Raw genomic sequence first — 105,805 nt, 5'->3', positions numbered from 1 at the left:
AAGGCCGCGCCCACCGACCGTGTAAGTCAGAGCCGGGTTGGTGTCGCCGTAGACGCGAGACTGAGTATCGGCCGTGACGGTGATCGGACGCGCAGTGACCGCCAGATCCGACCCAATGTACCTCACTGCATAGTTGCCGCTCGACGCCAGGCTGCCCTGGCCGATGCTGTAGGTGCCGACCGCGCTGTGTGCGTCGACCGTGGTGCTCAGCCCCCCGGAGAGGCTGTCGCCGTTGGCCAGACCCCTTCCGCCGACTTGGTAGGACAGGGTCGGGTTGACATCGCCGTAGACGCGGGATTGCGCATCCGCGGTAAGGGTCAGCGGCCGGGCGGTGACCGCCAGGTCGGCTCCGACGTAGCTCACTGCGTAGTTCGGCGAGGTCGCCAGGTTGCCCTGGCCGATGGCGTGGGTGCCGACGCTGCTGCTGGTGGCGGCGGTCGTTGTGAGGGCGCCGGAGAGGGCATCGCCGTTGACGAGGCCGCGCCCACCGACCGTGTAAGTCAGAGCCGGATTGGCGTCGCCGTACACGCGGGACTGGGCATCGGCCGTGACGGTCAGCGGTCGGGCGGTGACGACGAGGTCGGCTCCGACGTAGCTCACCGCGTAGTTCGGCGAGGCCGCCAGGTTGCCCTGGCCGATGGCGTAGGATCCGACGCTGCTGCCCGTGGCGGCGGTCGTTGTGAGCGCACCGGTGAGGGCATCGCCGTTGGCGAGGCCGCGCCCGGCGACGCGGAAGGACAGGGTCGGATTGGCGTCGCCGTAGACGCGGGATTGCGCGTCAGCCGTGACGGTGAGCGGCCGGGCGGTGACCGCCAGATCCGCCCCGACGTAGCTCACTGTGTAGTTCGGCGAGGCCGCTAGGCTGCCCTGGCCGATGCTGTATGTGCCGACGCTGCTGCCCGTGGCGGCGGTTGTTGTCATCGCGCCGGTGAGGGCATCGCCGTTGGCGAGGCCGCGCCCACCGACCGTGTAAGTCAGAGCCGGGTTGGTGTCGCCGTAGACGCGAGACTGAGTATCGGCCGTGACGGTGATCGGACGCGCAGTGACCGCCAGATCCGACCCAATGTACCTCACTGTATAGTTGCCGCTCGCCGCCAGGCTGCCCTGGCCGATGCTGTAGGTGCCGACCGCGCTGCGTGCGTCGGCGGCCGTGGTGCTCAGCCCCCCGGAGAGGCTGTCGCCGTTGGCTAGGCCCCTTCCCCCGACTTGGTAGGACAGGGTCGGGTTGGCCTCGCCGTAGACGCGGGACTGCGCGTCAGCCGTGAGGGCGATGGGCCGGGCCGTGACTGCCAGGTCGGCCCCGACGTAGCTCACTGTGTAGTTCGGCGAGGCCGCCAGGCTGCCCTGGCCGATGGCATAGGTGCCGACGCTGCTGCCGGTGGCGGCGGTCGTTGTGAGCGCACCGGTGAGGGCATCGCCGTTGACGAGACCGCGTCCACCGACCGTGTAAGTCAGAGCCGGGTTGGCGTCGCCGTAGATGCGGGATTGCGCATCCGCGGTGAGGGTCAGCGGCCGGGCGGTGACCGCCAGGTCGGCTCCGACGTAGCTCACCGCGTAGTTCGGCGAGGCCGCCAGGTTGCCCTGGCCGATGGCGTAGGTGCCGACGCTGCTGCCGGTGGCGGCGGTCGTTGTGAGGGCGCCGGTGAGGGCATCGCCGTTGACGAGACCGCGCCCATCGATCTTGTAGGACAGGACCGGATTGGCGTCGCCATAGACGCGCGACTGCGTGTCCGCTGTGATGGTCAAGGGCCGGGCGGTGACCGCCAGATCCGCCCCGACGTAGCTCATGGCGTAGTTGCCGCTCGCCGTTAGGTTGCCCTGGCCGATGCTATAGGTGCCGACGCTGCTGCCGGTGGCGGCGGTCGTTGTGAGCGCGCCGGTGAGGGCATCGCCGTTGACGAGGCCGCGCCCACGGACCGTGTAAGTCAGAGCCGGGTTGGCCTCGCCGTAGACGCGGGACTGCGCATCCGCGGTGACGGTGAGCGGCCGGGCGGTGACCGCCAGATCCGCCCCGACGTAGCTCACCGCGTAGTTCGGCGAGGCCGCCAGGTTGCCCTGGCCGATGGCATAGGTGCCGACGCTGCTGCTGGTGGCGGCGGTCGTTGTGAGGGCGCCGGTGAGGGCATCGCCGTTGACGAGGCCGCGTCCACCGACCGTGTAAGTCAGAGCCGGGTTGGCCTCGCCGTAGACGCGGGACTGAGCATCGGCCGTGAGGGTCAGCGGCCTGGCGGTGACCGTCAGGTCGGCCCCGACATAGTTCATCGCGTAGTTGCCGGTGGCCGCCAGGCTGCCCTGGCCGATACGATAGGCCCCGACCGCGCTACCAACATCGGTAGCCGTAGCCAGACTGCCCGAGAGCCGGTCACCGTTGGCCAGGCCCCCCCCGCCGACCTGATAGGTCAGAGCCGGATTGACGTCGCCATACACCCGAGACCGCGCGTCCGCCGTCACCGTCAACGGTCGCTGGCCGACCACGAGGTTGGCCCCGGTGTAGGCGAGGGCGTAGTTCGGGTTGGCGGCGGCGGTCAGCGAGCCTTGCGTGATGGCGTAGGTTCCGACATCCGAGGCGGCCGTGGCGGTACTAGCCAGGGTGCCCGACAGGGCCGCGCCTGCGCCGAGCGAGGTTGAGGTAAAGCTCAGGCTCGGGTTGGCGTCGCCGTAGAGGCGGGTCTGGCCTGTAGCGGTGACGGTCACCGGACGCGGGGCCACCACGATGCTGGCCCCGGTGTAGGTGAGGGCGTAGTTCGGATTGGCGACGGCGGTGAGCGAGCCCTGCGTGAGGGGGTAGCTTCCGATGTCCGACGTCGCCGCGGCCGTGGTGGCTAGAGTGCCGGATAGGGCTGCGCCAGCGCCGAGCGAGGTGTTGGCGAAAGTCAGCGGTGAATTGGCATCGCCGTAGAGGCGGTTCTGGCCCGTGGCGGTGACCGTCACCGGGCGCTGGGCGACCGTGAGGTTAGCCCCCGCATAGGTCAGAGCGTAGTTCGGGTTGGCGGCGGCGGTCAGCGTGCCCTGGGTGATGGCGTAGCTGCCCACGTCCGAGGTGGCCGTGGCAGCCGTCGCGAGCGTGCCCGACAGGGCCGCACCTGCGCCGAGCGAGGTCGAGGTGAAGCTCAAGCTCGGATTGGCATCGCCGTAGAGGCGGGACTGACCTGTGGCGGTGATCGTGACCGGGCGCTGAGCCACCACGAGGTTAGCCCCCGCATAGGTCAGGGCGTAGTTCGGGTTGGCAGCGGCGGTCAGCGTGCCCTGGGTGATGGCGTAGCTGCCCACGTCCGAGGTGGCGGTGGCGCTCGTCGCGAGCGTGCCCGACAAGGCCGCACCTGCGCCGAGCGAGGTCGAGGTGAAGCTCAGGCTCGGATTGGCATCGCCGTAGAGGCGGGACTGGCCCGTGGCGGTGACCGTCACCGGGCGCTGGGCCACCACGAGGTTGGCCCCGGCGTAGGTGATGGCGTAGTTCGGGTTGGTGGCCGCGGTCAGCGAACCCTGAGTGATCGCGTAGCTGCCGATATTCGAGGTCGCCGTGGCAGCCGTCGCGAGCGTGCCCGACAAGGCAGCGCCTGCACCGAGTGACGTGGTCGTGAAGGTCAGCGGCGCGTTGGCTTCGCCGTAGAGGCGGCCTTGCGTGTCGGCCGTCACTGTCACCGGGCGCGGGTCGATGGTCAGCGAGCCGGGCAAATAAAGGACGCGATAAGTGTTGCCGGTCACGGCGGCGCCCGATGCCGTGGCGGCGTAGGTGCCGACATTCGACGTCGCCGTCGCACTCGTGGTCAGGCTGCCGAGCGTCGTCACGAAGTCGCCGGGCCGCACCCCGGAATAGGAAGCGATCAAACCCGGATTGGCGTCGCCGTAGGCGCGGCTGGTGGTCGGCGTGACGGTGAGGACGCGCGAGAGGCTGGCAAGCTGCGGGTAGTAGGCGGTGCCCTGGCCGCCCTGGCCGGCCTGGTTGGGCGGCGTCCAGCCGTTGGTGAAGTCGAACCCGGCGAAGTTCGTCTGGAAGGCGGCGAGATCCTGCATCTGCGCCGTGGTGCGGCCTGCGGTTCCGGCCAAGGCGCCGCTCACGGTGCCGGCGGCATTCGCCTGCAGGGTCGTCTGGGTGTCCCAGTAGGCGGCGCTCAGCGGGCTGCCCAGTTCGCCGATCAGGCCGCCCGCGTAGAAGGCGGTGCCGCCCACGGGGCCGGTGGCGTAGACTTGGCTGACCGTGCCGTCGCTATGGCCGATCAGGCCGCCGACGCTGTAGCTGTTGCCGGTGACGCTGCCGGTGGCGTAGGACTGGCTGATCGTCCCGTTGTTGTAGCCGACCAGCCCGCCGACGTAGTCGCCGGGGCTGGTGACGCTGCCGGCGGCGAAGGATCGGGTGATCGTGCCGCCGACGTTGCCGCCCGACAATCCACCCACGGAGCCGCCGCCCCCGCCCCCGAGGGTGCTGACGACGGTGCCGTCGGCGGAGGCTTGATCGACGCGGCCGTTCCTGATCACTCCGATCATCCCGCCGATATCGCTGAAGCCACCGGTGATGCTGCTGCCGGTCAGGCCGAGCCGGCTCACGCTGCCGCCATCGAGAAGTCCGATCAGGCCGATCGTGCTCTCGCTCGGCCGGTTGATCGTCAGGCCGCTGATCGTGCGCGCCGCCCCGTCCAGGCTGCCGGTGAAGCCGTTGCCGCCCGTCCCGACCGGCACGAAGCCGCCCGCTCCGAAGATGCCGGGCGACGCTTCCGTGCTGTTCGTCGCGCTCGCATCGATGTTGGCCGTCAGGCGGTAGGTGCCCGACAGGTTCACGCCCATCAGCTGCAGCTGGTGCAGGTTCGACACCGCGATCACGCCGTTCGCGTCGGCCGCGGCGGCCTCGCTGCGCAGGATCGGCCGCAGGTCGCGGGCCTGGTACCAGACGGTGCCGAAGTCGAAGTTCTGGCTGGAATCGTTGGCGTTGGTGTAGCCGGCCTGGCTGCGCGCCTGGGCCGAGGTCAGAGCGGTGGCCCCCGCTACGGCACCGCTGCCGGTGGCGCTCGAGCGGCCGGTGCTCTGCGTGTCCCAGTAGGTCGCGCTCAGCGTGCCGCCGCCGTAATAGCCGATCAGGCCGCCGATGCTGTTGCCGGAACCGGAGACGGGGCCGGTGGCGTAGGCCTGGCTGACGTCGCTGTTGCTGTAGCCGACGAGGCCACCCACGGAGTTGCGGCCGCTGACGCTTCCGGTGGCATAGGCCCGGTCGATCGTGCCGGAGACGTTGGAGCCGACCAGCCCACCGGTGCTGTCGACGCCGTTGACGCTGCCGGTAGCGTAGGATTGACGGAGGATGCCGTTGTTGCCGCCGACGAGACCGCCCGCGTCGGAGAAGGTGCTGGTCACGCTGGCGGTGGCATAGGCCTGGCTGACCGTGCCGGCATTCTGGCCGATCAGCCCGCCCACGTAGTAGCGGCCTGTGACGCTGCCGCCGACGATGCCGATGTTCGAGACCGTCGCGCCGGCGGCAAGATAGCCGAACAGCCCGACATGGTTCTGGCTCGGTCGGGCAATGGTCAAGCCCCCGATCGCGAATCCCGCCCCGTCGAGGCTGCCGGTGAAGGCCGCGCCGTCCTTGCCGACCGGGCTGAAGCCCAGGCCGCCGTTCCAGCCGGCCGTGCCGGATGCGTCGATGGCGCCGGCGAGCCGGTAGGAGGCGGCGCGGGTGGTGGCCGAGGTCCCCATGCCCTGCACGCCGTAGATGTCGGCGAGCCGATAGGGATCGGCGGAGGTGCCCGCGCCCCCCGCCACCCGCAGGAAGCTCGCGCCGTCGGCCACCCGGAAGTCGCCCGTCGCGAAGGCGGGCAGCGTGGCCGTGTTCTGCGCCCAGGTGCCCGAGGCGAGGGTGAAACGGGCGACGGAGATGTCGGCGGTGGCCGTCGAGGTGCCGGTGCCGGCCGCGATCGTCAGCCCGCCCGCCGGCGCGGTCACGCTGCCGTTGAGCGTCACGGCGCCGGCCGCCTGCAGCGTCAGCGTCGCGCCGGTGTTCCAGGACAGGGGCGTGCCGGCGGCGAGCGTGATCGTGCCGGCCTGCGATCCGCCCGTCCCGGTCGAGACCGTGACGTTGGCTCGCCCGAGCGCGGTCAGCAGCGTGGTGCTGTTGATCACGCTGTCGGTGCCGGTGGCGGTGAAGCCTGCCTGGTTGGTGTCGGTGCCGGACGAGATCGTGATGTTGTAGGGGTCGAGCAGCAGCGTGCCGAGGCGGCCCCTCGCGGCGGTCAGGTCGGCGAAGCCCGCGTAGGCGAGCACGCCCTTCGAGGACACCTCGGCCTCGCCGCCATCCCCGCCAGCGGCCCCGCCGCGGGCCGAGATCGTGCCGGAGAACCGGGTCGCAAAATCCGACCACAGCACCACGTCGCCGCCCCGGCCGCGCCCGGTCGCGTCGGCCCGGACGACGCTGACGGCATCGACCTCCAGCGTGCGCGCATGCGCGAGCCCCCCGGCGCCCTGGCGGCCGCCGCCGATCCGCACCGTGCCGCCCCCGGTCGCCCCCGAGGCGTCGATCAGCGCCGAATGCAGTGACAGGTCCGGCGCCGTCGCCGTCACCCGGCCGCCAGGGCCGGTCGTGCCCTGCGCCAGCACCAGCCCCGACAGGTCCGCCGTCTCGCTCGCCTGCAGGCTCACCCGCCCGCCCCTGGCTCCCGAGGCGTCGATCCGCCCCGCCACGGCGAGATGGCGCCCGCCGGCCCGCACCCGGCCGCCGCTCTCCGCGCCGATGCCCGAGACGTCGAGCCGCGCCTTGGCGCCGATGGCCACCGCTCCATCGCCGCCCGAGAGCGTGATGCTGCCGTTCCGCCCCGAGACCGTGCGCGCCTCGACCGTGCCCGACAGGTTGACCGCCTGGCGCGCCATGTCCCGCGCGGCGGCCGCCGACAGCACCACGCTGCCGCCATCCGCCGAGATCGTGCCGGATTGAAAGACCAGCGCGCCGCGGCCCTTCGCGTTCGTCGGGACCTGGACCTGGAGGAAGCCGTCGCCCGACAGATCGAGCGTCGCCCGCTCGCCGGACCCTAAGCCCACCTTGCCCATCGGCACCGTGATCAGGCCGCTGTTCGAGACCCGGCCGCCGATCAGGGCCGCGTAGCCGCCGCGCCCCACCGTCACGGTGCCGTGGTTCGTCACCTTGGCCGAGGCGCCCGAGCCGCGGAACTGGCGCCGCCCGGCCTTGAAGTCCTCGTCCGCGATCCCGAGCGTCGAGGCGACGAAGCCGCCCCCGGCATTCACCTGGCCGGACCGCGTGATGGTGATGCCGTTCGGGTTGACGAGGTAGACCTGGCCGTTGGCGTTGAGCTGCCCGGCGATGGTCGAGGGCGTGTTTCCCGTCACCCGGTTGAGGATCGCCGATTGCGCGTCGGGCTGGCGGATGTCGACCCGGTTGCGACTCCCGATCGAGAAGCCCTGCCAGTTGACGATGGCCGACGGGCTCGATTGCGTGATCGTCATCGCGCCGCCCGTGGGCGTGCCGATCGTCACCCCGCCCGAGACGACGTGTGCACCGGTCGGCAAGCCTTGCCCGCCGGCCGGCAGGCCTTGGGCCCGGGCGGGCGCGACCCCGATCAGGGCCGTGGAGGCGAGCAGGAGGGTGAGGAGCGAGGAAGCGAGGCGGGCGACGGGCATCACGGCCGAATCCTTCGGAAACCCTGCGCGCCGTGACGGCTGCGACGGGGCGAAACAGGAAGACTGGGAGCGGGGGGAGGCGAGTGGCCGCGCGGCGGCGCGCCGCCGTCAGAATTGCAGCGCGACGCTGAAGGTCAGGCGGTTGTCGGTGGGCAGGCGGTCCGAGCGCGCGGACCGGCCGTACTCCACCGTCACCGCCGCGTTGGTGAAGCTGAAGCTCGGCGCCGCCGCGATGCGCAGGCCCACCCCGTAGGACAGGCCGCGCACCATCGGCCGTTCGAGCGCGGTCGGGAGCTGCTGGCGCACCAGGCCGTACGCCCCGAACCCGTACGGGCTCAGCACCACCGCCCCTGGCGTCTGGTCGGCCGGCGGCAGGCCGCTGCCCTGCAGGGCCGGGATCGACGGCAGGCCGAAGGGCAGGGTCACCGGCACGATGAAGGGAAACTGCAGCTCGCCCCGCGTGACGAAGCCCTCGTCGCCCTGGAGCAGGCCGGAATCGAAGGCCGACAGGCCCGACAGGTTGGCGATGCCGATCTGCTCGGAGCGGGCAAGCGCCTGGTTGAACGAGGTCTGGGCCCGGGCCCGGACGTCGAGCGTCAGGTGCTCGGCGAGCGGCTGGGTCAAGCTCAGTGCGGCTTCGAGCTTCTGGAACTCCGGCCGCGCGCCTTGGCGGGACAAGGCCGGCAGGGTCGCGCCGAGGGGCGGGGCGTTCCGCGCGCCGAGCCCGTCGAGGCCGAACGAGGCGCCGAGCCGGCCGGTGAGCACACCCTCGGTGGGCAGGAACCACAGGAGGTCGGTGGCGCCACGGGCGACGCGCAGCCGATCGAGGGAGAACGGTGCCTCGACCGGGACGCGGATGTTCACCCGCTCCTCTTGCGCGTCGAAGGCGGCCTCGGTGTTGAGGGTGAAGTCGCGCGAGCGCACCAGAGGGTAGCGCAGGCGGGCCGAATACCGTGAGAATTCCGAGGCGAAGCCGACCGTGCCCGGCAGCGCGCGCGGGGTGGTGCGGGTGTCGGTGGCCTCCAGCGTCAGCGTCAGGCCGTCGGTGCCGAGCGGCAGGATCAGGCCGGTGGCGAGCGCCCGGTTCCGTGGATCGGCGCCGAGAAAGGCGGCGCTGCCGCCGGTGATCGGCAGGCCGAAGGAGCGGACGTAGAGGACCTCGCCGTTGCCCGTCGGGGAGTTGAAGTCGAATCCCAGCGAGGCGGTGTAGCGCCCGAGGCTGTCGGCGAGCCCGTTGTCGATTCCGGTGAAGCCGGTCACCGCCTTGTAGCGGGCCTCGACGACGAGCACGCTGGCGCCCGCCGCCCGGCCCGGAGCGAGCGTGGAGCGCAGCACCGTGCCGGGTGTGTCGCCGGCGAGCAGCAGCTTGCGCTCGAGGAGGGTGAGCGTCAGGCCGCGGGTGCCGACGAGGGGGGCGAGGATGGCGGCGACGCGCCCGCGGATCTCCGGCGGAAGGGCCGAGACGTCGATGCGCTCGACGATCCCGTCGACGACGAGGAGGCGGACGTCGCCGTCGTCGCGCAGCTGCTGGGTGGGGAGAACGACGCGCACGAGAGCGAAGCCGGCGGCGGCGTAGGCCTGTTCGAGCTCGCGGGCGGCGGCGAAGATCTCGGCGGCGGAGACGGCACGTCCGGAGAGACGGGCCTGGAGGGCGTCGGTGAGGCCGGCGAGGGGGGGCAGTCCGCCCTGGACGTCGAGCCGTCGGACCCGGACGGAGAGGTTTTCGGCGCCGGCGGGCGCCTCCGGCCCCTGTCCTTCGGGGATGAGGATGGCGCCGCCCTGGCGCTGGAGCGGCGGGCTGAACCAGGGCGGGGTGATCTGCGAGGCGGTCTGGGCGCGCGCCGGTCCGGAGCCCAAGGCGGCGAGCACGCCGAGGCAGGCACCACCGACGTGCCATGCCCAGCCCGGCCTTCCGCCGCGCCGCCGGCTCCGCTCGTCCATCTGTTCCACTCTGATCGGCACGCGACCCACCACCTTTCCAGCTTAGATCAGGCCGTCGCCTGCCTCACGTCGCAAAAAATGTGATAACAATGGTTAACAAATGGTTAACAAGGATTATTTTCGAAGATGTATGGCGCTGAGCATACCTATATATCGTCGATAATATAATATCTATCATCATATATTAACTTAATGTCATGCGTATTTATTCTTTAATAAATTTCTTGCATAGTTTTATTTGAGCGCGAACGCGCGCATGAGCGACCATTCACATGTGTTGATTGATAGGTTTATTTGCTTTGTCTGTGGGACATCACAGATGGTGCTCATGACGTGCCGACACCGTCACGCACGCCAGCCCATGACGCTTCATAGCTGAACAATAGACGCTGGAACTCACAGCGCGTCTCAATCTGTGTGCACATCGTCTCACCACAGGCGGTCGGCCGACGATAAATTCGTCGCAAATTTTGTCAGACCATTCCGTTGCGTGAGGGGAGGAGCCTCGATATCGTTGCGTCAATCTCGATCACGCAAGTACAGGCTGCGGAACATGCAGATGGCCCTCGTCCCGCGGATGCGCGGAAGAGGCTGGGTCGCTCATGGCCGCCGTCGCAGTCGAAGACCCCCCTATGACCTCTGATATTCCGGTGGATCGGTTTGTTTCCAATGACGATCCAGCCGAATCCTGGAAATCATGGAAGGAGCACATCGATCCGGTCTTCGAGGTAGGATCGCTGCCGGACACGCATGTCGGGCCGTCGGTGACGATGCAGAGCTACAATCTCGGCACCGTTCTGGTCGGCGAGATCTCGGCGCCGGCGCAGACGCTCGAGCGGACGTCCCGCAAGGCCGCGGTCCAGGGCCTGGATCACGTGCTGATCCAGTTCTACGAGAACGGCAGCAGCCTGATCCGGACGGACCGGTCGGAGGTCACGGTGCGCCCGTCCGATTTCGTGGTCTACGACTTGTCGCAGTCCGTCATGGTCTCCTCGTCCGCGGTGACGGCGACCAACATCCTGCTCCCCCGCGCGCTGCTCGGGAATCGCAGCGGTCTCGTGAGCGCCCTCCACGGCAGCGTGTTCAACACCACGCAGGACAAGGGGGCGGAACTCTTCGCCTTTTACTTGCGGAGGCTGGTGGCGAGTTGCGACGGCCTGAACGCCCACCAGGCCCCGAACCTCGCGGAGGCGGCGGCCTCGCTCTGCGCCACGGCCCTTCCGAGCTGGGCGGTGGACGGCGTCGCCGAGCGGCGCGTCAGCCTCAAGGTGCGGGCCTTCATCCAGGACAACCTCGGCGTCCCCGAGCTGGGGCCGGAGATGATCTGCGCCCGCTTCGGTCTGTCGCGGGCGACGTTGTATCGCCAGTTCGCCGCGGATGACGGCGTGCAGAACTACATCCGCAACCGCCGGCTCTCCCAGGCGATGCGGCTCCTGACCGAGCCGGCCGAGGACGGGCGTCCGCGCATCTCCAGCGTCGCCTACGCCGCGGGCTTCTCGGACGAGCGGAGCTTCAGCCGCGCCTTCAAGCGGCGTTTCGGCTGCCTGCCCCGGGATGCGGCCGCGGAGCGGGCCGCCGGATCGCCCCGCGTGCAGCCCGACGATACGCTCGGCGACTGGATCCAGCAGCTCGGCCTGTGAGCCTGCGCCCCGGCCAAGACGGGCCGGGACGGCATCGCGGGTATCGTCGGCGGGGTCATTCGGGAGTGTCGCGCGCGGCACCGGGTGCGGCGACCGGCGCCCCGCTCATCCGGGGGGCGGCTTGTCGGGATCCACTCCCATGCGCATCAGCGCCATGCGGTAGGTCAGGTCATGCGACGACAGCGTGTCGGCGATGAAGCGGTCGACGGTGGCGAGCCCCCGCGGCGTCAGGCGCACCGCCTTGCGGTTCGGGCTGGCCCATTCGAGGAGGCCGGCCGCTTCCGCCCCCGTCAGGACGTTGCGGAGATGCGAGCGCGACACCCCGTAACCCTCCCTCAGGACATCGAGGCCGGCCACGGCCTTGGGTTGGCCGTCCTCGTGGTCGATCGCCAGATGCATCAGGACATTCGTGCCGTGATACATGCCGTGGAACGGCAGCATGTCGCGATTCTCGGCGAGGAAGCGGCCGATGACGTCGAACACCGTCAGCGAAGCAGCGGCCTGCGCTTTCTGGAAGCCGGGATCCTGAACCAGGGCGAAGCCGTAGCCGGGCACCGGGTAGAGGGCGTCGAGCACGCCGTAATAGGACGCCCGCACCGCCCTCTCCCAGGCCAGCAGCGTCTCGGTGGGGCGCAGGAGCCGCAGGCGCCCGTCCGCCTCCGGCCGTTCCATGACGACGTATCCCGTCTCCACGAGGCGGGCCACGAAATCGTCGATCTGCCGTGAGCTGGACAGGTCCAGGGTCGCGAAGGACTGCTTGAGCCGCGTCAGGGTCGGCCAGGTTGCGCGATCGGCCGGATCGAACGCCGCGTGCAGGCAGATGATCGCGCCGAGGGCGGCCGCTCGATACACCGTGCTCTGCCAGCCCCCGGGAAAGACGGCGATCCGATACCGCGACGTGGTGTCGGCGACGTAGCGTCGGCGCATGCCGACGAAACCCGGATGAGCCAGAACCTCTCCCGTGGTGCGGTGGGCGATCTCCGGGACGAAGCGCCGGAACAACGCGGGATCGATGCCTGTCATGGCGTCATCGAAGCAGCCCTGAGTGTCTCGTAGACCCGCTGTCACACCCATACCTGCTGACATGTCGGCGAGAGGGGCAACGCCCAGCCCATCCACCCGCCGAGTATGTCTCGCCTGGGCAGCGCGATAAAGCATCGTTCCTTTTCAGATTGTGGACAAACGACAGGCTGTCGCTCCGTCCTGTCCGCTAGGGCATCCGGCGAGGAATGAGGTCGAGACCGCATCGAAAGTTCGCCAGGGATGTCGATTTGCTATCGCCGCCGACGGATCGCCCGGGCTCGAAAGCTGCCCCTCAGGCACCGGCAAGCCGAGCGCGCTTCATCCTCGACCCTTAATCCTCGACCCTTGCCCGACCGCTGCGAACAACCCCCGCTCCGCCTCCACCACCGCGTAGATGTGCTCCGCCACCGCCCGGATGCGGGCGAGGTCGCGGCTGTCGGCATGCATCATCAGCCAGAAGCTGCGGATGAGCGTGATCTCTGCCGGCAGCACGCAGGCCAGATCGGGCCGTCCGGCCGCCATGAAGCAGGGCAACACCGCGAGGCCGAGACCCGCAACTGTCGCCTGGAGCTGGGCATTGAGGTTGGCGCTGCGCAGGCGGGCGCCCGCTCCCGGGGCGATCTGGTGGAGGTAGTCGAGCTCCGGCGAGTAGAGCAGTTCGTCGATGTAGCCGATGAAGCGATGCCCGCCGAGGTCGCCCCGGCTCCCGATCGGCGGGTGCCGCGCGAGGTAGGACGGAGCGGCGTAGAGCTTGAGCGCGTAGTCGGTGAGCTTGCGCCCGACGATGCGTCCCTCCGGCGGCAGGCTCAGGCCGATGGCGATGTCGGCCTCGCGCTTCGAGAGGCTGAACAGGCGGGCGGTCGCCACCAGTTCGATGTCGAGCTCGGGATGGCGCTCGACCAGGCCGGCGAGGCGCGGCGCCAGGAAGGTGCTGCCGAAGCCGTCCGGCGCGCCGATCCGCACCGTGCCGACGAGCCGCGACCCCGCGCGGCCGACCGCCGCCTCGCCGTGGATGATCGCCGATTCGACCGTGTCGGCGGTCGCGACCAGCGCCAGCCCCGCTTGCGTCGCGGTATAGCCCGAGGCGCGGCGGTGGAAGAGCTTCTCGCCGAGGCGCCGTTCCAGGCGGTCGATGCGGCGGATCACGGTCGCGTGGTCGACCCCGAGCCGCCGCGCCGCCGCCGAGACCGTGCCGGCCCGGTGTACCGCGAGCACGAAGCGGTAATCGTCCCACACGTCGCCTTTTCCGCCCTCCGGTTCCTGCATCCGCGCACACCCGTTCCGCTCCCACGCCCCTTCCGCTATGGGGATCGCCAGGGCAAGGTGGCCCCCAACACAATCGATCCAGGGAGGATCCCTCATGGCGCGCAAAGTCGGGCACTTCATCGGCGGCGAGCACGTTCCCGGCCGCTCGGGCCGGTATTCCGACATCTATCAGCCGATGACCGGCGAGGTGATCGGGCGCCTGGCGCTGGCGAGTAAGGCCGAGATGCGCGCTGCCATCGAGAACGCCGCCAAGGCGCAGGTGGTCTGGGCCGCCACCAACCCGCAGCGCCGCGCACGGGTGATGATGCGCTTCCTCGACCTCGTCGCCCGCGAGATGGACAGCCTCGCCGACCTGCTCGCCCGCGAGCACGGCAAGACCATCCCGGACGCCAAGGGCGACATCCAGCGCGGCGTCGAGGTGGTGGAGTTCGCCTGCGGCATCCCGCACCTGCAGAAGGGCGAGTACACGGAGGGCGCCGGCCCCGGCATCGACATCTACTCGATGCGCCAGCCGCTGGGCGTGGTCGCCGGCATCACGCCGTTCAACTTCCCGGCGATGATCCCGATGTGGAAGTTCGCTCCCGCCATCGCCTGCGGCAACGCCTTCATCCTCAAGCCCTCGGAGCGCGATCCGGGCGTGCCGATGCGCTTGGCCGAGCTGATGATCGAGGCGGGCCTGCCGGCCGGCATCCTCAACGTCGTCAACGGCGACAAGGAGGCGGTCGACGCGATCCTCGACGACGACATCATCCAGGCGGTCGGCTTCGTCGGCTCCTCCGACATCGCCCAGTACGTCTATGCGCGGGCGACCGCGAGCGGCAAGCGCGCCCAGTGCTTCGGCGGTGCCAAGAACCACATGATCATCATGCCGGACGCCGACATGGACCAGGCCGTCGACGCCCTGATGGGCGCCGGCTTCGGCTCCGCCGGCGAGCGCTGCATGGCGGTGTCGGTGGCGGTGCCGGTCGGCGAGAAGACCGCCGACGCGCTGATGAGCAAGCTGATCCCGCGGGTCGAGAGCCTGAAGATCGGTCCCTCGACCGATCCGAGCGCCGATTACGGCCCGCTCGTCACCAGGGCGGCGCTGGAGCGGGTGCGCAACTACGTCGAGATCGGCGTCAACGAGGGCGCCAAGCTCGCGGTCGACGGCCGGGCCTTCAAGATGCAGGGCTACGAGAACGGCTTCTATATGGGCGGCTGCCTGTTCGACCACGTGACGCCGGAGATGCGGATCTACAAGGAGGAGATCTTCGGGCCGGTGCTGTCGGTGGTGCGGGCCAAGGACTACGCCGAGGCGCTGCGGCTCCCCAACGAGCACGAATACGGCAACGGCGTCGCGATCTTCACCCGCGACGGCGACGCCGCCCGCGACTTCGCCGCCAAGGTGCAGGTCGGCATGGTCGGCATCAACGTGCCGATCCCGGTGCCGCTGGCCTACTACACCTTCGGCGGCTGGAAGCGCTCGGGCTTCGGTGACCTCAACCAGCATGGCCCGGACGCGGTGCGCTTCTACACCAAGACCAAGACGGTGACGCAGCGCTGGCCGTCGGGTGTCAAGGAAGGTGCGCAGTTCTCGATGCCGGTGATGCAGTAGGGCTGTCCTTCCCTCTCCCGTGCGGCAGAGGGGCCTGGGGATCGACGATCCCGCGTGAGGGTGGCTCGGGGGCCGCAATGGCCCTGGATCATCGAGCGGCCTGGCTGAGCGCTCAGCGAGTCGCACGGGCGCGCGCCACCCTGCGCGATCGTCGATCGCCCCTACCCCTCTCCTGCTCGGGAGAGGGGATCCCGCGCCTCACGAGCGGCCGGGATTGGATCGAAGACAATCCGAACAGGAGGAAAAGCCGCCATGACCCTGTTCACCCTCCCCGAGGACCAGGTCGCCATCCGCGACATGGCGCGCAGCTTCGCGGCTGAGCGGATCGCGCCGCACGCCCTCGACTGGGACGAGCGCAAGCATTTCCCCCTCGACGTGCTGCGCGAGGCCGCCGGCCTCGGCATGGGCGGCATCTACATCGCGGAGGAGCATGGCGGCTCGGGGCTGACCCGGCTCGACGCCGCCCTGATCTTCGAGGCCCTGAGCCTCGGCTGCCCGACGGTGGCGGCGTTCCTGTCGATCCACAACATGGCCGCCTGGATGATCGACAAGTTCGGCTCCGCGGCCCAGCGCGAGCGCTTCCTGCCGTCGCTCTGCCGGATGGACACGGTCGCGGCCTATTGCCTGACCGAGCCGGGCTCGGGCTCGGACGCCGCGGCGCTCCGCACCACCGCCAGGCTGGAGGGCGACCATTACGTCCTCAACGGCGCCAAGCAGTTCATCTCGGGCGCCGGCGCGGCCGATCTCTACGTGACGATGGTGCGCACCGGCGAGGCGGGGCCGAAGGGCATCTCGACCCTGGTGGTGCCGTCCGACGCGCCGGGCCTGTCCTTCGGGCCGAACGAGCGCAAGATGGGCTGGAACGCCCAGCCGACCCGGGCGGTGATCTTCGAGGAATGCCGGGTCCCGGTCGAGAACCGCCTCGGAGCGGAGGGGATCGGCTTTCGCATCGCCATGGCGGGGCTCGATGGCGGCCGGCTCAACATCGGCGCCTGCTCGCTCGGCGGGGCGCAAGGAGCTCTCGACAAGAGCCTCGCCTACATGGCCGAGCGCCGGGCCTTCGGGAAGCGCCTCGACCAGTTCCAGGCGCTGCAATTCCGCCTCGCCGACATGGCGACCGAGCTCGAGGCCGCCCGCGCGCTCCTCTACGGCGCCGCCGCCGCCCTCGACCGTGGCGACCCCGACGCGACCCAGCGCTCGGCGATGGCCAAGCGCTTCGCCACCGATACCGGCTTCCGGGTCGCCAACGAGGCGCTGCAGCTCCATGGCGGCTACGGCTACCTGTCGGAATACGGCGTCGAGAAGATCGTCCGCGACCTCCGGGTGCACCAGATCCTGGAGGGTACCAACGAGATCATGCGGGTGATCGTGGCGCGGGGGCTCGTCTCCGGCTGAGGATCGTGCCTCCCCATCGCAGACCTAGACGTCAACAGAGGAAACGCTGAGCCATGACGCAGATCGCCTTCCTGGGCCTCGGCAACATGGGCGGCCCGATGGCCGCCAACCTCGTCGCCGCCGGCTACGCGGTCACGGGCTTCGACCTGATGCCGGAGGCGCTCGACGCCGCCCGCGCCGCCGGGATCGCGGTCGCGGCGAGCGCCGAGGCCGCGGTCGAGGGGGCCGAAATCGTCGTCACCATGCTGCCGGCCGGGCGTCACGTCCTCGCGGTCTACGACGCGGTTCTGCCGCACGTGGCCGAGGGCGTGCTGCTGATCGACTGCTCGACCATCGACGTCGCCAGCGCCCGAGCCGCCCACGACAAGGCACGCGGCCGCGGGCTGGCGAGCCTCGACGCCCCGGTCTCGGGCGGCGTCGGCGGGGCCAAGGCCGCGACCCTGACCTTCATGGCGGGGGGCGCCCCGGACGCCTTCGCCCGCGCCGAGCCGATCCTGGCGAGGATGGGCCGCAAAATCGTGCATTGCGGCGAGGCCGGTGCCGGCCAGGCGGCCAAGATCTGCAACAACATGATCCTCGGCATCTCGATGATCGGCGTCGCCGAGGCCTTCGTGCTGGCGGAAAAGCTCGGCCTGTCGCACCAGGCCCTGTTCGATGTCGCCTCGACCTCGTCGGGCCAGTGCTGGTCGCTCACCACCTACTGCCCGGTCCCGGGCCCGGTCCCGGCCTCGCCGGCCAACAACGACTACAAGCCCGGCTTCGCCGCCGCCCTGATGCTGAAGGACCTGCGCCTGTCGCAGGAGGCGGCCGCGAGTGCCAGCGCCGCGACGCCGCTCGGCGCGCAGGCCGAGGCGATCTACGCCGCCTTCGAGGCGGCGGGGCAGGGCGGCACCGACTTCTCCGGCATCATCCGCTCCTTACGCGAGGCGGCACGGGAGTAGGTCCGGTCACGCGGCGTCCGGCGCGCCGAAGACCCGCCGTGCATAGGCCGCCAGGGCCTCGCTCCCGTCGGCGTCGTCCCGGAAGGCGATGTGCCCGTCGGGGCGTACCAGCACGAGGGCCGGCCGGCCCTCCAGCCCGTAGGCGCCGTGCGCCTTGCCGTCCATGTCCGACAGGATCGGCACCTCCGCACCGTCGAGCAGCGGGCCGGCGAGCACCAGGCGCGGGCGGATCCACGGCCACGGCGCGGCGGCCCGGATCGCGTCGCGCAGGGCCGGATGCGCCTGTGCCGAGCGTCCGTCGAAGCACAGCAGCGCCCAGCCCGTCGTCCAGCCGTCCGGGTTGGCGAGGAACGGGAACAGCGCGGTCGTTTCACCGCGATGCGTCACCTCCGCGTCCGGGGCACGCTCGCCGGCCTTCGGCCCCGGGCGGAGCATCCGGGACAGCCCGGAAAGGCGGTCCTCGTTGAGGAGGCTCTTCGGGTAGGACACGCCCATCTGCTGCATGTCGTCGGTGCCCTGCAGCAGGGAGCCGAGATTCGGCAGGGCCTTGGCGGCGAGCCCGAGCACCGTGTCGGTGACCGCGCCGCGATAGACGGTCCAGCGGAAGCCGCGCGCCTGCTGGGCGCTCAGCCGGGCGTGCTCGCCCCCGCGCTCGCCATCATAGGAGTCGAGGATCACGGGGGCCGCCTGCCCGCGCAGGGCCATGGCGAGCCGCCACGCGATCTCGACCGCGTCGTGCAGTCCGGCATTCATGCCCTGGCCGCCGATCGGCAGCGACAGGTGCCCGGCATCGCCGGCCAGGAACACCCGGTCCCGCGCATAGGCCGGCGCGACGCCGTACTGGAAGCGGCTGTGGGTGAGCCATTGCGGATCGGTGAGGGTCAGGGTTTCGTCGCCGGTGACCGTGCGGGCGAGCGCCTGGATCTCGTCGAGCGTCGGGTCGCGGTCCGGCACGCCGGTATCGTCGGCGAGGAAGAACAGGCGGTGGTAGCCGCCCCAGACCGGCATGATCCCGGCAAATCCCCGTTCGTAGTAGAAGAACCACAGCTGGTCGGGTGTCTCCGATCGCCGCCAGGACAGTTTCGCATCGACCTGCCGGTTCATGCAGTGCTCGAACCGCTCAGGCTCGAAATCCAGCCCCAGCCGGGGGCGGATCGTGCTCTTGGCACCGTCCGCCGCGACGAGGTAGCGGGCGCGCCGTCGCTCCTCCGGTCCGCTCTCGCCGCGCCGGAGCACCACCGTGACGCCCGTCTCGTCCTGGACGAGGTCGGTCACCGTGACGCCGCGCTCGATCCGCCCGCCCCGCTCCTCGAACGTCCCCGCGAGCGTCCGCTCGATCACGTCCTGGCCACTGTAGAGGACCTGCGGATAGGGGCTGGCGACGTCGGCGATGGGGATCGGGCTCGTCGGCGTGCCGTCGACGAAGAAGTTGAGGGTGTGGACCGGGTAGGCGTTCTTCGCGAGGGCGTCGCGCAGGCCGATCCCGGCGAGGAGCTCCTGCGGCCGCGCCCACAGGTTGTTGGCGCGCGAATACGCCTTGATCTCCGTGCGCTCTTCCAGGAGCAGGCACGCGACGCCGTGATGGCGCAAGCCGCACCCGGTCGTCAGGCCGACCGGACCGGCGCCGACCACGATCACGTCGGCATCGAAGCCTGGCGGAGCGTCCAGGCCGTGCAGGGAATCCGGGTCGCTCATGCCTCGATCTCCTGTCGGGTCGCGGTGGCGAGGGCGGCGATGTGCGCGTGCGACGCTTCGATCCGCTCCTGCAGCCGGCGCAGCACAGCGACGGCGGCGGCGATGGCGTCCGGGGAGAGGCCGTCGGTCAGCGCATCGGCCCAGAGGTCCTTGCGGGCGATCGCCTGCCGGTAGGCGGCCTCGCCGCGCGGGGTCATCGCCACCAGGGCGGCGCGGCGGTGATGCGGATTGGGCTCGAGACGGACCAGACCCTCCGCCTGCATGTCGTCGACGACGCGCTGCACCGACTGCCGGGCGAGGCCCATGTTGCGGGCGATGTGGGCGACCGGCAGCGGCGCCGGGGCCAGCGCGATGGCGCCGAGCACCTGCCAGCGGGCGCTGGTCAGCCCGAGATCCTGGACCAGCGCGTCGCCGGCCTCGATCAGGCCGCCGTTGAGGCGGAACACCGCGAGGGCGAGATCCGAGAAGGCGTCGCGGGCTGCGGGCAGATCGGCGTGCGGGTCGGATGACAAGGTCGGTCCCATTCTTGAGCGGGCTGTCGAATTGACAGTAAGCTGTCGAACAGGATGGCAACGAGCAGTCGGGCGATCGGTTCCGGGCGTGAGGCATCATCCGACGAACCGAGAGGGTTGCGTCGAAGCGTTGCCTCAGCGGCGCCCACCCATGATGGACCGAGGGCCGCCGAGCGGAATCTGGAAGTTCGGCTCTCCCGGCGGTCGCCCGGGGAAACCGAGCGAGCGATCGACGGCACGACGAAAAACGGCCGCCGGGCTTGCACCCGACGACCGTCCAAGAGGGGCGGGCCTTCGACAGGCCCGCCGATGCGGCTCAGCCGATCCGATGGATCAGAGGCCGTTGAACTTGTAGCTGAACCCGGCGCGGACCAGGTTGCCCTCGGTGGTGAAGCGCGAGGTGTAGGAGCCGCGGGGCGGGGCGCCGGCGGCCGGCGTGAAGCCGGTGTTGTTCACCAGCACGTTGCGGCTGCCGAGGTCGTAGTGCAGGTACTCGGCCTTGATCGTCACCGCCTGGGACTGAATGCCCAGCAGGCCCAGCAGGCTGTAGCGGGCCAGGAACGAGTCGGTCGGCAGGGCGTACTCGATGCCGCCGCCATAGGCGTAGCCGGTCGCGATGTCGTTGTAGCGGCCGGCATAGGCCAGGGCGCCGCTGCCGGTGTAGAAGTTGGCGCGGTAATCGACGCCGCCATAGGCGAAGCCGCCCATGCCGTAGACGAAGAGGCGGTCGAAGGCGTAGCCGGCGCGGCCGACGACGGTGCCGAGCCAGGACAGCTCCTGACGGAAGGCGCTCGGGTCGGGGATGAAGTTGTTCGCGACGAGCTGCGGGCCGAGATAGAAGGTGTTCTTGTGGATGTCGGTCCAGGCCCAGTCGGCCTGGAGGCCGACGACGAAGCCCGAGCCGGGCGTGAACTGGTAGTTGTAGCCGAAGCCGCCGCCGATGTTGGCCAGCCCGTCCTGCTCGTTGCGCACCACCGGCGGGCGACGCAGGGTCGCGACGTTGCCGATCGTGTTGGTCGGCGTCACGTCGTTGCCGATCGTGGTGATGCGCTGGCGGTCAGTGAAGGTGTAGTCGGTGTGCAGGCCGGCATAGAAGCCGGTCCAGGTGAAGACCGGCACTGCGGTGAAGACCGGCGGCGGGGCGACCCGGCGCGGCAGGTCGGCGGCGGAGGCCGCTCCGGCGAGGAGCGACGTCGCGGCGCCGGCAAGCATGAGCTTCTTGATCACTGGATTACGCCCCGGTTGAACGGATATATGGCAAAACCGTAGCTTCACCGTGGCCGCCCGCCTATGACCGCCGCGCCACACCCGGCGGCCGACCGTCACGGTTTCTGGATTTTTTCCGTGCGCCGCCACCCAGTCCCGGCAAGAACGGCCGGCGCGAGCGGCCCGCCACCCCCGATTCGCCACCCCCGAGGATCCATGCCCGCACGAGACGCGTCGAGGCCCCGCGCCCTGATGATCCAGGGGACCGGCTCGGATGTCGGCAAGTCGCTGATCGTCGCCGGCCTCGCCCGGGTCTTCGCGCGGCGCGGCCTGCGGGTGCGGCCGTTCAAGCCGCAGAACATGTCGAACAACGCCGCCGTCACGACCGATGGCGGCGAGATCGGCCGCGCCCAGGCGCTCCAGGCCCGGGCCGCCGGCGTGCCGCCCTCCGTCCACATGAACCCGGTGCTGCTCAAGCCCCAGAGCGAGATCGGCTCGCAGGTCGTGGTGCAGGGCCGGATGGTCGGCACGGCGCGGGCGCGGGAGTACCAGGACTGGAAGCCGCGGCTGCTCGCGGCGGTGGTCGAGAGCTTCGAGTTCCTCCGGGCGGAGGCCGACCTCGTGCTGGTCGAGGGCGCCGGCTCGGCCTCCGAGGTCAACCTGCGTCGGGGCGACATCGCCAATATGGGGTTCGCCCGCGCGACCGGCACGCCGGTGGTGCTCTTGGGCGACATCGACCGCGGCGGGGTGATCGCGAGCCTCGTCGGCACCAAGGCGGTGCTCGACCCGGAGGATGCCGCGCTGGTGCGGGGCTTCCTGGTCAACCGCTTCCGGGGCGATCCGTCCCTGTTCGCCGACGGCATGGCGCTGATCGCCGCCCGCACCGGCTGGGACTCCCTCGGGCTGATCCCGCACTTCCCCGACGCCGCGCGGCTGCCGGCGGAGGACGTGCTGGGCTTGAAGGGCGCCGAGCGGCCGGGGGGGAAGGTGGTGGCGGTGCCGGTCCTGCCGCGCATCGCCAATTTCGACGACCTCGACCCGCTGCGGGCCGAGCCGGGGGTGAGCGTGGTGCTGGTCGAGCCGGGACGGCCGATTCCCGCCGAGGCCGACCTCGTGCTGCTGCCGGGCTCGAAGACCACGATCCCCGACCTCGCCGTCCTGCGCGCGCAAGGGTGGGACATCGACATCCTGGCCCATCGCCGCCGCGGCGGGCGGGTGCTCGGCCTGTGCGGCGGCTACCAGATGCTCGGCACGACCTTGAGCGACCCGCAGGGCATCGAGGGCCCGCCCGGCACGGTGGCGGGCCTCGGCCTCCTCGACGTCGCGACGGTGCTGACCGCCGAGAAGCGGCTGGCGGCGGCGCGCGGCGTCAGCCTGCCGGACGAAACCCCGTTCACCGGCTACGAGATGCATGTCGGCGAGACCGCCGGGGCCGATACGGCTCGGCCGCTGCTGCGCCTCGCCGATGGCCGCCCCGACGGCGCGGTCTCGGCCGATGGCCTCGTCTGCGGCACCTACGTCCACGGCCTGTTCGCCGACGAGGCCCAGCGCGCCCTGTGGCTCGGCCGCCTCGGCGCCGCGCCGGGGCCGGAGGCCTACGAGGCGGTGATCGAGGGCGTGCTCGACCGCCTGGCGGACCATCTCGAGGCGCATGTCGATTGCGAGCGGTTGCTGGACCTGGCGGGTTAGGCCCGACAACCGGTGGTCGCGCCGCCGGGCGGGAGGATCGCCGACACCGAGTTCAGCGGCGGGCCTCCGTCGCCATCCGCACGGCGAGCGCGGCCAGCACCGTTCCCATCACCCATCGCTGGACCAAGGCGAAGGAGGGTTGCCGGGTCAGGAACGCCGCGATTGATCCAGCCGAAACCGCGATGATTGCGTTGACCAGAACGCTGATGACGATCTGCGTCGTGCCAAGCACGAGCGCTTGGCCCAGCACGCTCCCGGCCGCCGGATCGATGAATTGCGGCAGCAGCGACAGGTACATCACAGCAATCTTGGGATTGAGCAGGTTGGTCAGGAAGCCCATGGCGAACAGCCTGCGTGGGCTGTCCTTCGGAAGATCCTTGACTTGGAAGGGCGAGCGGCCACCGGGCCGAACGGCCTGCCATGCGAGCTACAGGAGGTAGAGAGCGCCGCCGATGCGGATCGCGTCGTAGGCATAAGGCACCGCAAGGACGAGCGCCGTGATGCCGAGAGCCGCGCACAGCATGTAGACGACGAAGCCGAGGGCCACGCCTCCGAGCGAGATGAGGCCTGCACGTCTGCCCTGGCAGAGGGAGCGCGAGATCAGGTAGATCATGTTCGATCCGGGCGTCAGGACCATGCCGAGTGCGATCGCCGCGAAAGCGAGGAAGTTGCTCAAGACGGGCATTGGCGTTCCCATGCAGGCGGATGCCCAGGCGCGCGGCGCTGTACCCTCGCGCTCCCCGATGGGTGCCGGTCCCGAGCGTCGATCACGTAGGGTTCCCCCACTCTATCGCCCTGGTCCGGGTCCGTCGAGGCACCCTCCCGCGTCGCTCGGCGACGACAACCTTACGAAAGTGTCATCTCCCGCTCAGCATCGGTTCAGCCCGCGCGGCGCGTCATGCTGTCCGCCGGCGGAGGGCCGGGGAAAGGGCGCACCATGACGGTCGATCCACGTCGGACGGCGCTCGCCCTCGGGCGGTTCGGGCTCGGCGCCCGGCCCGGCGACCTCGCCCGGGGGGAGCCGGTCGAGGAGGCGTTGCGCCGCGAAATCCTGGCCGGCACCGTTCCCCTGCCGAGCGGGCCCGACCTCGCCGCCACGCCGACGCTGCTCGCCGCCCTCCAGGCCGAGGAGCAGGTGCGCAAGCTCGCCCGGGAGGCTGGACCGGACGTCCCGATGCCGGCGGGCCCACCACCGCCGCCGATCCAGGAGCGCGTCTACCGGGCCGAGGTGGCGGCGCGGCTCGCCCTGGCGCAGGCCGCGCCGACCGGCTTCGTCGAGCGGCTGGTCTGGTTCTGGGCCAACCGCTTCACCGTCTCGGCGGTGCGGGGGTCGCAGCTGCGGGTCGGCGCCGGCGCCTTCGAGCGCGAGGCGATCCGCCCGCACGTGCTCGGGCGCTTCCGCGACCTGCTGCTCGCCGTCGCCACCCATCCGGCGATGCTGATCTACCTCGACAACGTCGCGTCCGTCGGCCCCAGCTCGCCGGCGGGCCAGCGCCGCGGAAAAGGCCTCAACGAGAATCTCGGCCGCGAACTCCTCGAGCTGCACACCCTTGGGGCCGATGGCGGCTACACCCAGGACGACGTGACGGCCCTCGCCCGGATCCTCACCGGCTGGTCGGTCCAGCGCGACGGCAATGCCGAGGGCCTGCCGGGCTCGACCGTCTTCCGGCGCGGCGCCCACGAGCCCGGCGCGGTGACGCTGATGGGCCGCACCTACCTCGACCTCGGGCCCGAGCAGCTGCGCCTGGCGCTCGACGACCTTGCGGGGCACCCGGCCACCGCCCGGCACGTCGCCCTGCGCCTCGCCCGCCACTTCGTCGCCGACGATCCGCCGCCGGCCCTGGTGGCGCGCCTGAGCCAGACCTTCCTCGACCAGGACGGCGACCTCGCCCGGCTGGCGCTCGCGCTGATCGACGCGCCGGAGGCCTGGGACCCGGTGCAGCGCAAGGTGCGCAGCCCGCAGGAATTCCTGGTGGCGGCGACGCGCGGGCTCGCCCTTCCCCCCGATCCCAGGGTGGTGATGGGGGCGCTTGCCAGCCTCGGCCAGCCGTTCTGGTCGGCGCCGGCCCCGAACGGCTATCCCGACGAGGCCGGCGCCTGGGCCTCGCCGGAGGGCCTGCGGACGCGGCTCGACGTCGCCGCCCGGGCGGGCCAGCTCGCCGCCGGCACCGATCCGGCCGCCTTCGCCGAGGCGGTGCTGGGGCCGCTCGCCACCGACGAGACCCGCACCGCCCTGCGCCGGGCCGAGAGCCGGGCGCAAGCCATCGCCCTCGTCCTGATGGCGCCTGAATTCCAGCGACGGTGAGCCGCGAGAGAGGGTGAGAGGCATGAGCGATCCCTGCGAGTTCCATCCGAGCCGCCGCGCGGTGCTCGGCACGGCCGGCGCCCTGTTCGCCTGGGGGGCGATTCCCCGCACGGCCTACGCGGCGCCGCGCGCCCGCGACGCCCGCCTCGTCGTGGTGGTGCTGCGCGGCGCCCTCGACGGGCTCTCGGCGGTGGCGCCGCTCGGCGACCCGGCCTACGCGGATCTCCGGCCCGGCATCGCGCTCACCCGCGACGGGACCGGCGCGGCGCTCCCCCTCGACGGCTTCTTCGCCCTGCACCCGGCCCTGCCGACCTTCGCCCGGCTCTACGCCGCCCGCCAGGCCCTCGTCGTCCATGCCGCCGCCACCGGCTACCGCGAGCGCTCGCATTTCGACGGGCAGGACGTGCTCGAGAGCGGCCAGCCCGGCCCCGGCCACACCGCCAGCGGCTGGCTCAACCGCCTCGTCGCCGCCCTGCCGGCGGGGGAGGGCATCCCGCCCCGCACGGCGCTCGGGGTCGGCGTCGTGCCGCCCCTGATCCTGCGCGGGCCGGCTCCCGTCCTCGGCTGGGCGCCGCCGCGCCTGCCGCGGGCGAGCGACGAGTTCGGCCGCCGGGTGCTCGGTCTCTACGAAGCCCGCGATCCGATGCTCGCGGCGGCCCTCGCCCACGGCCTCGACGTCGATGCGCTGGCGAAGGGCGGGCCGAAGGAGGCGGTGGCGAAGGACCCGGGGGGATTGCGGGGCCTGGCGGAAGGCGCCGCCCGGCTGATCGCCGCCGATGATGGCCCGCGCATCGCGGCGCTTGCCCTCGACGGCTGGGACACCCATGCCAACGAGGGCGGCGCCACCGGCCGCCTCGCCGGCCTGCTCGGCGGGCTCGACGGGGTGTTCGCCGCCTTCGCCGAGATCCTGGCGCCGCGCTGGCCCGACACCGCGATCCTGGTCGTCACCGAGTTCGGCCGCACCGCCCGGGTCAACGGCACCACCGGCACCGATCACGGCACCGGCACGGTGGCCTTCCTCCTCGGGGGCGCCATCCGCGGCGGCCGGGTGCTGGCCGACTGGCCGGGCCTCGGCCCGGCGCAGCTGCGCGACGGCCGCGACCTCGCCCCCACCACCGACGTGCGGGCGATCGCCAAGGGGCTGGCGGCGGACCTGTTCGGCCTGTCGCCGGCCGTGCTCGCCGGCCGCGTCTTCCCGGGCAGCGAGGGGGTGCGGCCGGTCGGCGGTCTGGTGGCGTAGGGCGCGACCTCGCCCTCCTCGCCCGCATCATTCCTGTGCATGCGACAGCCTTGGCCCGGACCCGCCGCAGCCCCGGGGCGTTTCCCGCACCAGACAAAGGGAGCAGGGGCCGATGGCGAAGCGCAGGACGAGGCAGCGCGCGGCGGGATTCGAGGAGAGCGTGGCGCCGCTGGTGCCGCCCGGCGCTCTCGCGGTGGCGCTGCTGTCCTTGCGCGAGACCGGGCGGCCGCTGGTCCACGTCGCCCGCGACACCCGCCGGCTGGAGGAGCTGGCGGCGCTCCTGCGCGGCCTCGCGCCGGGGATCGGCGTCGCGGTCTATCCGGAATGGGACTGCCTGCCGTTCGACCGCGCCTCGCCCTCCCGTGGCACGATGGGGGCGCGGGCCGGGGTGCTGCGCTGGCTCACCGACGCCGAGAACCTGCCCGACATCGTGCTCACCACCGCGCCGGCCCTGATCCAGCGGGTGCCGCCGCCGGAGACCTGGGGCAGCGCCCGGGTCGAGCTGACCGCCGGCGACGCCCTCGATCCCGCCCGCCTGACCGCGGAGCTGCAGCGCCTCGGCTACATCCTCGACGACCGGGTCGACGAGCCGGGCGAGGTCGCGGTGCGCGGCCGCACCATCGACGTGTTCCCGGCCGCCGCGCCGCGCCCCTGCCGCATCGAGCATGCCGGCGGCACGGTGACGGCGATCCGCAGCTACGATCCGGTGTCGCAGCGCTCCCTCGACGAGGTCGGGACCCTGGTGGTCGATCCGGCGACCGAGATCATCCTAGCGCCCGATTCGCCCGTGCGCCTGCGGCCCTTCACCGGCCAGGAGCACCAGCTGCCGACCCTGTACGGCACGCTCACGACGGTGCTCGACTACGTGCCGGAGGCCCGCCTCGTGGTCGAGGCCGGGGCCGAGGCCCGCGCCGAGGCCTTCTTCGAGCAGATCGCCGAGGGGGAGGCGAGCGAGGCGGGCAAGCGCGGCAAGGCGGTGCCGCTCTATCTCTCGGCCGCCGCGTGGACGAAGGCCCGCGACGCCCGGGCGGTGGCACAGGCCAGCGACGCGGAGGCCGACGCGATCGCGGTGCCGGTCTTCGTGCGCGAGCGCCGGCCGGGCCCGGCCTTCTCGGCTTACTTGCGCGAGCGCCTGAAGGCCGGCGAGCGGGTGGTCCTGGCGGGCGACGCCACCGCGCTGAAGCGCCTGTCGCGTCAGGCGGCGCGGGCGGCGGAGCGCGGCGTGCGCCCGGTCGCCGACTGGTTCGAGGCCGCCGCGGCCAAGCCCGGCGAGATCGTGGCGCTGACCGCCCCCGTCGGTGCCGGGTTCCGGGTGCCGGACCTCAGGGCCACGGTGATTGCGGCGCCGGACGTCTATGGCGGCAGCGCCATTGCGGCGAGCGCCGGCCAGCCGGTGATCCTGCCGATGGGCGAGGTGGACTTGCGCGTCGGCGACGTCGCCGTCGACCGCGACCACGGCCTCTGCGTGTTCGAGGGGCTGGAGCGCATCGGCACCGGCGACGGCGGCGATACCGAGGCCCTGCGCCTGCGCTTTGCCGGCGACGCGATCCTGATGGTGCCGGTGTCCCAGGCCGACCGGATCTGGCGCTACGGCTCCGAGGAGGAGGCCGTCACCCTCGACAAGCTCGAGGGCGGCACCTGGCCGAAGCGCCGGCTCACCACCGAGGCCGGCCTGGCGAAAGCTGCCCGGGCGATGCTGGCGGCGGCCGAGGAGCGCCGCCAGGCGAAAGCCCCCGCCCTGGTGCCGCCGGAGCGCGAGATGGAGCGCTTCGGGGCCGGCTTCGGATTCCCCCTCACCCCCGACCAGGCCCGGGCGGTCGACGGGGCGCTGCACGACCTTGCCGGCGAGCGGCCGATGGACCGGCTGGTCTGCGGCGATGTCGGCTTTGGCAAGACCGAGGTGGCCCTGCGCGCCGCCGCTGCTGCCCTGCTCGCCGGCAAGCAGGTCGCCGTGGTGGCGCCCACCACCGTGCTGGTGCGCCAGCACCTGCGCACCTTCGAGCGGCGCTTCGCCCGATTCGGCATCGGGGTGGCGCAGCTCTCGCGGCTCGAAGGCTCCGCGGAGGCCAAGCGCGTGCGCCAGGGCCTCGCCGACGGATCGATCCGCCTCGTTGTCGGCACCCACGCGCTGGCCGGGCGCGGCGTGTCCTTCGCCGATCTCGGCCTCGTGGTGATCGACGAGGAGCAGCGCTTCGGCGCCGCCCTCAAGGAGCGCCTGCGGAGCATGGCGGGCGACGCCCACGTGCTGACGCTCACCGCGACGCCAATCCCCCGCACCCTGCAATCGGCGCTGGTCGGCCTGAAGTCGCTCAGCGTCATCGCGACGCCGCCGGCGGTGCGCCAGCCGATCCGCACCCTCCTGACGCCGCTCCACGACGACACCCTGCGGGCGGCGCTGATGCGCGAGAAGGGGCGCGGCGGCCAGAGTTTCGTCGTCTGCCCGCGGATCGAGGAGATCGGCCCGATGGCGGAGCGCCTGAAGGCGCTGGTGCCGGAACTGACGACCGTCGTCGCCCACGGCGAGATGAAGCCGGCGGCCCTCGACGAGATCATGGTGCGCTTCGCCGACGGCGAGGGCGACGTGCTGCTCGCCACCTCGATCATCGAGAGCGGGCTCGACGTGCCGCGGGCCAACACCATGCTGGTCCACGACGCCGAGCGCTTCGGCCTCGCCCAGCTGCACCAGCTCCGCGGCAGGGTCGGTCGCGGCCAGCGCCGCGGCGTCACCTACCTGCTGACCCGGCCCGACCGGGAGCTGCCGGCGGCGGCCGAGAAGCGCCTGCGCACGCTGGAGGCCCTCGACCGCCTCGGCGCGGGCTTCGCCATCAGCGCCCGCGACCTGGATCTGCGCGGCGCCGGCGACCTCGTCGGCGAGAACCAGGCCGGGCACGTCAAGCTGATCGGCCTCGGCCTCTACCAGCACCTGCTGCAGCTGGCGCTCCGCGCCGCCAAGGGCGAGCCGGCGGAGGATTGGGCGCCGGAGATCCGCCTCGGCCTCGCCGGCGACGTGCCGGAGGATTACGTGCCCGAGCCCGAGGTGCGGCTGGGCCTCTACACCCGGCTCCTGCGCCTCGGCGGCGCGGAGGAGGTCGAGGCCCTGCGCGGCGAGGTCGAGGATCGGTTCGGGCCGCTGCCCAAGGGCGTGCGGGCGCTGTTCGCCCTCGCCCATCTGCGGGTGGCCTGCCTGGCCCTCGGCATCGCCCGCCTCACCGGCGGGCCGCAGGGGCTGGCCGTCGATTTCCGGCCCGGCTGCGCGCCGGCGGCGATGCCGCTCGGGGACGAGGTGACCGCCCGCGACGGACGGCTGATCCTGCGCCGCCCCTGCGACGAGCCGGACCGGCGCGGCGAGATGGCGGCCGAGTTCCTGCACCTCATCCAGGAGGCTCGCGACCACCAGGGTTGAGGGCAACACGTTTCGGGGCGGGATCTCATCCCGGCCCGGAACGATCGGTCACGGCCCAGGTTGACCCTCGTGCCCCGGACTGGGGCCGCCGACGAGCCGCGCCCCATGGATAGATACACTCCGGACCATCCGCCCGAGAGCGCCGTTCCCGACGAGGACGTGGACGGCGCGCCGCCCGAGGACATCGTGCTCGAGCCCCTGGCCGATTTCCCGCATATCGACCTGCGCACGCCCGGCGAGCCGTGGGAGAAGCGCCGCGCCGCCGGCAAGTCCCTACGCGCCAAGGTTCCGCATCTGAGCCACGGCCCGGCGCCGGTGCCGGAGGACCGTCCCGACCCGGTGCGGCTGATCGAGGAAGCGCAGGCCGGACGCCAGGAGCGGCTGATCCCGCTGCGCGTCGCCCGTATGGCGAGCTCGCCCTTCGCCTTCCTGCGCGGCGCCGCCACCGTGATGGCCTGGGACCTCGCCCGCACGCCGGTGAGCGGCATCGACGTGGTGATGAACGGCGACGCCCATATCTCGAATTTCGGCCTGTTCGGCACGCCGCAACGCGACATCGTGCTCGACCTCAACGATTTCGACGAGGTCACGATCGGCCCGTGGGAATGGGACCTGAAGCGGCTCTGCGCCAGCATCGAGGTGGCGGCCCGCGACCTCGACGTGCCGGATCTCGATCGCCGCGAGGCGGTGCTGGCGGCGGCCTCCGGCTACCAGCACACCATGACCGAGCTGGCGCCGCAGGGCCCGCTCGACGTCTGGCACCGGGCGGCCCGGGCCGAGGAGCTGGATTTCAGCGGCATCGCGATCGACGACGAGTCGCGCGCGGTGGTGCATCGCGCGGTCGAGAAGGCGCGAAAGCGCCACAACAAAAGCCTGCTCGCCCGGATCGGCGAGCGCCGGGTCGACGGCGGCTGGCGCTTTCGCAACGAGCCGCCGATCCTGACCTGGGTCGACGACGACACCCGCGAGGCGGTCACCGCCGGATTGGAGCGCTACGCCGAGACCCTGCCGCGGGAGCGCCGCTTCATGCTGAGCCGCTACCACGTCGTCGACGTCGCCCACCGGGTCGTCGGCGTCGGCAGCGTCGGCACCCGGGCCTACGTCGCGCTGCTCTGCGGCAACTCGGACCAGGACGTGCTCTTCCTCCAGGTGAAGGAGGCGGTCCGCCCTGCCCACGCGCCGTACGTCGCCGGCATGCCGGAGCCCTACGCCTCGCACGAGGGCGAGCGGGTGATCTACGGCCAGCGCCTGCTCCAGGCCGTCGGCGACCCGCTGCTCGGCTGGACCACCATCGAGAGCCGGCCGTTCTACGTCCGCCAGATGAAGAACATGAAGGGCGAGATCCCGCTCAGCTGCATGCGCGGGCAGCCGCTGGTCTACTTCTCGTGGGCCTACGGCGCGCTGCTCGCCCGGGCGCATGCCCGCACCGGCGACGCCGCCGCCATCGCCGGCTATTGCGGCCGCGACCGCCACGCCGACTTCCGTGAGGCGCTGGCGGATTGGGCGCGGTCCTATGGCGACCGGAACGCGGAGGATCACCGGTCGCTGCTGGACGCGATCCGGGCCGGGCGGCTGGAGGCGGCGGCGGATCCGGAGCTTTGAGGGCCCCGGTCCGCGGCATGGTCGCGACGCAGCGTCAGGCAACGTGAGGTCAGGCGGCGCGGATCGTGGCGACGAAGCGGCCGACCTCGGCCGTGCGGTGGTCGGACTGGCGCGGCAGCTGCGAGGCCGCTCCCAGGACCCGGTTCGTCGCCGCGCCGGTTGGGCCAACGCCTCGAAAGTCCCGCCGAGATCCTCGGCCCGCGCCTTGTCGATCGCGGCCCGCAGCTTCGTGTCACCGCGCATCCTGTCGACGATGCTGCGCGTCACATCGAAGGTGACGGCGGTCTGGCGCGCCAGACCGCCGGTTCGAGGTGTTCCGGCATCGTGAGCGCACGGTTCTGCGAGAGCGCATTGATCAGATCCGGTCGCTGATCGAGGCGAAGTGCCGGGGCGGCTGCGGGTCGTTCTGCCCATCCGGGATCGTGGTGGCGCTCTTCGCGGCCGCACCTCCTTCCGGCGCCCGGGCTGGGCCCGCGATCACGGTGTCGCCCGCTCGGAGAGACATCGCCGGTACAGCGTGCTTCGGCTGATGCCGAGGCTCCTCGCCGCCCGGCTGACATTGCCACCATGGGCCGCCAAGGCCGCCCGCATGGTCTCCTGCGCCAGGATGTCCAGACGGCCGGCCTCTCGCTCGGGCCGGGCCGCCGGGGCGCGGGCCGGGCGGGACGCCACTCCCTCGGGCAGGTCCTCCGGCCCCAGCACCTCCCCGGTCTCGGCGAGCGCCGCCAGCGCCCTGAGGCAGGCCGCGAGCTGGCGCAGGTTGCCGGGCCACGTCGCCTCGGCGAGCGCAGCCTCGCACGACTGCGACAAGGTCACGCCGCGGGCAGGACCGTCGGACCGGGCCCACAATCCGCGCACCAGGGCGAGGCGGTCCGGGCGCTCGCGCAAGGGGGCCAAGCGCACCCGGTAGGGGGCGATGCGGTAGAACAGGTCGGCCCGGAAGGCGCCGTCCTCGACCATCGCCGACAGGTCGCGGTGGGTGGCGCAGATCAGCGCGAAATCGACCGGGATCGGGCGTGTGCCGCCGACGGGCAGCACCTCGCGCTCCTGCAACGCCCGCAGCAGCCGCGATTGCAGGGACAGCGGCATGTCGCCGATCTCGTCGAGGAACAGCAGGCCGCCATCGGCCTGGCGCAGCAGGCCCTTGGCGCCCTGCCGCGCCGCGCCCGTGAAGGCGCCGGGCTCGTAGCCGAACAGCTCGGCCTCGATCAGCGTCTCGGGGAGCGCTGCGCAGTTCACCGCGACGAAGGGTTTTTGCGATCGCGCGCAAGCGGCGTGGGCGGCGCGGGAAAACACCTCCTTGCCGGTGCCGGTCTCGCCCTCGACCACCACCGGGATACCGGCCTCGATCAGGCGCACGGTGCGGGCGAGGAGCCGTTCGGTGGCAGGATCGAGGATCGGCGCCTCGGGGTCCGGGACCACGGGCGCGGGCTGCGCCGGCTCGGCGTGCGGCCGACGCCGGGCGGGGGTGGGGGTACCTTGGAGGCGGCCGTAGAGCGGCGCCCCGGTCGCATCCCGTAAGGAGAGCGGCCCGGGACGGAGGTCGCCGCCATGACCGCCCGCGTGCTCGGCCCCGAGATCGCCCCAGGTCAGGCCGAGCAGGGAGAGGCCGTGCCGGTTGGCGCCGACGAGGCGCCGCCCCTCGAAGACCAGCACGCCCTCGCGCGGGCTGCCGAGGAGGCCGGCGTCGCGGTGAAGCCGCAGCACCTCGCAGCCCGGCGGCACCGCGTCGAGCAGGCGGTGCTCGATCGCCGCGACCGCGAGCCCGACGAGCCCGAGGGCGTGGCCCTGGTGGACCGCCGCAGGTCCCGTCAGGTCGAGGACGCCGAGCACCGTGCCGTCGGAGCCGAGGATCGGCATCGCCGCGCAGCTCAGGATCCGGTGCGGCTCGAAATAATGCTCGGGCCCGCGCACCTCGACCGGCCGGCGCTCGACCAGGGCCGTGCCGATGGCGTTGGTGCCGGTCAGGCTCTCGTTCCACGGAACGCCGGGGCGGAGCGCCACCTGCGCAGCGCGGCCGGCGAAGGAATCGCTGCCGAGGGTGTCGAGGATCAGCCCGTCGGCATCGGTGAGGATGACGAGGCTCCCGGTCGCCCGCGCCTCGGCGTGCAGGGTCTCGATCTCGGGCCGGCAGCGCTGGCGCAGGGCCTCGCTGCGGTCGAAGGCGGCCCGCATCTCGGCGGCGCTCAGCGGCTCGACCCGGGGACGCTGCCCGAAATCGAGCCCGAGGGCGGCGCAGCGCTCCCAGGAGCGCAGGATCGGCGGCGGCGGCTCCGCAACCCCCGGCCCGAAGGCCTGACGCCTCGCCGCCAGCAGGGTGCGGGGCGTGGTCACGCGGCTCTGCATGCCCGGCCTCCCTCCCATGTCGCCGCCGCTGTCCGGCGGGGTGTCGCTGTTTGCGACAGGTGTCGCAGGTGTCGCACGCCGGGTCCAGCCTCGCGGTGCCGCAGCCGGGTCGGAGTTTGGTCGAAGGTCGCGCTGCGAGGCGCCTAAACGCGATGTCTGCCAATGGCTTCCCGACGAGGGAAGGAGCCGGGCCCGATGGGTGCGGCCGGCTGGCACGCGGGCTGCGGACAGATATTCCGCCACGCCCCGCGAGGGGACGAAGTGGGAGGAACACATGAACAAGCCGGAACTCTTCGCCGAGGCCAAGACCAAGTCGCCCTTCTCGGCGCGCTACGACAACTTCATCGGCGGCCAATGGGTGGCGCCCGTCGCCGGCCGCTACTTCGAGAACACGTCGCCGATCACCGGCGGGGTGATCTGCGAGGTCGCCCGCTCGGACGCGCAGGACATCGAGCGCGCGCTCGACGCCGCCCACGCCGCCAAGGAGGCCTGGGGCCGCACGGCGCCGGCCGAGCGCGCCCGCATGCTGCTCAAGATCGCCGACCGGATGGAGGACAACCTCGACCTGATCGCGCTCGCCGAAACCTGGGACAACGGCAAGCCGATCCGCGAGACCACCCACGCCGACATCCCGCTCGCCATCGACCATTTCCGCTACTTCGCCGGCTGCGTCCGGGCGCAGGAGGGCTCGCTCTCCGAGATCGACCACGACACCGTCGCCTACCACTTCCACGAGCCGCTCGGCGTCGTCGGCCAGATCATCCCGTGGAACTTCCCGATCCTGATGGCGGTCTGGAAGCTCGCCCCCGCGCTCGCCGCCGGCAATTGCGTGGTGCTGAAGCCGGCCGAGCAGACCCCGGCCTCGGTACTGCTGCTCGCCGAGCTGATCGGCGACCTGCTGCCGCCGGGCGTGCTCAACATCGTCAACGGCTTTGGCCTGGAGGCGGGCAAGCCGCTGGCCTCGTCGCCGCGCATCGCCAAGATCGCCTTCACCGGCGAGACGACCACCGGCCGTCTCATCATGCAGTACGCCTCGCAGAACCTGATCCCGGTGACGCTGGAGCTCGGCGGCAAGTCGCCGAACATCTTCTTCTCGGACGTCGCCGCCGAGGATGACGACTTCCTCGACAAGGCGCTCGAGGGCTTCACGATGTTCGCCCTCAACCAGGGCGAGGTCTGCACCTGCCCGAGCCGGGCGCTGGTGCACGAATCGATCTACGACCGCTTCATGGAGCGGGCGATCAAGCGCGTCGAGGCGATCACCCAGGGCTCGCCCCTCGATCCCGCCACGATGATCGGCGCCCAGGCCTCCTCCGAGCAGCTCGAGAAAATCCTCAGCTACGTCGATATCGGCAAGCAGGAAGGCGCCGAGTGCCTGACGGGCGGCGCCCGCAACGTCAAGGAGGGCGAGTTCGCCGGCGGCTACTACATGCAGCCGACGGTGTTCCGCGGCCATAACCGGATGCGGATCTTCCAGGAGGAGATTTTCGGGCCGGTCCTGTCGGTCACGACCTTCAAGGACGATGCCGAGGCGCTCTCGATCGCCAACGACACCCTCTACGGCCTCGGCGCCGGCGTCTGGACCCGCGACGGTTCCCGCGCCTATCGCTTCGGCCGGGCGATCCAGGCCGGCCGGGTCTGGACCAACTGCTACCACGCCTACCCGGCCCACGCGGCCTTCGGCGGCTACAAGCAGTCCGGCATCGGCCGCGAGACCCACAAGATGATGCTCGACCACTACCAGCAGACCAAGAACCTACTGGTCAGCTACTCGCCGAAGAAGCTCGGGTTCTTCTGAGGTCTGGGCCAGAGGCGGGGCAGGCCCCGCCTCTTCGATGGACTTTCCGGTATAGGGGGTGGCACGGGTTTCCCCCTCTCCCCGCCCGCGGGGAGGGGGGAGGGCCCGCGCCATTGTCGTCCCCGCGCCGCTCCCCGCATCCTCGCCCCAAGGACGCCCCCGATGACCGCACCGCCACCCCGCGTCACCGCCACCCCGGCGGCCCTCGCCCTGATCGCGAGCCTGCGCCACGAGCACGGCGCGATCCTGTTCCACCAGTCCGGCGGCTGCTGCGACGGCTCGGCGCCGATGTGCTACCCCGTCGACGACTTCCTGATCGGCGACGGCGACGTGCATCTGGGAGAGATCGGCGGCACCGCGTTCTACATCAGCGGGCCGCAATACGAGGTCTGGAAGCACACCCAGCTCATCATCGACGTGGTGCCGGGCCGCGGCGGCATGTTCTCGCTGGAGAACGGCTCGGGGCAACGCTTCCTGCTGCGCTCCCGCGTGTTCAGCGAGGCCGAGAGCGCGGCCTTGGCGATGTGAGCCTTTGGCGATATGGGCCTTGGCGGTGTGAGGCCGTGGCGGGGCCGGCTCGCCCCGTGCTAAGCGCGGGACAGTCCTCCCGGAGCCAGGCCATGCCGACCCTGACCCATCTCGACGCCGCCGGCGCCGCCAACATGGTCGACGTCACCGACAAGGCCGCGACCGATCGCGCCGCCCGCGCCGAGGGCCTGGTGGTGATGAATCCCGAGACCCTGCGGCTGATCCGCGAGGGCGACGCCAAGAAGGGCGACGTGCTCGGCACCGCGCGCCTCGCCGGCATCATGGCGGCCAAGCGCACCCACGAGCTGATCCCGCTCTGCCACCCGCTGCTCCTCACCAAGGTGCGGGTCGAGTGCGAGCCCGACGAGGCGTTGCCGGGGATCCGCGTCACCGCCGAGGTCCGGGTGCAGGGGCCGACCGGGGTCGAGATGGAGGCGCTGACCGCCGTCTCGGTCGCGTGCCTGACGGTCTACGACATGGTCAAGGCGGCCGACCGCGGCATGCGGGTCGAGGGCGTGCGGCTGCTGCACAAGAGCGGCGGCCGCTCCGGCGTGTGGGAGGCTTCCACCGGCCGCGGGGCCGGCGAGTGAGCGCGCTCCTCCCCGTCTCCGAGGCGCTGGCCCGCATCCTGGCGGGGGCTGAGCCCGTCGGGGCCGAGACCGTCGCCATCGCCCAGGCCGCCGGCCGCACCCTCGCCGAGGACGTGCGGGCTTTGCGCACCCAGCCGCCCTTCGCCACCTCGGCGATGGACGGCTATGCCGTGCGGGCCGCCGACGTCGCCGGGGCCTCGCCGGAGGCGCCGGTGCGGCTCGCCGTCGCCGCCACCAGCGCGGCCGGGCACGGCGCCCGCGGGCCGGTGAGGCCGGGCGAGGCGATCCGCATCTTCACCGGCGCGCCGCTCCCCGAGGGGGCCGACACGGTGGTGATCCAGGAGGACACCGACCGCGACGGCGACGCGGTGCTGGCGAAGGCCGGCAACCCGCCGGGCCGCCACATCCGCGGCAGCGGGCTCGATTTCCGCGAGGGCGACCGGCTGCTCCAGGCCGGCGAGCGCCTCGACGGCTGGCGGGTGGCGCTCGCCGCCGCCGGCGGCCATCCACGTCTCAGCGTCCGGCGCCGGCCCCGCGTCGCGGTGCTGGCCACCGGCGACGAGCTGGTGCGCCCGGGCGAGCCGGCCGCCTGGGACCAGATCGTCGCCTCGAACGGGCTGGCGCTCGCCGCGATGGCGGAGGCGGCCGGGGCCGAGGCGATCGATCTCGGCATCGCCGGCGACAGCTTCGCCGCCCTCGAGGCGGCGATCACCCGCGCCCGCGACGCCGAGGCCGACCTCCTCGTGACGCTCGGCGGTGCCTCGGTCGGCGACCACGACCTCGTCCAGTCGGCGCTGACGCGGCAGGGCCTCGATCTCGGCTTCTGGCGCATCGCGCTCCGCCCCGGCAAGCCGTTGATGCACGGCCGCCTCGGGCCGATGGCGGTGCTGGGGCTGCCGGGCAACCCGGTCTCGTCGGTGGTGTGCGGGCTGCTCTTCGTCCAGCCGCTGATCCGGGCGCTCCTCGGCGATCCGGAGGCCGGGGCCGATCGCAGCGAGCCGGGTCTCCTCGGGCGCGACCTGCCGGCCAATGACGGGCGCCAGGACTACATGCGGGCCGCCCTCGACACCGCGCCGGACCGGTTGCCGGTGGTCCATCCGGCCGAGCGCCAGGATTCCTCGATGCTCTCGGTGCTGGCCCGCTCCGAGGCGCTGCTGATCCGCGCCCCCCACGCGCCGGCGGCCCGGGCCGGCGATCCCTGCCGCATCCTGCGGCTCGACCGGGGCTTGTGACGGGGCCGGGGGATGGGCCGATCCCCCGTCGCCACCTCCCTGGTCCGAGCTCAATCGTCCGACGGCTTGCCGCCGGTCTTGCGGTCGTAGGCGGTGATCGCCGCGCGGCATTGAGGCGAGAGCTTGGCCCGGTTGCGCGTGAAGCAGCGCTCGACCTCCGGGCTGTCCGGGTCCGCCCCGGCACAGAGCTTGAAGTAGTCGCCGGCACAATTCATCTGCAGGCCCTGATCCTCACGCTGGGCGAGGGCCGGCGTCACCGCCAGGATGGTCAGGACGGCCGCGGCGGCGGCGGGCACACGAAGTAACGTCGGGTTCAAGGCGTCATCCCCGCTGGAGAAGAGAAGCAGCTAGGGTAGGTGCCCCGGGCCGCCGGACAAGCGCGGCCAGGTCACACAGGCGAACGGATGCGCGTCCGCCGTCGTGGAGGCCGGGACCGCCGCCGCGCACCCGCCCCGCGCCGGGGATCCCGGGGCGAGGCCGTCGCGGCGACCGCCGCGAACGTCCTTGCGCACGATCAATACCCTCGCGCCTTGGCGTCGACACGGCGATGCCAAGGCGTCCGGCGCATCGGCGCCGGTGCCCGTTCGGGCTTGCCTTGCGCCGTCGAACCGATCCGTTCGAAGGCGCGGCGGTATAAGCCCATTACTTGGTTTGCGACTTGGTTCGCGACTTCGCGCACGTCTTGGTGTCGTACAGTCAAGCTGTGCGGTGCGGCCGCGCTTGGATTAAGGTTTGCTGAATATCATTTTCAGATCACATTAAATTCCACGGCTTTATTGCGGCGCCAACGAAGCGTGAGGCGGCTCCTTATCGGCGCGCCGCGGCTCCGGCAGGCATCCCGTCCGCCGTGGCCCGGCCCCGTCAGCCGCGAGGCAAGGCGGCGATGCGCGACGACGAGACCGACACCGACGCTCCGGCCGGCCCGGAGCCGAGATCCCGCGGGCGCGCCTCTGGACCGGGCGAACTCGATGCCGGCACCCGGCGACGGCTCGGGCGAGCCCTGCGCGCCCATTACGCCGACCTCCTGAGCGCCCCGGTGCCTGAGCGCTTCGCCGCGCTCCTCGCCGGGCTGGACGCCGCCGCGGCACCGGCGGACGCCGCCGCGGCCGAGAGCCCCGACGTCACCCCGGAGGATGCGCGATGACCGGTCCGATGAAACCCGTCGATCCCGAGATGCGCGCCCTGCTGCTGGGCGCGATCCCGGCCTTGCGCGCCTTCGCGTTCTCGCTGACCCGCGATTTCGACCGCAGCGACGACCTGGTGCAGGAGACGCTGGTGCGGGCCTGGACCAAGGCCGACAGCTTCACCCCCGGCACCAACCTCTACGCCTGGCTGTTCACCATCCTGCGCAACCTGTTCTATTCCGAGCAGCGCAAGCGCCGGCGTGAGGTCGAGGATGCCGACGGGGTGATGGCCGGCCGCCTCACCGCGCTGCCGGACCAGGAGGCGCGGGTCGAGCTGTCGGCCTTCCAGGAGGCGCTGAACACCCTGCCGCCGAGCCAGCGCGAGGCGCTGGTGCTGGTCGGGGCGCAGAACTTCACCTACGAGGAGGCCGCCGAGATCTGCGGCGTCGCCGTCGGCACGATCAAGAGCCGGGTCAGCCGGGCCCGAGTCCGCCTGATCGAGCTGCTCGGCATGACCGGCCCGGACGACATCGGCAGCGACGGTGCGACGCTGGCGGCGCTGAGCCACCCGTGACGACGCGGTCCGGATCGGCCCGTGCCGGACGCGGCGCGGGCCGGCCCATCGTCCCCGACGCCGCACCCCTGGAACCGTTTTTCGGCCCGCAGGGTTTCGATGACCCAGCGGCAAACCCGGCGTGCAGCCGGTCCCGCCGCACCGTCATCCCGTGCTGGAGTTGGTTCCCATGCCCCGCCCCTACGAAGCCGTCGCGGATGCGGTCCGCATCGCCCGTGCCATCGTGATGCAGGAAGGCACGGCGCTCGCCGTGGCGGCGCGGGCCGGCGACGACGCCGCGGTCGACGCGGCGAGCTGCGACCTCGTCAGCCGCATCGCTCAGGCGATCCTCGACGCCGAAAACGAGGCCATGGCCCGCAACCTCGTGGCGGCCGACGCCTTCCCGATGCGGCGCTTGAGCGCGTAAGGCGCCCGCGCCCTGGTCTTCCGGCCCGCCGGGCGCGGCCGAACTCCGCCACGTCATTCCGGGGCCGCACGGCGGAGCCCGGAACGACGCGCGGCCGCCGATGCCGCCGAGCCATCACCTTCCGCCTGGCGGTGAGTGCCGGTGCGCGGCGCCCCGGCACTCACCGCGGCCTCAGGGTGCCGAAGCCGCCTCCACCCCGGCCCCCGAGGCGATCGCTGCCTCGTAGGCGGCGAGGCTTGGCGCCGTCGCCGGCAGGGCCGGGATCGCGACATCGGCCAGCTGGCCGCGCGCGGCCAGGAGCCCATCGAGCAGGAGCCCGGTGTCCCGTGTGAACGGGAGCACGAGGCCGCCGCCCTCGGAGCGAATGCGCTCGGCCGGGGCGCCGGTGTCGAGGGCGACGACCGGGTAGCCGGCGGCCCAGGCCTCCGACAGGACGTAGGAATAGGTCTCGGGCCAGACGCTCGCCAGGAACACGTAGTCCGGATCGGCTTCGGCGAGGAGGCGCGGCAGCTCCTCCGGGCGGTACGAGCCGGTCACCGCCAGGGTGCCGAGGCCCTCGATCCGCCGCCGGTCGGCGACGTCGCCGATCACCGTGAAGGCGATCGGCCGCCGCTCCCGGGCCGCGCGCTCGGCCAGGGCCACGACGAGCTCGAAGCCCTTGTGGGTGCCGATGCCGCCGACGAGCGCCACCCGGACGGCGCCGGTCCGCGGCCGGCGCGGCCGGGCGGCGGCCGGTCCCGGGGCTGCGTCCGGATGCGGCACCACCGCGATGCCGGTCAGGCCGAGACGGCGGGCGTAGCGCCCCGCGGTGTCGCGGGAGGGCGCGACCAGATGCCGAGCGCCGCGCAGGATCCGCTCGTTCGTCGCAAGCCAGCCGTCGAGGCCCCCCCCCATCAGGGCGTTCTGGTCGCCGTAATCGTGGGTGACGCCCCGCACCGTGCAATGGCGGCAGACGTCCGGCGGCGGCTCCTCGCAGTAGAAGTCGCGCCCGTCGACCAGGTGCACCTTCGGGCAGTACCACTGGTAGTCGTGGAGCGTGACCGCGTAGGGCCAGCGGCCGGAGAGCAGCCGGTCGAGGGTACCCGAATCGTAGCCGAAGCGGGCGTCGAGGTGGAGGTCGACGGCGACGCCGCGTGCCTCCAGTGCCTCGAGGAGGCCGAACAGCTCCTCCGGCCGCAGGGACAGGCGCGCCGCGGCGGCGTCGAGGGCGAGCGTCAGGCCTCCCCGCGCCGCCGGCGCCAGGGCACCGATCTCGTGGTCTTGCGCCCGGGCGAGGCCGGCGACCTGATCGATGTAGCGCGCCGCGCCGCCGCCGAGCCCGTGGCCGACATGCAGGGTCAGCCGCCGGAAGCGCCCGGCGAGCAGGTCGCCGAGCACGGCGTTGCGCAGCGGCCGCAGCGTATCGGCGGCGATGAAGGCGTCGACCTCGTCCTGGTATTCCGGGTAGAGGGCGACGAGCCGGTCGTGATTGCGTTCCAGGATCGCCAGCCGCTCAGCCTTCCCGAACGACACCGAGCCCTCGTGCTCGACATACGTGTCGGTGGCGGCGACGTGGATCCAGCCGAGGTCGCGGGCCTTGAGGCACCAATCGACCTCCTCGCAATAGCCCCGGCCCCATTCGGGCGAGAGCGCCCCGACCTCGTCGAGGGCCTGCCGGTTCAGGTAGAGGCAGAAGCCGATTCCCGTCGGCAGCGTCACCGGCGCGGGCGCGGCCGCCTCGAGGGCGGCGTCGATCGCCGCCGGCGCAAGGCCGAGGAGCGGCCCCTGCGCCTCGGGCATGCCCGGGAAGCCCAGGATGGTGGCGTTGTTCGAGAGCGGCGTGGCGCTGGCGATGCCGGGGCGGCGGTGGCAGGCGCGGGCGAGCTTGTCGAGCGCGCGGGGCGACAGCACCGTGTCGGCATTGACGAGGATGCAATCCTCGCCCGGCTCCAGCAGGGCGAGGCCGCCATTGACCGTGCCGATGAAGCCGAGATTCTCGCGGTTGCGCAGGACCGTGAGACCCGGATGCCCCTCGGCCGCGAGGTCGTCGAGGTAGCGGGTGACGGCCCCGTCGGGCGAGGCGTCGTCGATCACCAGCGCCCGTATCCGGCCGGGGGCGAGCTGCGGCAGCAGCGAGGCGAGGCAGGCCTTGAGGTCGGACAGCCCGTTATAGACCGGCACGATCGCGCAGGCCGGGGGCGGCGTGCGGCCGCTCTCCGGGACCGGCTCGGGCGCCGCCGGCTCGGCGACGACGAGGCGGGCGCCGCCACCCGGCCGGACCGCCGCGACGAGGCGGTCGCGCAGGGCCCGGCGCTCGGCGAGCGACGCCGACGGGTCGTTGGGCAGCAGCAGCGCGCGGGCTTCCGCCCGGGCGAGCTCGATGGTGCCGCGCAGGTGGCCGATCACCTCGCCGGCGCCGATCGGGCCGACCGCCAGGTCGGTGCCGGGCTTGAGGAGCCCGGACGGGAAGGCGAACGCCGCCGAGTGGCGGCCGAACGCCTCCAGCAGGTCGGCCCGCGGATGGGTCTCGACCTGCGCCACCTCCTCGCCGTTGCGGACCGCCCGGATCGTGGCCGGCCGGTCGGGTCCGGCGGCGTCGAACACCCAGCCGGTGACGCGGCTCGGCGCCTCGACGTGGAGGCTGGCGCGCAGGCGCGGGGCGTAGGCGCCGACCGTCTCGACGGTGTCGCCGGCCCGCACGCCGATCGTGTGGGGCTGCCCGTCGAGGGCCCATGCCGGCAGGGTCAGGCGAAAGCCGTTCCACCCGCCCTCGCGGCCGCCGAAGCGCAGCTCCGGCCGGTAGATCCCAGGCCTGACCGGATCGCCCTCCAGGCCGTCGACGACGAGGTGGACCGCCGGCAGCGGCTCGGACGACAGCGACGAGACCCAGCCCGCGAGCACGCCGCCGACGACGCCATCGAGGTGGATCGCATGACGGCCCGGTCCGACCGCGATCCGCTGCTGCTCGGCCCGGCCCGGCTCGGTCACCGTCAGCCGCACCACCGCGGGCGTGCCGAACACGGCCGGATCGAGGGGGGCGTGGAGGTAGGTGGTGCCGGCCTCGACGAAGCGGCGGTCGAAGGCGAGGCCGCGCTCGCGCTCGCCGCCCTGGGCCAGGGTGAGCCCGACCTCGTCCGGATCGGCCTCCGGGTTGAGGGCGACCAGGATGCCGCAATGGTAGGCCCGCGCCCAGGCGACCGGGCCCGGGGGAGGCACGAACCACTGGCGCCCCGTCTCCGCGAGGCGCCACGCGCGTTTCAGGATCGTCACGTCGCTCAAGTCCGCACTGATGGGAGGGAGCCGCCGGCTCGGCCGACGACCTTTCCTCCTCCTAACCGAGACCGGGGCCGTCTGCGAACTGCCGCGGCGTCACAGCGGCGACCGTCTTTCGCAGGGAGCGGTGGACAGGGCGGCGAGCACCCGGTCGGGGGCGGTCTGGTGCAGCATGTGGCCCGCCCCCGCGACCGCGACGAGGCGGCTGCCGGGGATGTGGTGGTGGAGCGCCACCGCCTGGTCGGCGTGGGAGAGGAGCCGGTCGCCGGTGCCGGACAGGATCGTCACCGGCATCCGAAGCGCCGCGTAATGCGGCCGGAGCGCGAAGGCATCCGGCACCAGCAGCACGGATTCGGCCGCCGCGCTGCGGAGCTGCGAGGGACGCAGCACCATCTCGACCGGGAAGTCGCGGGCGAAGCGCGCCGGCACCGGGGCCGGGCCGAACAGGCGGTCGAGGATGCGCGGCCAGAGCAGCCGGCTCGTCACCGGCGCGACCGTGTGGCTGAGGATATCGCCGAGCCCCGGCAGGCTCTGCGGCGCGAAGAGCAGGCTGTCGATGCGGGGCGAGGGGAAGTAGTAGCCGGATTCGAGGATCAGCGCCCGTACCCGCGCCGGATCCTGCACGGCGAGCGCGATCGCCACCTGCGCCCCCCAGGAATGGCCGAGCACCACGGCCTCGTCCACCCCGAGGCTGTGCAGGGCGCCGCGGATCAGCCCGGCCTGCATCGCCGGGGTCCAGATCCGGCTGCGCGGCCGCTCGCTGTAGCCGAAGCCCGGCCGGTCGACGACGACGACCCGGTGCGTTTCGGCGGCCCGGTCGACGAGACCGCTGACCAGCCAGTCCTGGATCAGGCTGCCGTTGCCGTGCAGCAGCACGAGGGCCGGCCCGCGCCCGCGCTCGAGCACATGCAGCCGGGTGCCGCCGACCTCGACGAAGCGCCCGACCGGCGGCGTCGCCCGCTCCGCCGCGCGGGCCCGGCGGCCGTTCTCGACCACGCCGGCCCCGAGCAGGGCGGCGCCCGCCAGGGCGACGCCGGCCGCGGGGGAGAGGGTGGGCGAGGGGGGAGGGGAGTGGGGCTGTGCAGGCATACCGGCACAACCGCGGGGATGGTGGGATGGTTCGGTGATGGTCATGGAGGACCGCCGCGGCCCGTCCCCCCGTCCTCTCGCATCCTCCGACGAACAGTCGCGATGGGGCCGGATCCCCTTGTTCCCCGGGCCTGCCCGGGATCCGTCGGGGAGAGACGACGTCGGGAAGGCCCGACGTCTCGCGGGGAGACGACCTGATCGACCGTGTCGTCGCCGAAGAGACTGGGCCTGGAGGAGTCCCCTCCGAAAATACCCCTCACCCTCGCCCTGCGGGCTCGCCGCGCCCCCCTCAACAGGGGCAGGGCCCTCTCCCCATCCGCGGGGGGAGGGGGGAGGCCTGTGCCGCTCCAACTCCCGAGCCGGAATCAGTACGTCCGGCCCGGCCGCGGCCGTGAGCCGCGCCGGCTCAGGTAGGCGATCAGCTTCGGCAGGACGAAGAGGGTGAAGATCTTGCGCAGCATGGGCTTGTTTCCTGTCGGGTCGGCGCGGTGACGGGGTCAGCGCGAGCGGCGGACGAGCCAGCCCGCCGCGAAGGCGAGGGCGGCCAGGCCGACGAGGGTGTTGGTGCGATGCCCCTCGGCGTAACGCACGGCGCGCTGCCGGTAGACCTGGCCGCGGCGATGCACCGCGCGGGCGGTGTCGCGCCCGTCCCCGATCAGGGCGTCGGCCCGCGTCCGGGCGGTTTCGGCGGCGTCCTCGGCCCGCCCGCGCAACGCGTGGGCGAAGCGGCGCCCGTCATCGATGAGATCCCCGGCCTGGTCGCGGGCTCGGCCATAGGCGTATTGCGCGCCGCCGGCGACCTGGTTGGCGGCGCCGCGCGCCTGCCGCACGGGATCGCCGCCGAGGCTGCCGAGGGCGCTCTGGACGCGGCCCTTCAGGTGACGCGACGCGCCACGGAACTCGTCCCGGTTCATGCTGTCCTCCTGAATGTCGGGAAAAGGGCGGCGGCGAGACGATCCCGCCGCCGCGGCGCGAGCCTCAGCGGCGGCCCGTCAGGGTGTCGGCGGCGTTCTTGACGCCGTCCTTGACCTCGCCGACGGTACGCTGGGCCTCGCCCTTCAATTCCTGGGCCTTGCCCTCGGCGACGAGCCGGTCGTTGCCGGTCGCTTGGCCGAGGCCCTGCTTGACGTTGCCGACGGCCTCGTTGGCCAGGCCCTTGAGCTTGTCGGTGGTGCTGCTCATCGAACGCTCTCCTCAGGTCGAAGGGGGGGCGGGGGAAGGAGGCTCCCGCCGCGGCGGGCGGGAGCCGGTTCACGTCAGACGCGGCGGGTGGTGTAGTCGGCGCCGACCAGCTTCGGGGCGCCGAGGCGACCGCCGAAGAAGGCGGCGGCGGCGCCGAGCAGCAGCGCGATCGCGGCGTAGAAGGCGCCCTGGGTCGCGGCCGACTTGGCGGCGACCGTCGCGGCCTCGGCCTTCTGCTTGGCGGTGGCGACCGCCTGATCGTACTGCTTCTGGTAGTCGTCGATCTGCGCCTTGGCCTGATCGGGCGAGATGTTCTGGGCCTTGGCCAGCGCGTCGGCGGCGCGGGTCTTGGCCTGCTCCTTCTGGGCCTGGTCACCGGTCAGCAGGGCGCGCACGGCGGCTACCGCGGCGTCGCGGGCGGCCTGCGGGTCCTGGCCGGCGGCCTGCTGGCGCACCTTGTCCTCGATGCCCTCGAGCGGGTTCTGGATCTTCGACAGCGACGGGGCCGCGGCCTGGGCGGCGGTCTGCACCGTGCCGCCGACGAGGTTGCCGGCGCCGCCGAGCGCGCTCGAGACCGTGCTCAGCGTGCCGCCGACGAGGCCGCTCGCCGCCGAGGTGATCAGGTAGATCACCACCAGGGTCGTCACCGCCCAGGAGACCAGGCCGTGCAGGGCGGCCGCGCCCGGCAGCGGCTTGCCGGAGAGCCGGCCCGCGATGGCGCCGCCGACGAGCGAGGCGACGATGCCCGAGACCACGAACCACAGGCCCGCGCCCATCGAGACCGTCGAGGCGGCCGGGTTGTCGCTGGCATTCACGCCGACCGAGGACAGGCCGATGCCGACGCCGACGAGGTTGAGGATCACCTGCGTCACCAGGGCGGTCACGGCGCCGGCGAAGATGGCGCCCCAGGAGACCTGGTTCAGCAGGACGGCGCGGGTATCGGCCTGGGCCGTGGCCGCGAGGGGGGAGACGGGGGTCTGGAGGGTCACGTCGTTACTCCGAGTCGTTTACAAACTGGTCGTTGGCAGGGTCGTCCGTGGGGACCGTGCCGTGTGTCGGGACCGGTGCGGCCCGGGCGCCGGGCGCTCTCCCGCCGCGGAGCCGGGGCGCGGGACTGGTCCGCGCCGGGGTCGGCCGCGCGGTCAGTCGCGGCTCGTATTGACCAGGAGGCCGATGCCGAAGCCGACGAGGCCGGCGATCACCAGCGAGGCGAGCGGGTACTCGGCGACCTGATGGCTCACCTGGCGGGTGCCGCGGCGCAGAACCTGGCTGCCGCGCTCGTAGGCGTCCTCGGCATAGTCCTGGGCCTCGCCGGCCAGGTCCTGGGCCCTGCCGGCGGCGCGGCCGGCATAGTCCTGGGCCTGGTCGGCGGCGTGGCGGGCGGTGTCCTTGGCCTGGCCGTAGACGTTCTCCGCCGCGCCCTGCGCCTCGCGGAACCGGCCCTCGGCCGAGTCGCGGTGCGAGCCGGCCAGGTCGCCGACGGCGCCCTGGATCTTGCCGCCGAGCTCGCGGGCGGCGCCGGTGATGCGATCGGTATCGACCATGGAAATACTCCTTGGATGAGAGGGGGATCGGGCGGCGCCCCGTGCGGGGCGCCGGATGACGTGTCGCGTCAGTCCGGGCGAGGCGCGGGCCCCCGTGGGGCTTTCGCCTCGTCCCTCTGACGCCGGCCCTCGGCCTCGACCCGGACATCGCCGGTGAGCTTGCCGATCGCCTCCTTCACCGAGTCCTTGACCTGCTCGGTGGAAGTCTTTGGCGCGCGCTCGGTCATGAGCACCCCGTGAAACCTGAGAAACTCCGACTGGGGCGAAGATGTGCGCCCGACACGCGCATTCAATGGTAGAACCGTACCGGTATCCTGAGCATCAGCTACCGGAGGCGTGATGCGGGAAGCCGTGCTCGCGGCCCCACAGGATCACCTCGGTGCGGCGATGCACGCCGAGCTTGCGATAGAGCGCGGCGCCGTGGTTGCGCACGGTGTTGCGCGACAGGCCGAGCTTGCGGGCGATGCCGTCGTCGTCGAGGCCCGAGCAGATCAGGTTGAGGATCTGCCGCTCGCGCAACGTCAGGTCGGGCACCGCGCCGCCCGGGGCCTCGCGCCCCGGCCGGCGAAGGTTGGCGAGCTTCTCGATCAGGCCGCGGCTGAACCACGAGGTATCGGCCATCACGGTCTCGATCGCGTCGAACAGCTCGCGCTCGGTGTGCTTGCGCTCGGTGATGTCCTGCAGGACCACCAGCATGAACTCCGTGTCGTTGATCGTCACGCGCTCGGCCGAGACCAGGCAGTCGAGGTCGGTCCCGGTCTCGTGGCGCAGGCACACCTCCAGCCCGAGCGCGTAGCCGGTGCGCGTCAGCGCCGCCTCGAACCGCCGACGCTGCTCGTCCGAGACCCAGAGCCCGAACTCGCTCGGCGTGCGGCCGACCACCCGGTCCTCGCCGAAGCCGAAGACCCGTCCGAAGGCCTCGTTGACGCTGGTGACCTGGAAATCCTCGCCACGGGCCAGCATCGTCGGGACCGGCGTGAGCCGGAACGCCTTGGCGAAGCGCTCCTCGCTCTGGCGCAGGGCCGTCTCGGCCTTCCGGCGCAGTTCCAGGTCGGCGAAGGTGAACAGCATGCAGGGTTCGTCGCCCATCTCCATCGGCTGGCCGGCGACGATGACGAAACGGCCCGCGCCGTCGGGCAGTTCCAGGCGCGCCTCCATCTGGGGAATCGTGCCGCCTTGGTTGAGCCGCGACACCGCGAGATCGCGGTTGCGGGCATTGGCCAGCACGTCGACCTCGTAGACGCTGCGGCCGATCACGGCGTCGCGGGTGTAGCCGGTCATCTCCAGGAAGCCGGCATTGACCTTGACGTGGCGCAGGTCGGAGAGCCGGGTGATCACCGCCGGAGCGGGGTTGGCATTGAAGGTGCGCTCGAACCTGTCCTCGGCCTCGAACTGGTCCGAGACGTCCTTAAGGATCAGCGCCAGGCAGCTCGGCCTGCCCTCCCGGTCGGTGGCGACGAGGCTGCGCAGGGAATGCACGAAGCCGACATCCGGCCGGTCGGTCCGCGTCACCTCGACCACCACGTCGTGGAAGCGCTCGCCGGCGACGACGCGCTCGATCGGGTAGTTCTCCGGCGCCCGGTGGTTGCGGTAGCGCAGGGCGAAGCGCTCCCGGTAGGCGTCGACCGTCACGCCGATCTCGTCCAGGCTCTCGGCCCCGTGCATCGCCAGCGCGGCCTCGTTGGCGTAGGCGATGGTCTGGTCGGGCTCGACCAGGATCACCCCCTCGCTGAGGCCGGCGATGATCTGCCGGAGTTCATGCCTGTCGACGCCTGCGGTCACGGCTCGCTCGCCTCCGTCATGCTCGTGAGGACCGCCGGGGGCGGCTTCGTCGCTGCCTCTCTGGCAGCGGAGCACAAACGGATCGCGCGCTATCGGGTTCCCGCCGGTCGGCGCGATGCACCGGTAAAATCGTATCATTGACGTAATTGGCGGCGACCAGAAATAAGTCCTGTCTTCGCCTGACCGGCGCATTGCCCCACGGGATTCGCCCGTCGGAGCGGCCGGCCTCGTCCGACATGACGATCCTTTACGAGCCTTCCACCGTGCGCACAGACGATGAGCCGCGCGAGCCGGTCGCCGCATCGGACGATGCCATCGCCCTGATGCGGTCGCATCTCGGCGGGCTTTTGCGGGACAGCTATCCCGAGATCGCCGCGCTTGATCCGGCGTCGCGCCTGGGCGAGGTCCTCGCGCGGCTGACCCTGGCCCTCGACGCCGCGCAGGCCGGGGGCGACGTCTCCGCCGGCTTCAAGGCCGATCTGATCGGCGCGGTGCCACGCCTGCGCCGCTATGCCCAATCGCTGACCCGGCACGGCCCCGATGCCGACGACCTCGTCCAGCAGACGCTGCTCAAGGCCTGGGAGCACCGGCGCCAGTTCGTCCCCGGCACCAGCCTGCCGGCCTGGCTGTTCGCCATCCTGCGCAACGGCTTCTTCAACGGGCGCCGCAAGCACCGCCTGGAGGTGCCCGATCCCGACGGCACCCACGCCGCCGGCCTCGCGAACGCGGCCGAGCAGGAGCACAAGGCGAGCCTGCGCGACCTGCAGGCGGCCCTCGACCGGCTCGACTCGGCGCATCGCGAGGCCCTGGTGCTGGTCGCCGTCGAGGGCATGACCTACGAGGCCGCCGCCGGCGTGATCGGCTGCCCTGCCGGCACCGTGAAGAGCCGGGTCAGCCGCGCCCGCGACCGGCTGGCCCTCGACCTCGACTACGCCGTCGGCGGACCCTGAGCGCCGCTCCTCGCATCCGCCCGGTCCGGGCACCCCCCATCGTTCCGGCGCTGACCCCCGAGGCGTCCGGAACGGTCGCGGGCCGGGCACGGCTCGGTTCCCCCGTCCGTGCCCGGTCCCGTCGCGTCCCCTCGGAGGAGATCATGACCCAGTCCCGCCGCCAGGCCCTCGCGCCGATCCTGTGCCTCGTCCTCGGCGGCCCGGCGGCCGCGGCTCCGGCGGCGAACCGGTTCGACGGCGCCTGGTCGGTCGTCGCCATCGCCGAGACCGGGGGCTGCACCGGCCCCTACCGCTACCCGATCGTGATCCGGGACGGCGTCGTCGACGATGCCGGGGACGGCGGCATCGACGCCTCCGGGCGGGCCGCGCCCGACGGCCGCATCGCCGGCACGATCCGCAGCGGGCTCGCCAGCGTCGCGGTCACCGGGCGCCTGCGCGGCGCCGCCGGCAGCGGGCGCTGGAGCCTGTCGGGGATCAGCCCCTGCGCCGGGCGCTGGACCGCCCGGCGCAGGGGCTGACATATCCTTTGCGTCACCATGTCCGATCGTCTTTCGCGCCGATCAGTTCGTTAACGGGTCGACTTGAGCATCCCCTGCTGCAGATGGTCCTCCGCTCCGCCCCGATGTCGGGGCGAGGGGGTGGACAGGATGCGGCCCGAGCGCGAGGATCACCGATGCCGGCATACCGATTGCGCGGGGCCGTCCGCGCCGCGGACGGGGAGATCGGCCCCCCGCTGATCGACGAGATCATCACCGCCGCCGACCGGGTCGAGGCGGTGCACCTCGCCAATGCCCGCGAGACGACCCCGGCCGACGAGCAGGTGAACGCCCTGTGGCTGGTCGACGAGAGCGGCACCCTCGTCTGGTCGCTGCGCCGGGCGGATCGCGAGGGGTAGGGGAGCGTCCGGTCGGGACGTCGTTGCCCCGCAAGCCGCTGGCCTTTCCCGGATCTTCTTGCGCATCGCGTCAGTCGTCCGGGACAGGGGCCGCGCGAGACCGCGCCGCGCCGGTCGCATCGTGCCGCTCCGCGGGCCGGGCCCTAACCCCGCCGCTCCCGCTCCCGCCCCGCCTCGATGATCGAGCGGATCCGCGCCGCCATCGTCTCGATGGAGAAGGGCTTGGTCAGCACCGCCATGCCGGGGCTCAAGGTGCCGCTGCCGAGGATCGCGGTCTCGGCGTAGCCGGTGATCAGCAGCACCTTGAGGTCGGGCCGGGTCTCCCGCGCGGTTTCCGCCATCTGGCGGCCGTTCATCCCGCCGGGCAGGCCGACATCGCTGACCAGCAGGTCGATCCGCACGTCGGATTGCAGCACGCGCAGGCCCGCCGCGCTGTCGCCGGCCTCGATCGCCGTATAGCCGAGGTCGTCCAGGATGTCGGTGACCAGCATCCGCACGGTCGGCTCGTCGTCGACCACCAGCACGGTCGCGCCCTCGTCCGAGCGCGGCAGGTCGAGGACCGCGCCGCCCTCGCTCTCCCGCGGCACCGGGCCGGCGTGGCGCGGCAGGTAGAGGCTGACCGTGGTGCCCTGGCCGACCGTCGAGGCGATGCGCACCTGGCCGCCGGATTGCTGCGCGAAGCCGTAGATCATCGACAGGCCGAGGCCCGTGCCCTCGCCGATCGGCTTCGTGGTGAAGAACGGTTCGAACACCCGGGCGATCACCTCCGGCGGCATGCCGGTGCCGGTATCGGTGACGCGCAGGCGCAGGTACTCGCCGGCCGGCATGTCGTGCCGGCGGGCGGCCCGGGCGTCGATCTCGCGGTTCGCGGTCTCGACGGTGATGCGGCCGCCGTCGGGCATCGCGTCGCGGGCGTTGAGGCAGAGGTTGAGCAGCGCGTTCTCGAGCTGCGACGGGTCGACCAGGGCCGGCCAGGCGCCGGGATCGCTGACCACCGCGAGGGTGATGCCGGGCCCGACGGTGCGCTGGATCAGCTCCTGCATCTCCCGCGCCAGCCGGTCGACGTCGGTCGGGCGCGGGTCGAGCGTCTGGCGGCGCGAGAAGGCGAGCAGCCGATGCGTCAACGCCGCGGCGCGCTTCGCCGCGCCCTGCGCCGCCGCCATGTAGCGCTCGACGTCCTTGAAGCGGCCCTGCGCGAGCCGGGTCTGCATCAGCTCGAGCGAGCCCGAGATGCCGGCGAGCAGGTTGTTGAAGTCGTGGGCGAGGCCGCCGGTGAGCTGGCCCACCGCCTCCATCTTCTGCGACTGGCGCAGCGCCTCCTGGGTCGCGGCGAGCTCGGCCTCGGCCCGCAGCCGGTCGGAGATGTCCTTGGCGTAGTGGAAGGCGCCGATCACCCGGCCGTCGGCGTCGCGCAGGGGCGAGTAGGAGACCTCCCAGGCGGGCTTGGCGAGGTCCGGATCGCCGAATTCCTCGGTCACCGTGTAGCATTCGCCGGCGAGCGCCCGTGCCATGAAGCCGCGCATCACCGGGGCCTGGTCCGGCGGGAAGAGGTCGGGAAACACCTCGCCGATCTGCACCCGATGCCCGAAGATCCGGTAGAACTCGTCGCTATGGGCCTGGTTGAAGGCGATCAGCCGGTAGCCGGTGTCGAAGGCGCAGATCGGCGCGGCGCTCGACTGAATGATGTCGCCGTAGAGGCGCAGCTCCGCCGTGCGGTCGGCGACCTGCCGGCCGAGGGACACGGTCAGGTCGCGCGAGGCGGCCTCCGCGGCCTTCCGCTCGGTGATGTCGGTGGCGGCGCCGTACCATTCGGTGATCCGGCCCTCGCCGTCGAGCACCGGCACCGCCCGGGACGAGGCCCAGCCGACCGACCCGTCGGCGCGATGGACCCGGTGCTCGAGGCTGTACGAGGTCTTGGTGCGGATCGCGCGCTCGATCTCGGCCAGCACCGCGGCCCGGTCCTCCTCCGGGATGTAGGTCTCGAGCCAGTCGGAGGAGGGCGAATGCGTGTCGGCCAGGAAGTTGCCGCCGGAGAGCTGGTACAGCCGGCTCCAGTCGGCGCTGATCCGGTAGCGCACCTCGGAGGACGAGCGCACCAGGGCGTCGAGCATCTGCTCGCGCCGGCGCAGGGCCTCGCCGAGATTGTGCAGGTGCTCGCGCTCCAGCGTGACGTCGAACTGCGAGGCGAAGAAGTAGGTGAGGGCGCCGTCCTCGTCGAAGACCGGCGAGATCAGCAGGCGGTTCCAGAATCGCTCGCCGTTCTTCTTGTGATTGAGCAGCTCGATCTCGATCGCCACGCGGCGCTCGATCGCGTCGCGGATCTTCGCCACGTCGGCGCGGTCGGTGCCCGGGCCCTGCAGGAAGCGGCAATTCTGCCCGAGGATCTCGGCGCGGGTGTAGCCGGTCAGCTTGGTGAAGGCGGCGTTGGCGAAGATGATCGGGTTGTCGGGCTGGCTCGGATCGGTGATCAGCATCGGCATCCGCGTCGCGCGCACGGCGGCGGCGAACGGATCGTGGCTCGGGCTCGATCGACCGATCTCGGCATCGATGCGGTCGGTTTCGCGGCGATCAGTCACTGGTCCGTCGCTCTCCCGCACGACCTCCGGAGGCGCTCCGCCACCGTCTGGCGCGCGCCCTACCACAGCGTGACAGGTTCGTGCACGATCCTGTTCGTGCTGCGGCGATCCGCGCGGGGGCGACGCGCCGCCTCATGCCCTTGCGCCTCGGCATCGGCGTGTCGCTGCCGAGGCGTCCGGCGCCTCAGCGCCGACGCCGGTCCGGGCTTGCCTTGCGCCGTCGAACGGATCCGTTCGAAGGCGCTGCGGTAGCGGACGTCGTTGTCCTCAGCCGCCCGCGACCCGCGCCACGTCCTCGGCGCAGGCCGTCATCGCCCGCAGCACCGTCTCGGGGGGCAGGGTCTCGAACCGGTAGCGCGGCAGGCTGACGCTGATGCCGCCGAGCACCCGGCCGCGTGCGCCGCGCAGCGCCATGCCGTAGCAGCAGATGTCGAGCTCGTTCTCTTGGAGGTCGAGGGAGTGGCCGCGCTCGCGCGTCTCCGCGACCGCCCGGCGCAGGGCGGCGGGGTCGGTGAGGCTGTGGGGCGTGCGCGCCGGCAGCGCGAGCCGGCCGAGGAGGGCGTCGAGTTCCGGCTCGGGCAGGGTCGCGAGCCACGCCTTGCCGACGGCGCTGGTATGCAGCGCCACCCGGGTGCCGATGCGGGAGGCCATCCGCACGGTGCGGTGGCTCTCGAGCTTGTCGATGTAGACCATCTCGCCGTGATCCGGCACCGCGAGGTGCACCGTCTCGTCGAGGTCGTCGCGCAGGCGCGCCAGGGAGGCGCCGGCCGCCTGGCGCAGGAGCGAGCCGTCCCACGACTGGAACGCCAGGCTGACGAGGCGCGGGCCGAGCCGCAGCACGCCGTTCTCGTCGGTCACGAGGCCTTCCGCCGTGAGCGCCGCCGCGATCCGGTGCACCGTCGGCCGCGGCAGGGCCGTCCGTTTCGCCAGCCCGGCGACCGTCGCCGCCTCCGGCGCGTCGGCCACCGCCTGGAGCACCCGCATGAACTTGCCGAAGGCGGCGGTGCCGGGAATCTCCGGGCGCAGGCCCGCACCGTCGGCGTCGTCTGGGCCCATGCGGGTGCCGCGTCCTCTGTCGGTTGACCTCAGGTGACGAGGTAGCCGCCATCGACCGGCAGCACCACCCCGGTCAGGAAGGCGGCGGCCGGGCTGACCAGGAAGGCCACCGCCGCCGCGACGTCGGACGGCGTGCCCCAGCGGCCGAGCGGCGTGCGCGCCAGGATCGGCCCGGCCCGGGCGGGGTCGTCCTGGAGCGCCTGCGTCAGCGGGGTCGCGATCCAGCCCGGCGCCACCGCGTTCACGCGGATCCCATCGGGCGCGTAGGCGATGGCGAGGGACTTCGTCAGCTGCGCGACGCCGCCCTTGCTGGCGCTATAGGCCGGCACCAGCCCCCCGCCGAAGAACGACAGCATCGAGGCGGTGTTGACGATCGTGCCGCCGCTCTCGGCCAGCTTCGCGCGGGCGGCGGCGCAGACCCGCATCGTGCCGGTGAGGTTGACCGCCAGCACCGCCTCGAACACCTCCGGCCGGTGCTCGTCGCCGCGCCGGATGATGCCGGCGCAGTTGACCACGATGTCGAGCCGGTCGCAGGCGCCGACGAGCGCCGCCACGGCCTCGCCGTCGGTGACGTCGAGCTCGTGCGCGGTGAGCGACAGACCGTCGGAGCGCGCGCAGGACGCGGCCCCGATCCCGGCGGCGTGCACCCGGGCGCCGAGCCGGGCCAGCGCCTCGGCGATGCCGGCGCCGATTCCGGACGTCGCGCCCGTCACGAGGGCGGTGCGGCCGGCGAGGAGACGAGGGGCGAAGGTATCGGCGAAGGTCATGGGCGCTCCGTCGGGATCAGGGTGTCGCTGCCTTCGAGGGGTTTTCGCACCAGGACGATGTAGGCGACCGCCGCCAGCACCGCGACGGCGGCCGCCGCGAGCAGCGCGTTGACGTAGGAGCCGGTGCCCTGGACGATGTAGCCGGTGATCACCGGCGCGAAGGATCCGGCGAAGTAGCCGCCGAAGTTCTGGATGCTGCCGAGCGACGCCACCTGGCGCTTGGGGACCGCCACGCTCACCATCATCCAGGCGGCGGCGCTCGCCATGTTGATGAAGAACATCGCCAGGCAGATATAGACGACCGCCAGCGTCACGCTCGGGGTGTAGGCCGCCGGCACGGTGAAGATCCCGCCGCCGAGGAGCCCGATGCAGACCGGCCATTTGCGGCTGGTGACGATGCTGGCGCCGCGGGCGAGCAGCCGGTCGGCGGCCTGGCCGGCGCAGAGCATGCCGATCGTGCCGAACACGTAGGGGATCGCCACCACCCAGCCGGTGCGGGCGACGCTCAGGCCCCGCTCGTGCTCGAGATAGGAGGGCAGCCAGGTCAGGTAGAGCCAGACCATGTAGATGACGCCCATGAAGCCGAGGATCATGCCCCAGGTCGTGGCGTGGGCGAACAGCCCGCGCCACTCCGAGAACGTCATGCGCCGGGCCGGCGGCTCAGGCGCCGCGCCCTCGTCGAGATGCGCGGTCTCCTCACGCGTCAGCGCCACCTCGGCCCGGTTGCGGTAGACGAGATACCAGCCGACCGCGACCACGATGCCGACGAGCCCGGTGACCACGAACATCCAGCGCCAGCCGAGGAGCACCATCATGGCGGTGAGGAGCGGCGGCGCGATGCACGGCCCGATGCAGGACGACGCGATGAAGATGCCGGTCGGCGTGCCGCGCTCGCGCAACGAGAACCACTCGCTCACCGTCTTGGCGCCGGCGGGGAATTGCGGCGCCTCGCCGAGGCCGAGCACGGCGCGGGCGACCACGAATTGCTGGAAATTGGCGACGAAGCCGGAGACCAGCTGCGCCAGCGACCAGAAGAACATCCCGGCCCCCAGCATGATGCGCGAGCCGAGCCGGTCGAGGAGCGCGCCCACCGGCAATTGCGAGAAGGCGTAGGCGAGGGAGAAGGCCGAGAGCAGCCAGCCCATCTCGGCCGGCGAGAGCGCCATCTCGTCCCGGATCGCCGTGTTGGCGATCGAGAGAGCCGAGCGATCGACGTAGTTGATGATGCCCGCCGCGGTCAGGAAGGCGACGGCGACCCACTGGATCCGGCGCAGGCGCGGCGACTTCGCGGGGGATTCAAGCAAGAGTGGTCGTGTGCCGGACGACATCGCGTTCCGGTCCTCCCGATTGGTGTTCGTTGGGATTTGATGATGCTGTGCGGCGTGCCTTGCCCGATCAGGGCAGGCGGGATCGCATCCCCGTCGACAGCCCGGCGCATCGTCCTGAGGGCTCGCCGCAGGCAGAGACCACGGATCCATGACCGCTCACGATGCAGGATGTGGCGGAACGCTGCCCGGCTTGTCCCCAGAACTCCGCTTCTACGGATCCCGGGTTCCGTCGCACGGCGGCGGGCATGCGGAGGGGGAAGGGATGGTCGCGGCCGCCATCCTCGTCACCGGATGAACCGGTCGACGTAATCCGCCCCCAGCCCCACCGCCTCGTAATGCGCCCGGCACATGTCGACCTTGGTGAACACGTCCTCGTAGCCGGTATGACGGCCCCACGGGTCGACGTAGTACATGCAGCCATTGACCTGGAAATAGGTGATCATCTCCTCGACGCCCTCGTCGACCACGAGCGTGTGGGTCTCGCCCGGGGGCTCGAAGGCGTAGGCGCCTTCGCTGGCGACCCAGTCGTGCTCGAGGTAGCGCCAGCTGCCCTTGAGCACGAAGGCGTGGACAGGCCCGGGATGGCGGTGGCGGCTGAGGATGCCGGCCTTGCGGACCTTCAGGAGGTTCATCCAGTAGCCGGCGGAGACGTTCAGGCAGAGCGGCCGGAACCACACGCTGTCGGCCTGCGGCACCCAGATCCGGTCATCCTCGGGAATCGCCGGAGCGACCACCAGATCGGGCCGGATCTCCGCCGGTTGCGGCTTCTGGTAGGGCATCCGCCGCAAGGTGGCGGCGTCGAGCCCGGCGGCCGGGTCGGCCGGCGGCATGGCGCTGGTCATGGTCTCCTCCCGATGTCCATATTGTGGACTTATCGTCCGTCATATGGATGGTCGGCGAGGGGCGGCCTGGTGTCAAACCACGGCCGCCGCATGGCAGCGTTGCAGCAGGGCGCACCCCGCCCCCCGGGCGGCTCGGGCTCGGTCGGCTTGGGCTCGGTCGGCTTGGGCTCGGTCGGGCGAAGGCCGGTTCCGGCGGCGGACGACCCGCGGCTCTCGTTCCGCGGGTCCGGGGGCGGAGCGCCCGGCTCGCCTCACTCGTGCTGGCGCGTCGGGTCCACCGCCACGATGGCGCCGTTCTCGGCGTACACCGCCCCGAGCACGGAGCGGAAATGGTGCCGGACCTTGCCGTAGCATTCGCAGGCGGAATGCTCGGCCTTGGCGCAGTCCAGGATGGTGATCTGGCCGCGGCGCACCGAGATCAGGCCGCGGCGTTGCAGCGCGCCGAGCACGCCGGTGAGATAGGTGCGGCGCACGCCGAGCATCTCCGCCAGCATCTCCTGCGTCACCGGCAGGACCGGCGTGCCGAGCCGGTCCTGGAAAGTCAGGAGCCAGCGCAGGCAGCGCTCCTCGATCGGGTGGACGGCGTTGCAGGCCACCGATTGCAGCACCTGGGCGAGCAGGCAATCGGCGTAGCGCACGAACAGGTCGCGCAGGGACGGCGAGGCGGCCCGGGCCCGGGTCAGCCGCTCGGCGTCGAGGCGCAGCACCGCGCCGCTGACCTGCACCACCGCCTCGCTGAAGGCCGGCAGGTAGCCGTGGCTGACGACGCCGCCCACCGCGCCCTCGTGCCCCACCGTCGCGGTCTCGACCATGCGCCCGTCGCGCATCCGCGAAACCAGGGTCACGGTGGTCTGGTTCAGCGGGAAAGTGACGTGCGACACGTCCTCGCCGGCGCGGAACAGCACCGTGCCGCGGACCCGCTGCCCGCGCTCCAGGTACGGCGCCAGCAGGGCGCGATCATTCGTGTCGAGGGCCTCGAGCAGGAGGTTGCCCTCGAAAAGACCGGCCTCAGAGGACCGCAACTCGTCCGGCGCATTCAAGGTCGTGGTCTCCGGGCATCCAGGCCTCGCCGCGGCAGATCCGGCCGGGGGGTAGCGACCGCCCCAACGCCTGCCGAGTGTCGCGTGCGATACGAGATGACGCCGTTCGCGCCGCCTATCCTCGCAACTTGAGCGAGCCCCGACTGGATCTAACGGCTGCAAATGGCAATGTCTGTCCTATTTCTGACATTGCAAGGACGATTCTGGCCTATGCCGCACGGCCGTGTTCATGATGCCGAGACACCCCGCATACTGTCACCCACTATGATAGCGCTCGACTTGGTGCAAACGGCTGATTCTCTACTGACGCAGCCGTTGCGAACAACGTCGCCCCGCTTACCCTTCTCCCTTGGTCGGCAGAGGGATTCTCGGAATATACGTTCGCGCGGATGTGGCGCGCGAGATGATTCTCTGGCTATGGGAGGTCGACAACATGATCACGATGCTCGCCATCACGCCCCATGCCGTAACGCCGGAGGGCCCGATGGGAGCCGAAACCTAACAATCCGGATACGAGCCGGCATCGTCAAGGCATTTGGATACCTAACCGAGGACTGGATAACTCCAGGTAAAGAGCGCGACGTCCACGATGCGCGCCGCCGAAATAGTGCGCACTAAATAATCGCAATCGTCTCGGTAGCTCCCGACATGCGATCGTTGGCGGTCGGTTCGCGTGAGGGAGGAGGCCGCGGAGGCGTCCGCCTCCACCCCGACGCACCGGAGCCGGTCCATGATCCCGTTGCCGGACGGGCGCTCCAGGACACCGGATCCAAAAGACCGCAGCGCCTTCGAACGAACTCGTTCGAAGGCGCAAGGCAAGCCCGAACGGGCGTCGGCGCTGATGCCAGGGCGCGGGGGTGTAAGACACCCGAAGGAGGGCATCCCGATGCGGATCTCGGTGTCGTTCAGGTTGCGGAGCCGCAGGTTCCACGCGCCCGAGCCATGCCGCGTGCCGTCTCGCGACACCGATCCGGATGGATCGCCGGATGGCGTCGGTCGCCCGTCGTGCGGCAGGTTCGCTGCGGACGGGCGCGAGCCCGATGGCCGGAACGCTCCGGCGCGACCTCAGCTGTCGAGGGCCAGGGCCCCCGAATGCCCCATCACCGAGCGGGTGAGCCGGTCGGCCCCCAGTTCGCCCCCGCTATAGCCCAGGAGCTCGGCGAGCTTGTCACGGGCGCGGCAGACCCGGCTCTTCACCGTGCCGACCTTGCACTGCATCAGCGCGGCGGCATCCTCGTAGGAGAGGTCGCCGACCGCGACCAGCATCAGGGCCTCGCGCTGCTCGGCCACCAGCTTGTTGAGCGCCGCCTGGAGGTCCTGCACGTCGAGCCGGTCGCCCTGGTTGGGGGCGGAGGTCAGGCGCGCCGAGTAGACGCCCTCGGTGTCCTCGACCTCGCGGGCGCGCTTGCGGTGCTCGGAATAGAAGGCGTTGCGCATGATCGTGAACAGCCAGGCGCTGAGATTGGTGCCGGCCTCGAACCGGTCGCGGTTCTGCCAGGCCTTCAGCATCGTGTCCTGTACCAGGTCGTCGGCGCGGACCGGATTGGCGGTCAGGGTCAGGGCGAAGCGGCGGAGTGCCGGGGCCGCCGCGAGCAGGTCCTCGCGGAACCGGTCCTTCTTCGGCGCGCCCATGATGGCGAGCGCCTGTTCGAGCCGTGCCAGCAGGTCGGCGAAGGCGCTCGGGGCCGGCTCCTCCGCGACCGCGGCATAATGGGCGCGGAGCCGCTCGCCGAGATGCTCCTGCACCGACTGGGGCAGGGCGGGGGGCGACAGGGGCAGGGCGGTCCGGCCGGAGGGTCCGGACTGAGAGGAAACGGTACCGGACGCAACAGTCTCGGCCGAAGCGGCGTCTGGCGGACCGGGGGGCGTGCTCTGGGTCATCAGGTCGTTCGGCTGGCGCGGGGATGGCACCAAGCTAGACCATTCGCCGCCGGGAGGCGAGGGTCATACCGACCCTCGATTGACGCAATGCAGCATGCCGGCCGCGGCGTTGCCGCTCCGGCACGCCCTCGGCGAGTTCTAGCGGCGGCCCTTCAGCAGCCAGCCGGCCACGAAGGCGAGGCCGGCGACGGCGAGCACCGTCTCGGTCGGGTGCGATTCGGCGCGGCGCAGGGCGGCGCGGCCGCGGTGATGCGCCTCGTCGTAGACCTCGCGGCCGCGCGCATAGGCGTGGCGCCCCCGTTTCTCGATCTGGCCGGCGAGGGCGGCGCCGTCATGGCTCAGCTCCTCGGCGACGCGGCGGCCGCGGCCATAGGCGTATTGCGCGCCGCCGACGACCTGGTTCAGCGCGCCTTCCGCCTGCGGCCGGACCCGGCCCGTCACGGCGCCGAACGCGGTCTGGCCGCGGCCCTTGATGTTGCGCAGGCCGCCCTCGATCTGGTCCCTGTTCATCGCACTCTCCTTGTCCGTTCGGCACAAGAAAAAGCCGGCCTCCCGCACGGGGTGCAGGGGACCGGCCCGATCGTTCGCTGGAGCGGGCCGCGCAGCCGGCCCCATCCTTCGCCGGAGCGGGCCGGCGCAGCCGGCCCGCATGCGGGTCAGAGCTTGCTCTTCACCGTGTCGGCGGCGTTCTTGATGCCGTCCTTGACGTCGCCGGTGGTCTTCTGGGCCTCGCCCTTCAGCTCCTGGGCCTTGCCCTCGGCCTGCAGCTTCTCGTTGCCGGTGGCGCTGCCGATGCCCTGCTTGATGTTGCCGACGGCCTCGTTGGCCAGGCCCTTGATCTTGTCGGTGGTGCTGCTCATGGGAAGCTCCTCGTCTTTTGCAGTTCGTCGACTGCTCAGGTCCGATGAACCGCCGAAATGGCGCATTGTTCCGCTGCGACAGACGGCCGGACCGGTTTCCGGACTGGACCGCGGGGGAGGAACCCGCTAGGTCGCGCGCCCTCCCCCTCGGCACCGGCAGAGATTCGGCATGGCGGCCTGCGGCCTCGATTTCGGTACCTCGAACACCACCCTCGGCCTCATCGGAGCCGATGGGCTCGCGCTCGCGCGGCTGGAGGGCGAGGCGGTCACGATCCCGAGCGCGATCTTCTTCCCGCCCGCGGGCGACGAGGCGATCGGCCGGGCCGCCATGGCGGCCTATGTCGAGGGCACGCCCGGGCGGCTGATGCGCAGCCTGAAATCGGTGCTCGGCTCGTCGCTCCTGGAGGAGACGACCCTGGTCGGGCGCCGGCGGCTGTCGTTCCGGGCGGTGATCGCCCGCTATCTCGCCGCCGTGAGGGCGCGGGCGGAGGGGCAGGCCGGCGGGCCCCTGACCCAGGTGGTGCATGGCCGTCCGGTCCACTTCGTCGACGGCGACGCGGACGGCGACCGCCGGGCCGAGGACGCGCTGGCCGCCATCGCCCGGGAGGTCGGCTTCACCGAGGTGTCGTTCCAGTACGAGCCGATCGCCGCGGCGCTCGACTACGAGCGCGGCCTCGACCGCGAGGAGGTGGCGCTGATCGCCGATATCGGCGGCGGCACCTCGGACTTCTCGGTGGTGCGCCTGAGCCCCGAGCGGCACCGGGCGGTGGAGCGGGCCGGCGACATCCTGGCCAATGACGGCGTGCGGATCGGCGGCACCGATTTCGACCGGATGCTCAGCGTCGGCGAGGTGATGCCCCTCCTAGGCCTCGGCAGCCCGATGCGCCGGCCCGGCCTCGACGTGCCGTCGTCCTATTTCCACGACCTCGCGACCTGGTCGCAGATCAACCGGCTCTACGACGGCAAGACCCTGCGCGAGCTGCGTTCCCTGCGCCGCGAGGTGGCGCGCCCCGAGCTGATCGACCGCCTCGCCGCGGTGATCGAGGCCGAGCGCGGTCATACCCTGGCGATGGATGTCGAGGACGCCAAGATCGCCCTGTCGGAGGTCGAGCGGGTCGACCTGCCCCTCGGCTGGGTCGAGCCCGGCCTCGCCGCCGAGATCGACCGCCCCGACCTCGCCCGTCATTCGGCCGACCTCGCCCGGCGCATCGGCGCCTGCATCGGCCGCTGCCTGCGCGACGCAGGCGTGGCGCCGGACGGGATCGACGCCCTGTTCCTCACCGGCGGCTCGACCCGCCTCGCCTCGGTCCGCGCCGCCATCCTGGCGACGGCGCCGGAGGCCCGGGTGGTCGAGGGCGACACCTTCGGCTCGGTCGGCCTCGGGCTGACGGTCGAGGCGGCGCGGCGCTACGGGTAGCCTCTACTGCGTCGCCGCCGCCGCCCCGGCCCGGGCGGCATCCCCGAACGAGGTGTCGAACACGCCTGCCGCATCGAGCCGGCGCGGGATCAGCCCGGCGCGGTGGTAGAGATCGGCGACGCGCTGCTCGTCGGCGATCACCGCGTCGTCGATCGGCGCCGGGCGGATGTCGGCCCGGCGGAACCAGGCGAGCGGCACCGCCTCGGGCAGGCCGATCAGCGCCGACCAGCGTCGGGCGAAGGCCTCCGGGTGCGCCGTGCCCCAGACCCGGGCCCGGGCGAGGCGCCGCACGAAATCCTCCAGCGCCGGGCGCTTGCCCGCGATGGCGTCGTCGCGGGCGATCTGGAAGCTCAGGCCCGGCGTCAGCCCGCGCCCGTCGGCGACGATGCGGGCCCGGCCCGAGATCTCGAGCTGCGAGGTGTAGGGCTCCCAGGTCGCCCAGGCGTCGATGGCGCCGGAGGTCAGCGCCATCTGGGCGTCGGCCGGCAGCAGGAACGACGGCGCCACGTCGCCGGGTCCCCACCCGGCGCGCTCCGCTTGCGCCAGGACGAGCATGTGGCCGATCGAGCCGCGCCCGGTGGCGATGCGCTTGCCCCTGAGGTCTGCGAAGGACCGCACCGGCGAATCCGGCCGCACCAGCACGGCGAGCCCGGCCTGCTCCTGGCGGATCGCGAAGATCGCCTTGATCGGCGCCCCGGCGGCCGCCGCGAAGGTGAAGGGCGCGTCGCCGGCGATGCCGCTGTCGATCGCCCCGGCATTGAGCGCTTCGAGCAGCGGCGCGGCGGCCGGGAACTCGCGCCATTCGAGCCGGTAGGGCAGCCCGTCGAGGACGCCGGCGGCTTCCATCAGGGCGCGCGAGCCGCCCTTCTGGTCGCCGACCCGCAGGACGGTCTCGGCACGGAGAGGAGACGCGGCGAGGACGAGGGCGATGAGGCCGAGGATCAGGCGCATGCCGGGCCTCACGCGGCGGCCGGGCGGCGGGCCGGCGCACCGGCGAGGCGCCGGAAGGCCGGGATCAGCTCGCGCCCGTACTGCACCGCATCCTCCAGCGGATCGAAGCCGCGGATCAGGAAGGTCGTCACCCCGAGGTCCCGGTACTCGTGCAGCGCCTCGGCGACCTGCTCGGGCGTGCCGACGAGCGCGGTGGAATTGCCCTGCGCCCCGGTCTCGGCGGCGATCGCGGTGTAGAGGCGCCGGTCGAGCCGCTCGCCCTGCGCCGCGGCGGCGAGCAGCCGGCGCGAGCCCTCGTTCGGCGGCACGGCGGCCGGGCCGAGGCCGCGGGCGGCGCGCAGAGCGCGGGTGCGTGCCAGGATCTCCTTTGCACGGGCCCAGGCTGCATCCTCGGTCGCGGCGAGGATCGGCCGGAACGACAGGCTGAAGCGGATCCGGTCCTCGCGTCCATGGGCCCGGGCCGCGGCGCGCACCCGGGCGATCGTCTCGCGCACCTGCGCCTGGGTCTCGCCCCAGAGGGCGTAGATGTCGGCGTGCCGCCCCGCCACTCCGATCGCGGCCTCCGACGCGCCGCCGAAATAGACCGGCAGGTGCGGCTGCTGCACCGGCTTCACCGCCGAGAAGCCCTTGGCGACGCGGTAATGGCGCCCGTCGTAGTCGAACGGCTCCGGGCTGGTCCAGGACGCCTTGACGATGTCGAGGTATTCGCTCGTGCGGGCGTAGCGCTCGTCCTTGGTCAGGCCGTCGCCGTCCTGCGCCAGCTCGGCGTCGTTGCCGCCGGTGATGATGTGGACGCCCGCGCGCCCGTCGGTGAGCTGGTCGAGCGTCGCGAGCTGGCGCGCCGCGACCGTCGGCGCCTGGAAGCCCGGCCGGTGCGCGATCATCAGGCCGATCCGCTCGGTGACCGAGGCGACGTATTGCGCCAGCGCGAAACTGTCGGGCGCGGTCGAGTGGAAGGCGATCAGCACCCGGTCGAACCCGCCATGCTCGTGCGCCTGCGCCGAGGCCCGGAGATAGGCACGGTCGACGACGGGGCCGGTGGGAGCGTGGATCTCCGACCCGTACTGCGCCGCGACGAAGCCGATGAAGTGCACGTCCTCGGTCTGTGGCATCGTGGTGGCTCCTTCTCAGACGCCCAAGGCCGCGCGTCCGGCCGCCAGCCGGACCGCGTCGCCCTGGGGGGTGTGGATGCGCGCGCAGAGCACGTCGCGCAGGTGGCGCTCCAGCGGGTTCCTGCGCGAGAGGCCGGGATTGCCCACGAGGGCGACCGCGTCCTGCACGACCGCGATCGCCGTCTCGGTGACGGTGAGCTTGACGACGCCGCTCTCCTCCGCCGAGGGCGGCGCCCCCGCATCGGTCTCGGCCGCGACGCTGCGCAGGAGCCGGCGGTTGACCGCGAGCCGGCGGGCGTTCTCGCCGACCGCCTCCTGGAACCGGGGCAGGCTCGCGAGCGGCGCGCCGAGATTGGCGGGCGCGCGCTCGGCCAGGTGAGCGCAGAGCCACGCCTGAGCCGCCCGGGCGACGCCGTCATAGAGGCTGGCGAGCAGGGTGGTGTTCCAGGCCAGCGTCACCGGATCGGGCCCGGCCCAGGCGGCGGGCGGGCGCAGGTCGAGGGCGTGGTCGTCGGGGACCAGCACCCCGTCGAGGACGACGTCGTGGCTGCCGCTCGCCCGCAGGCCGAGATGGTCCCATGTTTCCTCGATCCGCACCCCCGGCGCCGCCATCGGCACCAGCACCAGCCCGACCCGCGGCGCGGCCTCGTCGGTGCGGGCCCAGACCAGTCCGTGGGACAGGATCGGCGCCCCGGTCGAGTAGATCTTGCGGCCGCTGACCCGCCAGCCCCCGGGCGTCGCCCGCGCCACCGTCTCCGGCAGGCCGCCGCGGGCCGGCGAGCCGAGGGCCGGCTCGACCCGCAACGCGTTGACGAAGGCGCCCTCATGCACGGCCGCCCGCTGCAGCCGCTCGACGATCCCGGCCGGCCAGCCCCGGGCGTTTGCGAGGCTGGTGTGATGCACGCACTGCATCGCCAGGACGAGGCTCGCCGCCGGGTCGGCCTCGGCCAGCGTCCCGATGACCGCGCTCGCGACCGCGAGCCCGGCGCCGCCTCCACCCCGGGCAGCCGGCACCGTCAGGGCGGCGAGGCCCGCCTCCCGGATCGCCGCCAGGCTCGCATGGGCGAAGCGCCCGTCGCGGTCGTCCGACGCGGCGAGCGGCGCCAGGGTGGGGGCGAGCGCCCGCGCCACCGCGACGGGGTCCCGGGCCGGCGCCGGATCGGGCCGGCGCAGCGGGATCGTCATGCCGCGGTGCCTCGCGACGGGCGGGGGTAACGGTGCCGGAACGGGCGGCACGGAAGCATGGTCACGGTCTTTCCCTCGCGCGGAACTGTATCCGGGCCGGCCCGCGATGGGCGCCGGTCTCGGCGACATCCTGATGTCGATGGTCGTCAGACTGTGATCGTGGCTGGCGTGAGCGTCAACCGGAATGATGTTCTGAAATATTCGAGGAATGTGGAAGTAATTTTCTTGTATGGTGGTGGGGGGATGAAGGGATTTTTTGAGGTGGATCCGTTCGGTCGTGCGACGGTCTCGAGGCTGCCGGGCCGCGCCGGGCGATCTTGCTTGAAGCATGGCAATTCATAGGATCAGGGAGGCGCGGATCTTCTCCTCTCCCGGCGGGCCGGGGAGGAGAAGATCCGTGCTATGCCGTGTCGCGGGACAGTCCTGCGCGGGCGGTCGAAGATGATCCGTTCCCGACCCCGGGCGCTTCACCGCCCGGGACGCCCGTCAGCGCCCCTCACGCCGTATGATGCGTCTCGGCGAGCGCGTAGACCGGCGTCGGCACGCCCTCCCTCCGCGCCTTCAGCTGCAGCGCGAGATAGAGCGAGTAGTGACGCGACTGGTGCAGGTTGCCGCCGTGGAACCACAGCGCCTCCTGCCGGGTCGGCTTCCACATGTTGCGCAGCTCGCCCTCCCAGGGCCCGGGATCCTTGGCGGTGTCCGAGCCGAGGCCCCAGCACTTGCCGACCCGGTCGGCGACCTCCTGGCTGATCAGCCGGGCGGCCCAGCCGTTCATCGAGCCGTAGCCGGTGGCGTAGACGATCACGTCGGCAGGCAGCCGCGTGCCGTCCTCCAGCACCACCGCATCCTCGGTGATCTCCTTGACCTTGCCATGCGCGAGCTTGATCTGGCCGTCGGCGATCAGGTCGGAGGCGCCGACATCGATGTAGTAGCCGGAGCCGCGGCGCAGGTACTTCATGAACAGGCCCGAGCCGTCATCGCCGAAATCGAGCCGGAAGCCGGCCTTCTCGAGCCTCGCGTAGAAATCGGCGTCGCGGACCTTCGCCTGCTCGTACACGGGAATGTGGAACTCGTGCATGATCCGGTAGGGCACCGAGGCGAACAGCATGTCGGCCTTGTCGGTGGTGATGCCCCGGGCGAGCGCCTCCTCCGAGTAGAGGCCGCCGAGCGCCAGCTCCATCAGCGTCTCCGACTTGACGATGTGGGTCGAGGAGCGCTGCACCATGGTGACGTCGGCGCCGTTCTCGTAGAAATCGGCGCAGATGTCGTGGGCCGAGTTGTTGGAGCCGATCACCACCGCGCGCTTGCCGCGATAGGCCTCGCCGCCCGGGTGCCGGCTCGAATGGTGGCTCTCGCCCGTGAAGCGCTCCATGCCGGGATAGTTCGGCAGGTTCGGCACCCCGGACATGCCGGTGGCGAGCACCAGCTGCTTCGGCCGCAGGGTCAGCCGCTCGCCGTCGCGGGTGAGGTCGACCACCCATTCCGCGGCCGCCGCGTCGTAGCGCGCCGCGTGAACCTCGGTCTTCGACCAATAGTTCAGCTCCATGACCCGGGTGTACATCTCGAGCCAGTCGCCGACCTTGTCCTTGGCGGCGAAGACCGGCCAATGGTCGGGGAAGGGCAGGTACGGCAGGTGGTCGTACCAGACCGGGTCGTGCAGGTGCAGCGACTTGTAGCGGCTGCGCCACTGGTCGCCGGGTCTTTCGTGCTTGTCGACGATCAGGGCCGGTACGCCGAGGCGCTTCAGCCGGGCGCCGAGCGCGATGCCGCCCTGGCCGCCGCCGACCACCAGCGCGTAGGGCTGGCGGGTACGCCCGAGTTCCGCCTCCTCGTCCTGCCGCCGCTCCGCCCAGGAGCGCCGCCCGCGCTCGACGCCGTGATGCACGCCCTTCTCGCGGCGCGGCCCGCCCGGTTCCTCGTGGCCCTTGAGCTCGCGGGCCGCAGTCAGCAGCGTCCAGGCCTCCTCGCCCTTGAGCCGCACGTACCCGCGCCCGCGCAGAGCGGCGGTCTCGAAGGCGATCCAGGCCTCGGTGACGCCGTCCGCCTCGGTGGCCGGCTCCTCCAGGGTGAAGCTCCCGGGCGCCACCGCCCCGAGCTGCGCCTCCAGCATGGTGCGGATCGCGCCGCGTCCCTCCAGGGTGGTGATGTTCCAGGTGAAGGCGACGAGATCGCGCCAGAAGCCCGTCTCGGCGAACAAAGCCGCCGCCCCGTCGGCATCGCCCTCCTTGAGGGCGGCCTCGAACCGGTCGAGCCAGGCGATCACCCGCGCGTCGGCGGGCGACAGCGGGTCGGCCTTGCGAAAAATGGCGTCCATGGCGGTTCCTCCCGCTTGTTGTGCGGGGTGGGTTGCGCAAGCGGTGTGCCAGGGGTGGAGAGGCCCGCGGCGTCGCGCGCGATCCATGGCCTCGACTGGCTGCCGGATCAAAGGCAGGTCTATTTTCAATCAATCCCGGCCCCCTTTCCCGCACGACTGTAGCGAAGCGGAAGGAGATCCGGAATCCAGCACAAAAACTCGCGAAGCGTCCACCTGCCTGCGACAGTGCTGCATGCGGAGCCGCTTCGCGGCAATTCTCCCCTGGATCCCGGATCTCCTTCCGCTGACGCTCCAGTCGTCCGGGAAAGGGGTGGGTGAGAGGGCCGATACTGCCCTGTACCGGAGAGGGGGATCGATCGCCATCGTCCAAGGATGTGACGGGCAGACGTGCCGGCCGCAGGCCCGACGCGCCGTGAGCGCCGGTCCGACGCCCCACCTGAGGCGCCCCACCTGTGGCACCGAGCTGGCGGTGCCACAGGTGGGGCGCCCCCTCATCCCGCGTGGTTCGGCGAGACCAGGCCCAGACGCCGCATGCGCCGGTGCACCGTCGAGCGGTCGAGCCCGAGGTCGCGGGCGACCGCCGAGACGTTCCAGGCCCGCCGGCGCAGGGCCGCCGCCAGGGCCTCGTCGCCCTCAGGGGCCGGCACGGGCGCGGGAGCCGCCGGGACGATCGTGGGCGGCAGGTCGGAGACGCCGATCTCAGACGCGTCGGCCAGCGCGCAGGCATAATCGAGGGCGCTGACGAGTTCGCGCACGTTGCCGGGCCAGGCGTGGCGGGCGAGCGCCGCCATGGCCGCCTCGGTGAGGCGGGGGGAGCCGGGCCGTCCCGCCAGCAGCCGACCGACCAGGGCGGCGAAGTCGGTCCGTTCGCGCAAGGGCGGCAGCGTGAAGCGGGCCCCGGCGAGCCGATACAGAAGATCCTCGCGAAACCGCCCCTCGCGCACCAGCGCGGCGAGGTCGCGATGGGTCGCGGCGATCACCCGGAGATCGACGGGCCGCGGCACCGTCGCGCCGAGTGCCGTCACCTCGCGCTCGGCCAGCACCCGCAGCAGGCGGGTCTGGGCGGGAAGCGGCATGTCGCCGATCTCGTCGAGGAACAGCGTGCCGCCATCGGCGCCCTGCACCAGGCCGGTCTTGCCCTTCGCCGCCGCGCCCGTGAAGGCGCCGGGCTCGAAGCCGAACAGCTCGGACTCGATCAGGCTCTCGGGCAGGGCCGCGCAATTGACCGCGACGAAGGGTTTGTCCGCGCGATCCGAGCCCCGGTGCAGGGCGCGGGCGAAGAACTCCTTGCCGGTGCCGGTCTCGCCGTCGACGAGAAGGCTGACCCCCGCGGCGAACAGCCGGGCGGCCCGGCCGGCCATCGGGGCGAGGGTGGGGTCGGCGAGGGCCGGCGGCCGGGGAGGGGCGGCGGGCCGTCCGGCCCGGGCCGGCGGGGCGGCGGGTTCCAGGGCGAGCGCGTAGAAGCGCTCCCCGCCGCGCAACGACAGCACGCGCCGCTCCACCGGCACCGCCCTCGTGTAGCGCGGCAGGTCCTCGACCGAGGCCTCGAACAGCGCGTCGAGGCGCAGGCCCAAGCCGGCATGCGCCAAGCCGGCATGCCGGAGATCCGTGGGGCGGCGCGGCTTGTGCAGCGCCCGGTCGATCAGCGCCCGCGCCCGGCTGTTGAAGCCGAGGATGCGCCCGCCCGCATCCACCGCCAGGGCGAGCTCGGGCTCGATATCGGCGAATTCCGGCGAGCGCGACAGGTGCAGGATCCACTCGCGCCGGAAGCCGTTGTGCAGGCTCGCGGTCTCGATCCGGTGGGCGAAGGAGGTGACGAGCTGGAGCGCGAGGTGCTGGCTCGCCTTCGGCGCCGGTGCCTGAAGGGCCGAGATGTCGAGCACGGCGGCCAGCGTGCCGTCGGCGGCGTAGACCGGCGCGGCCGTGCAGGTGAGCCCGATATGGTCGCCGGCGAAATGGTCGTCGAGATGCACCGACAGGGCCTCGCCGGTGGCGATGCAGGTGCCGACCGCGCAGGTGCCGGCCAGGTGCTCGTTCCAGTCCGAGCCGCGATAGAGGCCGGCGCGGCGAAGGTCCCCGTCGCGACGGGAATCGCCGATGAAATCGACCGCGACGCCGCGGGCATCGGCCAGGATCAGCACGTAGCCGAGCCCCGAGACCTGCCGGTACAGGGCCTCGACGCCGAAGCGTGCCACCCGGATCAGGTCGTCGAGGGCGTCGCGGTGCTCGCGCAGGCGCGCCTGGGTGTGGATGTAGGCCCGGCGCGGGGCGGCGGGGTCGAGCCGGTACTCGGCCATGCAGCGCTGCCAGGACTGGCTGATCAGCGGGTCGCGCTCAGGCCCGCCGTCGCTGGCGGCGCGGACGAGCTCGTCGATATGGGCCATCACGGCAGACTGCACCGCGTCCCTCCCGGATTGTCCCGCGCCGGATCTTCGTCCGGATCGCGGGTCGCATACTGCGCGGGAAAGGGCGGGAGGGGAAGGTGGGTGGGGGTGGAGTGCCTGTCCTGCGATGCTGAGGCTGCCGTGGGACGGTTCGGATGTTGCGAGCGACCCCTTTCCCGGACGACTGGAACGAAGTGGAAGGAGATCCGGGATCCAGCACAAGACTTCGCGAAGCGCACGCCTGTCTGCAACGGCGCAACATGCGGAGCCGCTTCGCGGCGAGTCTTACGTCTGGGGCCCGGATCTCCTCCCGCTGACGCTTCAGTCGTCCGGGAAAGGGGGTTGGCTCACGACGGGAGGTCCCGTAGTCCGGTCTTATTCCCCACCCATCCCCGGCGCGTCGTCGCTGTCGAGCTGCTCGCTCTGCAGGAGGTCGTGCACGGCGGCGAGGCGGCGGGAGGCGCCGTCGCCGAGGGCGAGGCCGAGGCGCACGCTCAGGATCTCGATCACGATGATCTGCGCGATGATGGCATCCGTCCCGACCCGCATCGCCGCGTCGCCCGGCACGTCGACCGCGAGCAGGATGTCGGCGGCGTGGTGCAGCGGCGTGCCGGTGCGGGTGATCGCCACCACGGTGGCGCCGGCCCGGCGCGCCACCGCGACGGTGCGCAGCAGCGCCGGCATGCGCCCGACATAGGAGATCGCCACCAGCACGTCGCCCGCTCCGAGGCAGGAGGCCGCGGTCAGCTGGAGATGCGCGTCGGAGAACGAGTTCGACGGGATGCCGAGCCGGAACAGGCGGGCATGGAGGTCGTGGGCGAGGAAGTGCGAGGTCGCGCCGGTGCCGGCGGTGTCGACCCGTTTGGCGGCACGGATCGCCGCCACCGCCGCCTCGATCCGATCGGGGTCGAGGCCCGATTGCCACTCGGCCAGCATCGAGGTGACGCTGCCGACGACGTTGCGCACCACCTCGCCGGGCGCGTCGGTGGGCCGGACGCTGCGGTGAACGTACGGGGTGCCGAGTGCCAGCGAGCCGGCGAGCTTCAGCTTCATGTCGCGCACGCCCTCGCAGCCGACGGCGCGGGCGAAGCGCACGATGGTCGGCGCGCTCACCCCGGCCCGCTCGGCCAGGAGCTCGACCCCGGTCTGCACCGCCCATTCCGGGTCGGCGACGATCATCCGGGCGATCCGGGCCTGCGTCTCGGGCAGGCCGTCGATGCTGTCGCGCAAGGTCCGCAGCAGGTCGGGGGAGCCGGCATCCGCACCGCGCAGGTCGTGGGCGGAGGTGTCCCGGGTGGGCGCCCCCGCCATCAGGCCGCTTCCCGCATCTCGGAGGCGTCGCGGATGCAGGCGAAGCGGTGCCCGTCCCCGGCCTCGCGCATCGGCGGCACCGCTTGCGCGCAGGCCTCGACGGCGAGCGGGCAGCGGGTGCGGAACACGCAGCCCGACGGCGGCGCGATCGGGCTCGGGATGTCGCCCTTGAGCATGCGGGCGATCCGCGGCGCGTCCGGATCGGCCTTCGGCGAGGCGGCGAGCAGCGCCCTCGTGTAGGGGTGGCGCGGGCGCTCCACCACCTCCGCCGTCGGGCCGATCTCCATCACCCGGCCGAGATACAGCACCACCACCCGGTCGCAGAGCAGCTCGACCACGTCGAGGTCGTGCGAGATGAACAGCATCGCCAGCCCGAGCCGCGCCCGCAGATCCTGGAGCAGGTTGAGCACCTGCGCCTGCACCGACACGTCGAGGGCCGAGACCGGTTCGTCGGCGACGATCAGGCCCGGCTCGACGGCGAGCGCCCGGGCGATGCCGATGCGCTGGCGCTGGCCGCCGGAGAATTCGTGCGGGAAGCGGTCGAGATGCTCGGCCGACAGGCCGACGAGGTCGAGGAGCTCGGCCATGCGCTCCCGACGCCGGGAGCGGGCGAGGCCGTGGGCATCGAGCGCTTCGCCGAGGATGCCGGAGACCCGCAGGCGCGGGTTGAGGCTGGCATAGGGGTCCTGGAAGATCATCTGCGCCCGGCGGCGCAGGGGCTTCAGGCGCCGCTCGGGCAGCGTCGACACGTCCTCGCCGGCAAAGCGGATCGTGCCGGCGGTCGGGTCGAGGAGACGCAGGCACAAGCGCCCGATCGTCGACTTGCCGGAGCCGGATTCGCCGACCAGCCCGACGACCTCGCCCGGGGCCACGGTGAAGCTCACGTCCTCCACCGCCCGCACCTGGGCCGGCGGGCGGCCGAAGCGCTTGGTCAGGCCGTCCACCGCGAGAATCGGCTCGACCGAGCCGATGGGAGCGATCGGGTCGACCGGAACGATCGAGGTGTTCACATCTCCCTCCAGTACAGGCAGCGGGCGGCACGGTCGGCCGCGATGGCCTCGAGCGGGGGCGGGGTGGTGCGGCATTCCTCCCGCACCCGCTCGCAGCGGGGCGAGAAGGCGCAAGCCGCGCGGATCGAGGCCGCCCCCCCGAGGGCGCCCGGGATCGAGCGGACGTGGCGGCGCCCGTCCGCGCCCCGGATGGCCCGCGCCGGCAGCGAATCGAGCAGGCCCGCGGTGTAGGGGTGGCGCGGATGGCGGAAGAGGTCGCCGACCGGCCCCGTCTCGACGATGCGCCCGGCATACATCACCGCCACCCGGTCGGCGACCTCCGCCACCACGCCGAGATTGTGGGTGATGAACAGCACGCCCATCCCGGTCTCGCGCCGCAGCCGGTCGATCAGGGCCAGGATCTGCGCCTGGATCGTCACGTCGAGGGCGGTCGTCGGCTCGTCGGCGATGAGGAGGCGCGGATTGCACGCCATGGCGAGCGCGATCATCACCCGCTGGCGCATCCCGCCCGACATCTGGTGCGGGTAATCGTGCAGGCGCTTGGCGGCGGCCGGGATCTCGACCAGCTCCAGCATCTCCTGTGCCCGGCGGAGCGCCGCGCGCCGGTCGAGCTTCAGGTGGAGCCGCACCGATTCGGCGATCTGCTCGCCGGCGGTGAGCACCGGGTTGAGGCTCGTCATCGGCTCCTGGAAGATCATGGCGATCTCGGCGCCGCGCAGGCGCCGCACCCGGTCGGGCGCGGCCGTCGCCAGGTCGATCGTCTCGCCGGCCTTCGTCCGGTACAGGATCCGGCCCTTCGCGACGCGGCCGGCCGGGCGGGGCAGCAGCCCCATCACGGCGAGGCTCGACACCGACTTGCCGGAGCCGGATTCGCCGACGAGCGCCACGGTCTCAGCCGGAGCGATCGCCACATCGACGCCGGTGACGGGGGCGACCTCGCCGGCTTCCGTGGTGAAGCGGACTTCGAGGTCCTCGATGGAGAGGAGGCGGTCGGTCATCGCTAAAGGGCCTTCCGCAGCTTCGGGTCGAGCATGTCGCGCAGGCCGTCGCCGAGGATCTGGAGCGAGAGCGCCGAGAGCACGATGGCGAGGCCCGGATAGAGCACGGTCCAGAACGCCCGGTCGGCAAATTGCTGGCCGGAGGCGATCATCGTGCCCCAGGTCGGGATCTCCGGCGGCACGCCGGCGCCGAGGAACGACAGGCCGGCCTCGGCGAGCACCGCGTAGGCGAAGATGAAGGTCGCCTGGATCAGGATCGGCGAGGCGACGTTCAAGAGGATATGCACGGTCAGGATCCGCGGCGTGCCGACCCCGAGCGCACGCGCCGCCTCGACGAAGGGCAGCTCGCGCACCACCAGGGTCGAGGCGCGCACCACCCGCACCACCCGCGGCGTGTAGACGATGGCGAGCGCCAGCACGACGTTGCCGGCCGAGGCGCCCAGCACCGCGACGAGGAAGATCGCCAGCAGGATGTCGGGGAGCGCCATCAGGGCGTCGACCACCCGCATGATCGGCCCGTCGAGGCGCCGGTCGTAGCCGGCCAGGATCCCGAACAGGGTGCCGACGAGGCAGGAGGCGAGCACCACCGAGAACCCGATCCCGAGCGAGGCCCGGGCGCCGTAGATGATCCGCGAGAGCACGTCGCGGCCGAGCTCGTCGGTGCCGAGCCAGTGCTCGGGCGAGGGCGGGCGCAGGCGGCGCACCACCCGCATCGCCCCCGGATCGAAGGGCGAGACCCATGGGGCGGCCAGAGCCACGACGACGATCGTGAGCAGCACCAGGGCGGCGAGCAGCACGAGCTTGCGCCGGAACAGGCGGCGCAGGAACAGGAGGGCGGGGGCGGTCACGCGGTCACCCGGGGGTCGACGAGGCGGTAGATGACATCGACCGCGAGGTTGATGAGGACGTAGAGGCCGGCGACCAGGACGAGGGCGCCCTGGATGACGGGATAGTCGCGCCGCAGCACCGCCGAGACCACGAGGTTGCCGATGCCGGGCAGGCCGAACACCGTCTCGGTGACGATGGCGCCGCCGATGAGCAGCGCGATCGTCAGCCCGAGCACGGTGACGATCGGCACCAGCGCGGTGCCGAAGGCGTGCCGCAGCACGACCCGGCTCTCCGGCAGGCCCTTGGAGCGGGCGGTGCGCACGTAGTCGTTCGACAAGACGTCGAGCATCGAGGCGCGGGTGAAGCGGGTGATCAGCGCCGAGTTGACGATGCCGAGGACGAGCGACGGCAGGACGAGGTGTTCCAGGCGCTCCCCCAAGCTCGCCCCGGGCGCGCCGTAGCCCGCGACCGGGAACCAGCCGAGGCGCACGGCGAAGAACTGGATCAGGATCAGGCCGAGCCAGAAGCTCGGCACGTTGGCGGCGAGCAAGGCCAGCCCGCTCACCACCTGGTCGACCGCGCGGCCGCGCCAGACCGCCGAGACGATGCCGGCCGGCACGCCGACGAGGGCGGCGATGGTGACCGAGAACAGGGCGAGGAAGAAGGTCGGCTCGGCCCGGTCCCACAGCACCGTGGTCACCGGCTGCTGCAGGAAGATCGAGCGGCCGAAATTGCCGGTGGCGATCTCCTTCAGCCACAGGGCGAACTGCACCAGGAGCGGCTGATCGAGCCCGAAGGTGGCGCGCAACCGCGCGACGTCCTCAGGCGAGGCCTGGTCCCCCAGCATGATCGCCGCCGGGTCGCCGGGGGCGAGCCGGGTGAGAAAGAACACCATGGTGGCGACCAGGAACAGCACCACCAGGAGGCCGCCGAGCCGGCGGGCGAGATAGGTCCACATCGGGCTGCCGCTTTCCATGGGATCAATGCGCAGGCAGGATCGATCGCTGGATCGCTCCCCTGTCCCGGACGACTGAAGCGTCAGCGGAAGGAGATCCGGGATCCAGCACAAGAACTCGCGAAGCGTCTATACATTTGCAACGGTGCAAGAGGCAGAGCCGCTTCGCGGCACGTCCTCTGCTGGATCCCGGATCTCCTTCCGCTCTCGCGTCAGTCGTCCGGGAAAGGGTGTGGCTGACGACGAATCGTCAGCCCGGCGGGCACGGTGTAGCGTGCCGCGCGTCACGCCGCCTCGACGTTCCAGAACGCCGGCCACGGCATCGGCGAGAAGCCCTTGAGCTTGCCCGACAGGCCGGACAGGGCCGCGAAGTTGCCGACCCGGATATACGGCACCTCGGTGTAGATCACCTCCTGCACCGGTCCCCACAGGGCGCCGCGCTTGGCCGGATCGGTCTCGGCATTGAAGGCCGCGAGCGCCGCCTTCTTGGCCGGGGTGTCCCACCAGCCCGGGGCGCCGTCGCCGAGCTGCGGCGGCGTCAGCATCGGCTCGGGCAGGAAGGCCGAGTGGGTGATGTAGACGTCCCAGAGCGCCGGATCGCCGCGGCGGGAGACCAGGGTCGCCCAGTCGACCACGTCGAGGGTCACCTTGAAGCCGGCGGCGCGCAGCTCCTCGGCCATGACGAGCGCGATGCGGTTGTGGAAGTCGTACTGCTTCGAGTTCAGGATGCGGATCGGCGTGCCGTCGTAATTTGCTTTCGCCAGCAGCGCCTTGGCGCCCTTGTCGTCGCCCTTGTCGTAGGCCTGGGTGCCGGCGGTGGAATGGAACGGCGAGCCCTTCGGGAAGTGGCTGCCCGTCGCCTCGAAGAATTTCTCCTCGCCGAAGGCCGCCATCAGAAGCTCAGTGTCGCTCAGCGCCATCTGGAGCGCCTGGCGCACGGTCTGGTTGGCGCACGGCCCCTGCTTGGTGTTGAGCACGATGTAGGGGAAGCCGAACGGCATCGTCAGCACCGGCTTCACGCCGGCCGACTTGGCGATGCGCCCGTTGCTCTCCACCGGCAGCTGGTCGGCGAAGTGGTACTGGCCGGCGACCACGCCCTCGACCCGGGTATTGGCGTTCGGCACCGGGATGAAGCGCAGCTCCGGGATCGCGGCTTTCCGGCGCCCGGCATAGCCGCTCGGGGCCTCGCTGCGGGCCGCGTAGGAATCGTGCCGGGTCAGCACCACGAACTGGTCGGGCCGGCGCTCCTTGAACCGGTAGGGACCGGTGCCGACGAACTCGACGAGCGGGTTGGCGATCGCCTCCCGGGCCATGATGGCGGCAAAGCCCGAGGGCAGGGCGAGATGGGCGAGCAACGCCGGGTTGACGGCCTTGAGGACGATCTCGACGCCGTGCGGGCCCTTCGCCGTCAGGCTCGCCAGCCCGGCCGCGATCCCCTTGCCCCGCGGCGTCATCTCCATCCAGCGCTTGAGCGAGGCGACGACGTCCTCGGAATCGAGCGCCCGGCCGTTATGGAGCGGCACGCCCTCACGCAGGGCGATCGTGTAGGTCTTCCCGTCCGGGCTGATCGTCGGCAGCGACGCAGCCAGCATCGGCTGCACGGTCCAGTTCGCGTCGAACGTATAAAGCGGCTCGAACACGTGCTGCATGATCGTGGCGACGAGGTCGGCGGTCGAGGCCATCGGGTCGAGGGATTGCGGCTCGCCCACCATCGCCAGGTTGACGCTGCCCATCGCGCCGCCCGCTTGCGCGAGGGCCCGCACCGGCACCAGGGGGCCGAGGGCGAGGCCGGTCGTGAGGGCGCGGCGGGTCAGGCCGGCGCGCGGGCGGTCGGTGGGGGCCATGGACGTCTCCTGCTAGGCGCTTTCTGTAAACTTATTTCACGACGCGACCGAACGTCAAGGCGTCACCTCGGCGGAAATCGGGGCGCGAACCGTTTTCGGGTTGCGTATCCCGGCGTCGCCGTGTAATTTTTTTTCGCAAGCCTGACAGCCAGCGGATTCCATGACCTTCGATCTCGTGCTCGCGGGCGGTCGCGTCGTCGACCCGTCCCAGTCCATCGACCGCGTCGCCGACGTCGCCTTTTCGGCCGGCACGGTGGCGGCCATCGGCGAGGGGCTCTCCGCCTCGGCCCGGGCGGTGCACGACTGCGCCGGCCGCCTCGTCACCCCGGGCCTCATCGACCTGCACACCCACGTCTACTGGGGCGGCACCTCGCTCGGGGTCGACGCCCCGGCGCTCGCCCGGTCGGGCGCGGTCACGACCTTCGTCGATACCGGCAGCGCCGGTCCGGGCAACTTCGCAGGGTTTCGCCGCCACGTCGTCGAGCCGTCGCCGGTGCGGATCATCCCGCTGATGAGCGTGTCGTTCGCCGGCATCTACGCCTTCTCCAAGCGGGTGAACATCGGCGAGAGCGGCGACCAGCGGCTGCTCTGCGCGCCGGCCGCCCTCGAGGTCGCGCTCGCCAACCGCGACGTGCTCGGCGGCCTCAAGGTCCGGGTCGGCCGCAATGCCGGCGGCACCTCCGGCATCGTGCCGCTCGACATCGCCCGCCAGGTCGCGGACGAGGCCGGGATGATGCTGATGGTCCATATCGACGAGCCGCCCCCGACGCTGGCCGAGGTGCTGGAGCGGCTGCGCCCGGGCGACATCCTCACCCACGCCTTCCGGCCGTTCCCCAACACCCCGGTGACCGCGGATGGCCGCGTGCGCCCCGAGGTGCTGGAGGCCCGGGCCCGCGGCGTCGTGTTCGACATCGGCCACGGCATGGGCTCCTTCGCCTTCTCGGTCGGCCGCACCATGCTGGAGAACGGCTTCCTGCCGGACTGCATCTCGTCGGACGTGCACACGCTCTGCATCGAGGGGCCGGCCTTCGACCTGCTCACCACGATGTCGAAGTTCCTCTGCCTCGGCATGCCGCTCGTCGAGGTGATCCGCGCCGCCACCGACAACCCGGCCCGCGCGCTCACGCGTCCGGATCTCGGCACCTTCCGGGTCGGCGCGGCCGGCGACGCCTCGGTGCTGTCCCTTGACGAGGGCCGCTTCGACTATGTCGACTCGACCGGTGTGCATCTCGCCGGCGCGCAGCGCCTGTCCGCCGCCGCCACGATCATCGGCGGCGCCGTCTTCCACGCCAACTGAAGGAGAAGCTCATGACCCCCGAAGAGAAGCTCGCCGAACTCGGCCTGACCCTTCCCGCGGTGCCGGTGCCGGTGGCTAACTACGTGCCGTACCGCATCGTCGGCGACCTGCTCTACCTCTCGGGCCAGGGCCCGAAGCGCCCCGACGGCACCTACCGCCCCGGCCGCCTCGGCCGCGACGCCACGATCGAGGAAGCCTACGCCGACGCGCAGCTCGCCGGCCTGCAGCTCCTCGCCGTCGCCAAGTCGGCGCTCGGCGACCTGTCGCGCATCAAGGCGGTGGTGAAGCTCCTCGGCATGGTCAATGCCGAGCCGGACTTCGCCGACCATCCGAAGGTCATCAACGGCTGCTCGGACCTGCTGGTGAACGTGCTCGGCGATGCCGGCCGCCACGCCCGCTCGGCGGTCGGCATGGGCTCGCTGCCCAACGCCATGACGGTCGAGGTCGAGGCGATCCTGCAGATCGCGCCCTGACCTGAGGGGACGGGGGCCCGCAGCGCGAGGCCCCCGTCCGGGGCTTCGCCAGTGGACGACCGGCGAGGGGCCTGCTACCACCCGGACCGGCCAGACTCCGTAGCTCAGCTGGATAGAGCAGCCGCCTTCTAAGCGGCAGGTCGTAGGTTCGAGCCCTACCGGGGTCGCCATTTTTGGCGCCGCTAACCTTCCCCAATGACTGAGAATTCCGCTTTAGCGGCGCGGTGCGCTTGCGCCCCGCGGCGAGCGCATTTGAGGAATAAAACAGGAACGAGCGGACGGGCGCCTGCACGGGGTTTCACCAGATTTCCCACCTGCTTGAGCCGGGGAGGGGCTTCGGTCTCACCGGCAGGGAGCCTCCATGCCCCCGCCCTCCCCGAGCTTCGCGGCGACCGACGCCGACATCGTGTCCACGGGACTCTGCGAGCGCTGCGGGTCGTCAGACGCAGAGGCCGCCTCGGCCGACCTCCACACCCGTTGCGACTCGTGCGGCCATCACACGCCCGCATCCGGGGGGCAACCAGGAGCCGGGCGCTCCGGGCGCTCATCATGTCCGCGCTGATCGGCCCCGGGCCGAAGCACCGGCGCATCTCGCCCCAGGACCTCGGTCAACGACACCGTGGTCGCCCTGATCAAGGCGCGCGAGGCGACCTTCCCGGCGCCCGCCGACCCGGCGGTCACTCCGGCCTGACCGGACGCTCAGCCCTCGACGGCCCGGTCGGTCTCGGCGCGCCACGGCAGGCTCGCCTGGCTGCCCCGCCGGCCGCAGGCGAGGGCCGCCGCGGCGCTCGCCCGCTCCATCGCCGCCCGCAACGGCGCGCCGCGGTCGAGGGCGGCGGCCATCACGCCGACGAAACCATCCCCCGCCGCCGTGGTATCGACCGGCGTGATCGCCCGGGCCGGAACGTGCCAGGCTCCGCCCGCCGTCGCGGCCTCCGAGCCCGCCTCGCCGAGGGTGCGGACGACGTCGATCCCGAGCGCCGCGTGCAGGGCGGCCGCCTCCGGCGCGCAGCCGAGCCGGGCGGCGGTCGCCTCCGCCTCGTCCTCGTTGACGACGAGGAGCCCGGCGAGCCCCAGGGTGTCGCGGTCGAGCGGAAGGGCCGGGGCGAGGTTGAGGATGCTGCGCACCGCCCGCGCCCGGGCCCTGCGCAGCAGGGCGGCGGTCTCGGCCGGATCGACCTCCATCTGCAGGAGCAGCGCGGTCGCGCGGGCGAGGTCGGCATCCTCGATCTGGTCCGCCCGGGTCCGGGCATTCGCCCCGAGCGCCACCGCGATGCGGTTACGCCCATGCGCGTCGATCCAGATCGAGGCGCAGCCCGTCGCCGCCTCGACGGCGCGGACCCGCCCGAGATCGGCGCCGGCCTCGCGCAGCCCCGAGAGCGCCACCTCCGCAAGGGCATCGCGCCCGACCGCGCCGACCATCACGACCTCCGCCCCGTCGCGGGCGGCGGCCACCGCCTGGTTGGCGCCCTTGCCGCCCGCCTGCACCGCGAGGTCCTCGGCGAGCAGGGTCTGGCCCGAGCGCGGGATCTCGGGCAGGCGAAAGATCAGGTCGGCGTTGAGGGAGCCGAAGCAGACGATCAACGGGGTTCTCCGGCGATGGGAGGAATCATCGATGAGCGGATCTTCGTCGCGTCGCGCGAGGCCATCCAGACCGGCTCGACGGACCCGCCATCCGTCACGTCAGTCCGGGGCCGACGCGCCCCGCCGAAACGACCGGGTGCGTCGGGGAGGCCGCGGCGTACCGTGGCGGGCGGCCGTCGATCCGCGGGCCGGCCGTCCTATACCCTCGCGCCGTCATCGACGCGTCGATGCGAAGGCCTCCGGCGCATTCGCGCCGACGCCCGATCGGGCTGGCCTTGCGCCTTCGAACCGCTCCGTTCGAAGGCGCGGCGGGATCACACCACCTTCCCGGGATTGAGCATCCCGTCCGGATCCAGCGCCGCCTTCAGGCGCCGCATCAGGGCGATCTCGGCCTCGGAGCGGACATGGCCGAGCCAGGGCTTCTTGGTGAGCCCGATGCCGTGCTCGGCCGAGACGGTGCCGCCGAACTCGCGCACCAGGCCGTAGACCACCTCCTGGATCACGTCCTTCGGCTGCGGGTGCGCGCCCTTCAGGCCGGCGACGATGTGCAGGTTGCCGTCGCCGATATGGCCGTAGAACAGCGCGAAGGCGCCGGGCAGGCGCCCGGCCAGGGCCGCCTTGCAGGCCCGCACATACGCGTCCATCGTCGCCACCGGCAGGCCGATGTCGAACGGCTCGTGCGGACCGAGCACCAGCGGGAATTCCGAGCAGGCGTCGCGCACGCCCCAGAACGCCGTCACGTCGGCCATCGAGCGCGACACGACCGCGTCGGCCAGCAGCCCCGCCTCGGCCTGCTGCTCGAGCCAGGCCTGGAAGCGCGGCGCGTCGTAGGCCTCGTCGGTCCCCTGCGCCTCGACCAGGCAATAGGCGGCGTGGCCCTGGGGCAGCGGCACCCGCACGCCCGGCATGTCGCCGACCGTCTCCCAGTAATCCGGCCACATCACCTCGAAGGCCGACAGCATCGGCCCGAGACCCCGCCGGGCCGCCGCGAGGAGCCCGACCACCGCGTCGTAATCCGGCAGGGCGCAGAGCGCCGCCATGGTGCAGGCCGGCTTCGGAAAGAGCCGCAGCACCAGCCGGGTGATGATGCCGAGCGTGCCCTCCGAGCCGATGAACAGGTGCTTGAGGTCGTAGCCGGCGTTGTTCTTGATCATGGTGTTGAGGGCGGTGACCGTGCCGCCGTCGGGCAGGACCACCTCGAGCCCCAGGATCATGTCCCGGGTCATGCCGTAGCGGATGACCCGGTTGCCGCCGGCATTGGTCGAGGCGTTGCCGCCGATCGCGCAGGACCCGCGCGCGCCGAGATCGAGCGGGACCAGGAAGCCGGCCTCGTCGGCGGCCTGCTGCACCACCTGGAGCGGCGTGCCGGCCCGGACCGTCATGGTGGCGGAGGCCGGGTCGATCGCCTCGATTCCGGTCATCCGCTCCAGCGAGAGGGCGACCGCGCCGGGGACCGGCCGCGCACCGCCGCACAGGCCGGTGAGGCCGCCCTGCGGCACCACCGGCACGCCGTAGCGGGCGCAGATCCGCATCGCGGCGGCGACCGCCTCGGTGGTGGCGGGGCGGACGACCGCGAGCGGCGCCTGGGGACCGAGCGTGCTCCAGTCGGATTCGTTGCGGGCCGGGCGATCGGGGCCGGCGAGCACCGTCCTCTCGCCCAGCTCCGCCACGAGGGCGGCGATCACCGCCTCGTCGCGGGATGCGTCCGGTTGCGCCGTCATTCGAACTCTCCTCCCCAGGGCGGCGTGGGATCGCCGCTCGTCTCGGTGGCGGCCGCTCTAGAGCACCGCCCGATCATGGTGCAACCGGACGATGCTCCGCGTCCGCGATGCGGCCCATGAACCGGCCCATGAACCGGCCCATGAACCGGCCCATGAACCGGCCTCCGCATCGGCGGGACGCGCTCTCGCTCAGGCCGCCGCGGCGCGGGAGAGGCCCGCGATCTCGTCCGCGATGCGCTGGCCGATCCCGGCCTCGGCCGCGACCAGCGGCGCCCGCACCCGGCCGAAGGCAGGCTCGCCGGTCATCGCGGCCATGGCGGATTTCAGCACCGGCACGAACGGGCCGCGGATCAGGCCAATCGCCGCCCGCATCGGGCCCTCGGCCGTGGCGGGATCGGTGAACATCGCCCGGACCAGGTCGGGCACGAGGTTGGCCATGCCGCAGATCGTGCCGACCCCGCCCTCGGCGAGCGCCCGGCCGATATCGGCCTCGTTGCCGACGCAGACCGCCACCTCCGGCGCCGCCGCCCGGAACGCCTGGAACTGCTTGAAATCGCCGGAGCTGTCCTTCACGCCGGCGACGAGGTGGCCGTAGCGCGCCCGCAGGGTGGCGACGGCCGCCGGCGGCAGCGCGACGCCGGAGGTCTGCGGGATGTGGTAGAGCGTCGCCCGCAGGCGGTCGTCGCCGACGCCGTCGAGATAGGCCGCGAAGGCGTCGACGAGCCCGGCCTCGGTCACGTCGCGGTAGAAGTAGGGCGGCAGCACCAGGGCGTGGGCGAGGCCGAGGGACAGGGCCGCCTTCGTCAGTGCCACGGCGTCCGGGATCGCCGGCATGCCGGTGCCGAGGCCGATCCGCTCCGCCGGGATGCCGCCGGCGAGCAGAGCCTCGACCGCCGCGAGGCGCTCGGGAGCGGAGAACGAGGTGCCCTCGCCGGTGGTGCCGAACGGCACCACGCCGTCGCAGCCCCGCTCCGTCAGGAACCGGACGTGGCGCACGAGGGCGCCGTGATCGACCGCGCCGGTTGCTTCGAGCGGCGTGGCGAGGGCGACCCACAGGCCGGTGATGGCGTTGGTCATGCGGTCCTCCGAGAGGGCGCCTCGCGCCCTTCCTTGTTGAGCGATGCGGAGTTGAGCGATGCGGACGCCTCGCGCCCGTCGATCGCGAGGGAAGCAGGTGCCTCGCGCCGGTCGGCGTCGCGCCCGGTCTCGAGGCCGAGCGCCCGGCGGCGCGAGGTCTCGAGGTGCCGGCGCAGGGCCGCCGCGGCGGCGTCGGGGTCGCGGTCCTCGACCGCCGCCAGGATCGCCGCGTGCTCGGCGAAGGCCGGCGGCAGCACCTCGGGCGAGAGCGCGACGCGGCTCTGCATGATGACCCGGATGCGGATCAGGTTGACCCGGTGAATCTCGGAGACGAGGCCGTTGCCGAGATGGGCGACGATCGCGTCGTGGAAGCCCCAGTCGGTTCCCTGCGCCTCGGCGATCAGCGCCTCGGTGACCCCGTCCCGCGCCGCCGTGCTGATCCGGTCGTGGGCGGCCCGGTGGGCCGCCACTAGGCCGGCCGGCGCGGTGCGGGCGAAATGCGCCACCGCCGCCGTCTCGATGATCTCCCGGAGCTGGAACGCCTCGTGGACCAGGCGGAGGTCGACCGCGGCCACCTGCAACCCGCGCTGCGGCAGGGTCGTGATCAGCCCGTCGGCCTCGAGCCGCGGGATCATCTCGCGGACGGCGCCGAGCGGCAGGCCGGTGACCGCCACCAGCTCGCGCTGCGTCACGAAGGAGCCCGGCGCCAGCCGCCCGTCCAGCAAATGCTGGACGAAGGCGTCATAGGCTTGGTCGCGCTGTTTCATGTCACTCGTCTCTCATTGACATGTCAGTCTGTCAATCGCTAAAGGTTCTCTCAACACGCGGTGATCGGGCAGCGTGTGCGGAGGTGTCGGTTGGTCCGACGCCCGGCGCCGCCCGGCGAAGACGTGACGGGGAACCGGCCGGCCGGTCCGAGGAGGAAACATGTCGACGATGCAGCGCGCGAAGGCTCTCGGCCGTTCCGCCCGGAAGGCAGGGCGCCCGCGCGGGCGTGCCTTCGCCCTGCCGGGCCTCGTCGCAGGATCCCTGGCCGGATCCCTGGCCGGCACCTTGGCCGGCCTCCCGGCCCGCGCCGAGGGGTTCGACTGGAAGCGGTACGACGGCCAGACCATCAACCTCGTCCTCACCAACCATCCCTGGAGCAACGCCATCCGGGACATGGGCCAGCAATTCACCGACAAGACCGGGATCAAGCTGCGCATCGAGATCCTCAACGAGGATCCTCAGCGCGCCCGCCTCAACACGCTGCTGCAGGCCAAGTCCTCGGACATCGACGTCTTCGTCTCGCTCAAGATCCGCGAGGGTGCGGTCTACAACAAGGCTGGCTGGTACGCCGACGTCGCGCCGATGCTGAAGGACCCGGCCCAGACCGCGCCGGAGTTCCGCATCGAGGATTTCGGTGCCGGGCTGATCCGCAACGAGACCTTCGGGGGCAAGCTCACCGGCTTGCCGATCAACGTCGAGGGGCCGCTGTTCTACTGGCGCAAGGACATCTTCGCCAAGTGCAACGTCGCCGTGCCCGACTCCCTCGAGGACATCCTGGAGGCGGCGCGCACGATCAAGGCCTGCGATCCGTCGATCAACGCCTGGGCCGCCCGCGGCGTGCGCAACGCCGTGCCCTACCCGATGGCCGCCTTCGTGTTCAACAGCGGCGGCGGCTTCAAGTCGGTGGACGGGACCAAGCCCGGCCTGTGCCGGCCGGAATCGGTCGCCGGGCTGACGCTCTACACCGACCTCCTCAAGGATTTCGGCCCGGTCGGGGCCACCAACCACAGCTTCCCGCAGGTCGTCGAGCTCCTGGGCCAGGGCAAGGTCGCCATGACCCATGAATCCTCGAACGAGTTCTCCAACATCATGAAGTATCCGGGCCGGGAGGACGATCTCGGCGTCAAGGTGCTGCCGAAGGGGCGGGCGAGCGGCGTGTCGCAGCCGATCGGCTTCGGCTGGGGCCTGTCGATCTCGGAATATTCCCGCCGCAAGGGGCCGTCCTGGACCTTCCTGCAATGGGCGACCTCGCCCGAGGTGCAGGCGGTGCTGGTCGATCGCGGCGTGGCGCCCTCGCGCAACTCGGTCTTCACCGGCGAGGGGATGCGCGCCTGGGCGAGCCAGAAGCCGGTGCGCCAGCAATGGGTCGACGCGGTGAGCGAGATCAGCCGCCGCGGCACCGGCGACTACGCCTCGCCGACAGACCGGGTGCCGGAGACCCGCGAGATCATCGGGCGGGCGGCGCAGGAGGTGGTGCTGGGCCAGAAGACGCCCCAGCAGGCCGCCTGCGACGCCGACGCCGCCCTGCTCAAGCTGCAATAGGCGGAACGCCTCGAACCCGCACGATGGAGGACGCCCGTGAGCACGATCGCCGGCGAAGCTCTGGCCGTCGCACCCGAGCGGGTGCGAAGCGGCCAGCAGAAGATCTCGTTCTCCTGGATGGTCTGGCCGGCGGTGGCCTTCGTCGTCCTGATGATGGTGTTCCCGCTGGTCTATGCGGCCTGGATCTCGCTCCAGGACGCCTCGCTCGGGACCGAGCCGCGCTTCGTCGGGATCGAGAACTACCTGAACCTGGCGAGCGACCCGGAATTCCTCAACGCCTTCCGGGTCACCTGGGTGCTCTACGGGGCGGCGCTGGCACTCCAGCTGGCACTCGGGACGTGGCTCGGCATCGTCCTCAACGGCGTCAGGGTCGCCCGGCACCTCGTGCGCACCATCGCCATCACGCCGTTCATGATGCCGCCGGTGGTGGTCGGCATGATGGCGATCGTGCTCCTCGATCCGTCGGTCGGCATCGTGAACTGGCTCCTCGGCACGGTGGGCGTGCCGCCGCTCCTGTGGCTGGCGAGCCCGCGCTGGGTGCTGCTCAGCGTGGCGCTGGTCGATACCTGGCAATGGGCGCCGTTCGTCGGGCTGATCGTGCTCGGCGGCCTGCAATCGCTGCCGGCGAGCGTGTTCGAGGCGGCGGAGGTCGACGGCGTGATCGGCTGGCGCCGGTTCGTCTACGTCACGCTGCCGCTCCTCGGGCCGACGCTGCTCACCGCGGCGGTGCTGCGCTCGGTTGATCTCCTGCGCTTCTTCGACCTCGTCTTCATCGCCACCCGGGGTGGGCCGGGCAACGCCTCGACCACGATGAACATGTACGCCTACCAGCAGGGCTTCGAGTTCTCGCGCTTCGGCCACGCCTCGGCGGCGATGCTGACCCTGTCGGCCGTGGTCCTGTGCACGGTCATGGTCTTCGCCCGCCTGCGGCGCGCCGTGAGCTACTGAGGAGCCGCCGATGACCCCCCCCGCCGCCCGCCGGATCCTCGGCCGCCTCCAGGTCGCCGCGATGCTGGTCGCGGTCCTGGCCCCGCTCGCCTGGATGGTCCTGTCCTCGTTCAAGGTCAGCCGCGACGTGATGGCGCTGCCGCCGCGCCTGATCTTCACCCCGACGCTCGACAATTACCGCGAGCTGTTCCTGCGCACCGACTTCCTGCACAACACCTGGAACAGCCTGGTGGTGGCGCTCGGCGCGACGCTGCTCGGGCTCGTGCTCGGGGCGCCCGCCGCCTTCGCGATCGCCTGGCACCGCACCACCTGGCCGGCGACGCTGACGCTGTTCGCCCGCATGGCGCCGGGCACGCTGTTCCTTTTGCCGTGGTTCATCCTGTTCTCGCAGGTCGACCTCGTCGGCACCTACACGGTGCTGATCCTGACCCACGGGGCGATCACCGTGCCGGTCGCGCTCTGGACGCTCCTGCCCTATTTCGACGCCCTGCCGCGGGCGCTGATCGAATCGGCCCAGATGGACGGCTGCCGCCCGCACGCGATCCTCGGGCGCATCGCGCTCCCGCTCGTCGCGCCGGGCCTGGTGGTGGCGGCGATCCTCTGCTTCGTCTTCACCTGGAACTACTTCCTGTTCGCGCTCGCCCTGTCGGGGTTCGACACCAAGACGGCGATCGTCGCCTCGTTCAACTTCATCGGCGAGGGCGTCACCAACTGGGGCGCCCTGATGGCCGCCGCCACCATGATCGCGCTGCCGCCCCTCGTCCTCGCGCTCCTCGTCCAACGCCACCTCGTCTCGGGCCTGTCGTCCGGGGCGGTGAAGGGATGATTCCGATGCCGGCCCTCTCGATCCGCAACGTCGTCAAGCGCTACGGCGCCGCCGAGGTCATCCGGTCCCTGAGCTTCGACGTCTCGCCCGGCGAGTTCATCGTCTTCGTCGGCCCCTCGGGCTGCGGCAAGTCCACGCTGCTGCGCATGATCGCCGGGCTCGAGGACTTCCAGGCGGGCGAGGTCGCCATCGACGGCCGGGTGGTCAACGGGCTCGCCCCGTGGCAGCGCGACATCGCGATGGTGTTCCAGGATTACGCGCTCTATCCCCACATGAGCGTGGCGGCCAATATCGGCTTCAGCCTCAAGATGGCGGGCATCGACCGCAAGGCCGTCGCCGCCAAGGTCGACCGGGTCGCCCAGGTTCTCCAGATCGGCCACCTCCTCGACCGCAAGCCGAAGGCGCTGTCGGGCGGCCAGCGCCAGCGCGTCGCCATCGGCCGCGCCATGGTCCGCGACCCCAAGATCTTCCTGTTCGACGAGCCGCTCTCCAACCTCGACGCCAAGCTCAGGGTCGACATGCGGGCCGAGATCAAGCAGCTCCACCAGCGCCTCGGCGCGACGATGATCTACGTCACCCACGACCAGGTCGAGGCGATGACGCTCGCCGACCGCATCGTGGTGCTGAAGGAGGGCCGCATCGAGCAGATCGGCACCCCGTCCGAACTCTACCGCGCCCCCGCCTCGCGCTTCGTGGCGAGCTTCATCGGCTCGCCGGCGATGAATTTCGTCCCGGTCGAGGTCGCCGACGGCGCCATCACCCTGCCGGGCGGCGAGCGCATCCCAACGCCGAGCGCCCATGCCGGCCGGGCCTCCTTCGGCATCCGGCCGGAGCACCTGAGCCTCGGCGGCGACGGCCCGGCGCTCCGCGGCACGATCTCCCTCGTCGAGCCCCTCGGGGCGGATACCCTGGTGACGATCGCCAGCGGCGAGGAGCGGGTCCTCGCGCGGCTGCCCGGGGACGTGGCGCCGGTGCCGGGGGAGGTGGTGGCGCTGACGTTCGATCCTGGACGGGGGGCCTTGTTCTCGGTGGAGGGGCGGCGGGTTTAGGAGCGGGAGCCAAGCAGCGTCACGGCGGGCCGCGATCTCGGAGACGCGGCGCAAGGGCAGCGCCCAACCGTTCGATGCCTTCGCGGATGATCGCGGGGGAGCTTCCGAATGTGAGCCGCAGGAATGCGCCGTCCGGATCGGCCGGGAACCACGCCCGACCCGCGCTGACGATCACGCCTCGGCGGTCCATCTCGGCGGCCAGCTCGCCGTCTGGGACGTGATCCGGCAGCCGGAGCCACAGATGCATGCCGCCGCCCGGAACCCGGAACGTCACATGGTCGCGAAGCTCCGCCCGCAAGGCGCCGACCATCACGTCGCGGCGCTCGATCAGGGCGGCCCGCGCGGCATTGAGGTGTCGTTTCCAGCCGGGCGCCGTGACGACGGCCAGGGCGGCCGCCTGCAGGGGACCGGACACGAAGAAATCGTCGCTGCCGCGCGCTGATTTCAAGCGGGCCGAGGCGGCGCCACGCGCCATGACGGCGGCGACCCGCAACCCGGGGGCGGCCGATTTGGCGAGGGAGCGGATGTAGACGACGTGGCCGTGCCGGTCGCCGGCGGCGAGCGGTGCGGGGGCGGTTCCCGTCAGGTCGAGATCGCGGGCCCAGTCATCCTCGATGACGAAGGCTCTTGCCTCTGCGGCGATGTCGAGAACGGCGGCCCGTCGCTCCGCAGGCAGGACGGTTCCGGCCGGGTTGGAGAAGGTCGGCTGGCTGTAGAAGGCGCGGGCCCCGGTCCGCTGGAAGGCGTCGGCCAGCAATTCCGGCCGAACACCCTTCTCATCCATCCCCACCGGGACGAGCTCGAGACCCGCCGCACGCGCAGCCGAGATCGCGCCGGTATAGGTCGGCATCTCGACGAGGACCGGATGCCCGGGCGGGACGAGCGCCCGGAATGTCGTGGCAATGGCGGCCTGCCCGCCCCCGCAGACGATCACGTCGTGGGGGGAATAGACCGTGCCGCGCCCGACCTCGCGGGCGAACCACGCGCGGAGGGGTTCGAGGCCGTCGACCGGCAGGCGGTCCCACAATTCGGGCCGTCCGGCCGTGTGACGCAGCGCATTCGCCAGCAGGCTCGAGGCCTGAAGGTCCGCCGGAAGGTAGCCCATGCTCAGGATCAGGCTGCCGGGCGGCGGCAAGGCCAGGAGCGCGCCCAGGGAGCGACCATCGGCGCGCGCCGCTCCGAGTGCCGCCGATTGCCAGGAGAAATCGGCGCTTGCGGCTGCGCCGTCCGTCCGCTCCCGGACGAAGGTGCCCTGGCCGGGGCGGGGCTCGATCAAGCCTTCGCCGACGAGTTGCGCGAAGGCCCGTTCGACCGTCGCCGGGCTCACGCGATGCTCGGTGACCAGTGCCCGCACGGACGGCAGGCGTGCGCCCGGACCAGCCGCCGCGATCGCGTCGCGGAGCGTTTGAATAACGCTTGCCGATCTGTTATTCCTTTTCATGACGAAGACAGATAACACTTCCCGCTGTGGGCCGGAAACGCTTTCGATCCCCGCCGCAGCCGATACGGCCCCGGACACGCCTGCCGAAGCTCTCGCCGATAGGCTGCCGGCACGCCTCTTCGCTCCCTACCTGGCCTCCGCCGTCGCGCTCGCGATGGCCTATGGGTCGAGCTTTCTGCTGCCCGATGCCCTGCGGGCGGTGGGCCACCCGGCCGCGACGGCCGGGCACGTCGTCAGCATCGGGACGGTGGCGACCCTCGTCGGCTCCCTGGCGGCGGGCCGGTTGGCCGAGCGCACCGGCATCCTGCCATTGATCATCGCCTCGGCGACGATCATGGCGGCTGCCATGGCCTGCTTCGCCATGATCGGGACCGGCGGCCTGGTGCTCGCCTATGCCGGTGGCCTCTTCCTTGGGCTCGGCTGGGCGATCGTCTACGTGCTCGCGCCGGTCCAACTCATCCATTGCCTCAGACCAAGCGTGCGCCTGGAGGCGCTGACGCTCCTGTCGGGATCGCAGATGCTGGGCATCGGCCTGTCCGCGCCGCTCGGCCGCGCCGTCGCGAGCCATGTCGGCGCGCCGGCTGGTGCCTATGCGTGTTACGCCGCCTTCTGTGCCGTGGCGGCCGCGTTATGCCTCGCCATTCGGCCGCGCATGGCCGCTCAGCCGCAATTGCCGCTGCGGGCGGTGGCGCTTTCCGGTGCGTCGATCCTGTCCATCCTGCGCGCTCCTACGATCGCGCCGGTGCTGATGATCGGCGTGGCTGCCTGCACCTTCGCAGGCCTGTCGATGTTCCAGGGCCTCTACGCCGCCTCGCGCGGGACGACCCCCGACATCTTCTTCTTGGCATTCACCATCACCACGGTCGTTCTGCGGTTCTCGGTGGCGTCCCTGCTCGGCAAGCTGCCGCTCCCGCGCCTGGCGCTGGCGCTCTTTGGTGCGACATTCCTCGGCATCGGGCTGTTGAGCCTCAACGAGAGCAGCCGGATCACGTATAGCGTCGCGACGGTCCTGTTCGCGACCGGCTACGGCCTGACGTACTCGACGCTCAATGCCATGGTGGTGAGCCTGGCCGCTGCGCGTGGATTATCCATCCCCGTCGCGTCGCAGGTTTTCACGCTCGGCTACTTCGTCGGATTGTTCGGCTTTCCCTCCCTCGCCGGCACCGTGATCGCCGCCGATGGGATCGATGCGGCGCTCCTCGTGATGATGGGGCTCGCCGGCGCCAATATCGCCGGAGCCTGCTGGGTCTCGAGGCGAGACCGGGCCGACCGCGAGCCCGCGGCGCATCGATGAAGCCGCCGCCGGCGCCGCGCCGACCGCCTCTCACGGCCCTTCGAGCCGGCTCGCCCGCAGGGCGCCGCGGCTCTCCAGGATCGGGTAGGCGGCCCCGGCGACGAGGTGGTCGTTGACCCGCTTCAGGTCGCGCACGAGGTCGGGAGAGAGGGCGGCCGCCTCGGCCGGTGCCGGGCCGGCGCCGGCGTCGCGCAGGCGGCGGAAATGGCTCTCGGTCGAGCGGGCCTCGAGATCGCGGAACACCGCCTTCTCGTCGGCGAGGCGCCGGGCGGCGCGGGGATCCTCGGTCAGGAAGGCGGCGCCGGCCGCGCCGAGATTGGCCTGGAGCCGTGCCAGCAGCGCCTCGACCTCCGCCTTGCCGTCCGCCGAGAAGGCCAGCCCGCGCTTCAGCCGCTTGGCCGCATGGGTCATCACGTTGCGCGAGAGGATGTCGCCGGCATGCTCCAGGTGGGTGGTGAAGGCGAGAAGCGCGGAGATCCGGCGCTCGTCGTCCTCGCTCAAGGATTCGGGGTCGAGACGGACGAGATATGCCTTGATGGCGGCGTCGAGCCGGTCGAGGGTGTCGTCCATGCGGCGGATCTGCGCCACTTTGGACCGGTCGCCGCCGGTCAGCGCCTCGCCGGCCCCGCCCATCATCTCCGCCAGTACGTCGGCCATCCGCAGGGCCTCGCGGCCGGCGGCGCCGAGCGCCACCGGAGGGGTCTCCAGGGCGGCCTCGTCGAGATGGAGCGGCTGGCCGGGATCGTGGGCGTCGATCCGCTCCGGCACCAGCCGGCGCAGCAGGGCCGCGAAGGGGGTGAGGGCCGGCAGGAAGACCAGCGCGAGGGCGAGGTTGAAGGCGGTGTGGAAGTCGGCCACGGCCCGCGACAGGTCGGGCTGCCAGGTCACGAGGGGCGGCCCGATCAGCCCGAGGCAGGGCAGGGCGATTGCGCATCCCACGGCCCGGGTGAGGAGGTTGCCGAGCGCCACCCGGCGCCCCGCCGCCTCGCCCTCGCGCGCGCCCTCCAGCACCGGGTTGAGGGCCGAGCCGAGATTGGCCCCGAGCACCAACGCCATCCCGGCCTCGAGCGGCAGCACCCCGGCTTGCGTGAACGACATCACCAGCAGCACGATGGCCACGCTTGAATGCGCCGCCCATGTGAGCACCGCGCCGATCACCAGGGCGACGAGACGGTCGGTCGCGACGGCCCCGAGCAGCACCCGCAGGGCCGGCACGTCCTCGTAGGGCGTGATCACCTCGACGAGGCGCGCCAGCGCCATCAGCATCAGCCCGAGGCCGATCGCCGCCCGGCCGAGGTCGCGGGTGCGCGGCTCCGACCCGCGGCGGAACAGGATCACGCCGACCAGCACCAGGACCGGGGCGACCCGGGCGACGTCGAAGGACAGGACCTGGACGATCAGCGTGGTGCCGATATTGGCGCCGAGCATCACGGCGAGAGCCGGCACCACCGCCACCAGCCCGGCCCCGGCGAAGGAGGCCACCATCAGGCCGGTCGCGGTGCTGCTCTGGAGCAGCGCCGTGACCCCGAGGCCCGCCGCGAGCGCCTTCACCCTGTTGCCGAGCGCCACCCCGAGCAGGCGGCGCAGATGGGGGCCCAGCGCGCGCTGCACCCCGGTCTGCACCATGTGGATGCCCCAGAGCAGCAGCGCGACCGCGCCGCAGAGGTCGATCAGGGTCAGGGTGGTGTCCATCCGCGTCGGTCATCCTCCTCCGGTCCGGCCTGAGCATACAGATCGGGAGCATCCGGGTTCCGGCCCAGGATGCAAGTCTGCTGCCCGATTCCCGATCGGCGAGGGTCCGCTGTCAGCCCTTGGGGCAGGCCGGGTCCGCCGGGCGCGGCGCGCGGGTGAAGTCGAGGACCTCGCGCGTATAGGTCTCGACCACCTCGGAGAACGGCTGCCGCTCGGCCGTGAACAGGACCGCCCGGTGGCTGAACAGGTGCGCGGGCACGGCCAAGGGCCCGCAGGTCGGGGCCGGGGGCGGCGCCTGGTCCCAGCCGTCCGGCAGGGGCTGCCAATGCGGCTCGGCGCCGACAGTCTGGCGGGTGGTGCCGAGTGACGACACCGCCCGGCCGAACGGCGTGTCGGTGGTCTCCAGCACCCGGTTCATTTCCGGGGTCAGGCGCGACGGCACGTACCAGTTGTCGGCCTCCGACAGCACGTGGTCGCCGCAGGCGAGCTTCACCCGCCGGTAGCGCAGGGGCTCGTCGGGCCCGACCGAGAGGCGCTTGCGGGTCTCAGGGCTCGCCGGCGTGTCGACGCCCCGGTCCAGCCGGGCGACGAGGCGCGGTGCCTCCGCCATGCGGTGGGCCGCGCACCAGCCCTCCAGCGTCGCAGTGGCGCTGCGGCTCGCCAGCAGGGCGGCGTTGAGACTCTGCACCACGGCGGTCGCCTCGACCCGGGACAGGTAGGTGTCGGGCCAGTCCGGCCCCGCGGCCCGGGCGGGGAGGGTCGCCGAGAGGCAGGCGAGCACGGGCAGGAGGTGACGGGCTTTCGTCAGGCGGGCATGGGGCATCGTCGGGCGTCTCTCCGAGGTCGGCCCGCGGGCGGGGCCGTGGCGCAGGCGTGCCCGGTCGGCGGCCGAGCCGCAAGCGGGGGCTGGCACGGCCGCGCGGCCCGGCTATGAAGGCGCGGGCGCCGCCGCTTCGCCGGGCGAGGCGGGCGCGGCTGGTCTTGCCCCTGCCGCAGGGTTCCGGCGGGCAGGGTGCACGGCGCCAGGATCATGACGGGTTTTGAGGGGGGACGACGATGTCGGGTGGTCACGGGGCGGCGGACAGCTCCAACAAGAAGATCGCGCTGATGATTTCGGTCCTGGCGCTGTTCCTGGCGCTGGGCGAGACTCTGGCGAAGAGCGCGCAGACCGACGCGCTCGGCGCCAACGTCGAATCGTCGAATCTCTGGGCCTATTTCCAGGCCCGCACGATCCGCGGCACGGTGCTGAAGACGGCCGGGGAGCAGATCGCCCTCGAGCCCAATGCCTCCCCGGAGGCGGTCAAGAAGCAGATCGAGGAATGGGCCAAGACCATGGCCCGCTGGGAATCCGACCCCGCCTCGGGCGACGGCCGCAAGGAACTCGCCGCCAAGGCCAAGAAGGCCGAGGAGAAGCGCGACCTCGCGCTCGCCCGCTACCATCATTACGAGCTCGGCTCCGCTGCCTTCCAGATCGGCATCGTGCTCGCCTCGGCCGAGGTCATCACCGGCATCGTGGCGCTCGGCTTCGCCGGCGGGGCGCTGGGTGTCGTGGGTGTCGCGATGCTGGCGATCGGGCTGTTCGCGCCGCACGCGATCCATCTGGTGTGAGGCGGGTGCCGCAGGCCGGGCCATCGCCAGAGAAGCCCCGGCCGGCCTGACGCCCTCCTGGTCATCCCGGGGCCCGCGAAAGCGGAGCCCGGGATCCAGAACCGCGGACGGGGAGGATGACGTGGTGTCGCCCACGCTCGTCTGGATCGACCGAGCCTCCGGATTGCGTTGCGCGACCCTTCCTGTCCGGGCTCCGCTTTCCCGGCTCCGGGGTGACCGGGAGGGTGTTGGGACGGCGGTTGATCGGCGACAGAGAATCCGTTTGACGCCTGTATCGGTGATCTGACGCCACGGGACACGACGCAAGGTCGTTCGGTGCGGGAGCCACGGCGGGTGCGCCTGCACCCTCCCCGCAGAGCGGGGAGGGTCCGCGGAGGCCGTGGCTTGCCGGGCCGCTCGTCCTTGTTGTGCTGTTGTGTCGCAGAAACGAACGCTTGCCAGTCCGCCGCTCCGCTCCGCTAAACTGAACCCGTCAGTTCAGTTAGGGCTCCATGAGCGACGCCGCACGCCAAGTCGATCGCCCCGGGGTCGATCGTTCCCCTGCGGCGCGTTCGCAGCCCGAGCGCCCGCTCGATCCGAAGCGCCGCCGTCGCATCCTCGAAGCCGGGATGGCGCTGTTCTCGGGGCTCCCCTACGCCGCCGTCCACATGGACGCGGTGGCTGCCGCGGCCGGCGTCGCCAAGCCGACGCTCTACCGCTACTTCCCGACCAAGGAAGCGCTGTTCATCGCCGGCCTCGCCTGGACGCTGGCTGAGTTGCGCGATGCCGTGGGAGCGATCCCCGAGCGGGATGCCGGCGCACGCCTGCGGCGGGCGGTCGGGCTGGTGCTGGAGCGCGTCAGCGCGCTCTCGCCGGCGCTGACCGCGATCGAGGGACGGGGCGCCGAGTTCGGCGAGCGCAGCCGGCGCGTCCTCCGCGAGGGGTTCGACGGGTTGCGCGGGGCGCTGGCCGAGATCCTGCGCGCCGGCGTCGCCGCGGGCGAGCTTTCCGTACCGGACGTCGACCTCGCGGTGCTGATGCTCCTCGGCGGCATCCGCATGGCCGTGCACGGCACGGGCCGGCGGCCGCCCGCCGCCTCCGCCGTCGCCGATTTCTTCCTCCACGGCCTCAGTGCCGACGCCCAGCCCGACGGAGCCCCGCGATGATCCGCCTCGTCCTCGTTCTCCTGGCGCTCGTCGCGGCCGGGGCGGGATGGCTCGTGCAGCGCCATGGCGGCGACACGCGCGCGGCCTGGAGCGCGGCCCGGGGGGCGCTGCCGACAGCGGTCGCGCAGGTCCTGCCCGAGCACCTGCCGGTGGCCTACGTGCCGCCCGCTCCCCCGGCCCCGGCGAACCCGGCCGCCGCCCGCCCGGTGGTGACCACGGTGGCGGCGGGCGTCACCGACCTCGCGCTCACCCGCTCGGCGGTGGGCTGGGTCGAGCCGATGGCGAGCGTCGTGGTGCGCCCGCGCATCGACGGGGTCATCACCGAGCAACTCGCCCGCGACGGCCAGGTGGTGAAGGCCGGTGACGTGCTCTACCGCCTCGACGACCGCGAGATCCGCGCCCAGATCGCCCGCGACGAGGCGGCGCTCGCCCGCGACCAGGCGACCCAGGTCCGGACCCAGAACGACGTCCGCCGCGTCGGCGAGCTTCTCTCGCGCTCCTCCGCCTCGCAGGCGCAGTTCGACGTGGCGACCGCCGAGGCCAAGGTGGCGGCGGCCAACGTCGCGGCGTCGCAGGCCGCGATCGAGGCCGACAAGGTCCGGCTCGACTACACCATCGTGCGGGCGCCGATTGCCGGCCGCCTCGGCCGGGTGCTGGTCACCACCGGCAACCTCGTGAAGGGCAACGAATCCGCCGGCACCGGCCTCGTCACCATCACGCAGATGCGGCCCCTGCGCGCCACCTTCTCGCTGCCCGAGCGCGACCTCGACGGGCTGCGGGCGGCCTTGCAGCGGCCCGGCACGGCGCCGGTCCGGGTCTATCCCAGCGGCGGCGAGGCGGTGCTGGCGGTCGGCCGGCTGTCCTTCGTCGATTCGAGCGTCGACCAGGCGTCCGGCACCGTCACCGCCTGGGCGCTGTTCCCGAACGAGGACGACCGGCTCTGGCCCGGCCAGTACGTCCGGATCGAGGTCGATCTCGGCCGGCGGCCCGGCACCGTGACGGTGCCGCAGGCGGCGGTGCAGCCCGGCCAGGAGGGCAGCTTCGTCTGGGTGGTGCGGCCCGACCGCACGGCGGAGCGCCGCACCGTCGAGGTGATGGCCTCCCGCGACGGCCGCGCCGCCGTGAGCCTGGGCCTGCGGCCCGGCGAGCGGGTGGTGGTCGAGGGCCAGTTCCGGGTCCGGCCGGGATTGCCGGTCACCGAGCGCCCGCAGGACGCGACCGAGGCGCAAGCCTCCGCCGAGCAAGCCTCCGCCGCGCCCGGCGCCCCCACCCGGATCGAGTAAGTCGATGAACCTCTCGGCCCCGTTCATCCGCCGGCCCGTCGCCACGATCCTGCTGTCGATCGCGCTGACGCTGTCGGGGCTGTTCGCCTACCGCTTCCTGCCGGTGGCGGCTCTGCCGACGGTGGACTTCCCGACCATCTCGGTGACGGCGCAGCTCCCCGGCGCCTCGCCGGAATCGATGGCCGCCTCGGTGGCGACGCCGCTGATCAAGGAATTCTCCACCATCCCGTCGATCGCCACGATCTCGGCGACGAACTACCAGGGCTTCACCTCGATCACCGTCGAGTTCGAGCTGTCGCGCAACATCGACCAGGCCGCCGCCGACGTGCAGGCGGCGATCACCCGGACCTTGCGCCGGCTGCCGATCGAGCTGACGATCCCGCCGAGCTTCCGCAAGCTCAACCCGGCCGATGCGCCGGTGATCCTGCTCGCCCTGTCGAGCGAGACGACGCCGCTGGCGACCCTCGATGCCTTCGCCCAGACGGTGATCTCGCCGTCGCTCTCCACCATCACCGGCGTCGGCCAGGTGCTGGTCTTCGGCAGCCAGAAATTCGCGGTCCGGGTCCAGCTCGACCCCAACGTGCTCGCCGCCCGCGGCATCGGCGTCGACGAGGTCCAGGCGGCGATCCAGAACGCCAACACCTCGACCCCGGTCGGCGTGGTCGAGGGGAGAGGCCAGAACCTCACCATCCAGACCAACACGCAACTGATGAACGCCGACGGGTTCCGCGACGTGATCGTGGCGGTGCGCAACGGCCGGCCGGTCCGCCTCGGCGAGGTCGCCCGGGTGATCGATTCGGTCGAGAACAACCGCATCGCCTCGTGGAAGGACGGCACCCGCGCCCTGGTGCTCGCCGTCCAGCGCCAGCCCGACGCCAACACGGTCGACGTGGTCGATCGCGTCCGCGCGATGCTGCCGAAGTTCCAGGAGCAACTGGGATCGAGCGGCACCATCGACGTCGTCAACGACCGCTCGGTCTCGATCCGCGAGGCGGTGCACGACGTGCAGTTCACGCTGGTGCTGACCATCGTGCTCGTCGTCGCGGTGATCTACCTGTTCCTCGGGCGGCTCGCCGCGACGCTGATCCCGTCGGTGGCGGTGCCGATCTCGATCATCGCCACCTTCGGGGCGATGTACCTGCTCGGCTACTCGATCGACAACATTTCGCTGCTCGGCCTCACCCTCGCGGTCGGGCTCGTCGTCGACGACGCGATCGTGATGCTGGAGAACATCGTCCGGCACGTCGAGGAGGGGATGAAGCCGTTCGAGGCGGCGCTGAAGGGCGCGGGCGAGATCGGCTTCACCATCCTGTCGATCACCATCTCGCTCGTCGCGGTGTTCATCCCGGTGCTGCTGATGGGCGGCGTCGTCGGACGGATCTTCAACGAGTTCGCGATCGTGGTGACGATCGCCATCATGGCCTCGGCGGTGATTTCCCTCACGCTGACCCCGATGCTGGCCGCCCGCCTGCCGGCCGATGCCGCCGGGCATGGGCAGAAGAAGAACCTGTTCGAGCGCGGCTTCGCCCGGATCCAAGGCTCGTACGAGCGCGGGGTCGATCTCTGCCTGCGCTGGCCCTTCGCGGTGCTCATGGTGTTCTTCGCCAGCGTGGCGCTCACCGCCTGGATGTTCGTCGTCATCCCGAAGGGGTTCTTCCCGTCCGAGGATATCGGCCAGCTCCAGATCGCGACGGAAGCCGGCCAGGACGTGTCCTTCGACGCGATGACCGCGCTCCAGCACGAGGCCGAGGTGATCCTCGCCCGCCATCCGGCGGTGGCCCACGTGGTGAGCCGCGCCGGCTCGAACGGCTTCTCCGGGACCCTCAACCAGGGCTCATTCTTCGTCGAATTGAAGGACCGCGACCGGCGTCCGCCGCTGCCTAAGACCATCGCGGAGCTGCGCCGGGATCTCGCCGCGGTGCCGGGCCTGACCTCGTTCATCACGCCGGTGCAGAACCTGCGCCTCGGCGGACGCCAGTCGAAGAGCCAGTACCAATACGTCGTGCAGGGTCTCGACCGGCCCGGGCTCGAACGCTGGTCCGAGCGGCTGACCGAAGCCCTGGCCAAGGACCGCGCCACCTTCGCGGGCGTCACCAGCGACCTCCAGAACGCCGCGCTCCAGGCCAAGGTCACGGTCGATACCGACAAGGCGCAGGCGCTCGGCATCACCTCCGACCAGATCCGCCAGACCCTCTATACCGGCTTCGGCACCCGCCAGGTCTCGACGATCTACGGCACCGCCGACAGCTACCAGGTCATCACCGAGTTCGATCCGCGCCTGAACTGGACCGCCGACAGGCTCGACGACATCCGCCTGCGCGCGGCGGGCGGCAAGCTGGTGCCGCTCTCGGCCGTCGCCGGCATCACCCGGGTGCCGGGCCCGCTCTCGATCAACCAGCTCGGCCTCCTGCCCGCGGTGACGATCTCGTTCGACCTCGCCCCCGGCGTGGCTCTGGGCCAGGCGGTGAACCGCATCGCGGCGATCAAGGAGTCGCTCGGGGTGCCGGGCACCATCACCACGACCTTCGCCGGCACCGCGCAGGTGTTCCAGGACGCGCTCGCCAACCAGGGCCTGCTGCTGGCCGCCGCCGTCATCACCATCTACCTCGTGCTCGGCATCCTCTACGAGAGCTTCATCCACCCGCTCACCATCCTCACCGGCCTGCCGGCGGCGGCGATCGGGGCGCTCGGCGCGCTCCAGCTCTACGGGATGGACCTCTCGGTGATCGCGATCATCGGCGTGCTGATGCTGATCGGCATCGTGAAGAAGAACGCCATCATGATGATCGACGTTGCCCTGGTGCTCCAGCGCGAGCAGGGCTGGAGCCCGGCAGCCGCGATCCGCGAGGCCTGCGCCCTGCGCTTCCGCCCGATCATGATGACGACCGCCGCCGCCGTGATGGGCACCCTGCCGATCGCCATCGGCCACGGTGCCAGCGCCGAGCTGCGCCAGCCCCTCGGCGTCGCGGTGGTCGGCGGCCTGCTGGTGTCGCAGCTCCTCACCCTGTTCATCACGCCGGTGCTCTACCTCTACATGGACCGGCTCGGGACCGGGGCGACCCGGCTCGCCCTGTCGCTGCGGCGCGGCCGCCTGCCGGCGGCGGCGCGAGGCGAAGCGGAGGCGGGCCGGCACCAGCCGGCGGAGTGAGGGGAGGGGGCGTTCGCCGCTTTCCCTCCGCCCCACCTGCTCGCGGCTTCGAGCCTGTTTGTTGCCGGACGACCGGTTTCGCACGCGCGACGTCATCCCGAGGCCGCACGGCGGAATCCGTGATGACCTGCAGGGGGATCGACGCGCGTCCTGGTTCGGCCGGCCTCGATGGTCGGGCGGCGAGACCCTCGTGCCGGCCCGCCTCTCATCCGAATGAGGGATGACGCAGTTCCCTGTCGTCTCTACGATTGTCACGAATAAAGAAGTGTTGCGCTCGCACGCCGACCTGTTGCTTCGGTGGACAGGTGATGGCTGGTCTCCGGTGCGCCGGCCCCAGCATACGATTGCGCACGACTAAATCGAAACTTGGAAAACCGCGGGCCGCGACGGCCTGCGAGACCGCGGGCGGGCGCGCCGGTGCGATCGCCGCCGCATGCCCGCTGCGACGCGACTTCTCAAAGACCCACACGGCCCGTCGAGGCCGTCCGGAGGCCTGCCATGCGTGTTCTGACCACTCTCTGCGCCCTTGCCGTCGCCACCGGGCTGTTCTGGGCCACCATGCTGACCCGTCCGCCGACCAGCGAGGCGCGGCCCGGAGCCAGCATCGACACCCGGGCCCTGACGCTCGGCGCCCACCTGCAGGATGCCGGCCCCTGCGACGCCTCCTGAGGACCTGAGGCCGCCGGAGCGGCCCTCGTTCAAGGCCGCGCGTCGTCAATGCTCCTTGGCGGCGGCGGTCACGGCGATGACCGGCTCCGGCATCGCCGAGGAATGATGGTGCGCGATCAGCCACTCGCCGTCCTTCCGGACGTAGACGAAGCTGTAGCGCGCCGGCACGACGACCTGCTCGCCCGGGTTCTTCCCGTCGATCAGGAAGGTGTAGGTGCCGACATCGGTCGCGAGATTGCAGCCGATCCGGATCGTGTGCGTGTTGATGACGCCCTGCGGGTGCTTCTCCAGGAAGTGGACGAAGTAGTCCTGGATCATCGCCGGGTCGGTGCGCGGCGTGTTCGATACCGTCGGCAGCAGCACGGCGTCGGGCGCGTAGTTCGCCGCGACCTTGACCGGATCGAGCGTCGCCAGGGACTTGTTCCAGCGGTCGAACAGGTCCTCGATCTGGCGCTGGGTCACCGCGGCGCAGTCCATGGCCTCGGCCCGCGCCGGTACGGCGCCCAGCATCATCGCCCCGGCGGCCAGGGCCGCAAGCATCGTCGTCTTCATGGTTCGGTCTTCCCTCGCCGCGATCGGCACAGAGACGATACGGTGCCGCGGCTGCGCATTCGCGAATAATACCGAGGGATTCGGGCCGTACGGGCCATTCTTGCGATCTAGATCGAAGTCTATAGAGCTAACGAACCGGCGATCGAGAGGGAACGATCTGTCTTTTCGACTTGCCTGGTGATCTGCGGCGGGGCAGCGCGCTCTGCGTCATCCCGATATCGCGAACGTGAAGACCGGCATCCAGAGGCGTAGGCTGCACGGAGCGAGGCGGAACCCGGTCAGTTCTGTCCTGAGGCACCCGACATCCTGGAAGCAGGGCTCCGCCCGCAGCGCCCCGGACCGACGAGACGGATGTCGAGACCGGCGGCGTAACGCGAGATCACCTCAGGCAAGGGCGGCGACCGGCCGCGTCGCCTCCACCAGCCAGTCCCGGGTCTCCGGATCGACCAGATCCGACAAGGTCTCCCGCACCCGCGCGTGGTAGGCGTCGAGCCAGGCGGTCTCCTCCGGGGTCAGCAGGTCCGGCAGCACCAGGGAGAGGTCGAACGGGGCGAGGGTCAGGGTCTCGAAGCCGAGCATCGGGCGCTCGGCGCCGGGGATTGCCCGCTCCTCGACCAGGACCAGGTTTTCGGTCCGGATGCCGAAGGCGCCGGTCTTGTAGTAGCCGGGCTCGTTCGAGACGATCATGCCGGGCTGGAGCGCCGCCGTGCCGGTCTTGGCGATGCGCTGCGGGCCCTCGTGCACGGACAGGAAGGCGCCGACGCCGTGGCCGGTGCCGTGATCGAAATCGAGTCCGGCGTCCCAGAGCGGGCGGCGGGCGAAGGCGTCGATCTGCGCCCCCGTGGTGCCGCGGGGAAACACGGCCGTCGCGATGGCGATGTGGCCCTTGAGCACGCGGGTGAAGCGGTCGCGCATCTCGGCGCTCGGGGCGCCGACCGCCACCGTGCGGGTGATGTCGGTGGTGCCGTCGCCGTATTGCGCGCCCGAATCGATCAGGAACAGCTCGCCGAGGCGCACCCGCCGGTCGGTTCCTGTCGTCACCCGGTAATGCACGATGGCGCCGTTCGGCCCGGATCCCGAGATGGTCGGAAAGGCGATCTCGCGCAGGGCGTTCGACTCGGCGCGAAAGCCCTCGAGCCGCACCACCGCGTCGATCTCCGAGACCGTCCCGCCGGGCGCCTCGCGGGCGAGCCAGGCGAGGAACCGCGTCACCGCGGCGCCGTCGCGCCGGTGCGCGGCGCGGGAGCCGGCGATCTCGGCGGCGTTCTTCACCGCCTTCATCGCGGTGATCGGATCGGGACCGACATCGACGGCGCCGCCCGCCGCCTCGATCCGCCGGCCGAGCGCCACGGCGCCGGTCGCGGCGTCGATCCGCACCCGGGCCTTGGCGGCACCGAGGGCGTCGAGGGCCGCCGGCAGGGCCGCCGGCTCGTCGCGTTCGGCGAGGGGGGCGAGGGCACCGGCCGCTTCCGCGGTGATCTTCTCGGGGTCGAGGAACAGGCGCGGCCGGCCGTCGCGCGGGATCACCGCGTAGCCGAGCGCCAGGGGCGTGTGGGCCACGTCGCTGCCGCGGATGTTGAAGGCCCAGGCGAGGTTGTGCGGGTCCGACACCACCAGCGCGTCGAGCCGCGCCTTCGCCAAGGCCCCGCGGACCCGGTCGAGCTTCGCGTCGGCGGCTTCGCCCGCCAGGCTCTCGGGATGGGGCACCACCGGCGCGCGCGGCGCGGCCGGACGGTCGATCCAGACGAGGTCGACGAGGTTGAGGGCGGTCGGCTCGACGCGCCCGCCGGCGGCCGCGGCCGCCCGCTCCAGCCGGGCGAGCCCGTCCGCCGTGTGCAGCCAGGGATCGTAGGCCAGCACCCCGCCGGCCGGCAGGTTGGCCTCGATCCAGGCCTCGACGCTGGTCTCGGCGAGCGGCACCGGGGTGACGACGCTCGTATCGACCTGCTCGGCGGCCTGGAGGGTGTAGCGCCCGTCCACCACCAGGGCCGCCTTGTCGGCGAGCACCACGGCCGTGCCGGCCGAGCCGGTGAAGCCGGTGAGCCAGGGCAGCCGCTCGGCATTCGGCGGCACGTACTCGGATTGATGCTCGTCGGCCCGCGGCACGACGAAGCCGGCATAGCCCCGTTGCGCCATCGCCGCCCTGAGCGCGGCGACCCGTGCCGCACCCTCCCGGTGGCTGGGATCCTCGAAGCTCTGGAAGCGGGCGGTCTGGCTCATGCCTCCTGGGGTACGACGGCGCGGGCCGGGCGGCAACCGCCAGGCCCGATCAATCCTGCCGCTTCAATACAGCGGCTGCAGCCGCACGCTCGGCACCGCGAACGGCCCGACCACCACCCGGCCGCCGGTGAGGCGCACGGTCGGCAGCACCTTGAGCGGCGGCTCGCCGGGGCGGTCCTGGGCGCCCGGCCCGGAGCCCCCTTGACCGGGTGCCCCTTGTCCTTGTGCCGGCTCCTTGCGGCGCCCGCCGAGGAACTGGCCGACGATGTTGCCGATCAGCGCCGCGCCGTCGCCGCCGAGCCGTGCGCCGATCTGCTCGCTGATCAGCGGGGCGATCACCTGTTCCAGGCCGGCCGTGCGCACGTCGAGCTGGCCCGTCGGCCGGTGCTGGTCGTCGAGGGCGAGCACGCCCTGCGCCCGCAGGCGCCGGCTGCCCTTCTCGGCGGCGAGGCTGGTGATCTCCACCGTGCCGCCGGCCTCGCGCCAGCGCTCGAGCTCCTGCGCCAGGGTACGGGTGCGGAAGCCCGCGGCCCGGGTCACGGTGGCGTCGAGGGCGATGTCGGCGGGCTCGGGACCGCCGAGCACCGGGTCGAGCATCGGCAGGCCGACCCGCATCACCCGGAGGCTGAGATCGACGGCGCCGTCGGTGGTGAAGCGCCCCGGGGTCGGGCGGGCGTGCAGCTCGAGATGGCCGGCGGTGAAATCGATCGGCGAGGGATCGGCGCCGGTGACGCTGCCTTTCAAGCCGTCGACCACCAGGGAGGCGCGCTGGAAACCGTCGCCGGTGACGTGGAGGCTCGCCTCGAGGTCGCTCCAGGTCACGTCGGCCTCAAGCCCGCCCTGCTGCACCCGGAACGGTCCGGTCGCCTCCAGGATGACGTGGCGCGGCTGGTAGACCTGCGCCACCGCCACCACCGGCCCGACGGTGAAGCGCACGTCGGAGCGGGCAAAGCTCAGCGAGGCGCAGCGCAACTCGAAGCGGAACGGGAAGCCGGTGAGCGAGCGGTCGGCGCAGGTCCATTGCCGGCCGGCCTGGGCCTCGCGGGCGAACCACCCGTCGATCTCGGCCTCGGCCTTGCCCCGCAGCCAGAACCAGCCCGCCGTCCAGGCCAGGGCCAGCAGGAGGAGCAGCACGAACGGCGCGAACAGGCCGAGGCGCAGGCCGGGCCCGCGGCCAGCACCCCCGCTCGGCGTCGTCCCGCTCGTCGGCCCAACATTGGTCGGCCTGTCCATCGGCATGATCCCGGCGCTGCGGCGGCCCGTTCCCGAGCCGCCCGGATTGAACCGCGTCCCCGTAGCTGCTACCGGCCGCGCCCGGCAAGTGAGGCACTCTCACGAGGTCGTGCCGGCAAGGAACCCGGCACCAAGAAGCAAGGTCGAATGGGGGGCGATGGCGATGGAGGCGGGGACACCGTCGGATCTCTGGGTGTTCGGCTACGGCTCGCTGATGTGGCGGCCGGGCTTCCCCTTCGTCGAGAGCGGGCCGGGCCGCCTGCGCGGCTATCACCGCTCGCTCTGCGTGCTCTCCCACGTCCATCGCGGCACGCCGGAGCGGCCGGGCCTGGTGCTCGGGCTCGACCGCGGCGGATCCTGCCGCGGCATGGCGTTCCGGGTCGCGGCAGCCGATGCCGCGGCGACGCTGACCTACCTGCGCGAGCGCGAGCAGGTCACGGCGGTCTATGTCGAGCGGGTGCTCGGCATCACCCTCGACGACGGACGCCAGCTTCAGGCGGTGACCTACCTCGTCGACCGCCGCCACCCGCAATATGCCGGCCGCCTGCCGGAGGCGGAGCTGGTGCGGCTGGTCCGCCAGGGCCTCGGACGCTCGGGCGCCAACCCGGACTACGTCCGCCACACCCACGACCAGCTCGTCGCCATGGGCATCCCCGACCCGATGCTCGCCCGCCTCGCCGCCGCCTGCGCCGTGCCGAGCCCGTAAGCTCGCGGCGGATCCGAGCCGGGCCGCGTCCCGATCATTTCCGGTTCAGGCGCGTTAGTCCGTCTGGTCCTGCAAGTTGTGCCTGCAAGAGCCCGAACGGGCGATCCGGAGCGTCTCCGCGTTGATGAACCCCACCACCCATCTCGCCCTGATCAACGTCTTCGTCGGCGACATCCAGGGCGGGCTCGGCCCTTTCCTCGGCACCTGGCTGGCGCAGGCCGCGCAATGGGGCCCGAGCGAGGTCGGCCTCGTCACCACCATCGTGGGCTTCGCCACCCTGGGGTTGAGCGGGCCGCTCGGCGCCCTGGTCGACCGGCTCGGCCGGCCCCGGATGCTGATCGCGGCGGCCTGCGCGGCGATCCTCGTCGGCACCCTGCTGCTGCTGCCGGCCCGCGCCTTCATGACGGTGCTGGTCGCGCAGTTCATCGCCGCCGTCGGCGGCACCCTGGTGGTGCCGGCGGTGACGGCGCTGACGCTCGGCATGGTCGGCAAGCAGGCCTTCCCGAAGCAGC

At 72.0% G+C, this 105,805-nt stretch carries 82 protein-coding genes, 1 tRNA gene and 1 pseudogene (1 of these 84 cut by a window edge); 35 read left to right on the top strand and 49 right to left on the bottom strand.

Going from position 1 to position 105,805, the window contains the following annotated elements; genetic code table 11:
- Together FF100_RS25365 and FF100_RS25360 are read right to left on the bottom strand one after the other, a co-directional pair.
- Positions 1 to 7,614 (bottom strand): MBG domain-containing protein (locus tag FF100_RS25365; RefSeq protein ID WP_139038546.1); only part of this gene is annotated, 7,614 nt, incomplete at its 3' end.
- 108 nt (positions 7,615 to 7,722) lie between these two features.
- Positions 7,723 to 9,555, bottom strand: a complete 1,833-nt coding sequence (locus FF100_RS25360; protein WP_139038545.1) for a ShlB/FhaC/HecB family hemolysin secretion/activation protein — start codon at positions 9,553 to 9,555, stop codon at positions 7,723 to 7,725.
- A 632-nt stretch (positions 9,556 to 10,187) separates the two neighbouring features.
- Here FF100_RS25360 and FF100_RS25355 point away from each other — a divergent pair.
- The gene (locus FF100_RS25355) at positions 10,188 to 11,195 is read left to right on the top strand and encodes a helix-turn-helix domain-containing protein (RefSeq protein WP_171070322.1); all 1,008 of its coding nucleotides are present in this window, start codon (positions 10,188 to 10,190) and stop codon (positions 11,193 to 11,195) included.
- Positions 11,196 to 11,300: 105 nt separating this feature from the next.
- Here FF100_RS25355 and FF100_RS25350 read toward each other — a convergent pair whose 3' ends face one another.
- Both FF100_RS25350 and FF100_RS25345 read right to left on the bottom strand, forming a co-directional pair.
- Positions 11,301 to 12,218, bottom strand: a complete 918-nt coding sequence (locus FF100_RS25350; RefSeq protein ID WP_139038543.1) for a hypothetical protein — start codon at positions 12,216 to 12,218, stop codon at positions 11,301 to 11,303.
- A 318-nt stretch (positions 12,219 to 12,536) separates the two neighbouring features.
- Positions 12,537 to 13,484 carry a LysR family transcriptional regulator gene (locus FF100_RS25345; RefSeq protein WP_139038542.1) on the bottom strand — a complete coding sequence of 316 codons (948 nt, stop codon included), beginning with the start codon at positions 13,482 to 13,484 and terminating at the stop codon, positions 12,537 to 12,539.
- Positions 13,485 to 13,578: 94 nt separating this feature from the next.
- On the opposite strand from FF100_RS25345, the gene FF100_RS25340 reads away from it, so the two are divergent.
- The 3 genes from FF100_RS25340 to mmsB all read left to right on the top strand — a co-directional run bounded on the left by FF100_RS25340 (position 13,579) and on the right by mmsB (position 17,414).
- Positions 13,579 to 15,078 carry a CoA-acylating methylmalonate-semialdehyde dehydrogenase gene (locus FF100_RS25340; RefSeq protein ID WP_139038541.1) on the top strand — a complete coding sequence of 500 codons (1,500 nt, stop codon included), beginning with the start codon at positions 13,579 to 13,581 and terminating at the stop codon, positions 15,076 to 15,078.
- Between the two features lie 252 nt (positions 15,079 to 15,330).
- A complete protein-coding gene (locus FF100_RS25335; protein WP_139038540.1) occupies positions 15,331 to 16,473 on the top strand; it encodes an acyl-CoA dehydrogenase family protein in 1,143 nt (380 codons plus the stop codon).
- 53 nt (positions 16,474 to 16,526) lie between these two features.
- The gene (gene mmsB / locus FF100_RS25330; protein ID WP_139038539.1) at positions 16,527 to 17,414 is read left to right on the top strand and encodes a 3-hydroxyisobutyrate dehydrogenase; all 888 of its coding nucleotides are present in this window, start codon (positions 16,527 to 16,529) and stop codon (positions 17,412 to 17,414) included.
- Between the two features lie 6 nt (positions 17,415 to 17,420).
- On the opposite strand, the gene FF100_RS25325 is transcribed toward mmsB, so the two are convergent.
- From FF100_RS25325 to FF100_RS25315, 3 genes are all read right to left on the bottom strand, one after another.
- Entirely contained in the window at positions 17,421 to 19,109 is a 1,689-nt protein-coding gene (locus FF100_RS25325) for an FAD-dependent monooxygenase (protein WP_139038538.1), read from the bottom strand.
- Positions 19,106 to 19,621, bottom strand: coding sequence for a MarR family winged helix-turn-helix transcriptional regulator (locus FF100_RS25320; protein WP_246102344.1), 516 nt, complete (start codon positions 19,619 to 19,621; stop codon positions 19,106 to 19,108). Before FF100_RS25320 ends, FF100_RS25325 begins: the two co-directional genes overlap by 4 nt.
- 333 nt (positions 19,622 to 19,954) lie before the next feature.
- Entirely contained in the window at positions 19,955 to 20,848 is an 894-nt protein-coding gene (locus tag FF100_RS25315) for an outer membrane protein (protein ID WP_139038536.1), read from the bottom strand.
- 231 nt (positions 20,849 to 21,079) lie between these two features.
- Between FF100_RS25315 and FF100_RS25310 the strand changes: the two genes are divergently transcribed.
- Positions 21,080 to 22,516, top strand: a complete 1,437-nt coding sequence (locus tag FF100_RS25310) for a cobyric acid synthase (protein WP_139038558.1) — start codon at positions 21,080 to 21,082, stop codon at positions 22,514 to 22,516.
- A gap of 52 nt (positions 22,517 to 22,568) precedes the next feature.
- On the opposite strand, the pseudogene FF100_RS25305 reads toward FF100_RS25310, so the two are convergent.
- Positions 22,569 to 23,201: pseudogene (locus FF100_RS25305) on the bottom strand (LysE family translocator).
- Between the two features lie 252 nt (positions 23,202 to 23,453).
- Between FF100_RS25305 and FF100_RS25300 the strand changes: the two are divergent.
- From FF100_RS25300 to FF100_RS25285, 4 genes are all read left to right on the top strand, one after another.
- Entirely contained in the window at positions 23,454 to 24,821 is a 1,368-nt protein-coding gene (locus FF100_RS25300) for a DUF1800 domain-containing protein (protein WP_139038535.1), read from the top strand.
- Between the two features lie 22 nt (positions 24,822 to 24,843).
- Positions 24,844 to 26,061 (top strand): DUF1501 domain-containing protein, encoded by a 1,218-nt coding sequence (locus FF100_RS25295; RefSeq protein WP_139038534.1) that lies wholly within the window; start codon positions 24,844 to 24,846, stop codon positions 26,059 to 26,061.
- A gap of 112 nt (positions 26,062 to 26,173) precedes the next feature.
- Positions 26,174 to 29,464 carry a DEAD/DEAH box helicase gene (locus tag FF100_RS25290; RefSeq protein WP_139038533.1) on the top strand — a complete coding sequence of 1,097 codons (3,291 nt, stop codon included), beginning with the start codon at positions 26,174 to 26,176 and terminating at the stop codon, positions 29,462 to 29,464.
- A gap of 105 nt (positions 29,465 to 29,569) precedes the next feature.
- Positions 29,570 to 31,066: a DUF2252 domain-containing protein gene (locus FF100_RS25285; RefSeq protein ID WP_139038532.1), complete on the top strand. Its 1,497-nt coding sequence runs from the start codon at positions 29,570 to 29,572 to the stop codon at positions 31,064 to 31,066.
- Between the two features lie 355 nt (positions 31,067 to 31,421).
- Here the strand turns inward: FF100_RS25285 and FF100_RS38410 are convergent, their stop codons facing one another.
- Positions 31,422 to 31,547, bottom strand: coding sequence for a hypothetical protein (locus tag FF100_RS38410; protein ID WP_281287318.1), 126 nt, complete (start codon positions 31,545 to 31,547; stop codon positions 31,422 to 31,424).
- Positions 31,544 to 33,412, bottom strand: a complete 1,869-nt coding sequence (locus FF100_RS25280) for a sigma-54-dependent Fis family transcriptional regulator (RefSeq protein ID WP_139038531.1) — start codon at positions 33,410 to 33,412, stop codon at positions 31,544 to 31,546. Before FF100_RS25280 ends, FF100_RS38410 begins: the two co-directional genes overlap by 4 nt.
- 274 nt (positions 33,413 to 33,686) lie before the next feature.
- Between FF100_RS25280 and adh the strand changes: the two genes are divergently transcribed.
- From adh to FF100_RS25260, 4 genes are all read left to right on the top strand, one after another.
- The gene (gene adh / locus FF100_RS25275; RefSeq protein ID WP_139038530.1) at positions 33,687 to 35,210 is read left to right on the top strand and encodes an aldehyde dehydrogenase; all 1,524 of its coding nucleotides are present in this window, start codon (positions 33,687 to 33,689) and stop codon (positions 35,208 to 35,210) included.
- Between the two features lie 162 nt (positions 35,211 to 35,372).
- The gene (locus FF100_RS25270) at positions 35,373 to 35,738 is read left to right on the top strand and encodes a DUF779 domain-containing protein (RefSeq protein WP_139038529.1); all 366 of its coding nucleotides are present in this window, start codon (positions 35,373 to 35,375) and stop codon (positions 35,736 to 35,738) included.
- 92 nt (positions 35,739 to 35,830) lie between these two features.
- The gene (gene moaC, locus FF100_RS25265; protein WP_139038528.1) at positions 35,831 to 36,328 is read left to right on the top strand and encodes a cyclic pyranopterin monophosphate synthase MoaC; all 498 of its coding nucleotides are present in this window, start codon (positions 35,831 to 35,833) and stop codon (positions 36,326 to 36,328) included.
- Positions 36,325 to 37,560 (top strand): molybdopterin molybdotransferase MoeA, encoded by a 1,236-nt coding sequence (locus tag FF100_RS25260; protein WP_139038527.1) that lies wholly within the window; start codon positions 36,325 to 36,327, stop codon positions 37,558 to 37,560. Before moaC ends, FF100_RS25260 begins: the two co-directional genes overlap by 4 nt.
- A gap of 50 nt (positions 37,561 to 37,610) precedes the next feature.
- Here FF100_RS25260 and FF100_RS25255 read toward each other — a convergent pair whose 3' ends face one another.
- Positions 37,611 to 37,877, bottom strand: a complete 267-nt coding sequence (locus FF100_RS25255; RefSeq protein WP_139038526.1) for a hypothetical protein — start codon at positions 37,875 to 37,877, stop codon at positions 37,611 to 37,613.
- Between the two features lie 566 nt (positions 37,878 to 38,443).
- Here FF100_RS25255 and FF100_RS25250 point away from each other — a divergent pair.
- The 3 genes from FF100_RS25250 (at position 38,444) to FF100_RS25240 (ending at position 39,664) form a co-directional block, all read left to right on the top strand.
- Positions 38,444 to 38,704 (top strand): NepR family anti-sigma factor, encoded by a 261-nt coding sequence (locus FF100_RS25250; RefSeq protein WP_139038525.1) that lies wholly within the window; start codon positions 38,444 to 38,446, stop codon positions 38,702 to 38,704.
- An 8-nt stretch (positions 38,705 to 38,712) separates the two neighbouring features.
- The gene (locus FF100_RS25245; RefSeq protein ID WP_139038557.1) at positions 38,713 to 39,258 is read left to right on the top strand and encodes a sigma-70 family RNA polymerase sigma factor; all 546 of its coding nucleotides are present in this window, start codon (positions 38,713 to 38,715) and stop codon (positions 39,256 to 39,258) included.
- 169 nt (positions 39,259 to 39,427) lie between these two features.
- Positions 39,428 to 39,664 carry a hypothetical protein gene (locus tag FF100_RS25240; RefSeq protein ID WP_139038524.1) on the top strand — a complete coding sequence of 79 codons (237 nt, stop codon included), beginning with the start codon at positions 39,428 to 39,430 and terminating at the stop codon, positions 39,662 to 39,664.
- Between the two features lie 171 nt (positions 39,665 to 39,835).
- Here the strand turns inward: FF100_RS25240 and FF100_RS25235 are convergent, their stop codons facing one another.
- The 8 genes from FF100_RS25235 to FF100_RS25200 form a co-directional block, all read right to left on the bottom strand.
- Positions 39,836 to 42,913 carry a glycosyltransferase gene (locus tag FF100_RS25235; protein WP_139038523.1) on the bottom strand — a complete coding sequence of 1,026 codons (3,078 nt, stop codon included), beginning with the start codon at positions 42,911 to 42,913 and terminating at the stop codon, positions 39,836 to 39,838.
- A 99-nt stretch (positions 42,914 to 43,012) separates the two neighbouring features.
- Positions 43,013 to 44,005 (bottom strand): alpha/beta fold hydrolase, encoded by a 993-nt coding sequence (locus tag FF100_RS25230; protein ID WP_139038522.1) that lies wholly within the window; start codon positions 44,003 to 44,005, stop codon positions 43,013 to 43,015.
- A gap of 497 nt (positions 44,006 to 44,502) precedes the next feature.
- Positions 44,503 to 44,919, bottom strand: a complete 417-nt coding sequence (locus tag FF100_RS25225; RefSeq protein WP_139038521.1) for a CsbD family protein — start codon at positions 44,917 to 44,919, stop codon at positions 44,503 to 44,505.
- A 64-nt stretch (positions 44,920 to 44,983) separates the two neighbouring features.
- Positions 44,984 to 45,187 carry a CsbD family protein gene (locus FF100_RS25220; protein ID WP_139038520.1) on the bottom strand — a complete coding sequence of 68 codons (204 nt, stop codon included), beginning with the start codon at positions 45,185 to 45,187 and terminating at the stop codon, positions 44,984 to 44,986.
- A gap of 74 nt (positions 45,188 to 45,261) precedes the next feature.
- Positions 45,262 to 46,176 (bottom strand): PhnA-like protein, encoded by a 915-nt coding sequence (locus FF100_RS25215; RefSeq protein WP_139038519.1) that lies wholly within the window; start codon positions 46,174 to 46,176, stop codon positions 45,262 to 45,264.
- 153 nt (positions 46,177 to 46,329) lie between these two features.
- On the bottom strand, positions 46,330 to 46,731 hold the full coding sequence (locus FF100_RS25210) for a CsbD family protein (protein ID WP_139038518.1): 402 nt from the start codon (positions 46,729 to 46,731) through the stop codon (positions 46,330 to 46,332).
- A 68-nt stretch (positions 46,732 to 46,799) separates the two neighbouring features.
- Positions 46,800 to 46,958, bottom strand: a complete 159-nt coding sequence (locus FF100_RS25205) for a CsbD family protein (protein ID WP_139038517.1) — start codon at positions 46,956 to 46,958, stop codon at positions 46,800 to 46,802.
- Between the two features lie 94 nt (positions 46,959 to 47,052).
- Complete coding sequence (locus FF100_RS25200; protein WP_139038516.1) at positions 47,053 to 48,513, bottom strand: helix-turn-helix transcriptional regulator; 1,461 nt, start codon at positions 48,511 to 48,513, stop codon at positions 47,053 to 47,055.
- 263 nt (positions 48,514 to 48,776) lie between these two features.
- Between FF100_RS25200 and FF100_RS25195 the strand changes: the two genes are divergently transcribed.
- The 3 genes from FF100_RS25195 to FF100_RS25185 all read left to right on the top strand — a co-directional run bounded on the left by FF100_RS25195 (position 48,777) and on the right by FF100_RS25185 (position 50,358).
- The gene (locus FF100_RS25195; RefSeq protein WP_246102343.1) at positions 48,777 to 49,463 is read left to right on the top strand and encodes a sigma-70 family RNA polymerase sigma factor; all 687 of its coding nucleotides are present in this window, start codon (positions 48,777 to 48,779) and stop codon (positions 49,461 to 49,463) included.
- 143 nt (positions 49,464 to 49,606) lie between these two features.
- Positions 49,607 to 49,981 carry a hypothetical protein gene (locus FF100_RS25190; RefSeq protein ID WP_139038515.1) on the top strand — a complete coding sequence of 125 codons (375 nt, stop codon included), beginning with the start codon at positions 49,607 to 49,609 and terminating at the stop codon, positions 49,979 to 49,981.
- 155 nt (positions 49,982 to 50,136) lie between these two features.
- Positions 50,137 to 50,358 carry a hypothetical protein gene (locus FF100_RS25185; protein ID WP_139038514.1) on the top strand — a complete coding sequence of 74 codons (222 nt, stop codon included), beginning with the start codon at positions 50,137 to 50,139 and terminating at the stop codon, positions 50,356 to 50,358.
- A 143-nt stretch (positions 50,359 to 50,501) separates the two neighbouring features.
- Here FF100_RS25185 and FF100_RS25180 read toward each other — a convergent pair whose 3' ends face one another.
- From FF100_RS25180 to FF100_RS25140, 9 genes are all read right to left on the bottom strand, one after another.
- Positions 50,502 to 52,934: a PAS domain S-box protein gene (locus tag FF100_RS25180; protein ID WP_139038513.1), complete on the bottom strand. Its 2,433-nt coding sequence runs from the start codon at positions 52,932 to 52,934 to the stop codon at positions 50,502 to 50,504.
- 267 nt (positions 52,935 to 53,201) lie between these two features.
- Positions 53,202 to 53,990, bottom strand: a complete 789-nt coding sequence (locus FF100_RS25175; RefSeq protein WP_139038512.1) for an IclR family transcriptional regulator — start codon at positions 53,988 to 53,990, stop codon at positions 53,202 to 53,204.
- A gap of 29 nt (positions 53,991 to 54,019) precedes the next feature.
- Positions 54,020 to 54,757, bottom strand: a complete 738-nt coding sequence (locus tag FF100_RS25170) for an SDR family NAD(P)-dependent oxidoreductase (protein ID WP_139038511.1) — start codon at positions 54,755 to 54,757, stop codon at positions 54,020 to 54,022.
- On the bottom strand, positions 54,754 to 56,061 hold the full coding sequence (locus tag FF100_RS25165; protein WP_246102341.1) for an MFS transporter: 1,308 nt from the start codon (positions 56,059 to 56,061) through the stop codon (positions 54,754 to 54,756). The genes FF100_RS25170 and FF100_RS25165 overlap by 4 nt, the downstream gene beginning before the upstream one ends.
- A gap of 308 nt (positions 56,062 to 56,369) precedes the next feature.
- Entirely contained in the window at positions 56,370 to 56,927 is a 558-nt protein-coding gene (locus FF100_RS25160) for a 2,4'-dihydroxyacetophenone dioxygenase family protein (RefSeq protein ID WP_205825003.1), read from the bottom strand.
- A gap of 251 nt (positions 56,928 to 57,178) precedes the next feature.
- Positions 57,179 to 57,949, bottom strand: coding sequence for a Crp/Fnr family transcriptional regulator (locus FF100_RS25155; protein ID WP_139038554.1), 771 nt, complete (start codon positions 57,947 to 57,949; stop codon positions 57,179 to 57,181).
- A 1,083-nt stretch (positions 57,950 to 59,032) separates the two neighbouring features.
- Complete coding sequence (locus tag FF100_RS25150) at positions 59,033 to 59,848, bottom strand: NepR family anti-sigma factor (RefSeq protein ID WP_139038509.1); 816 nt, start codon at positions 59,846 to 59,848, stop codon at positions 59,033 to 59,035.
- 138 nt (positions 59,849 to 59,986) lie between these two features.
- Positions 59,987 to 60,358: a CsbD family protein gene (locus tag FF100_RS25145; RefSeq protein WP_139038508.1), complete on the bottom strand. Its 372-nt coding sequence runs from the start codon at positions 60,356 to 60,358 to the stop codon at positions 59,987 to 59,989.
- 146 nt (positions 60,359 to 60,504) lie between these two features.
- Positions 60,505 to 60,708 (bottom strand): CsbD family protein, encoded by a 204-nt coding sequence (locus FF100_RS25140; protein WP_048451122.1) that lies wholly within the window; start codon positions 60,706 to 60,708, stop codon positions 60,505 to 60,507.
- A 169-nt stretch (positions 60,709 to 60,877) separates the two neighbouring features.
- Here FF100_RS25140 and FF100_RS25135 point away from each other — a divergent pair, with 169 nt between their 5' ends.
- A complete protein-coding gene (locus FF100_RS25135; RefSeq protein ID WP_139038507.1) occupies positions 60,878 to 62,125 on the top strand; it encodes an Hsp70 family protein in 1,248 nt (415 codons plus the stop codon).
- 3 nt (positions 62,126 to 62,128) lie between these two features.
- Here FF100_RS25135 and FF100_RS25130 read toward each other — a convergent pair whose 3' ends face one another.
- The 11 genes from FF100_RS25130 to FF100_RS25080 form a co-directional block, all read right to left on the bottom strand.
- Complete coding sequence (locus tag FF100_RS25130) at positions 62,129 to 63,076, bottom strand: ABC transporter substrate-binding protein (RefSeq protein WP_139038506.1); 948 nt, start codon at positions 63,074 to 63,076, stop codon at positions 62,129 to 62,131.
- 8 nt (positions 63,077 to 63,084) lie between these two features.
- Positions 63,085 to 64,188: an LLM class flavin-dependent oxidoreductase gene (locus FF100_RS25125; protein WP_139038505.1), complete on the bottom strand. Its 1,104-nt coding sequence runs from the start codon at positions 64,186 to 64,188 to the stop codon at positions 63,085 to 63,087.
- A gap of 15 nt (positions 64,189 to 64,203) precedes the next feature.
- The gene (locus tag FF100_RS25120; protein ID WP_139038504.1) at positions 64,204 to 65,373 is read right to left on the bottom strand and encodes an acyl-CoA dehydrogenase family protein; all 1,170 of its coding nucleotides are present in this window, start codon (positions 65,371 to 65,373) and stop codon (positions 64,204 to 64,206) included.
- A 496-nt stretch (positions 65,374 to 65,869) separates the two neighbouring features.
- Positions 65,870 to 67,687: an NAD(P)/FAD-dependent oxidoreductase gene (locus tag FF100_RS25115; protein WP_139038503.1), complete on the bottom strand. Its 1,818-nt coding sequence runs from the start codon at positions 67,685 to 67,687 to the stop codon at positions 65,870 to 65,872.
- Between the two features lie 491 nt (positions 67,688 to 68,178).
- Positions 68,179 to 70,086 carry a sigma-54-dependent Fis family transcriptional regulator gene (locus FF100_RS38405; protein WP_281287317.1) on the bottom strand — a complete coding sequence of 636 codons (1,908 nt, stop codon included), beginning with the start codon at positions 70,084 to 70,086 and terminating at the stop codon, positions 68,179 to 68,181.
- A gap of 360 nt (positions 70,087 to 70,446) precedes the next feature.
- Entirely contained in the window at positions 70,447 to 71,382 is a 936-nt protein-coding gene (locus tag FF100_RS25105) for a MurR/RpiR family transcriptional regulator (protein WP_139038502.1), read from the bottom strand.
- Positions 71,382 to 72,392: an ABC transporter ATP-binding protein gene (locus FF100_RS25100; protein ID WP_246102337.1), complete on the bottom strand. Its 1,011-nt coding sequence runs from the start codon at positions 72,390 to 72,392 to the stop codon at positions 71,382 to 71,384. The genes FF100_RS25105 and FF100_RS25100 overlap by 1 nt, the downstream gene beginning before the upstream one ends.
- Positions 72,389 to 73,390: an ABC transporter ATP-binding protein gene (locus tag FF100_RS25095; protein ID WP_139038500.1), complete on the bottom strand. Its 1,002-nt coding sequence runs from the start codon at positions 73,388 to 73,390 to the stop codon at positions 72,389 to 72,391. The genes FF100_RS25100 and FF100_RS25095 overlap by 4 nt, the downstream gene beginning before the upstream one ends.
- A gap of 2 nt (positions 73,391 to 73,392) precedes the next feature.
- Positions 73,393 to 74,238: an ABC transporter permease gene (locus FF100_RS25090; protein WP_139038499.1), complete on the bottom strand. Its 846-nt coding sequence runs from the start codon at positions 74,236 to 74,238 to the stop codon at positions 73,393 to 73,395.
- The gene (locus FF100_RS25085) at positions 74,235 to 75,176 is read right to left on the bottom strand and encodes an ABC transporter permease (protein WP_139038498.1); all 942 of its coding nucleotides are present in this window, start codon (positions 75,174 to 75,176) and stop codon (positions 74,235 to 74,237) included. Before FF100_RS25085 ends, FF100_RS25090 begins: the two co-directional genes overlap by 4 nt.
- Before the next feature lie 281 nt (positions 75,177 to 75,457).
- Positions 75,458 to 77,017, bottom strand: a complete 1,560-nt coding sequence (locus FF100_RS25080) for an ABC transporter substrate-binding protein (protein ID WP_139038497.1) — start codon at positions 77,015 to 77,017, stop codon at positions 75,458 to 75,460.
- A gap of 160 nt (positions 77,018 to 77,177) precedes the next feature.
- Between FF100_RS25080 and FF100_RS25075 the strand changes: the two genes are divergently transcribed.
- The 3 genes from FF100_RS25075 (at position 77,178) to FF100_RS25065 (ending at position 78,957) form a co-directional block, all read left to right on the top strand.
- Positions 77,178 to 78,314, top strand: coding sequence for an amidohydrolase/deacetylase family metallohydrolase (locus tag FF100_RS25075; protein WP_139038496.1), 1,137 nt, complete (start codon positions 77,178 to 77,180; stop codon positions 78,312 to 78,314).
- Between the two features lie 11 nt (positions 78,315 to 78,325).
- The gene (locus tag FF100_RS25070) at positions 78,326 to 78,787 is read left to right on the top strand and encodes a RidA family protein (RefSeq protein WP_139038495.1); all 462 of its coding nucleotides are present in this window, start codon (positions 78,326 to 78,328) and stop codon (positions 78,785 to 78,787) included.
- Between the two features lie 93 nt (positions 78,788 to 78,880).
- Positions 78,881 to 78,957, top strand: a tRNA-Arg gene (locus tag FF100_RS25065).
- Between the two features lie 529 nt (positions 78,958 to 79,486).
- Here the strand turns inward: FF100_RS25065 and FF100_RS25060 are convergent.
- The 4 genes from FF100_RS25060 to FF100_RS25045 all read right to left on the bottom strand — a co-directional run bounded on the left by FF100_RS25060 (position 79,487) and on the right by FF100_RS25045 (position 83,936).
- Positions 79,487 to 80,371, bottom strand: a complete 885-nt coding sequence (locus tag FF100_RS25060; protein WP_139038494.1) for a ribokinase — start codon at positions 80,369 to 80,371, stop codon at positions 79,487 to 79,489.
- Between the two features lie 314 nt (positions 80,372 to 80,685).
- Complete coding sequence (locus FF100_RS25055) at positions 80,686 to 82,092, bottom strand: FAD-binding oxidoreductase (protein WP_139038493.1); 1,407 nt, start codon at positions 82,090 to 82,092, stop codon at positions 80,686 to 80,688.
- Between the two features lie 189 nt (positions 82,093 to 82,281).
- Positions 82,282 to 83,169, bottom strand: coding sequence for a dihydrodipicolinate synthase family protein (locus FF100_RS25050; RefSeq protein WP_139038492.1), 888 nt, complete (start codon positions 83,167 to 83,169; stop codon positions 82,282 to 82,284).
- Positions 83,166 to 83,936 (bottom strand): GntR family transcriptional regulator, encoded by a 771-nt coding sequence (locus tag FF100_RS25045; RefSeq protein ID WP_139038491.1) that lies wholly within the window; start codon positions 83,934 to 83,936, stop codon positions 83,166 to 83,168. Before FF100_RS25045 ends, FF100_RS25050 begins: the two co-directional genes overlap by 4 nt.
- A 160-nt stretch (positions 83,937 to 84,096) precedes the next feature.
- On the opposite strand from FF100_RS25045, the gene FF100_RS25040 reads away from it, so the two are divergent.
- The 4 genes from FF100_RS25040 to FF100_RS25025 are packed head-to-tail and all read left to right on the top strand — an operon-like array spanning position 84,097 to position 88,302.
- Positions 84,097 to 85,479 (top strand): ABC transporter substrate-binding protein, encoded by a 1,383-nt coding sequence (locus tag FF100_RS25040; protein ID WP_246102335.1) that lies wholly within the window; start codon positions 84,097 to 84,099, stop codon positions 85,477 to 85,479.
- Positions 85,480 to 85,515: 36 nt separating this feature from the next.
- Positions 85,516 to 86,427, top strand: a complete 912-nt coding sequence (locus FF100_RS25035; RefSeq protein WP_246102333.1) for a carbohydrate ABC transporter permease — start codon at positions 85,516 to 85,518, stop codon at positions 86,425 to 86,427.
- A gap of 10 nt (positions 86,428 to 86,437) precedes the next feature.
- A complete protein-coding gene (locus tag FF100_RS25030) occupies positions 86,438 to 87,253 on the top strand; it encodes a carbohydrate ABC transporter permease (protein ID WP_139038490.1) in 816 nt (271 codons plus the stop codon).
- Between the two features lie 5 nt (positions 87,254 to 87,258).
- The gene (locus FF100_RS25025) at positions 87,259 to 88,302 is read left to right on the top strand and encodes an ABC transporter ATP-binding protein (protein ID WP_139038489.1); all 1,044 of its coding nucleotides are present in this window, start codon (positions 87,259 to 87,261) and stop codon (positions 88,300 to 88,302) included.
- A 19-nt stretch (positions 88,303 to 88,321) separates the two neighbouring features.
- Here FF100_RS25025 and FF100_RS25020 read toward each other — a convergent pair whose 3' ends face one another.
- Entirely contained in the window at positions 88,322 to 89,821 is a 1,500-nt protein-coding gene (locus FF100_RS25020) for an aminotransferase-like domain-containing protein (RefSeq protein ID WP_246102331.1), read from the bottom strand.
- A gap of 76 nt (positions 89,822 to 89,897) precedes the next feature.
- On the opposite strand from FF100_RS25020, the gene FF100_RS25015 reads away from it, so the two are divergent.
- On the top strand, positions 89,898 to 91,037 hold the full coding sequence (locus FF100_RS25015) for an MFS transporter (RefSeq protein WP_246102329.1): 1,140 nt from the start codon (positions 89,898 to 89,900) through the stop codon (positions 91,035 to 91,037).
- 30 nt (positions 91,038 to 91,067) lie between these two features.
- Here FF100_RS25015 and FF100_RS25010 read toward each other — a convergent pair whose 3' ends face one another.
- Positions 91,068 to 92,729: a Na/Pi cotransporter family protein gene (locus FF100_RS25010; RefSeq protein ID WP_139038487.1), complete on the bottom strand. Its 1,662-nt coding sequence runs from the start codon at positions 92,727 to 92,729 to the stop codon at positions 91,068 to 91,070.
- Positions 92,730 to 92,841: 112 nt separating this feature from the next.
- Positions 92,842 to 93,552 (bottom strand): hypothetical protein, encoded by a 711-nt coding sequence (locus tag FF100_RS25005; protein WP_139038486.1) that lies wholly within the window; start codon positions 93,550 to 93,552, stop codon positions 92,842 to 92,844.
- A 233-nt stretch (positions 93,553 to 93,785) separates the two neighbouring features.
- Here FF100_RS25005 and FF100_RS25000 point away from each other — a divergent pair, with 233 nt between their 5' ends.
- The 5 genes from FF100_RS25000 to FF100_RS37290 all read left to right on the top strand — a co-directional run bounded on the left by FF100_RS25000 (position 93,786) and on the right by FF100_RS37290 (position 100,582).
- The gene (locus FF100_RS25000; protein WP_139038485.1) at positions 93,786 to 94,337 is read left to right on the top strand and encodes a DUF4337 domain-containing protein; all 552 of its coding nucleotides are present in this window, start codon (positions 93,786 to 93,788) and stop codon (positions 94,335 to 94,337) included.
- A gap of 491 nt (positions 94,338 to 94,828) precedes the next feature.
- Entirely contained in the window at positions 94,829 to 95,482 is a 654-nt protein-coding gene (locus tag FF100_RS24995; RefSeq protein WP_246102327.1) for a TetR/AcrR family transcriptional regulator, read from the top strand.
- Positions 95,479 to 96,765, top strand: a complete 1,287-nt coding sequence (locus FF100_RS24990) for an efflux RND transporter periplasmic adaptor subunit (RefSeq protein ID WP_139038484.1) — start codon at positions 95,479 to 95,481, stop codon at positions 96,763 to 96,765. Before FF100_RS24995 ends, FF100_RS24990 begins: the two co-directional genes overlap by 4 nt.
- 4 nt (positions 96,766 to 96,769) lie before the next feature.
- Positions 96,770 to 99,913: an efflux RND transporter permease subunit gene (locus tag FF100_RS24985; RefSeq protein WP_139038483.1), complete on the top strand. Its 3,144-nt coding sequence runs from the start codon at positions 96,770 to 96,772 to the stop codon at positions 99,911 to 99,913.
- A gap of 498 nt (positions 99,914 to 100,411) precedes the next feature.
- Positions 100,412 to 100,582 (top strand): hypothetical protein, encoded by a 171-nt coding sequence (locus FF100_RS37290; protein WP_171070321.1) that lies wholly within the window; start codon positions 100,412 to 100,414, stop codon positions 100,580 to 100,582.
- Positions 100,583 to 100,627: 45 nt separating this feature from the next.
- On the opposite strand, the gene FF100_RS24980 is transcribed toward FF100_RS37290, so the two are convergent.
- The 3 genes from FF100_RS24980 to FF100_RS24970 form a co-directional block, all read right to left on the bottom strand.
- Positions 100,628 to 101,134 (bottom strand): SgcJ/EcaC family oxidoreductase, encoded by a 507-nt coding sequence (locus FF100_RS24980; protein ID WP_139038482.1) that lies wholly within the window; start codon positions 101,132 to 101,134, stop codon positions 100,628 to 100,630.
- 384 nt (positions 101,135 to 101,518) lie between these two features.
- Positions 101,519 to 103,354 (bottom strand): aminopeptidase P family protein, encoded by a 1,836-nt coding sequence (locus tag FF100_RS24975; RefSeq protein ID WP_139038481.1) that lies wholly within the window; start codon positions 103,352 to 103,354, stop codon positions 101,519 to 101,521.
- 63 nt (positions 103,355 to 103,417) lie between these two features.
- Positions 103,418 to 104,593: a DUF2125 domain-containing protein gene (locus tag FF100_RS24970; RefSeq protein ID WP_425463350.1), complete on the bottom strand. Its 1,176-nt coding sequence runs from the start codon at positions 104,591 to 104,593 to the stop codon at positions 103,418 to 103,420.
- A 151-nt stretch (positions 104,594 to 104,744) separates the two neighbouring features.
- Between FF100_RS24970 and FF100_RS24965 the strand changes: the two genes are divergently transcribed.
- Together FF100_RS24965 and FF100_RS24960 are read left to right on the top strand one after the other, a co-directional pair.
- Entirely contained in the window at positions 104,745 to 105,293 is a 549-nt protein-coding gene (locus FF100_RS24965; RefSeq protein WP_171070320.1) for a gamma-glutamylcyclotransferase, read from the top strand.
- A gap of 124 nt (positions 105,294 to 105,417) precedes the next feature.
- Positions 105,418 to 105,805 carry the beginning of an MFS transporter gene (locus FF100_RS24960; RefSeq protein ID WP_139038479.1) on the top strand. It continues 890 nt past the right edge of the window, so 388 of the gene's 1,278 nt are visible here — the first part of the coding sequence; it begins with the start codon at positions 105,418 to 105,420; its stop codon lies off the right edge, out of view.

This window comes from Methylobacterium terricola (assembly GCF_006151805.1).
Lineage (GTDB): Bacteria > Pseudomonadota > Alphaproteobacteria > Rhizobiales > Beijerinckiaceae > Methylobacterium > Methylobacterium terricola.
Note: the sequence above shows the minus strand (reverse complement) of the source record. Positions and strands in the feature narration are given on the sequence as shown.

What these genes read in the sequence shown, in the direction of transcription:
- FF100_RS24965 (WP_171070320.1), top strand. Translation starts at nt 104,745, where the DNA reads ATGGCGATGGAGGCGGGGACACCGTCGGATCTCTGGGTGTTCGGCTAC.
- mmsB (WP_139038539.1), top strand. Translation starts at nt 16,527, where the DNA reads ATGACGCAGATCGCCTTCCTGGGCCTCGGCAACATGGGCGGCCCGATG.
- FF100_RS24985 (WP_139038483.1), top strand. Translation starts at nt 96,770, where the DNA reads ATGAACCTCTCGGCCCCGTTCATCCGCCGGCCCGTCGCCACGATCCTG.
- FF100_RS25145 (WP_139038508.1), bottom strand. Translation starts at nt 60,358, where the DNA reads ATGAACAGGGACCAGATCGAGGGCGGCCTGCGCAACATCAAGGGCCGC.
- FF100_RS25135 (WP_139038507.1), top strand. Translation starts at nt 60,878, where the DNA reads ATGGCGGCCTGCGGCCTCGATTTCGGTACCTCGAACACCACCCTCGGC.
- FF100_RS25045 (WP_139038491.1), bottom strand. Translation starts at nt 83,936, where the DNA reads ATGAAACAGCGCGACCAAGCCTATGACGCCTTCGTCCAGCATTTGCTG.
- FF100_RS25015 (WP_246102329.1), top strand. Translation starts at nt 89,898, where the DNA reads ATGGCCTATGGGTCGAGCTTTCTGCTGCCCGATGCCCTGCGGGCGGTG.
- FF100_RS25040 (WP_246102335.1), top strand. Translation starts at nt 84,097, where the DNA reads ATGTCGACGATGCAGCGCGCGAAGGCTCTCGGCCGTTCCGCCCGGAAG.
- FF100_RS25080 (WP_139038497.1), bottom strand. Translation starts at nt 77,017, where the DNA reads ATGGCCCCCACCGACCGCCCGCGCGCCGGCCTGACCCGCCGCGCCCTC.
- FF100_RS25210 (WP_139038518.1), bottom strand. Translation starts at nt 46,731, where the DNA reads ATGGTCGATACCGATCGCATCACCGGCGCCGCCCGCGAGCTCGGCGGC.
- FF100_RS25095 (WP_139038500.1), bottom strand. Translation starts at nt 73,390, where the DNA reads ATGACCGACCGCCTCCTCTCCATCGAGGACCTCGAAGTCCGCTTCACC.
- FF100_RS25245 (WP_139038557.1), top strand. Translation starts at nt 38,713, where the DNA reads ATGAAACCCGTCGATCCCGAGATGCGCGCCCTGCTGCTGGGCGCGATC.
- FF100_RS25160 (WP_205825003.1), bottom strand. Translation starts at nt 56,927, where the DNA reads ATGACCAGCGCCATGCCGCCGGCCGACCCGGCCGCCGGGCTCGACGCC.
- FF100_RS25005 (WP_139038486.1), bottom strand. Translation starts at nt 93,552, where the DNA reads ATGCCCCATGCCCGCCTGACGAAAGCCCGTCACCTCCTGCCCGTGCTC.
- FF100_RS25360 (WP_139038545.1), bottom strand. Translation starts at nt 9,555, where the DNA reads ATGGACGAGCGGAGCCGGCGGCGCGGCGGAAGGCCGGGCTGGGCATGG.
- FF100_RS25300 (WP_139038535.1), top strand. Translation starts at nt 23,454, where the DNA reads ATGACGGTCGATCCACGTCGGACGGCGCTCGCCCTCGGGCGGTTCGGG.
- FF100_RS25130 (WP_139038506.1), bottom strand. Translation starts at nt 63,076, where the DNA reads ATGCGCCTGATCCTCGGCCTCATCGCCCTCGTCCTCGCCGCGTCTCCT.
- FF100_RS25285 (WP_139038532.1), top strand. Translation starts at nt 29,570, where the DNA reads ATGGATAGATACACTCCGGACCATCCGCCCGAGAGCGCCGTTCCCGAC.
- FF100_RS24975 (WP_139038481.1), bottom strand. Translation starts at nt 103,354, where the DNA reads ATGAGCCAGACCGCCCGCTTCCAGAGCTTCGAGGATCCCAGCCACCGG.
- FF100_RS25030 (WP_139038490.1), top strand. Translation starts at nt 86,438, where the DNA reads ATGACCCCCCCCGCCGCCCGCCGGATCCTCGGCCGCCTCCAGGTCGCC.
- FF100_RS25105 (WP_139038502.1), bottom strand. Translation starts at nt 71,382, where the DNA reads ATGGCGGGGGCGCCCACCCGGGACACCTCCGCCCACGACCTGCGCGGT.
- FF100_RS24995 (WP_246102327.1), top strand. Translation starts at nt 94,829, where the DNA reads ATGAGCGACGCCGCACGCCAAGTCGATCGCCCCGGGGTCGATCGTTCC.
- moaC (WP_139038528.1), top strand. Translation starts at nt 35,831, where the DNA reads ATGCCGACCCTGACCCATCTCGACGCCGCCGGCGCCGCCAACATGGTC.
- FF100_RS25190 (WP_139038515.1), top strand. Translation starts at nt 49,607, where the DNA reads ATGACCCAGTCCCGCCGCCAGGCCCTCGCGCCGATCCTGTGCCTCGTC.
- FF100_RS25025 (WP_139038489.1), top strand. Translation starts at nt 87,259, where the DNA reads ATGCCGGCCCTCTCGATCCGCAACGTCGTCAAGCGCTACGGCGCCGCC.
- FF100_RS25085 (WP_139038498.1), bottom strand. Translation starts at nt 75,176, where the DNA reads ATGTGGACCTATCTCGCCCGCCGGCTCGGCGGCCTCCTGGTGGTGCTG.
- FF100_RS25115 (WP_139038503.1), bottom strand. Translation starts at nt 67,687, where the DNA reads ATGGACGCCATTTTTCGCAAGGCCGACCCGCTGTCGCCCGCCGACGCG.
- FF100_RS25225 (WP_139038521.1), bottom strand. Translation starts at nt 44,919, where the DNA reads ATGAACCGGGACGAGTTCCGTGGCGCGTCGCGTCACCTGAAGGGCCGC.
- FF100_RS25075 (WP_139038496.1), top strand. Translation starts at nt 77,178, where the DNA reads ATGACCTTCGATCTCGTGCTCGCGGGCGGTCGCGTCGTCGACCCGTCC.
- FF100_RS25000 (WP_139038485.1), top strand. Translation starts at nt 93,786, where the DNA reads ATGTCGGGTGGTCACGGGGCGGCGGACAGCTCCAACAAGAAGATCGCG.
- FF100_RS25175 (WP_139038512.1), bottom strand. Translation starts at nt 53,990, where the DNA reads ATGGGCCCAGACGACGCCGACGGTGCGGGCCTGCGCCCGGAGATTCCC.
- FF100_RS25270 (WP_139038529.1), top strand. Translation starts at nt 35,373, where the DNA reads ATGACCGCACCGCCACCCCGCGTCACCGCCACCCCGGCGGCCCTCGCC.
- FF100_RS25295 (WP_139038534.1), top strand. Translation starts at nt 24,844, where the DNA reads ATGAGCGATCCCTGCGAGTTCCATCCGAGCCGCCGCGCGGTGCTCGGC.
- FF100_RS25070 (WP_139038495.1), top strand. Translation starts at nt 78,326, where the DNA reads ATGACCCCCGAAGAGAAGCTCGCCGAACTCGGCCTGACCCTTCCCGCG.
- FF100_RS24970 (WP_425463350.1), bottom strand. Translation starts at nt 104,593, where the DNA reads ATGCCGATGGACAGGCCGACCAATGTTGGGCCGACGAGCGGGACGACG.
- FF100_RS25150 (WP_139038509.1), bottom strand. Translation starts at nt 59,848, where the DNA reads ATGACCCAGAGCACGCCCCCCGGTCCGCCAGACGCCGCTTCGGCCGAG.
- FF100_RS24990 (WP_139038484.1), top strand. Translation starts at nt 95,479, where the DNA reads ATGATCCGCCTCGTCCTCGTTCTCCTGGCGCTCGTCGCGGCCGGGGCG.
- FF100_RS25205 (WP_139038517.1), bottom strand. Translation starts at nt 46,958, where the DNA reads ATGACCGAGCGCGCGCCAAAGACTTCCACCGAGCAGGTCAAGGACTCG.
- FF100_RS25140 (WP_048451122.1), bottom strand. Translation starts at nt 60,708, where the DNA reads ATGAGCAGCACCACCGACAAGATCAAGGGCCTGGCCAACGAGGCCGTC.
- FF100_RS25010 (WP_139038487.1), bottom strand. Translation starts at nt 92,729, where the DNA reads ATGGACACCACCCTGACCCTGATCGACCTCTGCGGCGCGGTCGCGCTG.
- FF100_RS25230 (WP_139038522.1), bottom strand. Translation starts at nt 44,005, where the DNA reads ATGCCTGCACAGCCCCACTCCCCTCCCCCCTCGCCCACCCTCTCCCCC.
- FF100_RS37290 (WP_171070321.1), top strand. Translation starts at nt 100,412, where the DNA reads ATGCGTGTTCTGACCACTCTCTGCGCCCTTGCCGTCGCCACCGGGCTG.
- FF100_RS25350 (WP_139038543.1), bottom strand. Translation starts at nt 12,218, where the DNA reads ATGACAGGCATCGATCCCGCGTTGTTCCGGCGCTTCGTCCCGGAGATC.
- FF100_RS25185 (WP_139038514.1), top strand. Translation starts at nt 50,137, where the DNA reads ATGCCGGCATACCGATTGCGCGGGGCCGTCCGCGCCGCGGACGGGGAG.
- FF100_RS25340 (WP_139038541.1), top strand. Translation starts at nt 13,579, where the DNA reads ATGGCGCGCAAAGTCGGGCACTTCATCGGCGGCGAGCACGTTCCCGGC.
- FF100_RS25355 (WP_171070322.1), top strand. Translation starts at nt 10,188, where the DNA reads ATGACCTCTGATATTCCGGTGGATCGGTTTGTTTCCAATGACGATCCA.
- FF100_RS25325 (WP_139038538.1), bottom strand. Translation starts at nt 19,109, where the DNA reads ATGAGCGACCCGGATTCCCTGCACGGCCTGGACGCTCCGCCAGGCTTC.
- FF100_RS25050 (WP_139038492.1), bottom strand. Translation starts at nt 83,169, where the DNA reads ATGACCAACGCCATCACCGGCCTGTGGGTCGCCCTCGCCACGCCGCTC.
- FF100_RS25055 (WP_139038493.1), bottom strand. Translation starts at nt 82,092, where the DNA reads ATGACGGCGCAACCGGACGCATCCCGCGACGAGGCGGTGATCGCCGCC.
- FF100_RS25250 (WP_139038525.1), top strand. Translation starts at nt 38,444, where the DNA reads ATGCGCGACGACGAGACCGACACCGACGCTCCGGCCGGCCCGGAGCCG.
- FF100_RS25220 (WP_139038520.1), bottom strand. Translation starts at nt 45,187, where the DNA reads ATGAGCAGCACCACCGACAAGCTCAAGGGCCTGGCCAACGAGGCCGTC.
- adh (WP_139038530.1), top strand. Translation starts at nt 33,687, where the DNA reads ATGAACAAGCCGGAACTCTTCGCCGAGGCCAAGACCAAGTCGCCCTTC.
- FF100_RS25240 (WP_139038524.1), top strand. Translation starts at nt 39,428, where the DNA reads ATGCCCCGCCCCTACGAAGCCGTCGCGGATGCGGTCCGCATCGCCCGT.
- FF100_RS25345 (WP_139038542.1), bottom strand. Translation starts at nt 13,484, where the DNA reads ATGCAGGAACCGGAGGGCGGAAAAGGCGACGTGTGGGACGATTACCGC.
- FF100_RS25170 (WP_139038511.1), bottom strand. Translation starts at nt 54,757, where the DNA reads ATGACCTTCGCCGATACCTTCGCCCCTCGTCTCCTCGCCGGCCGCACC.
- FF100_RS25290 (WP_139038533.1), top strand. Translation starts at nt 26,174, where the DNA reads ATGGCGAAGCGCAGGACGAGGCAGCGCGCGGCGGGATTCGAGGAGAGC.
- FF100_RS25310 (WP_139038558.1), top strand. Translation starts at nt 21,080, where the DNA reads ATGATCCAGGGGACCGGCTCGGATGTCGGCAAGTCGCTGATCGTCGCC.
- FF100_RS25125 (WP_139038505.1), bottom strand. Translation starts at nt 64,188, where the DNA reads ATGCCACAGACCGAGGACGTGCACTTCATCGGCTTCGTCGCGGCGCAG.
- FF100_RS25335 (WP_139038540.1), top strand. Translation starts at nt 15,331, where the DNA reads ATGACCCTGTTCACCCTCCCCGAGGACCAGGTCGCCATCCGCGACATG.
- FF100_RS24980 (WP_139038482.1), bottom strand. Translation starts at nt 101,134, where the DNA reads ATGAAGACGACGATGCTTGCGGCCCTGGCCGCCGGGGCGATGATGCTG.
- FF100_RS25280 (WP_139038531.1), bottom strand. Translation starts at nt 33,412, where the DNA reads ATGCAGAGCCGCGTGACCACGCCCCGCACCCTGCTGGCGGCGAGGCGT.
- FF100_RS25120 (WP_139038504.1), bottom strand. Translation starts at nt 65,373, where the DNA reads ATGACGATCCCGCTGCGCCGGCCCGATCCGGCGCCGGCCCGGGACCCC.